Raw genomic sequence first — 111,682 nt, forward strand, 5'->3', positions numbered from 1 at the left:
AGAGGTCGTGCAGCTGCCTCCGCCCTCGAATGCCGGCGAACCTTCCGCCGATCCATCCGCCTCGCCGACCCCGACGCCGTCTGCCACGGCTAGCCAGGCGGCGGAGCAGGCCGTCGCCCGTGTGGAAGAGCAGCAGGGCGGCATCGACCAGCGGCTGGCCGCGGCGGAGCAACGACTCTCGCGGCTCGATCTGCAGGCACAGGCTGCGGCGGGCAATGCCGCGCGGGCAGAGGGACTGCTCATCGCCTTTGCTACGCGGCGAGCGTTGGAGAAAGGCGCGGAACTTGGCTTCCTTGCCGACCAGCTGCGGCTCCGCTTCGGCGATGCCATGCCCAATGCGGTCGACACGCTGATCCGCACCAGCCGTAACCCGATCACGCTCGACGTTTTGATCGCGCGGCTCGAGGGTCTTGCGCCGCGCCTTGCCGAACCGTCGCAGGCTGGTGGCTTCGAGCGGTTTCAGGAAGAGCTCTCGCAGCTGTTCATTATCCGCAGCGAAAGCGCCCCGTCGCCGCAGCCCGAACGGCGGCTGGAACGCGCGCGTCTGTTCCTCGAGAGCGGACGGACGGAGGCGGCCATCGCCGAGGTACGCAATCTGCCGGGAGCGCAGAATGCGCGCAGCTGGATTCGCGATGCGGAGCGGTTCGCCGCCATGCAGCAGGCGCTCGACCTGATCGAAACGGCCGCCGTGCTGGAGCCCCGCCGCCTGCGCGACGGGGCGGGCAACCGGATCGAACAGCCGAGTCCGGTCGAAGAATAGCCAGCTTTAAGCCTTCAGCATTTCCGGCAAATCGCCGGAGACCCCCCGCGCCTCGTCCATGAAGAAGCGCTTGAGCCAGCTCGACCGCTGGACCCCGGCCATACCGAAGCGGCGCAGTGCGCTCGCCGCCTTGCCGGGAACGCCGAAGAGCCGCGTCAGACTGTCGGTTGCGCCCATGACCATCAGCGAATCGAGTGCGCGCCATTCCTCGTATTTCTTCAGGACCTGCGCATCGCCGAGATCGAGGCCGAGCCGCAGCGCCTCGTCCAGCACTTCGACCAGCGCACCCACATCGCGCAGGCCGAGATTGAGGCCCTGTCCGGCGATCGGATGCATGCCGTGGGCGCTGTCGCCCACCAGCGCCAGGCGGTCCTCCACGATGCGCGCCGTGTGCTGGAAACTAAGCGGATAGGAAGAGCGCCGGCTGTTGAGCGCCAGCTCGCCCAGCAGATCGCCCATGCGCTTGCGGATTTCCGCAAGGAAGGCGCGGTCGGACAGCTTGAGGACGCCGGCGGCATCCTTCTCGTCCACCGTCCAGACCAGCGCGCTGCGGTGCGTGCCGTCCGGCCTGTCGAGCATCGGAAGGAGCGCGAAGGGGCCTTCGGGATAGAATATTTCCCAGGCGACATTCTCGTGCGGTTTGGTGTGATCCAGCCCTGCGATGATCGCGCGGTGGCTGTAATCCCAGCTCGCCATCTTGAGCCCGGCATCCTCGCGCGAGGGAGAACCGCGGCCTTCCGCGCCGACCATCAGCGCGGCCTTCAGCACCGTCCCGTCGCCCAGCGTCGCCGAAACGCCGAACTCGCCGCGATCCCGGGCGACGACATCGACCGGGGCGTGCCAGGAAATGAGCGGTTCCTTCGCCGCCGCCTCGTGCAGCGCGAGGCGCAGTTGGCGGTTGGCGAACATACGGCCGAGCGTGCCCTCGTGCGGTTCGGGCCGGAAGTCGAGCTGGCCGGGCTTCATCTGGTCGACCACTGCAATGGCGGCGATGTCACAGCCATGCGGTTCGAGTACGTCTTCCACCCCGATCTTGCGGAACAGGCGCCAGCTGGCCGTCGATATGGCGGAGGCTCGCCCGTCGAAGCCTTCCGCCGTCAGCGAGGCCGGATCGGCGCGGTCGACGAGATGGCTCGAAATGCCCTTGCTCGCCGCGGCCAGCGCCAGCGTCATCCCGACCAGACCCCCGCCGAGGATCAGCAGATCGCGAGTGTCGTTTGCCTGTGTCACGTTTCAGCGCCTCGTTGCGAATAGCCTGTCATGGCCCTAGATGCGCATCCGTGGACGAAGCAAGGACAATGACCGGTTTGCGCGCCTTTCTGGGTGCCCTGCTTTTAGCTGTCCTTGCGCTTTTCGCCGTGCCTGCCGCTGCGCAATCGCAGCCCGGCGGACCGAACGATATCGCGGTCGAGATATTCTCCGACCGACAGCAGCGCGCCGAGGACGGCTCCGTCCAGATGACCGTCGCGCTGCGCTTCACGCCGCGATCCAAGGAATGGCACGGTTATTGGTCAAATCCCGGCGATGCCGGGCTCGGCATGCAGGTCGAGTGGTCCTGGCCCGAGGAGTGGTTCGGCGAAGCGCAATATCCGCTGCCCAAGCGCCTCGTCATCGCCGACCTCATGAACCACGTCTATGAAGGCGAGTATGCGGTTCTCTATCCGGTCACGATCCCTGCCGATGTAGCCTTGGACGATCTCGGCCCCCTCGAAGCGACGGTCGACTACCTTGCCTGCACCGATGTGATCTGCGTGCCGCAGACCGCGCAGGTGCGGCTGACGGCGGAGCGAACGGGTGCTTGGCTCGACCGTTGGCGCGCCGATGTGGTCCCGCCGCTCGGCACTGAGGCAGGGTTCGAGATCGCCGGGGATCGACTGCGGATCGGCATACCGCTTCCTGCAGCGAGCGATCTTGGCGATGTGCATGCGTTTCTCGCGACGAGTGATCTCGGTGGCGGCAAACGGCCTCGCTATGCCGCGGTCCAGACCTTCGTGCGCGAGGGCGATTTGCTGGTCGCCGAAATCCCCTTGCAGCAAACACCGCTCGCCGATGAGACCGGCGCACCAAACCGGGTCGAAGGTATCCTCGATCTCGGAAACGGGCGCGGCGTAAGCTTTACGGCGACACCATCGGATGTACCGCTCGAAGGCGTTAAGCCGATCCGCAGCGGCGCGGCCACGCCGAAGCTTTGGCAATTGCTGCTCGCCGCGCTGGCCGGCGGACTACTGCTCAACATCATGCCCTGCGTGTTCCCGATCCTCAGCCTGAAGGCGCTGGCGCTGGCCAAGGCCGGCGGGGAGCAGGCGTCGGCGCGCTCCGATGCGCTGGCCTATACGGCGGGAGTCGTGCTGGCCTGCGCCGGGCTGGGCTTGCTCATTCTCGCCTTGCGGTCCGCGGGCGAGCAGGTCGGCTGGGCCTTCCAGTTGCAGGAGCCGGTCGTTCTGGTCGGGCTGTTCCTGCTCGCCCTAGCGATAACCGCCAATTTCCTCGGCCTGTTCGACGTGCCCGGTCTTGCCGTATCGGGCCACGGCCCCTCGCGCGGCGGTTCGTTCGCAACAGGCCTGCTCGCAGCCTTCGTCGCGACGCCATGCACGGGGCCATTCATGGCGCTGGCGCTGGGTGCGGCGCTGGTGATCCCGCCACTCGACGGCCTGCTTGTCTTCGTCGCACTAGGCGTGGGGCTCGCGCTGCCTTTCCTCCTGATCGGGTTCGTCCCCGCGCTCCGCAGGCGCTTGCCGAAGCCGGGTCCGTGGATGGAGCGCTTCCGCCGCTGGATGGCGCTGCCGATGGGGCTGACGGCGCTCGCACTGGGCTGGTTACTCTGGCGCGTCGGCGGCTGGGAATACCTCGCGCTGGTCGGGGCTGTCGGCATCTTCGCGGTGCTCGGCCTCGCGCTGGTCGGCCTGTTCCAGCGCCGTGGGCGGAGCGGAGCGGGCGTCGTCGCTGTCGCCCTCGTCGCGGTGCTCGCGCTGGGGACTGCGCTTTTGCCGGCTCCGCAAGCTCAGGCGAACAGTCCCGAAAGCCTACTCGATCCTGTCGCGTTCTCCGAAACCGCGCTCGCCGATGCGCGGGCGAGCGGACGGCCGGTATTCGTCTGGTTCACCGCCGACTGGTGCGTCACCTGCAAGGTCAACGAGAGCGTTGCGATCGAACGGGAGACAACACGAGCAGCCTTCGAGGACGCAGGCGTCGTCGCCATCCGAGCCGACTGGACCCGACGCGACGAGGAAATTTCGCGTATCCTGACGCGGCAGGGCGCGGCGGGCGTCCCACTATATCTCTGGTACGAACCCGGTGCCGATGCCGAGCAATTGCCGCAAGTTCTTACGCCGGACCTTCTGGTTCGGAAGGCGCAGGCTCCGCGCTAGTTTCCTCGGGTTGGGCGTCGTTTTGCAAACGACAACGCTCCACCAGCTCGCCCGGCAGTGCACTCGGGTTGAGGATCAGGCTTCCCGCACCCGGCACGGTCGCTTCGACCTGCCGCGTGCCGGTGAGCACATCGAGCGCCGGGTCCTCGGCCTCGACTGCGCCTTCCCATCGCCAGACTTCGCCGCGCTCAATCGCATCGATTTTGAGCCGCGAGACATGGCCGTTGCCGATCAGTGCCAGTATCGCCTTCGCATGGGCATCGGCCCTGGCAAAGCGCGTGTAGGCGACCAGCGGCAGGCCGCCCTGGTCGGTGCACTCGAGCGCGAAAAACGGTCGCTCGCCCGGTTTGCCGTAGAGCAATCGGTCGGCATTGTCCGTCGCGGCCCACACCGCACCTTCGGTATCGGGAGACCGGATCGGTTCGGACGGCGCCTCGGCGCGCGGCGCAATGCGCGTGCGCTCGGTATATTCGTCCGAGGCCGGCGGCTTGCAGGCTGCCAGCGCGAGGATGAATAGCGGTGCAAGGGTGCGAACCATCGCTGCGGCTATGGCACAGCGCTTCGCACGATCAAGCGGAGAGGCAAAACTGTCCTCAGCGCTCGCGAATGAAAGCGCGGATGTCGGCCGAAAGCTTCGCCCGGTCCTCGTCGCGCACATACATCATGTGGCCCGCATCGTAATAGCGGAAGGTCAGCCGGTCCTGCGGGATGCCGAAGCGGTTGAGCGAATATTCCGCGCCGAAGAAGGGCGTCGCGAAATCGTACCACCCCTGCGCGTTGAACAGGCGCAGTTGCGAATTCTCGCGCATGGCTTTGCCGATGAAGGGCGCGACGTTGAGATAGGCATTCCGGCCACCGCCCAGCGACCAGTCCCAATTACGGCCCGGTTCGCTGCCGATGGACTGGTATTCGCGGTCGGTTTCGAAGCCCAGCCCCTCGCGCAGCCATTCGTTGATGGCGGCGGTGTAGCCTGCGTCAATGCCATAGAAGCTGGGGTCGTTGTCGGGTGTCTCGCCCGCATTGTCGAAATCCGTTCCCGTGTAGCGTGCATCGAGCCGACCGATGGTCAGCCCCCGATCGCGCAGCAGTTCCTTGTAAAAGCGCTGGCTGGTAACGCGCAAATTGGCCTGGTCAAGATAGGTCTCCGACAGGCCGGTCAGCCGTGAGAGTTCCGCGCGCACTGCGGCGCGTTCCGCATCGGGCAGGTCCTGCCCCTTGAGCAGCGCAGTGGCGAAGGGGCCGATGGCGAACTGTCTCGCTTCCTCGGCGATCGCTTCGACCGACGGCGCCTGCACCTTGCCATGGTAGTAGGCCGCAGCGGCCATGTTCGGCAGGGTGACGATATAGGCCATCTCGTTGCCCGGCGTCGGCTCGCGCGCCGCGAAGTCGAGGATGGTGGACACGAGGATCAATCCGTTGAGGCCGACATCGTTGAAGGTGCCGCCTTCCAGCTCGTCCACCACCATGGCGGTGCGCGTCGTGCCGTAGCTCTCACCGCCGAGGTATTTCGGGCTGTTCCAGCGGCCATTGTCGTTGATCCAACGACGGATCACCTCGGCAACGGCCTGCGCATCCTGGCGCAAGCCGTAATATTTCTCGGGATCGGTGCCTTGGGTCAGATGGCTGAAACCCGTGCCCGGCGGATCGATGAAGACGAGGTCCGCCACGTCCAGCAGGCTGTCCGGATTGTCGAGCAGCGGGTAGGGCGGCGCACCGTCGTCGCGCGCATCGGAGGGGATGGCGACGCGTTTCGGCCCCCATGCGCCCATCTGTAGCCAGACCGAGCCCGACCCCGGCCCGCCATTGTAGATAAAGAACACCGGCCGCGAAGTGTCGCGGGGATTTTTGACGTAGCTGGTGGTGACGATGACAGCTTCGGGCTTGCCCTCGTCGCTCTCCAGCACGGTTTCTCTCACCGTGGCCCGGTAGGCGATGCGCTGGCCGCCAAAGGTGCCGGTCAGATTGCGCGTGCGCACCTGGGGATCGACAGGCGCTCCAGTCTCGGCTTCGGAAGGGTTGTCCAGCGCCGACAGCGGCAAGGGAAGGGCGAGCGATGCGGCGGCAGCCAGGAGCAAATGTCTCATGCGCCCGGCTATGCCGCCTTCACCGCATTACGTAAATGCGCTTCGCCCGCTTAGGAACTCGACATGCAGGCATCGAGCGCGGCGGTCAGCTGCTCCGAGGCTGGCACGGTGATCGAACGCTCGCCCAGCGTCAGCGTGGTCGGCGTAGTCGCACCGGCCAGCAGCATGTAGGCCTCGCTGCCTTGCGGCACATCGCCCTGCCAGATTGCGTCGGGCCCGAGGACGCTGGCAACGCCTTCGACTGCGACTTCGGCAGTTTCGTCGCCATTGCGGATCGCGAGCGTTTCGGTCGCATCGGCAGTCGCCTGCTCGATCCACTGGAAGACCAGCGTCTCCTCGCCAGTCACAGCGCCATTGCAGGAGAAGGAAATCACGCCTTCGCTTTCCGCCGTGCCGTAGAGCGCGGTGCGGGTCGACGGCTTGTAGAACCAGCGCCGGCCTTCTTCGTCGAATTCGATATTCTCGCCCGAGCGCGGGCCTTCGATGGGCCGGTTCTCGGCAATGGCAGCCGCTTCTTCGCTGACATCGCCATCGCCTTCACCGGAATCACCACACGCAGCGAGGGCCAGCACGGCAACGGAAGCAAGCAGGATACGCATCGTAATCTCCGAATAGTTCGCTGGATAAACTCGGGCAAAGCGCATCGGGTTCCAAAAACGATGGTTAATCAGGTGTTTACCTTAAGGCTTGCCACCCATCCGCTTGTAGCGCGTTTTGCCGTAGCGGGTCTTGCGCGTACCCGGCCTACCGGCATCGCTGCGCCCGACGCGAGGTGCTTTCTTCTCTTCGTCGCCGAGACCGAGCTCGTCGTTTTCCAAGCGGCGGATTTCGTCGCGCAGGCGGCCGGCTTCCTCGAATTCGAGGTCGGCGGCGGCGGCGCGCATGCGTTTTTCGAGGTCCTCGATATAAGCGCGAAGATTGTGGCCGACGAGATTGTTGCGCTCGTCGTCGCCCGTGTCGACGGTCACGCCGTCCTGCGCCGCCGTATGCGCGACGATGTCGGCGATATTGCGCTTGATCGTCTTGGGCGTGATGCCGTGTTCTTCGTTAAAAGCCTGCTGCTTTTCGCGGCGGCGATCGGTTTCCGCCATCGCGCGCTCCATGCTGCCGGTGATGCGGTCGGCATAGAGGATTACGCGGCCTTCGACATTGCGCGCGGCGCGGCCGATGGTCTGGACGAGGCTCGTTTCCGATCGCAGGAAGCCTTCCTTGTCGGCATCGAGAATGCATACGAGGCCGCATTCCGGGATATCGAGCCCCTCGCGCAGCAGGTTGATGCCCACCAGAACGTCGTACACGCCGAGGCGCAAGTCGCGGATGAGTTCGATACGTTCCAGCGTCTCCACGTCGGAGTGCATGTAACGCACCTTCACGCCCGCTTCGTGCATGAACTCGGTCAGGTCTTCCGCCATGCGCTTGGTCAGCGTGGTGACCAGCGTGCGATAGCCCAGTTTCGCGGTCTTCTTGCATTCCTCGATGCAGTCCTGGACCTGATCTTCGACCGGCTTGATCTCGACCGGGGGATCGATGAGGCCGGTGGGGCGGATGACCTGTTCGGCAAAGACGCCGCCGGTCTGCTCCATTTCCCACGTACCGGGCGTGGCCGAGACGCAGAAGGTTTGCGGACGCATCGCGTCCCATTCGTTAAAGCGTAGCGGACGGTTGTCGATACAGCTCGGCAGGCGGAAGCCATATTCGGCGAGCGTGATCTTGCGCCGGTGGTCGCCCTTCGCCATCGCGCCGATCTGCGGCACGGTCTGGTGGCTTTCATCGACGAACAGCAGCGCGTTTTCTGGAAGGTACTCGAACAGCGTGGGCGGCGGTTCGCCGGGCAGGCGACCGGTCAGGAAGCGACTGTAATTTTCGATGCCTGCGCAACTGCCGGTGGCGGCAATCATCTCGAGATCGAAATTGGTGCGCTGCTCCAGTCGCTGGGCTTCGAGCAAGCGACCTTCCTCGTGCAGTTCCTTGAGGCGCTCGGTCAGCTCGAACTTGATGGCCTCCGACGCCTGTTTCATCGTCGGGCCCGGCGTGACGTAGTGCGAGTTGGCGTAGATGCGAACCTTGTCGAGGCTTGCACCTTTCTTGCCGGTGAGCGGGTCGAATTCGCTGATGTCCTCGATCTCGTCGCCGAAGAAGCTGACGCGCCACGCCATATCTTCATAGTGCGAGGGAAAGATTTCGAGGTTGTCGCCGCGCACACGGAAATTACCGCGCGCGAAGGCGGCATCGTTGCGTTTGTACTGCAGGGCCACCAGCTTGCGGATCAACTCGCGCTGGTCGACGCTGGTGTCCTTCTTGATGTCGAAGATCATGGCCGAATAGGTCTCGACCGAACCGATACCGTACAGGCATGATACCGAGGCGACGATGATGACATCGTCGCGTTCGAGCAGCGCGCGAGTGGCCGAGTGGCGCATCCGGTCGATCGCTTCGTTTACCGAGCTTTCCTTCTCGATATAGGTGTCGGAGCGCGGGACGTAAGCTTCGGGCTGGTAGTAATCGTAATAGCTGACGAAATATTCGACCGCATTCTCGGGGAAGAAGCTCTTGAACTCGCCATAGAGCTGCGCGGCGAGGATCTTGTTGGGCGCGAGGATCAGGGCGGGGCGCTGCAATTCCTCGATCACCTTGGCCATGGTGAAGGTCTTGCCCGAACCCGTTACGCCGAGCAGCACCTGCGTCTGCTCCTCGTCCTTGGCTGCCGAGGTCAGTTCGGCAATGGCAGTCGGCTGGTCGCCCGACGGCGTATAATCGCTGACGAGCTTGAACTTCTTGCCCGGCATCGATTTTTCCGGGCGAGCGGGTTTGTGCGGAGTGAATTCGCCGGTGGTGTCCGGTTCTTCGAGTCCGCGCCTGATAACGAGTTCGGCCATGCGCGCACATATGGGGAACGGCGGCGCGGCGATCAACGCCCGGTTGCGCGAAGCGTCATGGCTGCTAGCTTGCGGTGCTCATCAGGGGAGAATTGGCCATGCACAAACATCTTTTGGCAAGCGTTGCGGCGCTCGGCCTCGCGGCATGCGGCGGAAACACCAGTGCCGATGCGGACGGCGATGGCGAGATCACGGGTGCAGAGGTCGCCGAGATGGCCGACGAAATGGTCAAGCCCGAAGCCGGCCAGTATCGCGCCACCACCGAACTGGTCGAACTGGAGGCGCCCGGCGCGCCGCCGGAAGCGGTCGAGATGATGCGCGGCATGATGAGCCGCAGTTTCGAATACTGCCTCACCCAGGAGGAAGCCGACCGGGGCTTCGAGGAAATGGCGCGCGAGTCCCAGGACGAGAATTGCTCGTTCGAGAAGTTCGACGTCGATGGCGGCGATATCGACGCTGTCATGACCTGCTCCGGCCAAAGCGAGGGCACGATGCGCATGACCATGCAGGGCAGCGGCGGCCGGACGAGTTCCGAAATGACCATGACCATGGAAGGCAATATACCGGGCCAGGGCGAAGGCAGGATGGTCATGAACACCAGCCACGAACGCATCGGCGATTGTCCGGCCGAGGGCTGATGACATCTCGGTGACAGTTTGAAATTCGGGACCCGTTAATCGCGGCCGTGCATTATGACGCGGTGATGGCAACGTTACCGTTCAAAGACAGCGCACTCCAACATGGCGAGGAACTCGCGCGCCGCTGGGCGCTCGCGAAAGAGCCGTGCCCCGACGATGCCCGTGGGCCGCGCTGGCAATTGCTGCTCCGCGAATTTCTCTGGCCGTTCGAGCCGCTGCGTAGACGGCTTGGCGACGCTCTGGAAATCGCCCCGGCTGCCGATCCCAAGCACATCATGCTGCTGCCGGGTTTCGGCGCCCATCCGATCCGCATGCGCTGGATGGCGCGGCGGCTGGAAGAGGCCGGGCATACCGCCAAGCGCTGGGGCCTCGGTTACAACCTCGGCGCCACGGCCGACCGTTTCGCGCGCGTCGAGAAGCGCTTGCTCGCCCTGCATGAGCGGCATGGCGAGCCGATCGTGCTGGTCGGCTGGAGCCTCGGCGGGGTGATGGCGCGCGAACTTGCCAAGCAGCATCCCGACAAGGTCGCGAAGGTCGTCACCATGGGCTCGCCCTTTTCCGGCAGCCCGCGGGCGAACAACGGCTGGCGCGCCTATCAGGCGATCGCGGGCCACCGCGTCGACGAGCCGGAAATCGACACGGTCGTCGCTGAAAAGCCGCCGGTGGAGACGGTCGCGATCTGGAGCCCGTGCGATGGGGTCGTCCATCCGAAGTCGGCCTGCGGCCGTCCTGGCGAACGCGACCGCGCCATCCCCGTGCGTTGCTCGCACATGGGCCTCGTGATGACCAATGAGGCGATGGCGGCGCTTCTCGCGGAACTTGATCGCGCCTGAAAGCTTGTGTTCCTGTAGGATCACGGCATGTCCTGTGCCGTGAACATCCCCGGGGGACAATGACGGGCAACGCCGAATTCTTCGACGAAATGCATGGTGCCGATGGTAGCGTGCGTGATGCCTATGAGCGGTATTGCGACTGGTTCGACGAACAGAAGACCGGCCTGCTGAAGCGCAAGCATGCCGAGGCGGAGACGAACTTCCGCAAGACCGGCATCACCTTCAATGTCTATGGCGAGGACGAGGCCGAAGAGCGGCTGATCCCCTTCGACATGGTGCCGCGCGTGATTACCGCGGCCGAGTGGCGCAAGCTGACCCGCGGGATCGAGCAGCGCGTGTCGGCGCTCAATGCCTTCATGCACGACCTATATCACCGACAGGAAATCATTCGCGCCGGGCGCATTCCGGAGCGGCTGTTCCGCGACAACGCCGCGTGGCTGCCGAACATGGTCGGCTTCACTCCGCCGGGCGGGGTTTACACGCATATCGTCGGCATCGACCTGGTCCGCACCGGGCCGGACGAATTCTACGTGCTCGAAGACAATGCGCGCACACCGTCGGGCGTCAGCTACATGCTGGAAAATCGCGAAACCATGATGGCGATGTTTCCGGAGCTGTTCATGCGCGTGCCGGTGGAACAAGTCTCCGACTATCCGCGTCGGCTGGCCAAGAGTCTCGCCGCCTGCGCACCCGATTGCACCGAGGGTAAGCCCACGGTCGCGGTGCTCACCCCGGGGATCTATAACTCTGCCTATTTCGAACACGCCTTCCTCGCCGACCAGATGGGCGCGGAACTGATCGAAGGCAGCGATCTGAGGGTGATCGACGGGCGCGTCGCCATGCGCACGACGCGCGGATTCCAGCCGGTCGATGTGATCTATCGCCGGGTGGACGACAAATTCCTCGACCCGCTGACCTTCAACGAGGACAGCGTGCTCGGCGTGCCGGGGATCATGGATGTGTACCGCGCGGGCGGCGTCACCATCGCCAACGCCCCGGGAACCGGGGTTGCCGACGATAAGGCGATCTATTCCTTCATGCCGGAGATCGTCGAGTTCTATACTGGCGAGAAACCACTGCTTCCCAATGTGGAGACGCATCGCTGCGCCGATGAAGAAACCCTGAAATACGTCCTCGACAATCTGGAGGAGCTGGTCGTCAAGGAGGTGCATGGCTCCGGCGGCTATGGCATGCTCATCGGCCCGGCTGCCTCGAAGAAAGAGATCGACGAGTTTCGCAAAAAGCTGGTGGAGAAGCCCGAGAATTACATCGCGCAGCCGACGCTGTCGCTGTCGACCTGCCCGATCTTCACCAAGAAGGGCCTCGCGCCGCGCCATGTCGACTTGCGACCCTTCGTGCTGGTGTCGCCCGACAAGGTCGACATCACGCCGGGCGGCCTGACGCGCGTGGCGCTGAAAGAGGGCTCGCTTGTGGTGAACTCGAGCCAGGGCGGCGGCACCAAGGACACTTGGGTGCTTAAAGACTGATGCTGGGAAGAACCGCCAACGGCCTGTTCTGGATGTTCCGCTATCTCGAGCGGGCTGAGAATACTGCGCGCTTGCTCGACGCAGGCCTGCGCATGGCGCTGACCCGCGACCTCGTCACGGCCGAGGAAGAATGGCGATCGGTCATGGCCACTGCCGGACAGAAGCAGGGCTACGAGTCCAAGCACGGTACCTACACCGGCATGCAGGCCTGGAACTACATGCTGCGCGACAAGGGCAATCCCGCCTCGATCCTCTCCATGTTCGGGCAGGTCCGCCAGAATGCCCGCCTCGCCCGCAACGCCATCAGCGGCGAGCTGTGGGAAGCGATCAACGAGAACTGGCTGGTCATGGAGAAACAGCTGGGGAAGCCGGTGGGCGAGAACCGCGTGCTCGACACGGTGGCCACCATTCGCCGCGCCGGAACGTTGGCGCACGGCGCGATGGAAGGCTCCATGTTGCGCGACGAAGGCTATCATTTCGCCCAGGCCGGTACGTTCATCGAGCGCGCCGACAGCATCGCGCGCATCCTAGATATCAAGTATTACCTGCTGTTGCCCTCGCTGTCCTATGTCGGGTCGAGCCTCGATACCGGGCAGTGGGACCAGGTGTTGCGCTCGGTGTCCGGGGACCGCGCCTATCGCTGGCTCAATGCCGGACAGATCGACGCGAAGGGTATTTGCGAGTTCCTGATCCTCGACGATGCCTTCCCGCGCAGCCTGGCCTTCTGCCATTCCGAACTTCGCGCCAACCTTGCAGCGCTCGCCCGCCTCCATGGGCGAGAGGGCCAGAGCAACGAGTTGATGCGCGAAGCCGATACGCGCATCACCGACCTCACCATCGATGAGGTTTTCGACCAGGGACTGCACGAATTCCTGCTCGAATTCATGTCCAGCAACGCAGCGATCGGCCAGGCGATTGCGCAAGATTACCGGTTCCTTGCCTGATGCGCCTCTCCATTCGCCATACCACCCGCTATCGCTTCGACACTCCGGTCGTGCACGCTCTACAGCGTTTGCGCCTGACGCCCAAGGAGACGCAGGGGCAGGAAATCCTCGAATGGGAAATGGAATATGAGAACGCCCATCCCGAGCTGACCTACGAAGACCAGCATCACAACACCACCACGCTGGTTTCCGTGGAAAGCGGATCGCAGGAAGTGCGCGTAACCTGCCATGGCAAGGTCGATACGCATGATCATGCGGGAGTCATCGGGCGCCATGCAGGCCATCTTCCGCTCTGGAGTTTTCAGGGACAGACGGATCTCACGCGTCCGGGGCCGGGCATGAAGAAACTGCTCAAGGAGATCGAGAAGAGCGAGGACAGCGGCCTCGATCGCCTCCACCGGTTGTCGGCAACGATCCTGGAGCGGGTGGAGTATCAAACCGGGACCACCCATTCGCGCACCAGCGCGGAGGAATCCTTCGCCTCGGCCCACGGCGTTTGCCAGGACCATGCGCATATCTTCATCGGCTCCGCCCGCGCGCTGGGCATTCCCGCGCGCTATGTCAGCGGCTATCTGATGATGAACGACCGGATCGACCAGGAAGCGAGCCATGCCTGGGCCGAAGCGCATGTCGAAGGACTCGGCTGGGTCGGCTTCGATATTTCGAACGGGATAAGTCCCGACGAGCGTTATGTCCGCGTTGCAACGGGCCGAGATTATCGCGATGCAGCGCCGGTAACAGGGATCAGTTTCGGCACGACATCGACCGTGCTCGAAGTCGATGTCGCGGTCGAACAACAGCAGATACAGCAGCAATAGCTGCCGAGGGTAATTTTCGATGACCTATTGCGTAGGCATGATGCTCGACAAGGGCCTCGTCCTGATGAGCGACACCCGCACCAACTCGGGCGTCGACAACATTTCCGTGTTCCGCAAGATGTTCACCTGGCAGGAACCGGGCGAGCGGATCATCACGGTGATGACGGCGGGTAATCTCGCTTCTACCCAGGCTGTCGTCAGCCAGCTCGAAGAGCGGATGAAGGAGCCGGGCGAGCGCGAGAACATCCTGTTCGAGGCGCCGACCATGTTCAACGTCGCGACCGAAATCGGCAAGCTATTACGCTCGACTATCGGAGAGCGGCAGTCGGCCAATGGCGCGCGGGGGCAGGGCAAGTTCACTGCGTCCATCATCGTGGCCGGCCAGATCAAGGGCATGGAGCCGCGCCTGTTCATGGTGTATCCCGAAGGCAATTTCATCGAGGCGAGCCTCGACACGCCCTTCTTCCAGATCGGCGAGACGAAATACGGCCGCCCCATCATCATTCGCGGCTACGACCGGGAAATGAGCCTGGAGGACGGGGTCAAGCTTCTGATGGTGAGCTTCGATTCCACACTGAAGGCGAACCTTTCGGTCGGCTTGCCACTGGACCTCCAGGTGATCGAGCGCGACATGTTCGAGCCCAAGCACCAACACCGCATCACACATGACGATTCGTATTTCCAGGCAATCTCGGCTGGCTGGGGCGATGCTCTCAAGCATGCCTTCCACTCGCTGCCGGACTACAGCTTCTATCGCGAGGACGAATGATGGCTCCGATACGGAGGTAATCCCGCCCTCGACCATAGCGGCATGCGCGCGTTTCGCGTATCCGTAAGGGTCCGAATAGGTAGTATTCCGAATTACGCATTTACCCCGATTGCGCCATGCCTAAGTGCATGGAACAGCGTCAAACTCTCCACATCGTCGGCGGCTCCAGCCGCTCCCGCGCCGAGCAATCTCACCTGGGATTTGCTCTCGGCCACCACTGCGAAGTCTATGCCGGTACAGGTGAGCTGGTCGAACATGTGCCGGACCACGGCATCATCCTTGCTTTCGACGATCCTGCCGATGGCGGAGTCGCGCGTGTGCTGCGGGCATTGTCGGTGATCGGTAAATGGCTTCCGGTCGTCGCCACATCCTTCGATCCCCGTCCGACCTGCGTCGTCGAGGCGATCAAGGCAGGCGCGCTCGATTATCTGCGCCTGCCCTTGCAGGAAGAGCGCCTCGACAGCGCCATCGCCCGGATCAGCGGGGAGGCGGATGCCTATGCGAAGGCGCGACGCAAGATAGTCGAGGCCCGCAACCGCATCGCCGCCCTGTCTCCGCGGGAGCGCGAAGTCCTGGACTGGCTGGCCGAAGGGTGCAGTAACAAGATGATCGCGCGAGAATTGTCGATCAGTCCGCGCACGGTGGAAATCCATCGCGCCAACATGATGACCAAGCTGGGCGCGGACCATCCGAGTCAGGCCGTCCGCTTGCGGCTAGAGGCGCAACTCGACCCGGGCGGTCAGATGGCGACCGGATAGTCGCCCGGGCCGTTTAGCGGCAGAAAGACCCGTTACCGAATTCCAGATGCAGGTGATCGCGGTGCGCCGCGTTGTAATCCGGGCCGAGGACCGTGCCGAAGCGCTTGCAGGCGCTGGCATGGACCGTGCGCAGGAACTCGCGCTCGCGCGGAGATGCGTGCCAGTCGTCCTTCACCGAAATACGGCGGCCATCGGCGAGGACGAAGCCCGAAACGTCGATCGCTTCCGCCCTTGCGTGGGCCGAGCGTCGGCCCGTCCCGGCGACATTGCGGCAGGAGTAACTTCCGAAGGTCTCGATACGCGCCAGAGGACTGCCGAGGATCTGCCGCGCTGCCCGGTCGACACCGAAACGGGCCCAGCCGGCCAGCGTATTGGCCGCGGGGCAGGCGAGCGGGCCGAGATTAGTGATGGCGAAACTGCTCTCGTCCCCCCCGATACCGTCCAGCTTCACGGTGTTGAGATTGCTGCAGCCTGCGCCGAAAAAGCGGTCGGGCAGGGGCGCGAAACTCGAACCGGTCTTGCCGAGCTCGACATGGCACTGGCGCGCCTCCGGCCGGGGCTGGGCGATGGCGGGCACCGCGCTTTCAGTGCGCACCCGCTCGGGCGCCTCGCGATCGGGAATAGCGCCGCATCCTGCCACCAACAGGAGGAGAGGAGAAAGAATGGCAGGATGCGAACGCATGCCTGCGAGTATCACCAAATATGGTTAACGTAACGCTAACCCGTTCGCTTTCGGTCAGGCGGCGGTTGCTACTCGGTCGCGATAAGTCGCCTTGCTGACCAGTACGATGGCCAGCCACGCCGCGATGAAGCCGGGCACAATCTCGTACAGTCCGCCGTCGAAACCGGGCAGCTCCGAATTCCAGCCAAGCGCGATCCACGCCACGACGACAGCCGCACCGGTAACTAGGCCCGCGAGGGCTCCGGCGCCGGTCATCCGGTCCCAGGTCAGCGAGAGGATGATCAGCGGACCGAAGGCCGCCCCGAAGCCTGCCCAGGCATTGGACACGAGGCCGAGAACCTCGCTTTCGGGATCGCTCGCGATCAGGATGGCTGCAAGCGCCACCAGCGCGACGCAGATGCGGCCGACATTCACGCTCTCGCGCTCGCTGGCGTTCTTGCGGAAGAACAGCTTGTAGAAATCCTCGGTCAGCGAGGACGAGGCCACCAGCAGCTGCGAACTGATCGTCGACATGATTGCGGCGAGCAGCGCGGCCAGCAGGAAGCCCGTAATCAGCGGGTGGAACAGCAGATTCGCCAAGACGATGAAGATCGTCTCCGGATTGTCTACCGCCAACCCATTGCGCTCCACGTACGCGCGGCCGGCGATGCCGATGCCGATCGAACCCAGCAGCGCGACGCCCATCCAGGTCATGCCGATGTTGCGCGCGGTCTTTACCTTGTCGATGGTGTCGATGGCCATGAAACGCACGATGATATGCGGCTGGCCGAAATAGCCGAGGCCCCACGTGACCGCGCTGATGAAGCCGAGCAGCGTGAGTCCTTGCGTCAGGCTGAGGAAGCCTTCCACCGGCACATCGGACAGCGAGCCGCCGCCTTCGCCACCGGCGCCGAACATTACCACGATTGGCATCAGCACCAGCGCCACCACCATGATGCAGCCCTGCACGAAGTCCGTCAGGCTGACCGCGAGGAACCCGCCGACCATGGTATAGGCGAGGACCACCAGCGCGGTGATCCAGATGCCCATCATGTAATCGCTCATGCCGACATCGGGCAGGATGCCTGCGAAACTCGTTTCGAACAACAGGCCCCCGCCGACGAGGCCGGCAGCGGTGTAGACCGAGAAGAACACGACGACGATCAGCGCACTCGCGACCCGCAGGGCGACGGCCTTGTCGGGAAAGCGGTTGGCGAGGAATTCGGGGATGGTCAGCGCATTGCCATAGCTTTCCGTCTGGGCGCGCAGGCGCGGCGCGACGACGATCCAGTTGACCAGCGCGCCGACGAACAAGCCGATCCCGATCCATGCCTCGACCAGCCCGCTGGCGTAGAGCGCGCCGGGCAGGCCAAGCAGCAGCCAGCCGCTCATGTCCGAGGCACCGGCGGACAGCGCAGCGACCGCCGGCGGCAAATTGCGTCCGGCCAGCAGATAGCCTTCGCTAGTGTCGGTCGAGCGCTTCCAGGCCCACAGGCCGATGGCGATCATGAGCACGAAATAAAGCGCGAGGCTGACGAGTGTTCCTGTTTCCATGCGGGCGCTGGTAACAAACGCAACCGGGATGGTCCACCGCCACTCCGAACCACGGTAGCGACGGGTTGCGCGGGCCACTTCGAGCGGGCAAGCGAAGCGGGTGAAGCTCGACATCTGGCACAATCTGGCGTGGTCTCGATACAAGGGCGCCGTCTTCACCGCGCTAGCGCGGCAGGGGGCTGGTACGGCCGTGGATGTGCATGTAACCCAGATTGCGCTCACCGACAGCCGACGGGCGGCCCTGTCGGACGTGGCGATGGAGCGGTTCGATTATCCGCACGAAGTGCTCTTTCGCGAGAGCTACGAAGAGATCTCCCGACTGATTTTGTATCGCCGCGTTCTGCGCGAAATTTGGCGGAGCAATGCGGATGTTACGATCATACCCGGGGTCGATCGGCCAGAATACTGGCTGCAGGCGCTGGTTCTTGCGATCCGTGGCCGCAACCGGGCCGTGTTCTTCGATTCCACTCGTTATGATCGTCCGCAAAGGCCGCTGCGGCGCTTGGCAAAGCGACTGTTTTTCAAGCTGGTGCCGTGGACGCTATCATACGGCGAGCGTTCGCGTGCTTTTGCCATGTCGCTCGGCATCCGAGCGGAGCGTGCGCTGGTTCGGCCGCAGGCTGCCTATCTCCCAGGGGGGTACGACGCTCGCCATATACCGGCCCAGAGAAAGGAACATGGAGATCCGGGTAACCGCGTATTTCTCTACGTCGGTCGGCTCTCGCCGGAGAAAGGGATCGACACGCTGATCGACGCCTTTTCGCAATATCGGTCGGTCGATCCGCAGGCGCAATTGCGGATCGTAGGTTCGGGGCCGGAAGAGGCGGCGCTCAAGGCGCTCACCGCAGAGCGCGGCGTCGAGGGTTCGGTCGTCTTCCCCGGCGCGATGCAGGACGACGCCCTGCAGAAGGAATATCTCCGCGCGACCGCACTCGTCTTGCCCAGCCGTAGCGAGCCGTGGGGGCTGGTCGTGAACGAGGCGCTCCATCACGGCTGTCCGGTCATCGTGTCCGACCGGTGCGGCTGCGTGCCGGAACTGGTGGCCGGATCGCCTTGCGGGATCGTGGTGCCGGCGGGTGACGCAAGCGCGCTGGCAAAGGCCATGGCTGAAGCGGCGAGTGCTTTTGCAGATCGAAGCGCGACCGCGCTTCGGTGCCTGGAAAAAATCGCGCCCTATTCTCCCGGTGCCGCAGCAGCAGCCATCCTGGCGGCCGCGCGAACGATATCGGCGGACTGAACTTCGTTAAGGCGGTAAGGCGGCACAATTGCCAGGTCGGCTCATTGAGAGGCTGAGGTCAATCAACACAGGAGTGCGGCAGTGCAGAGGTTTGCAGGAACGACAGTCATCGTAACGGGTTCGTCCTCGGGTATCGGGGAGGGCATCGCGCGGCGCTTCGCCGAAGAAGGCGCCAATGTCGTGCTCAATTCGCGCAGCCGCGACGATCTGGAGAAAGTCGCGAAAGACCTGGACGGTGACCGGACGCTGATCGCCGAAGGCGATGTCGGAAAAAGCGAGTTTGCCAAGGACATCATCGGCAAGACCGTCGACCGCTTCGGCGGCCTCGACGTGCTGGTCAACAACGCCGGTGTCGGCGCCTTCGGCATGCTCGCCGATGCGAGCGACGAGGATATCGACAAGGTGATCGATATCAATGTGAAGGGCGTTCTCTACCTGTGCCGCGAAGCGATCCCGCACCTCGCGAAGAGCAAGGGTTCGATCGTGAATACTTCGAGCGTGTCGGGCACCGGCGGCGACTGGACCTTGCCGATCTACAACGCGGCCAAGGGCGCGGTGACCAATCTGACCCGCTCACTGGCCTTGCAGCTCGGCCGCAAGGGCATCCGCGTGAACGCGGTGAATCCTTCCGTCACGCGTTCGGAAATGACTGCCGAGCTCACGGACAATGACGAGCTGATGAAAGCCTTCATGCGTCGCCTGCCGCTCGGCCGGATCGCCGAGCCCGACGATATTGCCGGGCCGGTCCTGTTTCTCGCCAGCGACGACGCACGGTTCGTAACGGGCGTAAACCTCGCGGTCGATGGTGGCGTGTCTGCCAGCAATGGCCAGCCCAACTTCATGGCCTATCGCGACGAGTGAGCGCCGGAGTCCTCGTCACGCTGGCGATGGCGCTGGCCTTTGCGGCGACGCATATCTTCGTCGGCGAACTGCGCTTCCTCGATCGGACCCCGCGCAGCAAGTGGTTAAGCTTCGCGGGCGGTGTGGCGGTCGGTTATGTGTTCATGCATGTTCTACCCGAATTGGGCGCGCATGCGGCGACGTTCGAATTGGCGACCGGCTTCGACGCGACTCTGGCCGAGGGCTTGGTATATACTTTGTCGCTGGCCGGTCTGGCCCTGTTCTACGGTCTGGAACGGGCGCTGGCGGTATCGACCGACGAGCGAAGAGCGACGGAGGGTCGCGACCGGCCGCATCACGGCGTATTCTGGCTGCACATCGCCGCGTCTGCGCTGCTGATCCTGGTAATCACCTATCTGTTGTCGCATCGCGAAGATACATCGCCGCTAGGGCTGGTGCTCTATTTCGCCGCGATGCTGTTGCACTTCGTCACGGCCGATTTCGGCTCGCGCAGCGATCACCCCGAACTTTACGATGCGAAGGGGCGCTGGGTGCTGGTCGTCGCCACGCTCGGCGGCTGGGCACTGGGGCGGTTGGTCGAACTGCCCGAGATCGCCATCGGCTGCCTGTTCGCTTTCCTGGCAGGTGGCGTGATGCTGCTGGTGCTGAAGGAAGAGCTGCCGGAAAACCGGAAAAGCTTTTTCCTGCCGTTTCTTGGCGGCGTAGTGCTCTACGCCGGTCTGGTGCTGGCCGAGACATACCATGTCTCGGCCTGACCCCTAGGCGTCAGCTCTGCGCGGCGCGTTTGGCGCGCTTGCGTTCGTGCGGATCGAGGATGGCCTTACGCAGACGGATGCTTTCCGGCGTCACTTCGACCATCTCGTCGTCGTCGATATAGGCGATGGCCTGTTCCAGCGTCATCACGCGCGGCGGGGTCAGGCGGATGGCATCGTCCTTGCCGGTCGAACGGAAGTTCGTCAGCTGCTTCGACTTCATCGGATTGACTTCGAGATCGTCGGGCTTGGCGTTCTCGCCGATCACCATGCCTTCGTAAATCTTCGCGCCGCCACGGATGAACAGCTCGCCGCGATCCTCGAGCGCGTTCAGAGCGTAGGGCACCGCTTCGCCAGGCACCATGGAGATCAGCACGCCGTTCTGGCGGCCTTCGATGGGGCCGCGATAGGTATCGTACTTCTCGAACAGGCGGTTCATGATGCCCGTACCGCGCGTGTCGGACAGGAATTCACCGTGATAGCCGATCAGGCCGCGCGACGGGGCGGAGAAGGTGATGCGGGTCTTGCCCTGGCCCGAGGGGCGCATTTCGGTAAGCTCGGCCTTGCGGCGCTGCATCTTCTCCACGACCGTGCCAGAGTGCTCGTCGTCGACGTCGATGACGACGGTCTCGAACGGCTCCATGCGCTGGCCGTTCTCTTCACGGAACAGGACGCGCGGGCGGCTGATGCCGAGCTCGAAGCCCTCGCGGCGCATCGTTTCGATCAGCACGCCGAGCTGCAATTCGCCGCGACCGGCGACTTCGAAGCTGTCCTTGTCGTCGCTCTCGGTGATGCGGATCGCGACGTTGGTTTCCGCCTCGCGGTAGAGACGGTCGCGGATCATGCGGCTGGTCACCTTGCTGCCCTCGCGGCCTGCGAGCGGGCTGTCGTTGACCGAGAACTGCATTGCCAGCGTCGGCGGATCGATCGGCTGCGCTTCGATCGGAGTCTTCACGCTGGGATCGGCGATGGTGTTCGATACGGTGGCCTTTTCAAGGCCCGCCAGCGCAATGATGTCGCCCGCAGACGCCGTTTCGACCGGAACGCGGTCGAGCCCGTCGAAGCTCATCAGCTTGGTAGCGCGCCCGACCTCGATCACATTGCCCTCGCTGTCGAGCGCATGGATCGGGTCGTTGATGTTGATCGTGCCCGACTGGACGCGGCCCGTGAGCACGCGGCCCATGAAATTGTCGCGGTCGAGCAGGGTGGCGAGGAAGCTGAAGGGCGCTTCGGTGTCGAGGCCCGGAGGCGGCACGTGATCGACGATCAGCTTGAACAGCGGCTCCAGATTGCCGTCGCGCGCGGTCTCGTCCTCGCTGGCATAACCGTCGCGGCCCGAGGCCCACAGGCTCGGGAAATCGAGCTGGTCGTCGTTCGCATCGAGGCTGGCGAAGAGGTCGAACACCTCGTCGAGCACTTCCTGCGGGCGGGCGTCGCTGCGGTCGATCTTGTTGACGACCACGATCGGGCGCAGGCCGAGGCCCAGCGCCTTGCCGGTGACGAACTTGGTCTGCGGCATCGGGCCCTCGGCACTATCGACCAGCAGGATGACGCCGTCGACCATGGAGAGGATGCGCTCGACCTCGGCGCCGAAGTCGGCGTGCCCGGGCGTATCCACGATGTTGATGCGCGTGCCGTTCCATTCGACGCTGGTGCACTTCGCCAGGATCGTGATCCCGCGCTCTTTCTCCAGATCGTTCGAATCCATCGCACGCTCTTCGACGCGCTGGTTCTCGCGGAAGGTGCCGGACTGGCGGAAAAGTTGGTCGACAAGGGTGGTCTTGCCGTGGTCGACGTGGGCGATGATCGCCACGTTGCGCAGGTCGCGGGACATGGATGTATGCTTTCGTTTAGAATGCCGTAACGGCAGGCGCGCCATGCGCCTGGCAATTCGGGCGCGCCCCTAGCGCAGATGCTGCAATGCGGCAAGCATATGCGGTGTAACGCGAAAGGCACAGTGGCGGAATCGCGTAGGTGCGCGACCGGCTAAATGCTTGAGGTGGCGCGTGCATACGAATATTCGCCGCCCGGCTTGCGTGATTTTGGGAACTGCGCAGCAGACCAGAATACGTCTTGAGAGAAGAGGACAGTTCATGAAATTCACTACTTTCGGCCGCGTTGCGACCGTTCGTACCGCTCTGCTGGCCGGTGCCGCTGCGCTTGCCGTTCCGACGGCCGCGAGCGCCCAGGAAGTCGGCGACGACGCCGACATCGGTGAGGCCGAGCCCGAAACCGAAACCGGCAACGTTATCGTCGTCACCGCGACCAAGCGCCAGCAGACCTTGCAGGAAGTGCCCGTCGCCGTCAGCGTGACCACCGCCGAGACCATCGAGCGCGCGCAGATCCGCGACCTCAACGACTTGCAGACGCAGGTGCCCTCGCTTCGCGTGAACCAGCTGCAGAGCTCGGCCAACACCAACTTCCTCATCCGCGGTTTCGGCAATGGCGCGAACAATGCCGGTATTGAACCGTCGGTCGGTGTGTTCGTCGACGGCGTCTATCGCAGCCGTACCGCCTCGCAGATCACCGACCTGCCTGACGTCCAGCGCGTCGAGGTCCTGCGCGGCCCGCAGTCGACCCTGTTCGGCAAGAACGCCAGCGCCGGCGTGATCTCCATCGTCACCAAAGAGCCGGAATTCGAATTCGGCGGCTCGGCCGAGCTGAGCTACGGCAATTACGATGCGATAGTCGCCAAGGGTCTCGTCACCGGACCGATCACCGACAGCATCGCGTTCAGCCTTGCCGGCGGCCTCAACAAGCGCGACGGCTATCTCGAAGACCTCGCCACCGGCAACGACAGCAACGAACGTGACCGCTGGTTCACCCGCGGCCAGCTGCTGTTCGACAATGGTGGCCCGTTCACCGCACGCTTTATCGGCGATTACGACAAGATCGACGAAATCTGCTGCGGCGTCATAAACCTGCGCCGGAGCGATGCGAGCAACGCAATTCTCGCACTCGGCGGCCAGATCCCGAACCCGAACGATCCGTTCGCCGACGTGATCTACAACAATTTCGATTCCACCAACGATATCGAAAACTGGGGCGTCTCGGGCGAGCTGAACTACGAGATCGGCGATTTCACGCTGACCTCGATCACTGCCTACCGCGAATCCACCGCGATCACGGATCAGGATTCGGACTTCACCAGCGCCGACCTGATCGGCAGCAACTTCGCCAATGTCGGTCTCGAAACCTTCACGCAGGAACTGCGTGTGGCTGGCGAGATCGGCGATCGCGTGTCCTTCCTGCTCGGCGGCTTCTACTTCAATGAAGACATCGATCAGCAGAACGCACTGATCTACGGCGAGGATTTCCGCGAGTACGCCAACATCCTGATCGGCGGACCGGTCACGAGCCCGCCGAACGACTTCGCCGTGCAGCAGCTCGAGGCGACGCTTTCGGCGCTCAACGGCCAGGATTACACCGGCCGGTTCTTCGCTGCGGGTCAGGGCCTCAACGAAGCCTACACACTGAGCAACGAAGCGCTGTCGATCTTCGGCCAGGTGGATTTCGAGATCCTCGACGGTCTCGTCCTGACGCTGGGCGCGAACTACACCGACGACAGCAAGGAAATCACCACCAATGTGATTTCGAGTGACGTGTTCTCGGGCATCGACCTCGTCCAGTCGGGCAATACGGCGATCTTCGCTCAGGCATTTGCAACCACACTCGCTAACTTTGGTATCGACGCCACAGACCCCGCGCAGGTGGGTGCATTCGCTGCGGCCAATCCCGAAGCATTCGCGCAGGTTCAGGCTGGCGCACAGGCCTTCGCCGATGCCAACCAGAACAACCCTGCGGTCAACCCGCTGCTGGCGCTGCAGCCGCTGCAGTTCCTGCCGCCGTTCCTCAATGTCCCGAACAGCGTGGAAGACGGCCAGACCGACGACAGCGACTGGAGCTACACCGCGCGCCTCGCCTACGACATCTCGCCGTTCCTGAACGTCTACGTGTCCTATGCGACCGGCTTCAAGGCGAGCTCGTTCAACCTGTCGCGCGACAGCCGTCCGCTGGCTGCCGACATTCCCGCTATCGTCGCGGGCGGCTTCGCTCCGGCGAACCTGCGTCCCGGCTCGCGCTTCGCAGGTCCGGAAGAAACCGAGGTCTACGAGCTGGGCTTCAAGGGTAACTGGGATGTCCTCTCGGCGAACCTGACGTTCTTCAACCAGCGGATCGAGGGCTTCCAGACGAACCTGTTCACCGGCACCGGCTTCGCGCTGGCCAATGCCGGCCTGCAGGAAACTTTCGGCATCGAATTCGACAGCGTCGTGCGCGTGTCCGATTCCTTCAGCGTGCTGGCCGCCTTCACCTATCTTGAGCCCGAATATGTCGATTTCCCGAACAGCTCGATCGGCAACCTGTCGGGCCGCGCGGTCGGCGGCATTTCGGAGTTCACGATGTCGCTCGGCGCGCAGTACGACAAGGAACTGAATGCCAATGGCGACCGGCTGATCCTGAACACGAACTTCTATCATGAAGCGCCTGTCCAGATCGCGGACGGCCTGCCGGGCTTCTTCGACCCGCGCAATCCGGCCTCGCAGGCTGCGGCCTTTGCCGCCGCCGCTCCGTTCCGCCGCCAGGTCGACGAGCTTTCGGCGAGTGCTACCTACTCGTTCGGCTTTGGTCTCGACCTGACCGTATGGGGCCGCAACCTGCTCGACGATCGCTACATCACGACGATCTTCGACTCGGTCGCACAGACGGGCTCGATCTCGGGCTACCCGAACCAGCCGCGCACCTACGGCGTGGCCGCGAAGTTCAAATTCTGATCGAAGCGATCAGCATCTCGGATGCGGGGAAGGGGGCTTTCGGGCCCCCTTTTTCTTTGTCTGCGTTATAGCGCCCTCAATGCCTGCGCGGGTTTCGCTCTCAGCAAGGGGAGCGACGCTCCGAGGGCGAAAGCCAGCACGATGCCGAGGCCTAGGCCAAGGACCGCCATGACCTCGCCCCAGTCGGGCAGCCAGTCGAATTCGAACAGCTGCGTGACAACCAGCCAGCCTGCGAAGCTGCCGACAGCGAGTGCGACGATGGCGAGGGCTCCTGCCAGCGCGACATATTCGATCAGCTGCATGACAAGGATTTGGCGGCGATCTGCCCCGAGGACACGCATGACCACGGTATCGTAAGTTCGCGCCGCGCGGGCGGCGGCAATCGCGCCGAGCAGGACGGCAAGGCCTGCGAGCACCGCGACGCTTGCGGCAGCGAGCGTGGCGAGACCTACTTGCTCGAGAATCGTGCGCGCCTGTCCGAGCACGCCGCCCACCTCGATCACCGAGGCGGAGGGGAAGCTGGCGACCAATGCCTGCAACAGCGGCCCGGTTGGCTTGCCTTCGGACAATTCGATGGTAGCGGCCAGATTGTGCGGCACATCGGCCAGCGCATTGGGGCTGAGCACGAAGACGTAATTGAACCCCATGCTTTCCCAGTCGATCCGCCGCAAATTGGAAATCCGTGCCTGTTTTTCGACGCCCAGCACACCGAAAGTCAGCATGTCGCCGATTTCGAGGCCGGCGGCCTCGGCGAATTCCTCATCGACGGAGACCAGCGGTTCGCCCGCATACATCGGTCCCCACCATTCGCCGGACACGATGCTGTTGCCCTCGGGCACGGTGTCGGCATATGTCAGGCCGCGTTCGCCGCGCAGCGCCCATGCGCCGTCGGGGATTTCCTCGAGCTCCGAGGTGCGGGTCATTGCGCCTTCCGGGCCGAAGGCGAGGACGGAGCCGCGCAGGGCGGGCACGGTGCGCCAGTCGGCCTGCGGATCGGCATCCTCGATCAGGGTTTCGAATTCGGCGATCCGGTCGCGGGGGATGTCGAGCACGAAATAGTCGGGTGCCTGCTGGGGCACGCGGCTTTCGATATTTCCGTCGATCGCGGATTGCACTGCGGCGAGGAGGACGAAGGCCGACAGGCCAAAGCCGAGCGCGGTCACCAATGCTCCGGTCGAGCTTCCGGGCCGGTGCAGATTGGCGAGCGCATTGCGCGCAATGGGGTCTTTCGGACGCGGCAATGCGGCGGCAAGCTTGCGGATACCCCAGCCGAGCAGGGCCAGCAAGCCGAGCAGCACGGCAGCGCCTGCGAGGAAGCCGCCGGACAGCAGCGGCTGCTCCGCCGTCAGCAGCGCCAGCGCCACGATGGCCGCCAATCCCCCGCCGACAACCAGGAGCGCAACGCGGTCTCGCGCGAGCGGTGCCACCCGGGCGCGCATCAGCGCCATCGCCGGAAAATTGCGCGCTCGCAACAGCGGCGGCGCGGCGAACACTAGCGCCACAAGCAGGCCGTAGGCCAGCGCCAGCAACAGCGGGCCGGGCGCGACGACGAAACCGGTCGACACGGGCAGCAGCCCTTCCAGCGCCGTCGCGAGCAACGGCACGATGGCGATTCCCGCGACGATCCCGGCAATGCTACCCACCACAGCCGCTGCGGCGATCTGAAGTGCATAAATCCGCGCGATATCGCGGCTCGTTGCGCCGAGGATCTTGAGCGTCGCAATCCCCTGCCGCCGTGCGTCGAGATAGCTGGTCACCCCGCCGCCGATCCCAATGCCCGCGATGACGAGAGCGGCGAGGCCGACCAGCGTGAGAAATTCGCTCATGCGGTCGATGAAGCGGTCGGTGCCGGGCGCGGCGCGATCGGCGGTGTCGATGTCGAAGCCGGACTCGGGGAAGCGGGCTTCGATGTCTTCGCGCACGTCCTCCGCATCGCGCAGACTATCGAAACGCACGCGCGTCTTGGTTTCGTACATAGAGCCGGGCGCGATCAGGCCGGCGCGTTGCGGCAGGTCGTCGGCCACGATGATCGTCGGGCCGAGCTGGAAACCTTCGCCCAACCGGTCGGGTTCGTCCGCGATCAGCCCGCCGACCGTGACCGTTTCGGTTCCAATCGCGATCGTCTCCCCGACGAAAACGCCCAGCCGTTCGGCCGCTCCGGGGGAGAGCCAGGCTTCGCTTGCGTCCGGCTGTCCGACCGAGCGGCCGTCCTCCAGCACAAGCTCGCCATAAAGCGGATAGGCGCCGTCGATGGCCTTGAGTTCGATCGGCGCGGCCTGTTCGCCATAGCGGGCCATAGCCTGCATGCGCGTACCTGCCGAGACGGTGCCATATTCGGCAAGCGCGGCGCTCTCTTCCTCGTTGAGACCGCGTTGCCACAGTTCGATCTGCAAGTCCCCGCCGAGGAATTGGCGCCCATTGGCCTCCAGCTCCCGCTCGATCGCCGCAGTCAGCGTGCCGATAGCGGCCAGCGCCCCGGTGCCGAGAAACAGGCACACGAGTAGCAGGCGCAAGCCCCGAAAGCGCGCGTTGAGGTCGCGCCGGGCGATGCGCCAGGCAGTCGACCAGCTCATCGCTTGCTTGCTTGCCTGCCCGCCACTCATGTGGCGGTGTCGGTGGCGATGCGGCCATCACCCAGCGTCAGCACGCGCGCGCAATGCTCGGCCAATTCGGGATCGTGGGTGATGACGAGCAGGGTCGCGCCGGTCTCAGCGCGGCGGGCGAACAGCAGATCGACGATCTCGTGGCCAGTGGCCGCGTCGAGATTGCCCGTCGGCTCGTCGGCGAAAATGAGGTCGGGGCGCGGCGCGATGGCGCGGGCGATGGCCACGCGTTGCTGCTCTCCCCCCGAAAGCTGCGACGGGTAATGATCGAGCCGGTGGCCGAGGCCGACTGCCTCGAGCTCCGCCCGCGCGCGGTCCTGCGCGTCCGCCTCTCCCGCCAGCTCCATCGGCGTGGCAACATTCTCCAGCGCTGTCATCGTCGGCAGCAGGTGGAACGCCTGCAAGACGATGCCGATGGCGCCGCGGCGCGCGTGGGCGAGGGCGTCCTCGTCCATTGAGGCGAAGTCTTGCCCGGCGACCTTCAGCGTGCCGCCGCTCGCGCGCTCCAAGCCGGACAGGACCGCCATCAACGAGCTCTTGCCCGAACCCGACGGCCCGAGCAGGGCCACCGTCTCTCCCCTGGCGATATCGAGATCGATCCCGCGCAGGATTTCGACCGGTGCGGCGTCGCTACCGAGAGTAAGGGACAGGTTGCGGGCTGAAATAGCGGCTTGAGATGTCGTCACGGCGCTGCGATGGCATGGGGTGTCCGGTTGCACAAGGAAACTCGCCGATGCGGCTTTATCATTTGTCGATTGCCATTCTCGCCGCGGCGCTGGCCGCCTGTGGCACTGACACTGCGGAAGCGCCTGCTCCGCAAGCGAGTGAGGCGCCTTCCGTAGCCCGCCCGGACATTGCCGTCGAGGGACCGGAACGGCGCATCCTGGCCTTCGGAGACAGCCTGTTTGCCGGCTATGGTGTGGGTGAGGAGAACAGCTATCCGGCGCTGCTCGAAGACGCCTTGCGGGAGCAGGGCATCAACGCGCGGATCGCCAATGCGGGCGTGTCCGGCGATACCAGCCAAGCGGGTGCGCAGCGGCTGGCCTTCACGCTCGATGCGCAGGCGGAGAAACCCGACCTCGTCATCCTCGAACTGGGCGGCAACGACATGCTGCGCGGCGTTGCGCCCGACCAGACGCGGGCGAGTTTCGAAGCGATGCTGGACGAGTTGCGCCAGCGCGATATCCCCGTCCTGCTGATGGGTATGCGCGCGCCGCCGAATTACGGGCCCGAATACCAGACGCAATTCGACGGACTCTACGCCGAACTGGCCAGCGAATATGATGCAGAGCTCATCCCGTTCTGGCTGGAGGCGATCTACCAGGATCCGAGCCTGTTCCAGTCCGACCGCATCCACCCGACGGTCGAGGGTATCGAGGCTCTGGTCGCGGACACTGCGGATGAAGTCGCGGCGGCGCTACCTCCGGTGAACTAGAGCCGCTGGGCCTCACCGTTTTCGATCCGCCACGTTGCCGCCTCGCTCAGGATCGTATCGAAAGGCGAGGGCTCGGTCCCGGTGATCCAGACCTGCGCGCCGCTGCCGCGCAGCTGGTCGAACAGGGCGGCGCGGCGGACAGGATCGAGATGGGCGGCCACCTCGTCGAGCAGCAGAATGCCGGCGCGACCCTGCGCCGCGAGGGCGGCGTGAGCGAGCGTGATCGCCACCAGCATGGCTTTCTGTTCGCCGGTCGAGCTTTGCGCGGCGGGAACGCGCTTCGCTGCGTGGATCACCTCCAGCTCGTCTCGATGGGGACCGGATAGCGTGCGCTGCGCCAGGCGATCCTTGCTCCGCCCTTCGTAGAGGGCCTGCGACAGGCCGTCAGGACTGTCCGGCGCGCCCGGCGCATAGGTAATAGCAGGGCGGGCGAAAGGCTCTGCAGGCATGGCAGCAAGGCGCGCCATAAGCGTTTCGATCAGGCGCGCGCGGCTCGTCATCAGCGCGCCTCCATGCTGGACCATCTGCGCCTCGATCGCATCGAGCCAGCCGCTCTCGGGATCGCGCCGGTCGGACAGCAGGCGATTGCGTTCGCGCAGGGCCGCTTCGTAGCGCGCGGCGTGGCTGGCATGCGCCGGGTCCAGCGCAAGCGCCATGCGGTCGACGAACCGCCGACGGTCGGAGGCGGGGCCGGTGAACAGCCCGTCCATCGCCGGTGTGAGCCAGGTAATTGCAAGCCATTCGCCAAGCGCGGTAGCACTCGTGTCCGAGCCATTGATCCTGACTCGTCGCCGGCCCTGCCGGGCGCTCTCGCAATAAGTGCCCAGACGCACAGGCTCGCCATCCTGCTTCAGGTCCGCCGCGACGGTAAATCCCGTTTGGCTCCCGGCGCGCACCATGTCCGCCAATGCAGCGCGGCGCAGGCCACGGCCCGGCGAGAGGAGCGACAGCGCCTCGAGCACATTGGTCTTGCCCGCCCCGTTCTCGCCCACCAGCAGGTTGAAACGCGCCGTGTCCGAAAGCTCGGTCGCGGCGTGATTGCGGAAGTCGGAAAGGGATATGCGATCGAGCGCCATGGTCGGCTGCAGCGATAGCGCGCGGTGCGTCATGCCGCCACTCGATTTGCCTGATTCCAAAAAGTGGTGAAATTTCCCAACCTTTCGGATCGATGAACGGCGCTTGAGCGCTCGGTTAAGTTAAGAATGGCTGAATTCAGCCGTTTTTCGAGTTTGGCACGCCTCCTGCAAAGCATGGATTAACCCGGATGGTCCGGGGGAAACAACAGACCAAGGTTCAAGGAGACCACCAAATGTCCGCTTTCGATTATGCCAGCAACCGCGCTCTCGCCGCCGTTTTCGCTCTCGCCGTCTCGGCCGTCAGCATGGCGATGGCCATCGTCCCCGCAAGCCCCGCCGTCTTCGTCGCCTGACGCAAGCCGCACCTCAGATCACAAGGAAGGAAATCATGTTTAACTCTGAAAACTCCAGCAAGCTCTTCGCAGCTGCTTTCTCGCTGGCCCTCTCGGCGGTGTTCTTCGCCACGGCCATCATCCCCGCTTCGCCCAATGGACTGATCGCATGAACGACCTGAAAATTCGTGATACCGACCACGCCGTCCGCCCCGCCAAAAGCTTCGCGCTCGACCGCAGCAACGGCAAGCTGATGGGCGTATGCTCCGGCATCGCCGACTACTTCGGCATCGACGCACTCTGGGTCCGCCTGGGCTTCGTCGCAGGAACGCTGCTGGGTTTCGGCAGCTTCATCCTGATCTACCTCGCGATCGCACTGATTGCGGATTGAGCGCGGCCCCGCGCCGACCGACCCGGTTTTCGTGTCGGCCGTGCCTTCAATTTCGAGAAAACTGGGAGGGGCCGTCTGGCCCCTCTTGTGATTCTAATACCCAAGAAATTCTGGCGGCGGTAGAAATCACATCGCCGAAATGCCGCCATCGAGCTTGAGCTCCGCCCCGGTCATGAACCGGCTCTCGTCACTGGCGAGATAGACCACCGCATTGGCGATGTCGTTCGGCTCGCCGACAAACTTGAGTGGGATCTGCCGCGCCAGCTTGTCCATCAGCACGCCCTTGTCGAGATTGTGGTTCTTCGCCGTCCCGTCGAGGATAGGCGTATCGATGAAGGTCGGGTGGACCGAGTTGCAGCGGATCTGCATGTTCTTCTTCGCGCAGTGGAGAGCGATGGACTTGGACAGCATCCAAACCGCCGCCTTGGACGAATTGTAGGCCGGCATGGTGTCGCTCGCGATGAGTCCGGCGATGCTGGAAATGTTGACGATAGATCCCGGCGCATGTTCGCGCATCAGCGGCAGCGCCTTCTGGCAGCCGTGGAAGATCGAATCGACATTGATCGCGAAGCAGCGCTTCCAGTCGTCGAAATCGCAGGTCTCGATATTGCCGCCGACCCCGATGCCGGCATTGTTGACCAGCACGTTGAGCCCGCCGAGGTTCTCGCGCGCAGCATCGACCGCCGCCTCCCATTGACCCGGATCGATGACGTCGTGCTGAAACCCGAAGGCCGTGCCGTCGCCCAGCTGTCCGTTGATCAGCGAAGCGGTTTCTTCCGCCCCGGCGCCGTTGATGTCAGTGCACAGCACCCGTGCGCCTTCTTCCGCCAGCCTTGTGGCATGCGCCCGGCCCAGACCCTGCGCCGCCCCCGTCACCAGGGCCAGCTTGCCCTCACACCTGCCGCTCATTCACTCTCTCCCAGAAAACTGTCCAGCGACGCCATCAGCATCGCAATTCGTACATCGACACCGTGACCCATCGCGCGCCAGCGGGCAACGAATTCCGGCAACTGCGTGCGCGGCACATGGTAGACGACGATGTCTTCGCTGTCCGTGCCGCCGCCTTCGCCGACTTTGGTCAGGCCGTGCGCGCGCAGCAGCGAGAAGCTTTCGCTCACCATGCCGGGCGAGGAATAGAATTCGCCGAGGTTCTCCATTCGCACGGCGCGATAGCCGGTTTCTTCCTCGAGTTCGCGAATGGCGGCCGCCTTATCGCTTTCGCCGCTCTTGTCTTCGTCGTCACCGATGAGGCCGGCCGGGATTTCGAGGCAAATGCGGCCCAGCGGCACGCGGTATTGCGAGACGAGGATTACGCGATCCTGATCGTCGATGGCGATGATGGCGGCGGCCCTGATCCCGCGCGAGCGGCTGGCATATTCCCAGCGACCCCGCCGTTTGGCGGTGACGAAGCGGCCCTGCCACATGGTTTCTTCGGGCAGTTCGGCGTCCGGGTCGCGGCCCGGGGTCTCGATTGGGTCGGTCATGGGCCTGAAGGCTTAGACTTCGATCAGCCGGTCCGGCAACTCATTCTGATCCTCGTCGCCGCGCGGGAAATGTTCCGCCAACACTGCACCGACATCGCGCACGCCCGCCGCAAGTCCCTCGGCCAGACGGCCCTGTTTGATCTCGACCAGCATGTCGGCCATCGCCTCGCCCCAGACATCCGCCGGGACGATCGCCGCGATGGGCTCGTCCGCGACGATCTCTGCGCGATGTTCCTGCATCGATAGGTAGAGCAGCACCCCGGTGCGCCCATGGGTGCGCCGTTCCGCCCCGACCTTGAAATGCTTGATCGCCGCAGCGCGTACGCGCGCCTGCTTGGCGGGCGAGGGAATGAGGGCGAAGCGGAGCGGATCCCAAGACAGCAGCAGCCAGGTCACGGCGAAGCCGATCAGGCCCAGTGCAATCGTCATGGTCGCCAGTTCGCCGGTGGTCCATTCGTGCATCCACCCGCCGACGAGTTCGTCCCAAAGGTCCATGAAGGGCTTGGGCAGAACCGCAAATAGGCTCATCAGTGTGAAGGCCACGCCCGCCGCCCATACCAGAACGACATCGGCATATCCGCCCGACCGGTCCGCCAGCACGGTGACGATCTCGCCCGAGGTCGTGCCCTCCGCGGCCGCAACGGCATCGCTGACGATCGTGTGCTGCGCTTCGTTCAGATAGCGTGCCATCTACCACCCCCCGGAGGCGCCGCCGCCTCCGAAACTGCCGCCGCCGCCGGAAAAGCCGCCGAAACCGCCGCCTCCTCCGCCGAAGCCGCCACCGCCGCCCCAGTCGTCGCCGCCGCTCAGCGCGCCGCGCGCGATGGCCGAGCCGACTTCCCACAGGATGATGTCGCCCGCCGCTTGGCCCAGCCGTCCGCCACGGCCATAGCGCCGCCGCTTGCCGCGCCGCAGCATCGGGATGATGAAGAAAAAGAATATGAAGGCGATCCAGATCGCGCCGCCGAGCGGGAAGCCGCCGCGGCTCTCGCGCGCCTCTTCGGCCTGCTGCGCGACCTGAGCCGCCTGCTCGGGCGGCAGCTCGAGCTGGTTGATGATCTCATCCGCCGCCCAGCTGATCCCGCCCGAATAGTCGCCGGCGCGGAAATAGTCCTTCATGCCCTCGACATATTCGAAGGCGAGGCCATCGGGGATAGTGCCTTCGAGACCATAGCCGACTTCGATCCGCATTCGCCGTTCGTTCGGGGCGACGATCAGGATGATGCCGTCGTTGCGCTCCGCATCGCCCAGCGCCCATTCGCGCCCTAAGCGATAGCCATAGTCCGCGATATCGTAGCCCTCGAGATCCGGAATCGTCGCGATCACGAACTGGCGCTGGTTCGCCTCCTCGAACGCGTTCAGCTTGGCGGTAAGCTCGGCCTCGGTCGCCGGATCGATGATGTCGGCCGCATCGACCACCGGCGCCGTCCCGCGCTCGGGAAAATTCTGCGCCGCAGCGGGCAGGGCAAAGCCCAGCGCGGCGGCGCAGATCAGCAGCAGTCGAAGCAAAGCCTGCATTGCAGGGCCGCTCAGTTGGCGGCTGCGGCGTCGGCAGGCTCGCTGGTATTGTCGTTGGCTCCAGTGGCAGTAGCAGTGCCGCCGCTGGCGCGCATGTTGAGTTCGGGGGCAGTTTCCGCGCCTTCGCTCACGGCTTCGTAGGGCACCATCGGCTCCGCACCGTGGATTATGTTCGCGCCGATCGTGTCGGGGAAGGTGCGGATGGTCGTGTTATACTGGCGGACCGCTTCGTTGTAATCGCGAATTGCAACGCGGATGCGGTTCTCCTGCCCTTCGATCTGGGTCATGAAACGGCCGAAGTTCTCTTGGCTGCGCAGTTCCGGATAGGCTTCGACATTGGCCATCAGGCGCGACAGCGCGCCGCCGAAAGTGTTCTGCGCCTGCTGGTACTGCGCCATGGCTTCGGGATTGTTGAGATCGTCGCCATCCAGCTGGATTTCCGGGCGCGTCGCGGAAGCGCGGGCCTGGATCACACCCTCGAGCGTTTCGCGCTCCTGCTCGGCCGAGCTCATCACGATCTGCTCGAGATTGGGGACGAGATTGGCGCGCTCCTGAAAGGCCGCCTCGACGTCGGCCCACTTGGCCTTGGCGTTCTCTTCCGCGGTAGGCACCGAGTTGATGCCGCAGGCCGACAGGGCGAGCGCCGCTGCGGCGACTATCGATGTTCGAAGGGCGGCGAAACGGGTCATGGGGAGGATCCTTTGGTAGTATTACGGTACTGACTTATGAAGATAGCACACCTCGCCGATCATTCAAGATTAACGGCGTGCTTGTGGGGAAATTCGCTCTGTGCCAGAAAACATGGCGAAAGAGGGGTTAATGCGTATGGGTCTGGGTACGGAATTCAAAAAATTCATCGCGCGCGGCAATGTGATCGACCTGGCCGTCGGTGTGGTGATCGGTGCGGCGTTTAGCGGCATCGTGACGCAGCTGACCGAGGCGATCCTGATGCCGCTGATCGGCTGGATTTTCGGCGACATCGACTTCTCCAACTGGTTCCTGCGGCTCGGCGAAATACCTGAAGGCTATGAAGGCGCGCTCGACAATTACGAGCAGCTCAAGGAAGCCGGGGTTGCGATGATCGGATATGGCGCATTGATCACCGCCATGATCAATTTTCTCATCGTGGCCTTCGCGCTGTTCATGTTGGTGCGCAGCGTCAACAAGGTCAGCGACGAGATCAAGGCCAAGCAGGTGGAAACGGAAGACAGCTCGACGAGCGACGAGGTGCCGACCGATCCGCAGCTCGACGTGCTGAAGAAAATCCTCGCCGAATTGCGCAAGGGCGATGCGTGGACGCCGGACTATGCGGCTGAGAAGGGCCCGATGGGGTAGGGTTGTATCTTGTCTGAGTGCGGTCGGGACATCCATCCCGACCTTGCTCTTCCATCCCACACCCCCACCCGGCCACCGACGGCACTATACTGTTTGGGTGGCCGGGTGGGGGCGTGGGATGGAACAGCTCAAGCCTTCGACGGAAGTCGAAGGCGCACCAAACCATGAACCCGACAAAAACCCCTGCTCACTTCACATTAAGCTGCGACGCTCTATATAGAACCTTGCCGGTTCCGACCGGCTATGGCGATAAATTGCGCCGTGCAATAGGTACAACGGACCCGGGGGCAGTACCCGGCGGCTCCACCACAATCCGCGGGTTTGCGCGGTTTCTGACGGGGCCGAACCAGGATCGACGTGTGCTGAAAGACGGTGTTTTCGCCCGGGCTGAGTATCCCGTGAAACTGTTCACAACACACAAGTGCCAACGATAACGAAGCACTCGCTCTCGCTGCGTAACCTGACGGGCTAACGCCCTGATCTTACAAAGCTAAAGCGCGGTCGGACCCACCGGGCAACAGAAGCGGATTCCGGGGCTCCGGGGGTAGCTAGCAACAGAAACCCCCACCTATCTGTATGTATGCAAGTTCCGGTCAGCTAGTGCCCGGCCTTAGCAATCGTCTGATACCTGCGATGATCCCCGCTGGGACGATCAGAAAGACGGCCATGTTGAAAACCAGCTGTGCCGGTATCGACCAGAGATAGAGGACGAAATGCTCGTTGGTGAATGTCAGGCCATTGGGTCCTGCGAGTGCCCATAACTCCGACCAAGTGTATAGGTTAAGTCCAATCCCTACGAGCGTCAGTATCAACCAGCCGACGGATAGCTGGACGGCCAGTCGATAATTCGCAGTTGTAATGAGCACAAACCAGATCGCGGCCGCGAATAGCAGGGCGGTAATCGAAAAGAGGCCGCTGCCCAGAATGGCAGTTGGCAGATAACCATGAACGCAGTCGCAATCGATTGGGCCAAAGCGATTTACGATAGGGCCAACGCGATTTTCGGCAATTCCGTGTGATCTGGATATGGCCTGCCAGTATCCACTTGGATCGAAGCCGAGGACGTTCATGGGGAACGACCATTGCGAGTTGTAGATGTGGACGGCGGACTGCTCACACAGGCACATGGGTTCTATCCGCCTAGAGACGGTTTTGACTAAGCAAGCCGTGGGGAAATGGGAGAGCTAGCACCCATTAAACCGGGAACCTGTTAACTTTCCGGTGCGTCACCGATTCCGGCAGCCTTCGCCTCCCGCTCGTACCGGATTGCATCGAGGATTTTCGCACCACCGAGAAATACCGCACCGGCCGTCGCGGCGAACAGCAGGTAGCCGCCGACGCCGGGATATTCGACCGTGTAGTGCGCACCGCGGGTCATCGCGCCCAGGGCGAGGGCGAAGATGATCAGATACGCCTCGAAGCGCGTCTTGATCACGAACAGCCGTTTCACCTTGGTCAGCACTCTTTTGCGGTCTCCGTTTCTTAACCCTTCACCGTGCAAACCCCGTGCCAAGCGCGCGGTTCCGCCGATCGCATGGTTAACTCATCGCCGAGTGTAAGCGCTGCCGACGCTTAGTCCAGCGCGTTAACCACCTAAATCCGTGAGTTATGCCAGTTCGTCCAGCGACAGGACGGCCAGCAAGGCCTCGCGCGCTTCGATGACGGTCTTTGCCAGAGCCTCGTTGCCGATATCGGCAGGATCGATCTGTTCGGGCCAGGTTTGCGCGATGACCGATTCGATCCGCTCCGCGCGCTGCTCGTCGAGCAGGAATCGGGCATCGACCGTCGCCGGATCGGCGACGACGCGCAGGCGCAGGCAGGCAGGGCCACCGCCGTTTGCCATCGACTGGCGGACATCGACGGGGATCACCTTGCGGATCGGCCCGTTGCCCGCAAGCATGTGCTCGCACCAGCTCCAAACGGCGGCGCTTTCCTGGCATTCGTTCGGCACGACCAATGCCATCTCTCCGGTTGCGAGAGTGAGCAATTGCGCGTTGAACAGATAGGTCTTGATCGCCTCGGCGAGGCTGACTGCACTTTCCGGCACCTCGACCACCTCGAGCGCGGGAAACGCCGCGCGGATCGTGTCATAGGCACCCTCCCGGTCGGCAAAGGCGCGCTCGTGCGTGAACAGGACCCGCTCGTTGGCGACTGCGACCACGTCATTGTGGAACGCGCCCGCTTCGATCGCTTCGGGGTTCTGCTCGATAAAGATGCACGCAGCGGGATCGAGGCCGTGAAGGCGCGCGACCGCGCGGCTGGCCTGTTCGTGCTGGCGTGCCGGGAAGCGGCCACCGGGCCTGCCATAGACAAATACCTCGACCCCCCTGCTGCCATGGCCTTCGCAAAACCGCATGTGGTTGGCCGCCCCCTCGTCGCCGAAGCTGGGCGGGACGGCGTCGTGGACGGCGAAGTGGTCGCGGTCGCCGAAGGCGATTTTCAGCTGCGCCTGCGTATCGCGCCATTCCTGCCCGCGATGAAGCATCGTCACGAGATTGGCGGGCGTCAGATGGCAGCGCCCGTCCGCCGTATCGGGCGCGGGGCTGACGGTGGCGGCATTCGCGGTCCACATCGAACTCGCGGACCACGCGGCAGCGCGCAAGGCGCGGTCGGTGTCCTCATCGACGCCCAGCCGCTCAAGCAACGAAAAATTCGGGCGCGGCAGGGGCAGCAGATAGCCCTGCGCCAGCCCGCGCTCCATATTGCCGCGCATCTTCGCGATACCCTGGAGCGCCGCGGCACGCGGGTACGAGGGATCGCCCTTGTGACTTGCGCTCGCGATATTGCCGAGGCTGAGCCCGGCGTAATTGTGCGACGGGCCGACGATGCCGTCGAAGTTGATCTCGACGAGCTTGCTCACCGTGCCACGCTCCACACCGTATCGCCCTTGGCAACGCCCAATGTTGCGGCGCACTCGGCATCGATCGCGATCGTCCCGTCGTCGCCGATATGGCGCATCCCATAGGCGCTGCGGAAATCGCCGAGCCTGCCGGTGGCGACCAGCGCCCGCTCTCCATCGTCGAGATCGGTTGCGGACAGCGTCTTTTCCGCCGCTTCGGCGATGCTTTTCACGCTGTCTGTCCGCGTGGTCATCGTCGGCCCGCCGTCGAAGATGTCGACATAGCCTTCGTAGGCGAAGTTCTCGTTCTCCAGCATCCGCATCGCCGCGCGGCCGCTCGGATGCGGCACGCCGATCACCTTGCGCGCTTCGCCGTTGAGCATGGCGATGTAGACCGGGTGTTTCGGCATCAGATCGGCAATGAACTGGTTGCCGTTGATGGCGTTGAAATAGTCGGCTTCCTGAAAGGTCATGCCGAAGAACCGCCCAGCGACCCCGTCCCAGAAGGGCGAGCCGCCGCGATCGTCGATCACGCCGCGCAATTCGGCTAGGATCCGGTCTGCAAAGCGCGCGCGGTGCATGGCGATGAACAGATAGCGGCTGCGCGCCAGCAGCAGGCCGAGCCCGCCGGCCCGTTCGCCCGGATGCAAGAACAGGCCGCCAACCTCGCTCGACCCTTCGAGATCGGTGACCAGGCTCAGCAATTCGGCGCGCACCGTGCGGTCGAGTTCCTGGCTGTGCTGGGTCAGCGTGGTCAGGCGATAGGAGTAGAAGGGCCACTGCTGGCCGACCTGCGTGAATAGCTGGCAGGTGCCACGCACCTGACCGTTTTCGCTATTCTCCAGAACCAGAGTGAACACGTCGTCGCCCAGCGTGTCTTCGGTGCGGGCGAAGGCTTCTTCGGCGCGCTCCAGCTTTTTGGTCAGCGCAGCACGATCGGCAGGCAGGTTGGTAAACCCGCCACCCGTCAGCTTGGCCATCTCGTAAAGATGCTCGAGGTCGCCGATCTGCGCGGCGCGCAAGCGAAAGGTCACAGGGGATCTCCGGTGGAAAGCCTGGTCAGCACCAGTGCCGAAAGGGCGGCACGTTCGCGCAGGGACGGCACAATCATGAACTCGTCGGGCGAATGGATCGCTCCGCCGCGCACGCCCATGGTGTCGACCACCGGCACCCCGGTGGCCGCGATATTGTTGCCGTCGCATACGCCGCCGGTGCTTTTCCAGCCGATCTGCTGGCCAAGCTGGGCGCCGCAGTCCTTGACGAGGTCGAACAGGCGCTGCGCCCTCGCATCGACCGGCTTGGGCGGCCGGGTGACGCCGCCGTGGCGATGGACGCCGACTTCGTGCTTGGCTTCGATAAGGCGCAGGATCGCGTCGAGCTCGCCGTCGAAGCGCTCCATTGCGTCGGTCGACTTGGGCCGGATGTTGAACCGCAGGATGGCGAGGTCGGGCACGACATTGTTTGCCGCACCGCCTTCGATCTTGGCCGGATTGACGGTGATGTCCTCGGCCTCGAGCGCCTTGACGCGCAGCACCAGATCACTCGCCGCGACAATGGCATTGCGACCGTCCTGCGGATTGCGGCCCGCGTGCGCACTCTTGCCGGTGATCGTGATGGAATAATTGCCCGTGCCGCCGCGCGCATGGGCCAGCGTACCGTCGGGGAGGGCAGAGGGTTCGTAGGTCAGCGCTGCGTATTTCCCGCGCGCCAGCTCCTCGATCAGCCCCCGGCTGGCGAGGCTGCCGGTTTCCTCGTCCGAATTGATCATGACATCGTAGCCGACCCGCGATGCGCCCTCTGTCGTCTCGAACAGTTTCAGCGCATGGAGGATGACGTCGAGGCCGCCTTTCATGTCGGCGGTGCCGGGGCCGTTGATCGTCTCGTCGTCGAGCCAGCTGACGTCCTGGAACGGGTGATCGGCCGGGAAGACGGTATCCATGTGCCCGGTGAGCACGAAGCGCCGCTCCGCCTCGGGGCGCACACGAAGGACCATGTGGCGGCCATGCGGTTTCTCGAACTCGCGCCCCTCGGCGGAGATTGCGGTGACGGTCGCCGGGTCCAACAGCTCGACCTCGCCGGGAAGCTGGCTGAACGCATTGGCGAGCTTGCCCGCCATGGTGGCCAGTCCGTCCAGATTGCCGGTGCCGGTATTGATTGCCGCCCAATCCTGCACTTCGCGCAGCATGGTGTCGGCATCGACGGCATCGAGGAAGGCTTGCGGGGCTGCGTCCGGTTTCATCGGCAACCGTCTCTACCCATGGCGCGCTGCAAGTCCACCCCTGCGCCCCCGGCGGCCTTGCAAAGCGGTGGATGCTTGGTAAGTGGGGCGAACTCCTCCCCGGGTCCGACATTGCCATTCGCATATCCCAAGAGGAGTTCCATGACCGATTATGTGACGCGCGCCGGGATCGAGGTCGATCCGCAGCTGACTACCTTCATCGAAACCGACGTGCTCCAACCGCTGGGGCGCGATTTGGACGGGTTCTGGCAGGGGTTCGCGAAACTGCTGGGTGAGTTCGCGCCGCGCAATGCCGCGCTGCTGGCGAAGCGCGAGGGTCTGCAGGCGAAGATCGACGCGTGGCATGGCGAGCGCGCCGGCCAGCCGCACGATGCCGGTGCCTATCGCGCGTTCCTGGAGGAGATCGGCTATCTCGTGCCGGAACCGGGCGACTTCACCATCGACACGGAAAACGTCGATCCCGAGATCGCGACCATGGCCGGGCCGCAGCTGGTGGTGCCGATCCTCAATGCGCGTTTCCTGCTGAATGCGGCGAATGCGCGATGGGGCAGCCTTTACGATGCGCTCTACGGCACCGATGCGCTGGATGCGCCGCCGGCGAAGCCCGGTGGCTACGACGAAGAGCGCGGCGCGGCAGTGATCGCCGAGGGGCGCAAGCTGCTCGACGAAATCCTGCCGCTGGCGAGCGGAAGCTGGGCGGATCTCGAAAGTCTCGATGACCTCGCCCTTGTTGATCCATCGCAACACGTCGGTGCAACCGGCAAGGGGCCTCTGTTTCGGCACAACGGCCTGCATGTCGAGATCGTGGTCGATCCCGACAGCCAGGTCGGCACAACCGACCGGCTGGGCATTGCCGACATCAATCTGGAAGCCGCGCTGACCACGATCGCCGATTGCGAGGATTCGGTCGCTGCGGTCGATGCCGAAGACAAGCTGGTCGCCTATCGCAACTGGCTCGGCATCATGCGCGGCGATCTCGAGGAGAGCTTCGAGAAGGGCGGCCGGACGCTGACGCGGACGCTGGCGGGCGACAAGACCTACACGGATGGTGAAGGCGGGGAGCACACGCTGCCGGGTCGCAGCCTGATGTTCGTGCGCAATGTCGGGCACCTTATGACCAATCCGGCGATGCGCTGGGACGGTGGCGAAATCCCCGAAGGCATCATGGACGCCGTCCTCACCAGCGCAATCGGTGCGCATGATGTCGAAGGCCTCGGCAAGTTCGGCAATTCGCGCTGCGGTTCGATCTATATCGTGAAGCCCAAGATGCACGGGCCGGAGGAATGCGCCTTCACCAACGATCTGTTCGATGCGGTGGAGGATATGCTCGGCCTGCCGCGTCACACCGTCAAGGTCGGCGTGATGGACGAGGAACGCCGAACCAGCGCCAATCTGGCCGCCTGCATTCACGCGGTGAAGGACCGGATCGTCTTCATCAACACCGGCTTCCTCGACCGCACGGGCGATGAAATTCACACCTCGATGCGGGCGGGGCCGATGATGCGAAAGGGCGAGATGAAGAACTCCGCCTGGCTCAAGGCATACGAGGCGCGCAATGTCGGCATCGGCCTGGCCCATGGCCTCGCGGGCCGCGCGCAGATCGGCAAGGGCATGTGGGCTGCGCCGGACCTCATGGGGCAGATGATGATCGAGAAGATCGGCCATCTGCGCGCCGGGGCCAACACCGCCTGGGTGCCGAGCCCGACTGCGGCGACGCTCCACGCGATCCATTATCACCGCGAGGACGTGTTCGCGATCCAGCAGGGTCTGGGCGAGGTGCCGGGGCTGGACGAGCTGCTCACCATCCCGCTGGCCGATGGGGTGAACTGGTCGGACGAGGAAATCCGCGAGGAGCTCGACAACAACTGCCAGGGCCTGCTCGGCTATGTCGTGCGCTGGATCGACCAGGGCGTCGGCTGCTCCAAGGTGCCCGACATCAACGACGTCGGCCTGATGGAGGACCGCGCGACGCTGCGGATCAGCTCGCAGCATATCGCCAACTGGCTGCTGCACGGGGTTGTTTCCGAGGAGCAGGTGATGGAAAGCCTGCGCCGCATGGCCGCCAAGGTGGACGAACAGAACGCGGGTGACCCGTTCTACGAACCGCTGTGCGCCAACGAGGACGGCCCGGCCTTCAGTGCGGCGAAGGACCTGATCTTCAAGGGTGTGGAACAGCCGAGCGGCTATACCGAACCGCTGCTGCATGCTTGGCGGAGGCGGAAGAAGGAGTGACTTTTTGGCCGTCTGATGCCGAGGTCAGTGCTGCGGCGTTTGAATTTCGAGCTGCAATTGATCGAGCAGGCACCCAACCTTGGGTCACGAAGCACATTGAGTTCCCACGAGGTGCCTGCGGCCATGCGTCAGAGCTGCTTGGAAGATATCTTATTGAGCGGCTCGGCATTGAGGCTGAATACGTTAACCGCGTCGCGCATGAAGAAATCTTCGGTTGGCATGGTTCGCACGCTTGGCTCGAGTGGGATGGCCTCGTCATCGATGTTACAGGCGACCAATTTGGTTGGGATCCGGTTATAGTCTCGCGAAAATCCCAGCAGTATGGCCTTGGTTCGGACGAAGTCCGTCATAGGGTGTGTTGGGACCAGCAGCGTGATTGGTGGCTGCAAGAGTGCGGTCAGTTGTGGCTTGCGTTTGCCGCCTTTCTTCCGAGCGGAAAGATGACGACTTCTTAGAGATTACCCCAAGACCCGCGCCAGCTGCACGAACTCCTCCACCGTCACCGTCTCCGCGCGTCTTTGCGGGTCAATGCCGAGGCTCTCCAGCCCCTCGACCGCGCCGGGCACGCCTTTCAGGCTCTGGCGGAGCATCTTGCGGCGCTGGCCGAAGGCGGCTTCGGTAAGGCGTTCGAGCAGGCGGGCGCTGATCCCCTCGGGCATGGCGGCGGGCTCGACATGGACGATGGCGCTCATCACCTTGGGCGGCGGGGTGAAGGCGCTGCGGTGGACCTTCATCGCCAGTTTCGCGCTCGCGCGCCACTGGGCCAGCACCGCCAGCCGCCCGTAGGCCGAGCCGCCAGCTTGCGCGACGATGCGCTGGGCGACCTCCTGCTGGAACATCAGCGTGAGGCTGGTCCACAGCGGTGGCCATTCCTGCCCGCCCAGCCAGCGCACGAACAGCGCGGTGCCGACATTATAGGGCAGGTTCGAGAGCACAGCGAAAGGCTCGCCGCCCATCAGCTCGGCATGGTCGATCTTGAGCGCGTCGCCTTGCACGACGGTGAGCTGGCCGGGAAAGACCTCGCCCAGTTCGGCGAGCGCGGGGAGGCAGCGCGTGTCCATCTCGATCGCGGTGACGCGCGCCCCGGCACGCAGCAGCGCACGGGTCAGGCCGCCGGGGCCGGGGCCGATTTCGAGCACCTGCTTGCCCGCGAGGTCTTCGGGGATCGCGGCGATGCGGTCGAGCAACTGCTCGTCGAACAGGAAGTTTTGCCCCAGGGCTTTCGATGCGCTGAGGCCATGGCGCGCGATGACGTCGCGAAGGGGAGGGAGATCGGTCACTTACCACCTCCGCTCATGCTGAGCCTGTCGAAGCATAGGCTGTCCGCTAGCGTCATCGCATGGCCTTCGACAAGCTCAGGCTGAGCGGGACTGGGCGTCGGCCCGCCGCTTGGCCATCTCGCCTGCCATCCTGAGCGCAGCGATCATCGCGCCGGGATCGGCCACGCCTTTGCCAGCGATGTCGAATGCAGTGCCGTGGTCGGGGCTGGTCCGCACGATGGGCAGGCCGAGCGTCACGTTCACACCTTCGTCGAAATCGAGCGCTTTCAGCGGGACGAGCGCCTGGTCGTGATACATCGCCAGCGCCGCGTCGTAAGTCTGCCGCGCGCGGGGCGTGAACAGTGCGTCGGCGGGGTGCGGGCCGGTGACGGCGAGCCCCTCGGCCTGCAACGCCTCGACCGCTGGCGTAATGATGCGGTCTTCCTCATCTCCGAAGCGGCCGCCTTCGCCTGCATGCGGATTGAGCCCGCAGACGGCGAGCCGCGGCGCGTCGATCCCGAAGTCGCGCCGCAATGCGCGGGAAACAATGCGGGCACGGTGCTCGATCAGGCCTTGGGAAAGGCGGTTCGGGACTTCGGACAGCGCACAATGGACAGTAAGGGGCACGGCGCGCAGGCTCGGTCCGGCGAGCATCATCACTGCGTCCTCCTGCTCCAGGCCGCAGACATCGGCAAGGAATTCGGTCTGGCCGGGATATTCGAAGCCGACCTGTGCCAACTGAGCCTTGGCTATCGGAGCCGTAACGACTGCCGAAGCTGTCCCGAGCAGGGCGCAACGCGTCGCTTCGGCCAGAGAGTGCAAGGCGAGGGCTGCGCCGCCCGCCTCGGGTTGTCCGGGCGCATAGACGCTGTCTTCCTGTCCCAGCACGGGGAGCGCATGAGTGAAAACCGTCTCGGCTTCGGCAGCGCTGGCGATCGGCTCTACCGGAACCGACAGACCACGGGCTTTCGCCGCCGCTTCCAGCACGCCCCCTCCGCCGACCACGAAAAAGGGCGCGAGGCCGTATTCCCGGTGCCGCGCCCAGCTTTCCGCGATGATCTCCGGCCCGATCCCCGCCGGATCGCCAATCGACACGGCGAGCGGGGCAGTCATCGGTGTCAGTTGTACTCGATATAGGCGTCGTTGCGCAGGTCGCGCAGGTAGCGCTGCGCGCGGCGCTGGATGCGCTCTTCTTCGAGCTGACCCATCAGCGTGTCGAAGTCCGGACCGCTGGCGGCCTGCGGATCGTCGCGGCCACACAGCATCAACACACGCACACCTTCCTCGAAAGACCCGAAGGGCGGCGTGACCTGGCCGAGCTGCAAGTTCAGCACGAGCTGCTGAAGCTGTTCGGGCAGGGCGCGCGCGGCGATCTCGTCGTTCGTGACCACGGTCGCCCCGAGGGCCGACGCGCCGGCCTCCGCATCGCCGCACCCGCGCAGCTGCTGCACGCCGGCCAGGAAGCTTTCGAGCCGGGGTGTGCGCTCCGCTTCCGGCACGCCGGTGAAATCGAGCGCAATCTGCTTCAACGAGAGAACGGCGTCACGCGGGTCGGCCGTCAAGACCTGCCGCTTATCGATCAGCAGGCCGATCCAGTAGCCGCCGGGAATCTCCAGCGGGCCGACCAATTGGCCCGGGCTCATTTCGCCGACCACGGTCTCGAGCTGCGGATTCTTGAGCTGGGGCAGGGCGATCCAGCCGAGGTCACCGCCGACTGCCGCAGTCGAGGCTTGCGAGAACTGGCGGGCATAGGCGACGAAGCTGCCGCCCTGGCGGAGCTGCTCGACGATCTGCTGCGCATTTCCCTGCACCTGCGCCGCAGTTTCTGGCGTCGCCTGAAGGAAAATTTCGCCGAGGCGGTATTCGTCCGTCCCGCGATTGGCCTCGAGCCGCTGTATAAGATCGTTCACCTCGTCGGCCGAGACGTTCACGAAGGGCGCGAAGTTACGTCGCAGCAGGCGGCTCCAGGCCAGTTCCCCGTGAATCTGGCGCTTGAGCGACTGCGGCGAGGAGCCGATGCTGCGCAGATATTCGCCCATAGCGCTTTCGTCCTGCCCGAAGTTCTGGGCGGCAACGCGGGCATAGCTCTGGTCGATCTCGGCCTGCGGGATCGTGATTTCCTGCGTTTCGGCCGCCTGGATCTGCAGTGTTTCGTCGATGAGGTTGCGCAGCACCTGCATCTTCACGCGCTCGAGTTCTTCGGGGCTGATTTCACGCTCGTTCGCCGCGACAAGCAGCGCAGCGCGCTGGTCGACATCGGTGCCGGTGATGACGAAGCCGTTCACGACCGCAGTCGCCTTGCGGACGTTCGGATCGGAATTGCCGAGGATGCTGACATCGGTCGGCAGGCCGAGGGGATTGGCCGTTTCCGCCGTAGCCTGCGCCGACACGGAAATCGGCGACAGCGCCAGACCTGCCACTGCGGCAAGGGAGAGAAACTTGGAAATGCGGTTTGCGCTCACGTGTGATACCCAATTGCGGCACCGTTGCGGTACCAGTCCATTACGGGGCGGTGCCGTGTGGCGGCTTAACCCAAGCTGATTGCCGTAAACACTCGCCCCGTTCGTCTTGCGAGCGCGGATAACCTGTTCGGTGGCGTCTGCCAACGGGTGCGACTTAGCGAAAACCCAGATTCTTGAGGCTGAAGAAAACCTGGAAGGTGTCGCCCCGCCGGGCGTCGCCCGCGGTTTCATAGTCGCGGCGCCAGGTCACTCCCATTTCGAGACAGTCGTCGGAATAGGCAACGCCGAGGCGGGTGCGGATGGGCTCGAACCCGTCGGAGCTAAAGGTCGGGTCCTCCTCGCGATTCGTCAGGTTGAACACGCCCGAGCCGAAGACAGACCAGTAATTGGCGAAAGCCACGCGCACCGCGCCGCGCAATTCCTCGCGGTCCTGCAAGTCTTCCACGGCGGTAATGTCGCGGTTGAGGCGGACGTAGCCGAGCTCGGCATAGGTGCGGCGCGAGCCGACCGTGGCGTCGATCTCGTTGCGGCGAACGGCGAAATTGTCCTTGTCCAGCCGGAAGCGATGGGTGAATTTCACGAAGTTGCGATAGCGGACTTCGGTGCGGCCTACGAAATCGGAGAAGCGCTCTGACAGGCCGGTGCCGTCGGGCAGGATGTCCGCATCCTTGTCCAGCCGATAGGACTGGCCGAGGGTGGATTTCAGCTCCCATTCCGGTACGCGCAACTGCCAGTCGAACCCGTAGGTGACGCGCGCACCGTCCTCGATCCGGTCGTATCCGGGAAAGCGGTTGAGCGCGAAGAGGTTGGAATCCTCCAGATCGATCGCGCGCGCATCCTCGTTCGGGATGGCGAGGTTCTTGATCGGGGGTGTGGCAACCAGTTGGACCCGCGGCGTCAGGACCTGCTCTCCACCGAACAGCTGGCCGACCAGCGGCCATTGCACGTCCACTGCGCCCAGCGCTACGCCGCGCGCCTCCCAGCCGGGATTGCCGCGATAGAGCGCCGTATCTGTGAGGAAGTTCTCGTCCGAATGGTAGATGTCGCCGCGCACCATGCCGGTCAGCGTGACGACCTGGCCGAGCCCGGTGACCGTGGAGAGATCCCATTGTGCACGGGCGAAGGCGCGCTGTGTATCCTGACCGACGTCGCGCATGATCGCGAGCGTGTTGGTCTGCAGCTCCAGCTTGCCGCCGAGCAGCGGGTCGTCCAGCCGCTTGCGGAAATCCATTACCGGCAGAGCCACCGGCACCTCGCCCTGCGGCTGATTCAGGCGCAGCGTCTGCGTGGCCCAGCCGGCGAGCGAGAAATAGGTGGAGTCGCTGATGCGCTCGAGGTTCACCGTGGACCGCAACCTGTCGTCGCGGCTGATGTCGTAACGTCGCAGGAACGTGCGGTCGCTGGCGCGGCGGATGGAACCGGTCACGCTCCATTCCGGGCTCAGCTGGAACTTGCCGTTGGCGAAGACATAGCCGCGGAAGTCGCTGTCTCCGGTCGTTTCGATGCCGGTGAAATCGGAGATCCTGCGGCTTTTCGTCGCATAGCCGGTGATCTGGTAAGCGCCCTTCTCGGTAAGATGGCGCCATTGTCCTGAGATCATCGGTGGAGCATCGGTGTAAACGAAGCCGGTAAGCGTCAGATCCTTATTGTCGGCGAGCCGGATATAATAGCTGCCCGACACCTCGACGCCGTTGCTTTCGGAAAAGCGCAGGTCGGGGACCAGCACACCGGAGACTGCACCGCCATCGGTTCGCACTGCCAGCCCCGGCAACGGAAGGATGCGCGCACCGAACAGTTCGAGATAGGCGCCGGTAAAGCGAACCCGCTGCTCATCGGGGTCGTAGACCACCCGTTCGGCGGTTATCCGCCAGCTGGGTTCCTTGGGACAGCCCTCGGATGTCACGACATCGCAGCCGGAATAGGCCGCCTGTTCCAGCGCGATAGTGCCGTCGCTTTCGCGCACGCCGCGATTGGCCGCGAGCCGCCCGCCCTGGCGCAGCGCGAGCAGGAGGTTCTCCATAGCACCCGCTTCGAACTCGTTGGTGAGCTCGACCCGCTCGGAGAAAAGCTGGTTGCCGTTCTCGTCGACGAAGCGCACGCGGCCTTCGGCCAGGATCACACCTGTGCGCCTGCTCCAGCTGACCGAATCGGCGCGCAGCGACCGGTCGCCGCTGCGCAGCACGACATTGCCGCTGGCCGTGACGAGGTCGGCATCCGAATCGTAGCTAAGGACGTCTGACTCGAAGTCGATCTCGCGATCGCCCGCGGCGTTGAGACCATCGTCGCCCGTAGGCTCCGGCGGCGGATCGACTTCCGGAAACGGGTCCTGCAGACTGGGCGGCTCGTCAGGCTCGGCGGCCGTTGAAACGGAAGGCGCGTCGGGTTGCGGATCGCCGGGGTCGCCCTGCGGGTCTTCGACCGATCCGACATCGTCGCCGACCTGCTGCGCGGCGAGCGGCGTCGCCAGCGCAAGCGTTGTCGCCACGCCAAGCGTGCGCAGTGCCAGCCGGCTGGCTTCGATAGCTGTCTCGGCGGGCAGGGCCATGCCTTGCCTATCGCACCGGCCACGCCTAATCGCAATCGCCATCCTATGGGGCGAGCCGGAATGCGCTTCGCACCCGTCAGTCACATCTTTGGGAGAGCCCATGCACATCCAGTTCAGCCAGTCCCGTCCGGAAACGGCGCGCCTTCTTGCCCAAGTCGTGGACAAGGGCAAGTTGCCTTCGTCGCTCGAGAAAGCGGTGAGCGAGGGTGCGGGCGCTGCGCGATTCAAGGGCGGTGCCGGCCAGCTGTTCGAAAGCTTCGTCGAGCGCGACGGCAAGGTCCTGCGCCTCGCGCTCGCCGGAGCAGGTGATCGCAACGACGAAGCGCGCAGCGCGAACCTCGAAAAAGCGGGCGCGGCCATCGCCGGGAAATACCAGTCCAGCGGCGAGACGGAGGTCGTCCTCGATCTCGCGGATAGCAACCTGTCCGCCGATGAAGCCGCCAGCGTCCTCCTCGGCCTGCGGCTGCGGAACTGGCGCTATGATGTCTATCGCACGCGGATGAAGGACGAGCAGAAGATTTCGCTCGAAACCGTGACGGTTATCAACGCGCCCGTAGGCAGCGAAGCCGCCTGGGCGGAGGCCGCGCATCTTGCCAGCGGTATCGAATTCACCCGCGAGCTGGTCACCGAACCGGCCAATATCATCTATCCCGAGAGCTTCGTGGCCCGCTGCCGCGAGCGCTTCGAGGGCACCGGCGCCGAAATCGTCGTGCTCGGCGAGGCGGAGATGGAAAAGCTCGGCATGGGATCGCTGCTCGGTGTCGGCCTCGGGTCGGAGCGCGAATCGCAACTGCTCGCCATCCGCTGGAACGGCGGCGGCAGCGAGGCGCCGGCAGCCTTCGTCGGCAAGGGCGTGACTTTCGACACCGGCGGCATCAGCATCAAGCCGGGGCCGGGCATGGAAGACATGAAGTGGGACATGGGCGGCGGCGGTGCCGTCGCGGGCGCCATGCTCGCACTCGTCCTGCGCAAGGCGAAGGCCAACCTCGTCGGCGTGATCGGCCTCGTCGAGAACATGCCCGACGGCAAGGCGCAGCGCCCCGGCGACGTAGTCACCTCCATGTCGGGTCAGACCATCGAAGTGCTCAACACCGATGCCGAAGGGCGGCTGGTGCTGGCCGATGCGCTGCACTGGACGCAGGAAGAATTCCAGCCCAGCCGCATCGTCGATTTCGCCACGCTCACTGGCGCAATCATCATCTCGCTCGGCAACGAATATGCGGGCGTGTTTTCGAACAACGACGAGCTTGCAGGCCAGCTCTACGAGGCCGGCATCGCCACCGGCGACAAGAACTGGCGCCTGCCGATCAGCGCCGCTTACGACAAGCTGATCGACAGCCCCATCGCCGACATGAAGAACATCGGCGGTAAGGCGGCCGGTTCGATCACGGCAGCGCAGTTCCTGCAGCGCTTCATCGCGAACGACACCCCCTGGGCGCATGTCGATGTGGCGGGCATGGTGTGGTCGGACAAGCCGGGCCAGACCTGGGGCAAGGGTGCGACGGGTTATGGTGTGCGGCTGATCGACCGCTTCGTCGCCGACAATCTCGAAAGCTGAAACCGGTCGGGGAGGTCGCAATGGCGAAAATGCGCCGCAAGGGCGACCTCCCGACCAAGACCTGCGTCACCTGCGGGCTCGAATTCGCCTGGCGCAAGAAATGGGCGAAGGACTGGGACGAGGTGAAGTACTGCTCCGAAAGGTGCAGGCGCAAAAAGTCGCAGCCGGGCGGTGAGGGGCAGCCATGACCACGCGGGTGGACTTTTACCAGCTCAGCCGCGACCCGGTCGATGTGACGGTCGCGAAGTTGGCGCGCAAGGTCCTGCAATCGGGCGAGCGCCTGCTGGTCGTTTCCGGATCGGCGGAGCAGCGCGAGGGATTGTCGAAGACCCTGTGGGAGCAGGGCGGCGCGGCATTTCTCGCCAATGGCATGGCCGACGCGGCCCATGCCGATCGCCAGCCGATCCTGCTCTCGGACGGATGCGACGCCGCCAATGGCGCGAAGCTAGCCATCATCGCCGATGGCAAGTGGCGCGAAGAGGCCGCGGATTTCGGGCGCGTACTGCTGCTGTTCGATCCGGATGGGCGGGACGCCGCGCGCGAGCTATGGCGGCGTCTCGATCCCGACGAGGCGTTCGACAATCGTGTTTTCAAGCAGACCGAGCAGGGTGGCTGGCGCGAAGGGCGCTAATTCGGAACAGAGCAGGCTTTCGTCCGTCGATTGGGCAATGCGTTCATTCCATCTTCCTTTATTGGCCGCTGCGGCAGTTCTGTCTTCTTCGTGCTCCAAAGTAGAGCCCGACGACACAGACGAAGAAACCGCGGTGGTCGATCCGCGCGGGACTTTCGATGTGGATCAGGAGACCGGCGAAACGTCGGCCCGGTTCGAAGCGGAGGACGGTACCGTCACCGCGATGCGGTCCGGCCGCACGGTGCCGCCCGACCTTCCCGAGGGGTTCACGCTTTATCCCGAGGCGCGCGCGGTCAATGTCACCCGTGTCGACCAGGGCGAGCGACGTTTGATCATCGTCGACATGCGCAGCGACGCGACGCCGCGCCAGATCGCCGACCACTATCTCGCGCAAGCCGAGGCGGCGGGCTTCACTATCGAACCGCGCGTACGGAGCGACGAGACCGAGGTCCTCGCCGGCGAGGACGCCGAGGGATTGGCCTTCTCGCTCGTGGCAAAACGTGAAGACGGCGCGACGCAAGCGCAATTGTCGATGGGCGACACGTTCCGCTGAATACGAATTGAAGGGATGGCTCCAGTCCGGAGGCATTTCTTGGCGTTTGTCTTGTCGAACGCCGAATGCGCCAGCTATCGATCTTGCGAGATGGTGCCGGGCATCGCTTTTAACTGCGAGGCTTGACTCGCTGTGTGCGTATGATGTTTTAACCGCTTGAGATTCGGGGGCTGTTACATGAAAAAGTACTGTGCGGCGGTGGTCATTCTCGCTTTGGCAGCTTGCAGCGAAAGTGAAGCCACTTCGGTCATCTCGGCCGATGGCACGACCGAATACGAGGTGTCCGGCACCGGCGAAGATAATCGAGTGCGGATGTCCGATGCCGAGGGCAACGAGGCAGTCGTCACCGTGGGCTCCGATGCGACCGGCGAGTTGGACCTGCCCGACGGATATGCACTCTATCCGGGGGCCGAGGTGGAATCGAGCACCACATTCAATGGATCGCAGGGCAACGGCGTGATGGTAACCTTCGCCGCGGATGCCCCTCCGCAAGAACTCGTCGAATACTACCGCAAGCAGGCGACGAGCGCCGGGGTAGAGATCGACACCGACGCGCGCACCGGAGAAGAACGGATGATCGCCGGTGAAGGGCCAGGTGGGCTGTCCTTCAGCCTTCAGACATCTCCGGGCGGCAACGGTTCGACCGGCATACTGGTGATCGCGCAATAAGTAACGACACGCCGGACGCGCTTGCCAATACGAGGATCGTAGCAGGCTTGCCGACCCGCAGAAGGGCGGCTATCGGCGCGCATCGATTCCCCCCCTTTCAAGTTTCAAGGATATTCACCATGGCGGTCACCCGCACCTTTTCGATCATCAAGCCCGATGCCACGCGCCGCAATCTGACCGGCGCCGTCACCAAGATGCTGGAAGAAGCCGGCCTGCGCGTCGTCGCTTCCAAGCGCATCCAGATGACCAAGGAACAGGCGGAAGGCTTCTACGCCGTCCACAAGGAACGCCCCTTCTTCGGCGAACTGGTCGACTTCATGATCAGCGGCCCGGTGGTCGTTCAGGTCCTCGAGGGCGAAGACGCGGTGAAGCGCAATCGCGATGTCATGGGCGCCACCAACCCCGCCGATGCCGACGATGGCACAATCCGCAAGACCTATGCCGAAAGCATCGAAGCCAACTCCGTTCATGGCTCCGACAGCGACGAGAATGCGAAGATCGAAATCGACTATTTCTTCGACGAAGACGAAATCGTCGGCTGATTTCAATGGCCTTCTGGCTGATTTAGCATTTGATAATCAAATATATATTGTGACGGGTCGGCTTATCGATAAGCTGGCCCGTCATGGTTTTTGGTGGGTTCCTCAAAAGACTGCAAAGCAGACGGCGGCGGCGCATTGCGGCGGTCCGAAGGATTTCGGACCTTCTCAACGCTATGGAGCACGATGCCGCGCGCCCGCTGCTCTCGCCTGACCTCATCGTAGTCGATGGGGCCGGTAGACGCATCGAAGGTGTCGACGATTTTCTGAAGGCCGACCGCAATCTCCGGATCGCGGCGGGGCACGCTCAGGTGCGGATCGACGATATTTCCGTCAGGGATAATGAGGTCTTCGTTAGCGGCACGACCGATAGCGAGAGCGAAGAAATGTCTGGGCAGACCCTCTGGCGATTGACCTTCGACGGCGAAATCGTTTCGGTAATCCACATAACGCGCGATCCCGAACTGATGACGGTGACGCGCTACCACGCCATGCAGTTGCGCTGATCGAGGATCGAGAAAGCGTTCGCCTCCTCGACCTGGGAAATAGGCTCAAGCAGCGCTGAAACCCGCCATCTGCTCCGCATGATCGTGGTGCGGGTCATCATGCGACTTTTCCCGTTCTTTGCGCATTGCCCCGACAGCCTCGGGTGTCAGTTCGATGTCGAGTGCACGGTAGGCTGTACCGATCGCGGATCGCCAATCGACGTTCAGTGCGGCGAAGTCGATTGTCGCCAGCAGACCGGAAAAGTTTCGGAGATCGTGCTCCATCGCAGCCTCGCGGTGCGAGATTTTATCCTGCCACATGGCGGTGAGCCACTGCAGGTCATGGTGGTCGGACTGAAACGCCATCTGGCTGGCCGTCATCGAAACGCTGCTTTCCAGAATATCTTCCTTCGGGCGCCGGCATAGCACCAAGCGCGCATCCGGGAATTGTGCGAGCAGCACTCCCAAATCTTCTGCGAATTGCGGGCACTTGAGGACGCGAGGGCGGTCGGCTTCCTGCATCACGTGGGCATCGGTACGCAGGATACGCGCGAATTCGCGGTAGACTGGCCCTGCGTCCCGCGCGCTACTGAATGCCACGAAAGAAGGGATCCGCCATTGAGCCTCGAACGTAGCCGGTGACAGGGCTGCTGCAAGCCACCCGATTTCCTCATCGGTCCGCAGCGCTCCGAAGGGATGGACGGTGTCCAGCCAGGGATTGATACGCCTGGCGACGGCGAGAGCGGCGCGAGCCTTGACGGGCCGCAAGTCTGGCGTGGCGGGAACAGGATCGTGGCTGTTGCAGAAACGCGTGCCCGAATGGCGCGGATCGGCGGCGAGCAGGCGCTGGACCCGCGTGGTGCCGCTGCGCATCTGGCCGACCACGAGGATCGGCGGCGCGATCTCGCGCTCGGCTATGCCCGGGTTCTCGTTCCAGAACCGGCCGAGGGCATGGCGCTTGCGAATGGCAGCGGTGATCTGGCCATAGGCCATCGTATGGCCGAGGGGATTGAGCGACGCCTCTTCGTTGAGCGCGACGCACAGCGCCTCCAGCCGGTCCCGGAAATCGGCGACGTCTTCCGCGCTACGGATCGAATGCTCGTCCTCCGCCGAAAAACCGTCCGAGCCGACGCTCCACAGATAGTCCGGTTCCAGCGGCGGGCGCTTTGTCAGCCCGTGCTGCCACATCGTGGCGAAAGCCCGGCTTGCCAGCTCGGATGCCTTCGAGCGCGCGAAAGGATGCGGACGGGGCGGGGCGGTCATTAGCCGCTGCGTCTCGCATTGAAGCGCGCGATGACAATACGCGCGACCAGCACGAAGAGCAGCACGCCACCGACAACAAGCAACGTCTCCGTCATGCTCGCCTCGGAATGTCGGCCTTCGATGTCGTTCGCATTGCTGGCGACGATGACGAGACCGATGGCGGCCAGTGCGTAGAATATGAAAGAGCGACCCATCGGGCGCACACTATCCGTCCGCACAGGCATATCAAGCGCGCTCTCGCATACGCTGCACATAATCGGCCAGGACGCGCGGATAGAGCTGGTGTTCGGCGACCCGCACGCGATCGGCGAGCTTTTCAGGGGTATCGGTAGGCCAGATCGCCACTTCGATCCGCCCGAGGGCCTCGCCCGCGTCGAGATCTTCGGTCACGAGGTGCACCGTGGCGCCGGCATGGCTATCGCCGGCCGCGATGGCGCGGGCGTGGGTGTCGAGACCGGGATACTTCGGCAGTAGCGAGGGGTGGATGTTGAGCATCCGTCCCTTCCAACGCTTCACGAATTGCGGCGTGAGGATGCGCATGTAACCTGCCAGTATAATCAATTCCGCACCCGCATCTCTCGCAGCGGCTTCCATCTCGCTATCGTGATCCGCGCGGGCCATCCCCTTGTGCGACAGGGCATAGGCCGGGACGCCTTCGGCCTCGGCCAGCACCAGCGCCTCGGCCGCCGGATCGTTCGCCGCGACGAGGCAAATCTCATAAGGGCAATCCGGCTGACGGCTGGCGTAGAGCAGCGCGGCCATATTGGTGCCCTTGCCGGACACGAAGACTGCGACGGGCACCTTCGTGGCCGCCGTATCAGGCATTATGCGTTGCCGACCAATCCTCGCGCGCCGCCCAAGTCCCGGCGCTACCGCGGACGGTGCAGCCTTTTGCGCCCTCGACGATGCGCCCGACCGGCACCACCATTTCGCCTGCAGCCTCCAGCCGCGTACGTACGATTTCCGCATTAGCTGGCTCGACCGCCAGCACCATGCCGACGCCGCAGTTGAAGGTGCGGGCCATCTCCGCAGGCTCGATATTCCCCTGTGCCTGCAGGAAGGCCATCAGCCCCGGCTGCTCCCACTCGTCGGCATCGACTTCGGCATGGGCGCCGGATGGCAGCACGCGGGGGATGTTTTCGAGCAAGCCGCCGCCGGTGATATGCGCCATGGCATCGATCAACCCCTCGCGCGCCAGTGGCAGCAGGCTCTGAACGTAGATGCGCGTCGGCTCGATCAGCGTATCGACCAGCAGGCGATCGCGGTCGAAGAGGGCGGGGCGGTCGAGCTTCCAGCCCTTGTCCTTTGCAAGGCGGCGGACCAGCGAGAAGCCGTTCGAGTGCACGCCCGAACTTGCAAGTCCGAGCAATATGTGGCCGGGTGCAACGCGCTCTCCGGTCAACTGTTCGCCGCGCTCGACCGCGCCGACACAGAATCCGGCGAGGTCGTAATCGCCCGCCGCGTACATGCCGGGCATCTCGGCGGTCTCGCCGCCGATCAACGCGCAGCCTGCCTGCTTGCAGCCATCGGCGATGCCCGCGATCACGCGTTCGGCGACACCGTTCTCCAATTTGCCCGTGGCGAAATAGTCTAGGAAGAACAGCGGCTCCGCACCCTGCACGATCAGATCGTTGACGCACATGGCGACAAGATCGATGCCGACCGTGTCGTGCCGCCCGGTGTCGATCGCGAGCTTGAGCTTGGTGCCGACGCCGTCGTTGCCCGCGACCAGCAGCGGATCCTTGTATCCGGCAGCCTTGGGATCGAAAAAACCGCCGAATCCCCCGATCTCCCCATCCGCACCGGGACGCATCGTCGCCTTGACCAGCGGGCCGATGGCTTTGACCAGCGCATTGCCCGCCTCGATCGAGACGCCCGCCTGTTCATAAGTATAGGACGTGGCTTTTTTGCCGGGTTCATCGCTCATGCCACCCGCCTTACGCATTCGCGCTTGGATTTCCAGATTCCTTTCGGCAAAAGGCCCGCTGTTTCCCCGATGGATTACGCCATTCCCCTCCGAACCGCGTCGCGACGCACCTGGCTGCTGCTGCTGGCCGGCATCGTCGTGCTTGGCACTCTGGGCGCGATCGCCTGGGCGCAGGTCGGCGGCGAGCGCGGCATCGCGGCCATCGCAGCTTCGAGCGATATCGAAGTGTCCGGCATCGAAGTCGACGTCAGCGCCGACACGGGCGAAGAGGCGCGCGAGGAAGCCTGGGTAGAGGCGGCCAAGCTGGCCTGGGAAAAGATCGAAGGGCCTTCGCTACCCGATTCCCAGATCAATTCGCTGGTATCCGCCATCGTGATCGAGCGCGAACGGCTCGGGCCAAAGCGCTATATTGCGACGCTCGGCGTGATCTTCGATCGCCAGCGCGCGTCGCGCTATCTCGGCTCCGAAGGCGTGGCTTCGCGCTCCGCCCCCATGCTGCTGGTGCCCGTGACCGTCTCGGCCGGCACAAACCTCGTCTACGAGCGGGTCAATCCGTGGCAGCGGGCGTGGGCCCAATACCAGGCTGGCGCGAGCCGGATCGATTATGTCCGGCCGGTCGGCTCGGGCGGCGATTCGCTGCTCGTGACCTATGGCCAGATCGGTCGCCGTAGCCGCGTGTGGTGGCGCAACGTGCTCGACCAGTTCGGCGCCGCGGATGTGCTGACACCGGTCGCGCGTTTGCAGTACAGCTATCCCGGCGGGCCTGTGGAGGGCACCTTCACCGCGCGATACGGGCCGGACAACACCTATCTCGACAGCTTCACGATGACCGCCGAGACGCCTGAGCAGCTGCCCGCCATGCTGGATCGAGCGGTGGTGCGCTTCGACAGCCTGTTCACGCGAGCGCTGGCGGACGGAAGGCTGCGGCCCGATCCAACGCTCAATCTCGGCTCGCCCGAATCCGATCCGGCCATCCAGCGTCTGATCGAACTCGGCCGTGCCTTGATCGCCCAGGATCGTGCGAATCGCGAACAGGCAACCCAGCGCGGAAGCAACGAAGAGGCGACTAGCGAGAGCGGCGATGCCATCACTGCTGCGCCGATCCGCACGCCGCCGCCGGAAGGCTCGGTCGCGCTCTACACGGTGCAGGTCGCGACGCCCGATGCGGCAAGCTTCGACAGCGCGCTGGCCGGCATTCGCGGGGCGAACGGCGTTCGCAGCACCGGGGTGCGCAGCACGGCCATCGGCGGCACCACGGTCGTGACCGTCAGCTTCGGCGGGTCGATTGGTGAGCTGGCCGACGCGCTGCGCGCCCGCGGCTTCACCGTCCAGCAGGGCAGCAACGCGCTTTCGATCAGTCGCTAAGGGCGCGGGCGGCATGTCCCAGATCGCTCTCCCGCTGGCGCCGGTGCATAGCGGCAATCCGCCGTCGATCGTGATCGGCAGCGGCAACCGCGAGGTTGCGGAAGCCTTGCAGGCCCCCGAAAACTGGCCTTTCCGCAGCGCCGTGCTGATGGGCCCGCCGCGATCCGGCAAATCGCTGCTGGCCAAGTGGTTCGTCGATGCCGGACTGGGCGGGGCGATCGACGGTGCCGTTGCACAGGACGAAACTACGCTGTTCCACCGCTGGAACCGCGCGCAGGAAGATGGCACGCCGCTCCTGCTGGTGGTGGACGGCGAGCAGTGGAATATCGACCTCCCGGACCTCCAGACCCGGATGCGCGCCTCGCTGCAGCTCGAAATCGGGCCGCCCGACGATGCCATGGCGGCCGACCTCATCCTCTCGCACGCCGCACAGCGCGGCCTTGCTCTCGGCGAAGGTGCCCCGGCTTATCTGGTCCCGCGGATGGAGCGCAGCCACGCCGCAATCGAGCGCGTCGTGGCCGAAATCGACCGGCTCAGCCTTGAACGCAAGGTGCCCGCGACCCTATCTGTCTGGCGTGATGCGCTGGAAGCAGTGCAGGGTCCTGAGCAGGGCCGCTTGCTTTAAAGCGCAGCCGGTGGGAGAATACGCGCATGTTTGAACGGCTTGTCGCCTATCTCGACAGCATCAAGGCCCGCGATCCCGCGCCGCGCAGCCGCTGGGAAATCCTGACCTATCCGGGTGTCTGGGCGCTGTTCTACCACCGCATCGCGCACTGGCTGTTCGAAGCCGAGCTGTTCTTCCTCGCCCGGCTGGTCAATCACTGGAGCCGGATGGTGACCGGGATCGACATTCATCCGGGCGCGAAGATCGGGAAGAACTTCTTCCTCGACCACGGCTTCTCCGTAATTGGCGAGACGGCCGAGATCGGCGACAACGTCACCATGTATCAGCACGTGACTTTGGGCGGGACGAATCCCACCAATGGCGTCGGCGGCAAGCGACATCCGACAATCGAGGACGATGTGATTCTCGGCTCGGGCGCGCAGGTGATCGGGCCTGTGACGGTTGGACGCCGCGCCAGGATCGGGGCGAATGCCGTCGTGACCGATGAAGTGCCCGAGGGCGCGACGATGATCGGCCTGAAGGCGCGCAGCACGCTGGTGCCTGCGGAGGAGTGGATGAAGGACTTCGTCCCCTACGGCACGCCTTGCGAGGATGCCGAGGGTAACCGGATTGATTGCATCGAAAAGCTGGAGAGCGAACTGCGCTCGATGCGCGAGGAAATCGCCGCCCTGCGCGCCGAGCGTGAGCCCCAGCGCCGCAGCGGGACCGCCGATTGATGAGTGCTGCCAGCGGCACGGTCGTTGCCTTTCCCGGACGCAAGCCCAACCAGATCGGCTTCGCGCGCGAAGAGCTGATGCGCATTCTCGATCTCTACGGGCGCATGGTCGCCGCTGGCGAGTGGCGCGATTATGCGATGGACTTCACCAAGGACACTGCGACCTTTGCTGCCTTCCGGCGGACCGCCGAGCGACCGCAAGCGCGCATCGAAAAGCGTCCAGCGCTACGCAATCGGCAGGGCATGTGGACCCTGTTCGGCGAGCATGGCCAGGTGCTGAAGCGCGGGCACGAGCTCGCCGGTGTGATTGCTCCGGTGGAGCGACGGCTGCTCAAGGCGGTCGACGAGTAGGGTTGTTTCGACCCTAGGCTGTCAGGCAGTCACCGGCAGGCGCGTCCGCATATCTCCGGGCAGGCTGCCGACCACTGCCGCGCGGATAGGTGCCCACAGCGCGCTCAGGGTCAGAAGGGCGGAGCCGATCACCAGCGCGGTCAGCGCGGAGTTTAGCTCCACCGCGCCGAATTCGCGGAACAGGAAGGTCAGCGCGATCAGCACATAGGCCAGTGCGGACACCAGCAGCGCGCGGCGATCGACCGCCAGCGCCACCAGCCCAAAGACGACATAAACTGCGATCACCGCAAAAGCCGCGCCGAGGCCGATATTGTCGCCGTCGGTCACGCCGATCAGGGCGAAGACCGGATGCGCGATCATGGGCGCGGCAAGCAGGTGCAGCCAAAAGGCGACGTCGCTGCGGCGGGTAGACCGTGCCGTATCGCTTATGTCCCAGCGCATGGCGAAAGCGAAGATAACGAGACCGACGATGAAGACGACCGAGAGGACGACCGTCTCCAGATTGTCGCTATTGGGCCCGATCGCCGCGACCAGCAGCAGCACGGCCGTTCCGGCGACGGCGGCGGTCATGGCGGCGACGGTGATCGGCACCATGAACCGCTTCCAGTGCAGCCATGAAGCGCCTGCGGTGACCAGCGCGGCAACCGCGAGCAGGACTACGCCGATGGTCTCGCTCGTCGTGCTGCCGCCGTTGAAGAACGACATGATGACGCCTGCCTGCGTCACCATCACCCCTATCGCGAAAGCGAGGAGAAGGATGATGCTGGGCAGGGCCATGCGGCGTTTCAGCGTGAAGAACTCGGCCAGCAGCCAGGCGGTCGCCGCTACGAAGGCTGCGGCCAGGGCGGTGCTAATCCCTTGCGCAAGATCGCGCTGGGCGCGCGTGTCGGCATACCAGTTGGGGTCCCAGTCGGTACCATCGTAATAGGGAGCTGGGTAGATCGCGCCTGCGATAGCCTGACCGATCGCGCCAACCGCCAGCAACATAATCACCACGCCGATCGATACGAAGATGTCGTTGAAGCCGGTGATCAGCCGGAAATGCTCGGCATCGGCGGGCACCGCATCGCGCGAGGCGGCGACATGCGTGCGCAGGGCGTCGGCCGCTTCGGCGCTCAGGGCACCTGCGGCGACTGCCGAGTTGATATCTTCCTGACTGTACAAAAGCCTCTGCTCCCCCGTTTCGCGAGAACATAGGCTTTAGTGTATTACCAAGTCAATACGGCGGGTCAGCCGCGCGCGCTGCTCGGGCCGGTGCCGGTTACCTTCTGCATCGCGGTCAGGATCGCGCCCGACTGTTCGGAACCGCTCTGCGGTGCCTTCAGGTTGGAAAATTCGCTGATCTTGTCCCAATTGGCGGCGAAGCCCTCGACCGTGCGCTCATCGTCTTTCAGCCAGACGGCATCGTTCATGACGGTCCAGGCGCTATGGAAGCCGCCTGCGCCAGCGCCAACGATGGCATTGGTCGGCGCATCTTCGCTGACGAGGAAGAGCGCGGCGGGGACTACGTTCACCGGATCGAACAGCTTGAACGCTTCCTCAGGGAAGAGGTCTTCCGTCATGCGCGTGCCGGCGACCGGCGAGATCGTGTTGACCTTGATGTTGTACTTCGCGCCTTCGAGTTGGAGCGTCTTGGTGAGGCCTGCGAGGCCGAGCTTCGCGGCACCATAGTTCGCTTGGCCGAAATTGCCGAACAGGCCGGTCGAGGAGGCGGTCATCAGGAGGCGGCCATAGGCCTGCTCGCGCATGGTTTCCCACACGGCTTTCGAGACATTGGCCGAGCCGTTGAGATGCACATCGACGACGAATTCGAAATCCTGCATCGTCATCTTGGCGAAAGTCTTGTCGCGCAGGACGCCGGCGTTGTTGATGACGATGTGCACGCCGCCCCACTTCTGCTTGGCGTCGGCGACCATCTTTTCCATCTGCTCGAATTCGGTGACGCTGCCGCCATTCGACATCGCTTCGCCGCCGGCCTTCTCGATTTCCTCGACGACCTGCAGCGCCATGTCCGAATGGCCGGTGCCGTCGCGCGAGCCGCCGAGATCGTTCACCACGACCTTCGCGCCACGACGGGCGAGCTCCAGCGCATATTCGCGGCCCAGACCGCCGCCGGCGCCGGTGACGATGGCGACCTTGTCCTTGAAATCGATGCTCATGGGATGGCTCCTGCTGTTTTTCGTTTACGTAAAGGTCAATTGTGCGGTGCGGCGTGGCACTTTTGCCTTGGGCTTGCAACCGTATGCGCGGTGCTCCGCCGTGCCGTAGGGGCAGGGCGAGAACGGCTGGCGGGTCAGAGGCGTTCCAGCGCAGCGACCAGTTCGGCCAGCGAATCGATCTCCGCATCTGCGCCCAATTGCCCGCGCGGTTTGTCGCAATAGCCGTAGCGCGCCCCGACGATCGGAACCCCGGCCCCGCGCGCTGCCTTAACATCGTAGCTGCTGTCGCCGACGAAGGCGAATGTGCCGCCGCCGCCGCGCTGCCGTGCTTCGATCAGGGGATCGGGCATGGGCTTGGCGCGGTAGGTGCCGCTCTCGTCTTTGCCCAGGCTGTTGCCGCCGATGATCGCGTAGAAATGATCCGTCAGTCCCAGCGTCGTGAGGATTTGCTGCGCGAATTCCTCGAACTTGTTTGTTACCAGCGCTAGCTTCACGCCGCGATCCGCTAGCGCCGCCAAAGTTGCCTCGGCATGCGGATAGGCGCGAGTATGCACGGCATTATTCTCGGAATAATAGGCCAGCATCTGCTTGTAGAGCCTGCGGAACTCTTCGTCCGGCAGGCGGCCTTGTGCATCGACTGCCTGCTTCAGCATGATCTTCGCCCCGCCGCCGATGAGATCGCTTGCACTATCCGCGGGGACCGGATCGAACCCGCCTAGTTCCAGCGCGTGGTTTACGGCCGCGCCCAGGTCGCGGTGGCTTTCGACCAGCGTGCCATCGAGGTCGAAACCGACGATATCGAAAGGGAAATCGCTCATGCGCAATCGCGTGGCGGATGGTTCTTCAAACCGCAAGCAATTGGTGGCATGGGCGAAGGCATGAGCCAATCGAAAGACTTCGCCGCCGTCATCCTCGCCGCAGGCAAGGGCACTCGCCTCAAGAGCGGATTGCACAAGGTCCTCCACAATGTGGCGGGACGCCCCATTATCGAGCACCTCATGGCTTCGGTCGCGTCGCTCCAGCCCTCACGCACGATCGTAATCGTCGGGGACGAACGGCAGCAGGTCGAAGACCAGGTCTGCGACCGCGCCGAATGCGTGGTGCAGGAACCGCAACTCGGTACCGGCCATGCGGTTCAGCAGGCGAAGGACTCGCTGAAGGGCTTTTCGGGCGATGTGCTGATGTTGCTCGGCGATGCACCTTTTATAAAAAGCGAGACAATGGAGGGGATGCTTGCTCGCCTCAATGCGCCCGATGCGCCGGCGGTCGTGGTGCTTGGGTTCGAGCCGGACGATCCCCTGCAGTATGGGCGTGTCATCACTCATGCCGACATGACGATCGAGAAAATGGTCGAATTCAAGGACGCCAACGAGGCCGAGCGCGCGTGTCGCCTGTGCAACTCCGGTCTGATGGCGGCGAAGGCGGAAGACCTGTTCGATCTGCTCGACCGGCTCGACAACGACAATGCGCAAGGCGAATTTTACCTGCCCGACATCGTCAATGTCGCCGTGAAGGACGGGCGGACTTGCGCGGCGGTAAAGACGGAACGTCCGCACGAGGTGGTCGGGATTAACAGCCGCAAGGAACTCGCCGCCGCCGAGGCCCAATGGCAGGAATTGAAGCGCGAGGAAGCGATGGAAAGTGGCGTGACGCTCAAAGCGCCCGATACTGTCTTCTTCAGCTACGATACCGATTTAGCGCCAGACGTGACCGTAGAGCCCAACGTGGTCTTCGGGCCCGGTGTTTCCGTGGCCTCCGGCGCGCGCATTCGTGCCTTCAGCCATCTGGAAGGCGCCAGCGTCGGCGAGGGATGCGTGGTCGGCCCTTACGCCCGCCTGCGGCCCGGCGCCGTGCTGGAAAAAGACAGCAAGGTCGGCAACTTCGTCGAGATGAAGAAGGCGACGCTGGGCGAAGGGGCCAAGGCGAGCCATTTGACGTATCTCGGCGATGCGGAAGTCGGCGCGAGAGCGAACATCGGCGCAGGCACGATCACCTGCAATTACGACGGCTATTTCAAATACAAGACCGTGATCGGAGAGCGGGCTTTCATCGGCTCCAACAGCGCGCTGATCGCTCCGGTCACAATCGGACCGGACGCCATCGTGGCTGCAGGAAGCGCGGTGAGCCGCGACGTCGGCGCCGGTGACCTGCGCATGGTCCGCGCCGAGCAGGTGGTGAAGCCCGGTTGGGCGGACCGCTTTCACGACACGATGAAGAAGAAAGCGGCGGGGAAGAAGTGAACGTGCTCTCACGCGAATGAGTGCTGAGGTAGAGACCTGTTGGCTTTGCGATCGTCCGCTCGGTCGCCGCGTGCAGCAGCATCACACGGTACCCAAATCGAAGAAGGGCCGGACTACCGTATCGGTCCACCCGATCTGCCATCGTGCCATCCACGCAAATTTCACCAATGCCGAACTGGCCCGCATCGGCGAGGATCGCGCCGCATTGCTGGAGCGCGATGCGCTTAGGAAATTCGCGGAGTGGGTCGCCGACAAACCGCCGGATTTCCACGCGCCGACCCGCTCGCGGCGCTGAAATGGAAAAGGGCGACCCATCTCTGGGCCGCCCTTCTCGTTTGTTTCATATCCGAATTCAGCCGCCGCTCTGTTCGTCGTCCGCCAGCTGCTGGAGCAGATAGACATACTGCAGCGCCTGCAATTGCGCGCGCTGTTCATTGTCCACGCCGCCCGAGTGGCCGCCGGTCATTTCCTCGTAGTAGTAATAGGGCTGGCCGAGCGCCTTAAGCTTCGCCGCACCCTTGCGGGCATGGGCAGGATGCGTGCGGTCGTCGGCGGTCGAAGCCCAGAGGAAGGGGGTGGGATAGTCCACGCCTTCGACGATCTTCTGGTAAGGTGAGTAGCCTTCGATCCATTCGCGCTGTTCGGGTATGCGCGGATCGCCATATTCGCCGATCCACGACGCGCCGCGGCCGATCAGGTGATAGCGCAGCATGTCGAACAGCGGGATCTGGACGATCGCCGCGTCGAATAGATCGGGGCGCTGGGTGAAGGCCGTGCCGACCAGCAGGCCGCCTTGCGAGCCGCCCTGGATCCCGAGATGATCGGGGCTGGTGATCCCGCGCGCGACCGCATCCTCGGCGATGGCGATGAAATCGTCCCAGGTGCGCTGCTTGTTCTCGCGAATGGCGCTCTGGTGCCAACCGGGGCCGAATTCGCCGCCGCCGCGCATGTTGCCGAGGATATAGACCCCGCCGCGTTCCAGCCACATCTTGCCCGTAGTGCCGAGATAGGCGGGCAGGCGCGGGACCTGGAAGCCGCCATAACCCGTCAGCAGCGTCGGGTTCGTCCCGTCGAGTGTCGCGCCGGCCGGTTTGACGACGAAGTACGGGATTTTCGTGCCGTCCTTGCTCGTCGCCTCGAACTGCTCGACCTCCATACCCTCGCTGTCGAAATAGGCGGGCGAGGTCTTGAGGACTTCCATCGTGCCCGCTTCGCCATCGAGGTAGTGGAGGCTCGACGGGTTGAGGAAGTCGGTAACCGTGAACATCACCTCGTCACGCTCGTCGGAGGAGGCATTGATCCCGATCGTCGCATTCTCGGGCAGGTCGACTACGTTCCGGACCCATTCGCCATCGGCATAGTCCAGCTTCATCACCTTGCCGCGCACATTGTCGAGCAAGGTGACGTAGAGGCTATCCGAGGTAATCGTGGCGCCCTGCTTGGTCTGGCGGTCTTCGGGTGCCCAGACGAGCGTCTTCGTCGCGCCGTTCGGGTCTGCCTTGAACGCTTCAAGATCCATCGCGATCAGCGAATCGGCGGGGAAGGTCTGTCCCTGCGTTTCCCAATCCACATCGGTCGAGAACAGCAGCTGGTCGTCGACGATGCCATAGGGCGAGGCCTTCAGCGGGATGTCGAGACGCACCCACTTGCCATCTTTCTGGAAATAATGCTCGGTCTCGTGGAAGCTTACCGCGCGGAAGGCGGTGTAGCCGTGGACCACGGCATCCCCGTCGCGCAGCAGGCTCGCGCCGGACCACACGTCGCTCTGCTCGCCCCGGAAGATTTCCGGCGCGTCCTCGATCGAGGTACCGCGCTTCCATACGCGCGTGCTGAGCGGATATTCGCTGTCGGTCAGCGAACCTTCGCCGAAATCGCGGCTGACGAGCAAGGTGTCCTCGTCGAGCCACTGAATGCCACCCTGACTCTCGTTCTCGAGCACGAAACCGCCTTCGACGAAGCTCTTGGTTGCCATGTCGAATTCGCGCAGGATGGTGGCATCCTTGCCGCCATCGCTCAGCGCGATCATGCACATGTTCTGGGCCGGCGGCAGGCAGGTCGAGCCCTTATAGACCCATTCCTTGCCCTCTGCCTCGGCCAGCGCGTCGACATCGAGTACGGTTTCCCATTCGGGACTGTCGGTGCGATAGCTTTCCAGCGTGGTGCGACGGACGAGGCCGCGCGGGTTTTCCTTGTCCTGCCAGAAATTGTAGAGGCCGTCGGGACGGATCGAGACATAAGGGATCTTGTCCTCGCTGTCGTAGATCGCCAGCGCTTCGGCCTTGAGCGTCTCGAAGCGCGGATCGCTCGTGAGCGCAGCCATGGTCCGCTCGTTCTCGGCGCGCACCCAGTCGAGCGCTTCGTCGCTGCGGGCCTCTTCCAGCCAGATGTGCGGATCGTCTTCGGGGCCGGGCACGCCGTCCTGTGCAGCGGCGGGGGTGGTGGTTGCAAGCGTCATGGCTGCGGCCATGGCCAGCGTGGATACGAGTTTCAAGTGCAGTCTCCCATGCGTTCTACGCTCTATGAGCCATAGCCTGCGGACGGCGCAAGAGGAGGAGCTATCGACGGAGGGAGGACTCCGGCGGACCAAGGTTCACCGGCGGCGTTCCCACGCGCGGATCGTGCGGTCTCCGATCTCGATTTCGGCGAGTTCGCGATAACCGCGATCGATGTATCCGAGCACCAGCGCCTTCGCCTCTTCGTTCTGCGGAGTAAGCGGCGTGTCGGCGGTGACGATGACCGGTGGGCGGGTTGCCAAGATGCGGGCGACCTCACCCTCCTGCGACACCCCCAGCGCATCCCGCTCGAGCGCATTGTTGAGATGGTCGGGATAAACGAAGCGCGAGGGCAGGCAGGAATGGGCGAGGCGATAGAGCGAGCTCGGTCCGTCGAACACGAAGATGCAGGCATCGCTGTCTGCACTGCTTTGCGCGATGGTGGCGGCGAAATGGTCGTAAACGGCAGCGCGCTCCCGCAACTCGCCGGGAAGTGATAGAGGTGCGACGAGCGCGAATGCGCCCGCCATTACGAGGACCAGCGGACCCCAGCGGGCTGGGCCGGACCGGTCGAGCAGGGGCAGGGCGAGCAACACGCTCGCCGGGACGAGGGCGGCGAAATAGTAGCGATAGACCGTGCCCGGCAAAAATGCAGTCGCGAGGCAGGCGACGAACCAGAGCGCGATGAAGGCATAGTGCGGCTTGTCGCGTGGCAGCGTCACGCGGACGGCAGCGTAGAGCCCGCCGCCAGCGAGCACGGCCAGCGGGACAAGGCCGGCGAGCAGATCTTTGTGAAGCCGCCCGGCACCCGAGGGCGCGCGATCGAAGAAGGACAGGAAATTGGCGAAGAGAAAGGCGTCCAAGCGTCCCGCCATCGCATAATACAGCGCGACCATGGCGGTCGGCATGAGGCCCCCGGCAAGGAAACAGGCAGCAAGAGCGGTCAGCCGCGCAAGGCTCGCTCCTCGCCGGTACTGCCCCCACAGAGCCCACAGGCCGAACATCGCGCATTGTGGTGCAACAGTGTATTTGAGCTGCAAGGCCAGCCCGCCTATCAGCATGGCTATGAGCGCGCGGCGGATGGCATTCGGGTGTGCAGGATCATGTACTAAAACGGCCATCGCCAGCATCAGCGGAACGTGGAAGACCTCCGATTGCCCCGATGCGCTACCGTAGACCGACATCAACAAAACATAGAGCATTCCTGCTCCGGCAGCAGTCACGCGATCGACCAGCGGCCTCGCCAGCACCGCCGTCAGCCAGCCGCCCGCGACGGTGAACAGCAGAGCGAGGGCTTGGTAGGCTTCGGGCCCGGGACCGCCGACGGCGTGTGCGGCTGCAAACAAGGCGAAGAGGCCGACGGGCTTGCGATCCCAGACGTCGACGAAAGGCAGTGCGCCTTGGTTCATCGCTTGCCCGATCAGCGAATAGAGCTGCTCGTCGTAGCCGGCGAGCGGGAAACCGAACCACGGCAGGCGCGCGATGAGCGCCGTCGCGACAATCGCGAGCAGGACCAGCGCGTCGCCGCGCCATGTTGGCTGCGCGCGCGGTGCGGTCTCGATATCGCTTGCAATACTCGCCACGCCCGGCTGCCCCTTTCGCGCTCTACCCTGCCATCGCGATGGTTAATTTTTCGGACGCGAGCATGCCTTGGCGAATGGTCCGGGAGATCCGGTTGGAACTGGTCTACGTGCCGAGTTCGAACACCGCTCCGGTTGGGCCACGCCAGATCTCGCGAGCAGGGAATGGAAGCGCTGCATCTGCAGAGTCGGTTCCGTGTATCCAGATGTGCGTGAATGCACCGGCGGGCAAGCGGTCGAGCGCCTGTGCCAGGGTGGGAAGGCCGGAGTCGGCGCATTCATCGATGACCACTGATTGGGATGGATCGCGCACGAAGGGTTCGCCTTCTGCATAATGCACGGTCAGCGCATTTGCGCCTGCCACTTCCCACTGGTCGTTGGTGAAGGCGCTGCGCCGCGCAATCGCGAAACCGCCGAGATGCCTCAGCGGATTGAGGCGCCACTGGAAGCCGCATTCCTCGACGGCGAAATTGACGACCCGCGCGCCGCGCGGGATGGCATCGAGGGCGGGCAGATTGGCTTGGACCAGACGGTCCTTGTCGACGAAATCGACACTGGTGGCGGCAATCCGCACACTGAGAAAAGCTAATGCACCGACGAACATGATCCGCTTAACACCTAGGCTTAGCTTCGGTGCACTCAGCGCGAGCAGCGCGACGATCAGCGTGTATGGCACCAAGCGCATGTCGGCGTAGAAGGAGCCGAATACCCGAGCGGGAAGGGCGACAAAGGCCGTCAGGCAGAGCAGCGCTGCAATCGCCATGGCGCCATGAACTCGGACTGGGCGAAGCATGCAACCTGCCACGACAACGGCGGCGAGAAACCCTGCCGAGAGCCAGTCCAGCATCGGTGGCCCTGCGCGGAAGACCGAAACAAGCCAGACGATCTTGAGCAGGATGGACCATTCATTGGTGTCAGCGCCAGCAGAGGCCGTTCGCCAGACCAGCATCGGCACGATAGCCAGCAGCAAGACGCCGCAATCGGCCAGCACTCGCAGGACGAGATCCGCACCGCGCCGCCCCTCGATCCACCGCGCATGAAGCGAAGCACTGCCACACAGAAGGCCGAGGAAAGCCCAGCCGAACGCGTGGCAGAGCCAGACGATCAGTCCCGCGACGGCAAGGAACAGTGGCGCTCGCCATGCGACCTGCGACTGTCGCAGGTGCAGCCACGCGGCGAAAGCCAGCATCGCCAGCGCCATCGAGAGCGAGAAGTTGAGAAATCCGTACTGGAAGGGAAAGGCGTAGATCAGGGGCAAAGCGCAGATCGCGAAGGGCGTGATGCGTCCATGTAACGCCGTGCTGATTGCCAGAACGCCCGAGGCCGCCAGCAATTGGGTCGCCAGAACGATCAGTCGCACCGCAGGTTCAAGCCCCAGAACTGGCGCGAGCAACTCGACCAACAGGTCCGCGCCGAGATTGCCGACCAATTGCCATCGGTAGCTGAAATAGGGCTGCAGTTCCGGTCGCTCGGCCAGCTCGGTCTGGATGGCGTAGCGCCCGAGATGGCCGAACAGATCGACCAGCGGCGGGAATTCGACCAGCAGCAGGGGAAGGGCGGAGGCGAACAGTAATACCGGCCACAGCAGCCGCTCGCGCAGACTGCCGCTATTGCTCGTGGCCACTGGCGCAGATTTAGACAGGCGAACGGTCCCCTTCCTCGTCCGGCTCTATCGGGCAAGCGGCCGTGGTCAAGGCGACACTGGGCGTCGTCACCATCGCAGCGCATTGCGATGTGGATGGTCGCTCACGTCGATCCTTGCGGAGGTTCACGCGCGCTGCGCGCTGGGATAGGGACAGACGAGGCCGCAAGCGCAGACGGGGACAGCCCAGACCATGCATGAATATAACGACGATTTTTACGCCTATATCGGTTCGGGCGCGCGCAGGTCGGCCGAGATCGTGGTTCCGCTGGTCAAGGGCGAGGTCGCCATCGCGACCATGCTCGATGTCGGCGGCGGGAAGGGCGTCTGGGGCAAGGTCTGGGAAGAGAACGGCGTAGCCGCGACGGTACTGGACGGCGACTATGTGACTGAGCCGCTAGTCGCGGATTTCCGGCCGCAGGACCTGTCGCAACCCTTCGATCTCGAGCAGCGCTTCGACCTCGTCCAGACGCTCGAAGTGGCGGAACATTTGCCCAAAACCAGCGCGCGCGATTTCGTCGGCAGCATCGCCAGGCATGGCGATATTGTCCTGTTCTCCGCCGCGGTCCCGGGGCAGGGGGGCGAGCATCACGTTAACGAGCAGCCGCTCGAATACTGGCGCAAGCTGTTCGCAGAGGCAGGCTACGCCTGCTTCGATGCTTTGAGGCCGCATTTGCGCGACAACAAGGACGTTATGCCGTGGTATCGCTACAATATCCTGCTGCTCGCGAATGACGCCGGTCAGGCGCGTCTTTCGGACAGGGTGCTTGCCGCGCGGACCGACCATGTGAAGGACGATGGCGATTTCGCCTGGACGCTGCGCAAGGCGCTGGTCCGTGCGCTGCCACGCCGCATCGTCGATGCGATCGCCGCCTCCCGCGCCAAAAGGAAACGCTAGCGGCTCACTTGCCGCGCGCGCAGGAAAACCCAGCTTTTCGCCAGGATGAAGAAGCTGACCGAATAGGCAGTCATCGCCGCCAGTTGCGCCAGGGGATGGCCGACAAAGCCTGCTTCCCGCGCCGCGCGCAGCACGGCGAGATTGACGCAAAACGACAGCGCAGCAGTGATTGTGAAACGCACCGCCTCCGCCCGGTCGGCGCCCCACGGCTGGCCGAAGGTAAAGCGGCGGTGGAGCAGGTAAGCGGCGCTCAGGCCTAGCCCGTAGCCCAGCGCATTCGCGAGATAGTCGCCCGCGCCCAGCAGCATGGCGGCGAGGATGATGGCATAGCCGATAGCCGTATTGGCCAGACCAACCAGCGAAAAGCGAACGACCTGCTCCTTCACGGCGCGGCGCGGCGATAGGTCTGCTGCAGCGTGCGCTCCATCTCGTGCACAGGATTTGCGCCCTCCGCATTCGCCACCTGCGAGCGAATCTCGTCGACGATGAACAGCGGACGGTTCTTCGTCTCCATATACATACGGCCGAGATATTCGCCGAATACGCCGAGCACCATCAGCTGGACGGAACCGATGATCAGGATCAGCGCGGCAAGGCTCGCCCAGCCTTGCACGGCTTCGCCGCTGAGCCAGCCCCAGCCGACCCAGCCGAGCGCGAGTATGCCCAGCAGCCCGAAGGCCATGCCGAGATGCGAGGCGAAGCGCAGAGGTACTGTCGAGAAGCTGGTGACGGCATCCACGGCCAGACCGATCATCTTGCGCAGCGGGTAATTCGTCTGGCCGGCAAAACGCGCGTCGCGCTCGTAGGGGACGGCGACCTGCCTGAAGCCGATCCAGCTGACCATGCCGCGGACGAAGCGATAGTGTTCGGGCATGGCCTTGAGTTGCTCGACCACGCGGCGCGTCATCAGCCGGAAATCGCCAGTATCGCGCGGGATCGCGACATCGGTCATGGTCTGCAGGAAGCGATAGAACAGCGCCGCGGTCCCGCGCTTGAATACCGTCTCTCCTGCGCGGGCGGTGCGTTGGCCGTAGACAACGTCGGCGCCGTCGGCGATCTTCGCGGCCATCTCGCCCAGCAATTCGGGCGGGTCCTGCAAATCGGCATCGAGCACGAAGACGAGCTCGCCGCGTACCTGCTCCAGCCCGGCTGCGAGCGCCAGCTGGTGACCGTGATTGCGCGAGAGATTGATGCCGACGACATGGGGCTTGGCGTCAGCGTGGCGGCAAATATGCGACCAGCTGCTGTCGCTGGAGCCGTCATTGACGAGGAGGATCTCGTAGTCGTCCGGATACTGCGCTGCGCAGACGGCCTCGACGCGGCGGAGCAGCTCGTCGATCCCGGCTTCCTCGTTATAGACCGGTACGACCACGGACAATGCGCGGTCGCAGATCGGTGCCGGTGTCTCGCTCATCGCCTGCCCCCGTGGAACTCTGTGATCGGGGCTAAAGATTATTGGTAAACGGAGGGTAAACTGCGCGTCTTGCGGAGATCGCTGTACCAAACGAAAAGGGCGGCCCCGCAGGACCGCCCTCTTACGTTATCTATACGTGTAGAGCCTCAACCTTCGACGTGTTCGGCAAGCACCGTGAGGCCCTTGTCGCCCACTTCGGCAAAGCCGCCACGGACCTCGATGGTCTCGGGCGCACCGCCTTCGGTCTTGTAGACCTGCACCGCGCCGTCGCGGATCGTGGACATGAAGGGCGCGTGGCCTTCAAGCACGCCGAATTCGCCTTCCGCACCGGGGACGACCACCATGTGGACATCCTCCGAGCGGACCAGCTTGGCCGGCGTGACGAGTTCGAAGTGGAGAGCCATGCTCAGCCTTCTTCCGCCATCTTCTTGGCCTTCTCGACCGCCTGGTCGATGCCGCCGACCATGTAGAAGGCGCTTTCCGGCAGGTGGTCGTATTCACCGTCGACGACAGCCTTGAAGCTGGCGACCGTATCTTCGAGCTGGACGAACACGCCCGGGATGTTGGTGAAGACTTCGGCGACGTGGAACGGCTGGCTGAGGAAGCGCTGGATCTTGCGGGCGCGGGCCACGGTCAGCTTATCTTCTTCCGACAGTTCGTCCATGCCGAGGATGGCGATGATGTCCTGCAGGCTCTTGTACTTCTGCAGCGTTTCCTGAACGCGGCGAGCGGTCTGATAATGCTCCTCGCCCACCACGCGCGGTTCGAGAACGCGGCTGGTCGAGTCGAGCGGATCGACGGCCGGGTAGATGCCCAGCTCCGAGATCGCACGGCTCAGCGTGGTCGTTGCGTCCAAGTGGGCGAACGAGGTTGCCGGCGCGGGGTCGGTAAGGTCGTCGGCGGGAACGTAGATGGCCTGCACCGAGGTAATCGAACCCTTGGTGGTCGAAGTGATGCGCTCCTGCAGGTTACCCATGTCGGTCGACAGGGTCGGCTGGTAGCCCACGGCCGAAGGAATACGGCCGAGCAGCGCCGACACTTCCGAACCGGCCTGCGTGAAGCGGAAGATGTTGTCGACGAAGAACAGCACGTCCTGACCTTCGACGTCGCGGAAATATTCCGCCATGGTCAGGCCCGACAGGGCGACGCGGGCGCGCGCACCCGGAGGTTCGTTCATCTGGCCGAAAACGAGAGCAACCTTCGAGCCTTCGGAGATTGCTTCGCCATTGTCGTTCTTGGCGATAACGCCGGCGTCGAGGAATTCGTGATAAAGGTCATTACCTTCGCGGGTCCGCTCACCGACACCGGCAAAAACGGACACGCCGCCATGGCCCTTCGCGATGTTGTTGATGAGCTCCTGGATCAGCACGGTCTTGCCGACGCCTGCGCCACCGAACAGGCCGATCTTGCCGCCCTTCGCGTAAGGGGCGAGCAGGTCGATGACCTTGATGCCGGTAACGAGGATGGCCGCTTCGGTCGACTGGTCGACGAACAGCGGGGCCTCCGCGTGGATCGGGCTGGTGCTGTCGGCACCGATCGGGCCGCGCTCGTCGATCGGCGCGCCGACGACGTTCATGATGCGGCCGAGCGTCTTCGGGCCGACGGGGACCGAGATCTGTGCGCCGGTGTTCACGACTTCCTGACCGCGGACGAGACCGTCGGTGCCGTCCATCGCGATGGTGCGAACGGTGTTCTCGCCGAGGTGCTGCGCTACTTCGAGAACCAGCGTGTTGTCGCCGTTCTTCGTTTCTAGCGCAGTGAGGATCGCGGGCAGCTCGCCTTCGAACTGCACGTCGACGACGGCGCCGATGACCTGGCTGATAGTGCCGTTAGGGCTCTGGTTAAGTACGGGTGCGGTGGCCATGATCTATGTCCTGACTAGTGGGTTTCTCGCGCCTTAGCCGACGCAAACATTTTCCGGATCGGCAAAAACCCAGTCGCCGTCGCCGGCGGTAAGGGTTGCCTCGTTACGCAGATATTCGTCTTCGCCGAGGCCGAATTCGCAGATGACATCGGGCGACCCCATGCCGGCGCGGCGGCACACGGCTGTGTTGACAGCCTCTTCCTCGGGGCACTGCTCGGCGTATTTGGCAGTGAAGTAGGCCTGGTCGGGCGGAGTGAGCGTCTCGATCGGTTCAGGCGTTGCTGTTTCGACCGGAGCGGGCGCGGGCTCTTCGCTGCATGCAGCAAGCAATGCGACGGCGACGAGGGTGAAAACGGGTTTGGTCATAAATCTGGCTCCGGTGGGCGTTCTTCGACGTCTCTCCGGCATCCTCTCCAATTCTTACAGCGCTTCGGCGCCGGCGATGATTTCGATGAGTTCGGTGGTAATCGCGGCCTGGCGGCTGCGGTTGTACTGGATGGTGAGCTTCTGGATCAGGTCGCCCGCATTGCGCGTCGCGTTGTCCATGGCGGTCATCGAAGCACCCTGTTCGGAGGCTTCGCGCTCCAGCAACGAGCCGAACAGCTGCGTCTTGACGTAACGCGGCAGCAGTTCCTCGAGGATTTCCTCCTCGCCCGGTTCGTATTCCACCACGGCATCGCCGGCAGTGCCCGCATCGCCTTCGGGAGAAGGAACGGGGATGAGCTGGTCGACGGTCGGGTCCTGCGCCAGGGCCGACTTGAAGATCGGATAGACGAGGTGGGCGACGTCGAATTCGCCCTTCTCGAAACGCTCGATCAGATCGTCGGCGATCGCTTCGGCCTCTTCGAAGCCCGGCGTGCGGACGTCCGATGTGTCGAAATGCTTCTCGATCCGGTTGGCATAGTCGCGCTTGATCGGGGCGCGGCCCTTCTTGCCGACGAGGTAGAAGGACACGTCCTTGCCCTCGGCGATCAGCTCGCGCGCCTTGGCCTTGGCGGCCTTGACGATATTCGCGTTGAGACCGCCACACAGGCCCTTGTCGGTGTTCACGACCACCAGCAGGTGGCGCTTGTCCGATCCGGTGCCCTTGAGCAACTTGGGCGCACTATCGCCGCTCACCTTGCCGGCGAGGCTGGCCATCACGCCCGACAGCCGCTCGGCATAGGGGCGTGCGGCTTCGGCAGCGGCTTGCGCACGGCGCAGCTTGGCCGCCGCGACCATCTGCTTGGCCTTGGTGATCTTCTGGGTCGATTTGACCGAGTTGATCCGGCCCTTGAGTTCCTTGAGGCTAGCCATTTCGGCTCCCTTATCTCGTCAGGCTTATGCGAACTGCTTGGCGAAGGTCTTGAGCGCGTCGACGACCTTGTCCTTGGTGTCGTCTTCGAACTTGCCGGTGGTGCGGATGGTTTCCAGCACGTCGGCATGTTCCGAACGCATATAGCTCAGCATCTGCGCTTCGTAGTCCGTCACGCGGTCCACCGCGACATCGTCGAGATAGCCATTGGTGCCGGCGAAGATCGACACGGTCTGCTCTTCGAACGGCATGGGCGAGAACTGCGGCTGCTTGAGCAGCTCGGTCAGGCGCGCACCGCGGTTGAGCAGCTTCTGCGTCGCGGCGTCGAGGTCCGAGCCGAACTGCGCGAAGGCGGCCATTTCGCGATACTGCGCGAGGTCGAGCTTCATCGAGCCCGAAACCTTCTTCATCGCCTTGGTCTGGGCGGCACCGCCCACACGGCTCACCGAGAGGCCGACGTTGATGGCCGGACGCACGCCCTGGTAGAACAGGTCGGTTTCGAGGAAGATCTGGCCGTCGGTGATCGAAATCACGTTGGTCGGGATGTAGGCCGACACGTCGCCTGCCTGCGTTTCGATGATCGGCAGAGCGGTCAGCGAACCGCCGCCTTCCGACTTGTTCATCTTCGCTGCGCGCTCGAGCAGGCGGCTGTGGAGATAGAACACGTCACCGGGGTAAGCTTCGCGGCCCGGAGGACGACGCAGCAGCAGCGACATCTGGCGATAGGCGACGGCCTGCTTGGAAAGGTCGTCGTAACAGATGACGGCGTGCATGCCGTTGTCGCGGAAGAATTCGCCCATCGCGCAGCCGGTGTAGGGCGCGAGATACTGCAGCGGAGCGGGTTCCGAAGCGGTCGCGGCGACGACGATGGAATATTCCATCGCGCCGTTTTCTTCGAGGCTCTTGACGATCTGCGCGACGGTCGAGCGCTTCTGGCCGACGGCGACATAGACGCAATAGAGCTTCTTGCCCTCGTCGTCGCCCGCGTTGGCTTCCTTCTGGTTGATGAAGGTGTCGATCGCGACGGCGGATTTACCGGTCTGGCGGTCGCCGATGATCAGTTCGCGCTGGCCGCGGCCGACGGGAACGAGTGCGTCGATCGCCTTGAGGCCCGACTGCACCGGCTCGCTAACCGACTCGCGCGGGATGATGCCCGGTGCCTTCACTTCGACGCGCATGCGCTTGTCGGCGACAATCGGGCCCTTGCCGTCGATCGGGTTGCCGAGGGCGTCGACCACGCGGCCGAGCAGGCCCTTGCCGACGGGAACGTCCACGATCGTGCCGGTGCGCTTCACGCTGTCGCCTTCGGCGATGTCCGTGTCGGCACCGAAGATCACCGCACCGACGTTGTCGGCTTCGAGGTTCAGCGCCATGCCCTGAACGCCATTGGCGAATTCGATCATTTCGCCGGCCTGGACGTTGTCGAGACCGTGTATGCGGGCAATACCGTCACCCACCGACAGCACGGAACCGACTTCGCTGACTTCGGCTTCGGTACCGAAATTTGCGATCTGGTCCTTGATGACCTTGGAGATTTCTGCGGCGCGGATATCCATGATGTGTGTCCTTTAAGCCTTCATGGCCTGGGAGAGCGAATTGAGACGGGTGCGGATCGAGCCGTCGATGCGCTTCGATCCGATGGTGACGACGAGGCCGCCGAGCAGCTCGGGATCGACCTTCGTGGAAAGCTTGACCGTGCGGCCTTCGCGGGCCGTCAGCTTGGTCTTGAGATCTGCCAGCTGCGCATCGGTCAGCGCATGGGCGCTGGTGACTTCGGCAGTCACTTCGCCGCGCTGGGCCGCGGCGATGGCGCGGAAGGCGCGGATGACCTGCGGCAGCTGCGACAGGCGGCGGTTCTGTGCCAGCACGCCGAGGAAGTTCTGCGTCAGCTCGCTCAGCCCCATGATCGCGGAAACGCCCCACAGCGCCTTTTCGGCGGCTGCGCGCGAGATCTTGGGATTGGTCGTGAGGGCGGCGAGCTCGGGCGATTCGTGCAGCCCGGCTTCGAGCTTTTCGAGATCCGATTCGACTGCGGTGACCGTGCCGGCCTCGCTTGCGAGATCGAACAGGGCCGAGGCGTAACGGCCTGCCAGGCTAGCCTGAATACCGGCGGAAATATCCACGCGCTTGAGGTCCTCTTGGGTCCGGAGAAAACTTTGTGCGTCCCGACCGGTTGCAGGCGACGGAACACATCGCCCCGGCAGGGTCGGCGCGCGCCTAGCAAAGGGTCTTTCCAAAGGCAAGCCGACTCCGGCCCGGATTCTGGACTCCTTGCGCAAGCGGCGTAGAAAGCTCGGGGAGAGTTGGGAGAGAGATGCAATGGAGATGGTGCCGCTGGCCCCGAAGTGCGGGGTGGAGATCACAGGCGTCCGATTGAGCGAGGCCGAGGGCAATGCGCTCGATGCGATCCGCACGGCGATCTACGAGCACGGCGTGGCACTGTTTCGCGGGCAGGACGATTTCACGCCGGAAGCGCATATCGCCTTTGCCAAGCGCTGGGGCGGGATCGACATCAACAACTATTTCCCGCTGACCGACGAACATCCCGAGATCGCCGTGGTCCGCAAGGCGGCCGACCAGCAGACCAATATCGGCGGCGACTGGCACACCGACCATTCATACGACCAGGTCCCCGCGATGGGATCGATCCTCGTTGCGCGCACCTTGCCGCCGAGTGGTGGCGACACGCTGTTCGCGCATATGGGCGCGGCTTACGACGCGTTGCCGGACGATCTCAAGCATGAGATCGAGGGGCTGGAGGCGTTCCACACCGCCGACCATATCTACAAGGCCGACGGGCTCTATGCGAAAACCGACATGGGTCGCGAGCTTCGCGGACACGATCTGAAAACCGGCGCGACGCATCCGGTGGTGATCCGCCACCCCGTCACAGGCCGCAAGCTGCTGTATGTCAACCGCGCCTTTACGGTGCACATCGTCGGCATGACGCGCGAGGAGAGCCTGCCACTGCTTACCCGCCTCTATGCCGAGGCGCTGGCGGCGGATAACACCTGCCGCGTTCAATGGGAGCCGGGCGCGGTGGCGATTTGGGACAATCGCACGACCTGGCACAATGCGCTGAACGACTATCAGGGCCATGCCCGCGAGATGCATCGCATCACGCTGAGCGGAGAAGCGCTGGCGGCGTGAGATTCAGTCGATGAGAGAGTCATCTGTTTTGTTTCGCCTTTAGCGAACTAAAGTTTTCGAGGGTTACATTTCGAAACTGGTATGACTAGCAAACACGCTGTTTCTGATTGGCGATGACAGCTCCACGTACTTAACTTATCGACGCGGGATAACGAGAAAGCGATGCTGAAGCTGACATTTCCCAGATCGCATCAGTTGGAAGACCTGCGACCTTTGTATGAAGAGTTCAAATTAGCCCATCCTGCGGTCTTCGATGAGTTTAGGAAGCGAGGCAAAGCTTACAGAGATGGTACGGTTCCAGTACCCGAGGAATATTCTGAGGATCCCGTCTATTCCAAAGCTCTGGACTCGGTTTCGTCCTTCTTGAAATCCAGAACTCAGTGGGAATTTCCTTCGGCACTCACCGCCGCCTTCATGGACTTTAGGAGGCTATTGGAGCGCGAACTCGATATGCTGACTGACGACAACTGATCGAGTGACTCGTCGTAGGTTATTGCGAGCGGCGAAGCCGCGCAGCGGTCGAGCATCAAAAGTGTCGTGCGGGTCAAGCCTACTGGATTGCTTCGTCGCCTTCGACACCTCGCAATGACAGAAACTTTTAGTTACGCTCGCTGCACTCGTAGACCAGCCGCTCGTTCGCCTGACGCGGGAGTTGGCCGAGCACTTCGGTCTGCAAGTCGCCGAGCTGGCTTGCAGCATTCTCCGCGCCGCAGACGGGGGCCTTGTACTTGCCGCGCGCTTCGCGGGCTTCGGCCATCGCGCTGCGCGGCAGGAGGTAGCGTTCGACGCGGTAGATGCGGCGGTCGGGATCGAAGCTGTTGACCGATACCGCGTCCTCGGAGTTCGGCACGAAGACGCGGCTCCAGGTGCCGCCGGAGAAGCCGTATTGCGTGCGTTCGTTGACGCAGCCGCCCTCGGCCCAGTCGAAGCTGAGGTCCTGTGCCTCGGCGCTGGTGATGCGGCTGCGTTCAGGCAGGAGCGTGCATTGCAGGGCGAGGTCGCCGGTAAACGGCTCTTCGGAAGAGCCGGGTTCGCTATCTTCCTGCATTGCAGCGGCGACACGGCGATCGATCTCGTCAAGGCCAGGGCGGGTTAGGTAGGCAGCGATGGCTGCGAGCACCGCGACGGCAGCGGCAACCGCGACGAGCCGCATGCGGGTTTCATCGCGCTCTTCCGAATTGTAGATAGCAATAGCCCACTGGCCCAGGGCGAAGGCGACCAGCAGCAGCACGAAGGCGAGAAAAACGCGGTCCTCCCGCTCGGTCATCACCGCCTGTTCGGCCTCTAACTGCGCGCGCTCGCGCTTGGTGCGGCTGGCTTCGGCGCGCTGGGCGAGGTCCTGCCGCGCGGCCTGCTGTTCGCGTTCGATCCGCTCGCGCTCCGCTGCATCGAGATCGGCCATGGAGCGGCACGGGCGCTCGTTGACGCGCGGCGTCACGTCGTTGGCGCGCAGGAACGGCAGCAGTTCGCGCATGGATACGGCGAAGAAGAACTCCGCATCGCCGCCTTCGTTGTCCGCTCCGAAACTGTTCACACCGAGCACGCGGCCGCAGGTGTCGAGCAACGGTCCGCCAGAATTACCGCGCGCGATGGGTGCGGTGTGGAGGATCGTGTCGAACTGGCGGCTGGGGCGGGTGCCCGAGATGAAGCCCCGGCTCTTCACCGGCGGCTGGCTGCGGAAGATGTCGCCGATCTCCAGTCCCTGCGCGCGGTCGACATTCATGGGATAGCCGACGCTGGTCACTTCGCCGCTATCGGGCGGCGCGCCGCCGGCTAGCGCAAGCGGTGGCAGGCGCAGGTTTCCGCCGGTAATGCGGATCAGCGCGAGATCGTTCTTGGGCGAGGCTGCGATCAGCCGGCCATAGGTCGCCTCGCCGCCGCCATTCGGCACGATGCCGATCTGCAGTCCCGAATCGCGCACCGCATCGCGCACGACATGGGCATTGGTGACGACTGTGTCGCTCGACACCGCGAAACCGGTGCCGTGGCTGATCGGATAGAGCTCTCCGTCGCCGTCTTCGCCGATGATGATGACGCGCACCACGCCGCGCGCCGCCGCGTCGATATCGGCGGCATCGGCATGCGCGACCATTGGCGTGAGAAGCGCCGTGACCAGCGTCGTGACCAGTGCGAGATATGCGAGAATGCGTCCCATCGGCTGGCGCTTTTGGCGGGCATTGGCTTTGATCGCAAGGTGCGGGATGCAGCTCTGCGCAAGCTGTTCTAGCCAGATAGTGAAATCGGCTATGGAGGACGATGCGATGATCGGTGACGACGAAGCCTGGGCCGCGGTGAAGCGGCGCGACCGCGCCTTCGACGGGCGCTTCGTCACGGGTGTGCTCAGCACGGGCATCTATTGTCGCCCGTCCTGCGCTGCACGCCATCCCCGGCGCGACAATGTGCGCTTCTTCGCCAGCGGTGTCGAGGCACGGGCGGTGGGCCTCCGCGCCTGCAAGCGCTGCCTCCCAGATGACGTCGCGCGCGACGAGGCGGCAGTGCTTGCGGCTATCGACGAGATCCGCAGCGCAGCGGAGGTGCCGACGCTGGAGGAATTGGGCGCTATCGTCGGCTATTCCCCGGCGCATTTCCAGCGGGTGTTCAAGCGGGCCACCGGCCTGTCGCCCGCAGCCTATGCGCGCGCGCTTCGTGAAGAGCGCGTTCGTGACGCGCTTGGGGAAAGCGAGAGCGTCACGGATGCGATTTACGAGGCCGGCTATGGCTCGGCCTCGCGGTTCTACGATGGCACGAAAGGACGGCTGGGTATGGCGGCAAGCGATTGGCGCGACGGGGGCATGGGGCGCAAGATCCATTGGTCGGTGGTCGACACCAGCCTCGGCGCGATGCTCGTCGCTGCGACCGATAAGGGCGTTTGCTGTCTGTCGTTCGGCGAGGGCGAAGCGGAACTCCGCGCCCGCTTTCCCAAGGCGGAGCTGGCGAAGGGCGGCACGGATTTCGAAGCGCTTCTCGGGCAGGTGGTCGATGCAGTCGAAACGCCGGGCAGGGACAGCCTGGCCATTCCGCTCGATGTAAAGGGCACCGCTTTCCAACAGCGCGTGTGGCAAGCCCTGCGCGACATCCCGCCGGGCGAAACGCGAAGCTATGGCGAACTCGCCGCAGCTTTGGGCAACCCCAAAGCCAGTCGCGCCGTCGGCGGAGCCAACGGCGCGAACAACATTGCGGTTCTGATCCCCTGCCACCGCGTCGTGCAGGCCGACGGCTCGCTGGGCGGCTATGCTTACGGGCCGGAGATCAAGTCCGAGCTTTTGCGAAGAGAGCGAAAAGAATGACCATGAACCGACGCCTCAGTCTTGGACGGGGCCGGTGATGGGTTCGCCGGCGAGGTATTCCTCGTCGGTTACTTTCTCCATCCAGGTCACGTTCTCACCATCGAGGCGTTCCTGAACCACCACGTGGGTCATGCTGTCGGTCGGCGTTGCGCCGTGCCAGTGTTTCCGGTCGGGCGGGCACCACATTATGTCGCCTTCATAGAATTCGTATTTCGGGCCGTTCTCGACTTGCGTCCAGCCGACACCCTCGGTCACGACCAGCGTCTGGCCGAGCGGATGGGAATGCCAGGCGGTCCGGGCGCCGGGTTCGAATTCCACGATCGCCCCGGTCACGCGGGACGGATCGGGGCGGGAGAAATTGGCCGTGATGCGCGCGGTGCCGGTGAAATATTCCTCCGGCCCTTCGACGGTTTCTCGTTCGGCCTTGCGGGTGATTTCCATGTCCTGTGCCTCCGGATCGTGGGCGAGGGTGGGGGTGGCAAGCATGGCAACCGCGGCCGCCATGCCCATTGCTGTTCCCGGCCGCATCACTCGGCGCCGACGAAAATTGCCTTTGCGTTGACGAACTCCTTGACGCCGAAGCCGCCGTGTTCCTTGCCGTAGCCGGAGTTCTTCACGCCGCCGAAAGGCATCGAGGGATCGGCCACGCCGTAGGTGTTGATGTAGACCATGCCGGTGTCGAAATGCTTCGAGGCCAGCTCGATCGCGCGTTCGGTGTCGCCGCACAGGATGCCGCCGCCCAGGCCATAGCGGCTGTCGTTCGCAAGGCGCATGGCGTCCTCGTCATCCTTGGCGCGGATGACGCTGGCTACGGGGCCGAACAATTCATCGTCATAGGCAGGCTGGCCGGGCGCGACATCGGTGAGAACGGTTGCGGGATACCAGGCCCCCTTCTTGTCGGGGACGCTACCGCCGCAGGCGATCTTCGCGCCATTCTTGACCGATTTGTCCACCTGGTCCTGCAAATCGTCGCGCAGGTCGGAGGACGACATCGGGCCCATGTCGCTGTTCTCGTCGGTCGGATCGCCAAGCTCCACGCCTTCGAAACGCGCGACGAACTTCTCGAGGAAGGCGTCGTAGACCTTGTCGGTCACGATGAAGCGCTTGCCGTTGATGCAGGTCTGGCCGTTGTTGTAGAGGCGCGCCTGCGCGCAGACCTCGGCCGCCTTGTCGAGATCGGCATCCTCCAGCACCATGTAGGCGTCATTGGAGCCGAGCTCGAGGACGGTCTTCTTGATCGCCTTGCCGGCCTTTTCGCCGATATGGCGGCCGGCGCCGTCCGAGCCAGTGAGCGTGACACCGCGGACCTTGTCGTGCTCGATGATTTCGTCCGACGTATCATGGTCGATCACCAGCACGGTGAACAGGTTCTCGGGCAGACCTGCGTCCTTGAAGATTTTCTCGATCATCAGACCGCTGCCGGTACATAGCGAGGAGTGCTTCAGCAGCACGCCATTGCCGGCCATGAGGCTGGCGATGGCATAGCGGATGACCTGATAGGCGGGGAAGTTCCACGGCTGGATGCCGTAGACCACGCCGATCGGGGAATAGGTGACGATGCCGCGCGCGGCATTGTTCGGGTCGCGCTGCTCGTCGGCCAGTTCCTTGGGGCCGTTGGCAGCGGTGTAGTCGCAAATCGCGGCGCACAGCTCGACCTCGTCCCGGCTGTCGCCGATCAGCTTGCCGACCTCGCGGGTCATCAGCTGGGCCAGCTCTTCCTTATTGTCCCGCAGGGCCTTGCCGAGGCCCTTGATGACTTCGGCGCGATCCTCAAGACTGCGCAGCTTCCATTCGGTGAAGGCTTTGTGGCATGCCTCCACCTTGGCGAAGGCATCGTCCTTCGACAGCTGCTGGTAGGTTTCGATATCTTCGCCGGTGGCGGGGTTGACGGTGGTAATGCTGGACATGGTCCCCCTTTCGATCTTGGTTTCGGTTAACCAATGGTCGGGAGGCGAGCGGCGTTCCTGCGGCCTGTCTCAATCGGCGCGCGCCCAGGCCTTGTCCGCCGGGGTCAGGCTACCGAGAAAGCTTTCCGCCCGGTCGAGATAGGCCTGGCGCTTGTCGCCATCCATCCGGTCCCAGGTCGAATAGATCCGCCCGATGCGCGCGTTCTTCTCCAGCCGGTCGCGGTGGCGGTCCATGAAATGCCAGTAGAGCGAGTTGAACGGGCAGGCGTTCTCCTCGGTCTTCTTGCTGACCGAGTACGAGCAGTTGGCGCAGTAGTCGCTCATCTTGTTGATGTAATTGCCGGAAGCCGCATAGGGTTTGGACGCCAGCTTCCCGCCGTCGGCATAGAGGATCATGGCGGAGACATTCGGCAGCTCGACCCACTCATAGGCATCGGCGTAGACGACGAGGTACCAGTCCTGAACCTCGCGCGGGTCGATGCCCGCTAGCAGCGCGAAATTACCGAGCACCATCAGCCGCTGGATGTGATGCGCATGGGCATTGTCGCTCGTCGAGCGGATCGAGTCGGCAAGGCAGCGCATATCGGTCTCGCCGGTCCAGTAGAATTCCGGCAGGCCGCGCTGGGCGTTGAGCGCGTTGGCTTCCTGCAGATGCGGCATCTGGTGCCAGTAGAAGCGGCGGACATATTCGCGCCAGCCGATGATCTGGCGGATGAAGCCCTCGACCGAATTGATCGGGGCTTTGCCGTCCTTGTAGCTTTGCTCGGCGCGCCGGCAGAGTTCCAGCGGATCGAGCAGGCCGAGATTGATGCTGGTCGACAGCATGGAGTGGTAAAGGTCGTCCTCACCGCAGACCATCGCGTCCTGATAGGGGCCGAAGTGCTCGATCCGCTCGGCGAAGAAAGCGTCGGCGGCTTCCTCCGCCTCGTCGCGCGTCACCGGCCAGCGGAATTTCTTGAGGCTGCCGAAATGATCACCGAAGCGGTCCTCGACCAGTTCGATGACGTCCTGCGTGATGCCGTCGGGTTCGAACTTGGGGCGCTCGGGCGACGTCATGCCGTCCTTGGGCGGCTTGCGGTTTTCGCTGTCGTAGTTCCACTCACCACCCTTGGGCTTGCCGTCATCCATAAGTAAGCCGGTCTTGCGGCGCATCTCGCGATAGAAATACTCCATCCGCATTTCCTTGCGGTCATCGGCCCAGTCGTCGAATTCGGCTTGGGTGGAGATGAAGCGGTCGTCGCGCAGGATTTCCACCTCGCAGGGGAACTTGTCCGCCCATTGGTCCATCGCCTCGCGCACGCGCCATTCGCCGGGCTCGACCACATGGATGGCGCGCGGAGAATGCTCTTCCACTGCGCGAGCAACTTCGCCGGTGAAGCTTCCGGCATTGTCCTCGGCGTCCAGCTTAACGTAATCGACCGTCCAGCCGGCATCGCGCAACTCTTCGGCGAAGTGGCGCATGGCGGAAAAGATCAGGACGATCTTCTGCTTGTGGTGTTTGACGTAAGTTGCCTCGTCCCAGACCTCCATCATCAGGATGACGGTATCGTCCTTCGTCCGGCCCCTGATCGAGGCGAGGTCGCGGGTCAGCTGGTCGCCGAGGATGGGGACGAGGACGGGGCCTTCGGAGGTGTCTGCCATGGCGGGGGAACGCGCAATCAGGCCGCCGGTGCCTCAGACGAAACTGTAGGGATCGATATCCACCGCCACGCGCACGCCGGGCGGGTGATCGACCTGCCGCAGCCAGCCGCGTATCACGTCCTGCAATTGCACGCTGCGGCGCGCGTTGATGAGGAAGCGATAGCGGTAGCGATTGCGGAGCAGCGCCATGGGCGCGGGTGCCGGGCCGAGGATCATGCAGTCCTCCACCTGCGGACGGAATGCGCCGAGGCGGTTGGCGGCCTCGCGCGCTTCGGCGTCGTCTTCGCTGGAGATGATGATTGCCGCCCAGCGACCGAAAGGCGGGGCACCGGCATGGCGGCGGGCTTCGGTTTCGGCTTCGTAGAAGGCATCGCGGTCGCCATCTGCCAGAGCGGCGATGACGCTGGCTTCGGGATGGCGGGTCTGGATCAGAACCTCGCCCGGCTTGGTCCCGCGTCCGGCGCGGCCTGCGACTTGCGCGACCTGCTGGTAAGTGCGCTCGCCCGCGCGCAGGTCGCCGCCCTCGAGGCCGAGATCGGCATCGACCACTCCCACCAGCGTGAGCTCGGGGAAATGGAACCCCTTGGTTACCAATTGCGTGCCGACGATCACGTCTACCTCGCGCGCTTCGACCGCGGCGATGAACTCCGCTGCCTTGCCCGGCGAATTGAGCGTGTCTGATGTCGCCACGAACACGCGAGCTTCGGGCAGACGTTCGGCCACCTCGTCGGCGATCCGCTCCACGCCCGGGCCGCAGGCGACGAGGCAATCGGGCTCGCCGCATTCGGTGCAGGCTTGCGGGCTGGGCGTTTCGTGGCCGCAATGATGGCAGGCGAGGCGGCGGCTGAAGCGGTGCTCGACCAGCCAGGCGCTGCAATTGGGGCATTGGTAGCGAAAGCCGCAATTGCGGCACAGCGTCAGCGGCGCATAGCCGCGGCGGTTGAGGAACAGCAGCGATTGCTCGCCCTTGGCCAGCCGGTCCTCGATTCCGTCGACCAGCCGCTGCGCGAGCCACATGCCGGTTGGCGGTTTCTCTTCGGTCAGGTCGATCGTGTCGATGCTCGGCAATTCGGCCCCACCGAAGCGGCTCGGCAGGTCGATCTTGGCGTAGATCCCGCTCTCGGCCATCTGCAGGCTTTCGAGAGCGGGCGTGGCGCTGGCGAGGACCACCGGGACACGCTCGAAATGCGCGCGCATCACGGCGACGTCGCGCGCATTGTAGCGCACGCCGTCCTCCTGCTTGAAGCTGATCTCATGCGCTTCGTCGACCACTATCAGGCCGAGCCGCGCGAAGGGCAGGAACAGGGCCGAACGCGCGCCGACCACGACCTGCGCCGTGCCCTGGGCCACCGCGCGATAGGCCCGCCGCCGCTCGGTCGATTTGAGCGAGGAGTGCCACAAGACCGGGGCCGTCCCGAAGCGCTCCTCGAAGCGATGGAGGAAGTTTTCGGTCAGCGCGATCTCTGGCAGCAGCACCAGCACTTGCCGGCCCATGCGCAACGCCTCGGCGACGGGTTCGAAATAGGTTTCGGTCTTGCCCGACCCGGTCACGCCGTCGAGCAGGAAGGGGGCAAACTCGGCCTTGCGAACCGCCTCGGCGAACACGCCCGATGCCTCGGCCTGCTCCGCGCTCAGCTCGACATGGGCGAAGTCGGGCCGCGCATCGGGGTAGGGCCGGTCGCAATCGACCTCGACCGGTTCGAGCACGCCCTGATTGACCAGCCCGCGCAGCACGCCTTCGCTGACACCGGCGATACCGGAGAGTTCGCGGATATTGGCCTGCTCACCCTCAAGCGCTTCCATGGCCGCTTGCCGCTGGGGTGTCATCCGCTCCGGCATGCCGCCGGTCAGGCGGTATTCGGTCATCGTCGCGGGGCCTTTGAGCGCCCCGCCCGAAGACAGCGCCATCCGTGCCACGCTCGACAGGGAAGCGACGTAATAGTCCGCCGTCCACTCGATCAGCCGCCGCAGGGCAGCCGACAGCGGGGGCACAGGCAAAACTCCGCGCAAATTCCGCAACTTCTCCGCCGGAACCTCGCTGCCGGGAAGCCGTTCAGCTTCCCAGACGATCCCGATGACCGTACGCGGGCCCAGCGGGCATTCGACGACTGATCCGGGCCCGACCTCCAGCCCCTCGGGCACCTTGTAGTCCAGCGGACCCAGGGCAGCATTGAGGACGAGGCAGCGGACACGGTTCATCGCGCGGCCATATGGGCGGCGCGACAGTGAGGAAACAAGGGTGGGAAGCATGAGGACTGAAAATATGACCGATATTCTTGTGAGACCTACCGGACGCCGCGCCTTTCTCGGCGGGCTTTCCCTCGGCGGTGCGGCGCTGGCGCTGCCCGGCTGCGCTGGCCTGCCCGGCTTCAGCATGGTCGATGCCGTCCAGCGCATCCTGTTCCTGTCGAGCGAACGCGCCTTCGACCGCATGCTTCAGTCGAACGGGTTCTGGGACGACCAGGTCGCGCAGCTCGGCCTCGGCAATTTGCTCGGCACGCGAGGCGACGTGCTCAACCGCATCCTGACCTCGGCCCTGTTCAAGAACCGGTTGCAGAACGCCTTCGGCGACATCGCCTATGAAGGCGCGGAGCGCGCTGCGCCGCTGGTGACCGATGCGGTGCGCACCATCGGCATCCAGAACGCGATCGACCTTGTGCGCGGCGGACCGACTGCGGCCACCGCCTTCCTGCGCCAGTCGATGGGCCGCACGTTGATCGAGGCGATGGTGCCCGAACTCGGCACCGCGATGCGTGTCGCCAGCGATCCGCTGGTCGGCGAGCTCATCAACGGCCTCACCGGCGTCGACCTCTCGGGCGCGACCACCCGCTTTGCCGACAATATCGACAATACCATCTGGCGCGAGATCGGTAACGAGGAAGCCGCGATCCGCCGCGATCCCGGCGCGACCAACGACCCGCTGATCATCGGCGTGTTCGGAGGCGGTTCGGGGTACTAGCCGCAGGGGCGGCGCATCGCTAAGGCAACCGGGAATCGCAAATCCGGAGCGCGCAGCAATGAAATTCTTCGTCGACACCGCCGACATCGCCGACATCAAGGAAATGGCCGACACCGGCCTGCTCGACGGGGTCACCACCAACCCCTCGCTGATCGCCAAGTCGGGCCGCGACTTCATGGAAGTGACCAGGGAAATCTGCGACCTAGTCGATGGCCCGGTCAGCGCGGAGGTCGTGGCGCTCGATCACGACACGATGATGAAAGAGGCCGAGACGCTGCGCCGCATCGCGGACAATGTCTGCATCAAGGTGCCGCTGACCATCGACGGGCTGAAGACCTGCAAGAAGCTGACCGGCGACGGCACCATGGTGAACGTCACCCTGTGCTTCTCGGCCAACCAGGCGCTGCTCGCGGCCAAGGCCGGCGCGACCTTCGTCTCGCCCTTCGTCGGGCGGCATGACGACAACGGCTTCGACGGAATGGCGCTGATCCGCGACATCCGCACAATCTACGACAACTATCCCGGCTTCACGACCGAGATCCTCGTCGCCAGCATCCGCAATCCGGTCCATGTCCTCGAAAGCGCGCGCATCGGTGCCGATGTCGCGACCATGCCCCCCGCCGTCATCAAGGGGCTGTTCAAGCACGTGCTGACCGACAAGGGCATCGAGGGCTTCACGAAGGACTGGGAAAAGACTGGCCAGACCATCCCGACGTCCTAAATAGGCCGCGTGGCAGACCAGACCCCCCTCGATCGTTTCAAACAGGCGCTGACCGGTGCCAGCCGTGCGCTGGCGAACGAGCCGGAAGTCGAAGTCGCCTGGAGTGCGGACGCCCCGGCGCAGGCGGGCAAGAACTTCCGCGTGCCGCTGCCGGGCCGCACGCTCCCGCGCGAACAGGCGACCGAGGCGCGCGGCTTCGCCGACAGTTTCGCGCTCAAGCTGCGCCATCACAACGAGGCGCTGCACACCAAGGGCGCGCCCGCCGAGCCGATCGCCCGCGCCTGTTACGATGCGATCGAGCAGGTCCGCTACGAGGCGATCGGCACCACGCGCTATGCAGGCATTCGCGACAATCTCGGCTCGGCAGTCGAGATGCGGACCAATGCCGATCCCATCGTCCGCGCCGACGAGGCGAACGAGGTCCCGCTGCCGACTGCGCTGTCGCTGATGCTGCGCGAGGCCCTGACGGGCGAGGCGATCCCCGAGCGGGCGCAGGGCGCGGTCGAGATGGTGCGCGAGGATATCCTCGCCAAGATCGGCACCGACATGGACGATCTGGCAAGCGTGCTCGATGACCAGACCGCCTTCCAGGACCTGACGCTCGACATGCTGCGGCATCTCGACCTGACTTTGCCCGACACGCCCGAGGCGACCGACGCCGAGGATGGCGACGAGGACGACGGCGAAAGCCCCGAGCAGGATGAGGATACCGACGAGGAGGACGAAGGCGGCGCCGAACCGCAGGCGAGCGATATGCGCTCCGACGTGACCGATGGCGAGGCCGAGGGCGATGCCGACCAGGAGGTCGAAGGCGAGCAGGAAATGTCCGACGGCGATCCCTCGGACGAGGAGGGCGAGGGCATGCAGCCCGTCCGCCCGAACCGCCCGTGGACCGAAATCCCCGAAGGCTTCGACTACAAGCCCTATACCGACAAGTTCGACGAGGTCGTCGAAGCGCCCGAGCTGTGCGACAACGAGGAGCTCGACCGGCTGCGGCAGTATCTCGACAGCCAGCTGGCGGGCCTGCAGGGCGTCGTCACCCGGCTCGCCAACCGCCTCCAGCGCCGCCTGATGGCGCAGCAGAACCGCAGCTGGGACTTCGACCAGGAAGAAGGCCTGCTCGATGCCGCGCGCCTGACCCGCGTGGTCGTCAGCCCCGGCCACGCGCTCTCCTACAAGATCGAGCGCGATACCGAGTTCAAGGACACGGTCGTGACCCTGCTGATCGACAATTCGGGTTCGATGCGCGGGCGGCCGATCAGCATTGCCGCGATCAGCGCCGATATCCTGGCGCGCACGCTGGAGCGGTGCGGGGTGAAGACCGAGATCCTCGGCTTCACCACCCGCGCGTGGAAGGGCGGGCAGTCACGCGAGGCGTGGCTTGCCGATGGCCGCCCCGCCAATCCCGGCCGCCTCAACGATCTGCGCCACATCCTCTACAAGCAGGCCGACGAGCCCTGGCGCCGCGCGCGCCGCAACCTCGGCCTGATGATGCGCGAAGGGCTGCTGAAGGAAAACATCGACGGCGAGGCGCTGCTCTGGGCCCACGACCGCCTGCTCCGCCGCCCCGAAGACCGCCGCATCCTGATGGTCATCTCCGACGGCGCCCCGGTCGACGACAGCACGCTGAGCGTGAACCAGGCCGGCTATCTCGAAAGCCATCTGCGCAAGGTGATCGACTGGATCGAGAAGCAATCGCCCGTGCAGCTGGCGGCGATCGGGATCGGGCACGATGTGACGCGCTATTACCGCCGCTCGGTGACGATCATGGACGTCGAGCAACTGGGCGGGACGATCATCGAGCAGCTGGCCGATTTGTTCGAGATTGAGAAGTGAACGTCACCGAAGCCGTCCAGACCCGCCGGTCCGTCCGTGCGTTCACCGATCAGCCGGTCGAGCGCGAGACGCTGACCCGCATCCTCGAAAAGGCGCAGCGTTCGCCCTCCGGCGGCAATACCCAGCCGTGGCACGGCATCGTCCTCACCGGCGAACCGATGCAGAAGCTGTTCGACCGGATTGCCGAGGAGTTTCCCAAGGGCCGCGCGGCGCATGCGCCCGAATATCACATCTATCCGCCCGAGCTTGACGGTGCCTATGAGCAGCGCCGCCGCGGGGTGGGGGAGGATATGTACGGCGCGCTCGAGATTTCCCGCGAGGACAAGGGCAAGCGCCTGATGTGGTTCGCCAACAACTTCCGCGCCTTCGGCGCGCCGGTGCTGATGCTGGTCCATACGCCCAAATACATGGGCCCGCCGCAGTGGAGCGATATCGGCATGTGGCTCCAGACCATCGGCCTGCTCTGCCGCGAAGAGGGCCTCGACACCTGTTTTCAGGAGGCTTGGGCGGTCTATTCCCCGCAAATCCGCGAGATGGTCGATATTCCCGAGGACCACATATTCTTCTGCGGCGTCGCCATCGGCTACCGCGACGAGGATGCGGCGGTGAACCGGTTCGAGGTCCGCCGCGCCGACATCGACGAGGCCGTGCGCTGGGAGGGTTGGCAGTAGGCGCAGCGCGACCTAATGCGCAGCCCATGACCGATACGCCGCTCAAGCTGTTCAATTCGCTGACCCGCCAGCTGGAGGAATTCCAGCCGATCCACGAGGGCGAGGCGCGCGTCTATTCCTGCGGGCCGACGGTCTACAATTACCAGCACATCGGCAACATGCGCGCGTATGTCTTCGCCGATACGCTGGGGCGCGTGCTGCAATGGAAGGGCTACAAGCTCACCCATGTGATCAACATCACCGATGTCGGCCACCTCACCTCCGATGCGGACGAGGGCGAGGACAAGATGGAGAAGATGGCCGCGCGCGAGAACAAGAGCGCGTGGGACATCGCGAAATTCTACCAGGAGGATTTCGAGCGCGACCTGGCGCGGCTGAACGTGCAGCCCAAGCAGCACCCGCGCGCCACCGAATATGTCGAGGCGATGATCGCGTGGGGCGAGCGGATCGCCGAGAAGCACTGCTACGAACTTGAGAGCGGGCTCTATTTCGATATCTCGACTGTGGCCGATTACGGTCGGCTGGCACGCGCTGTTACGGACGACGGTGAAGGCCGGATCGACACGGTCGAGGGCAAGCGCAACCAGGCCGATTTCGCGATCTGGCGCAAGACGCCTGCGGGCGAGACGCGGCAGATGGAATGGGATTCGCCCTGGGGCAGGGGCGCGCCCGGCTGGCATCTCGAATGCTCGGTCATGGGCGAGGCGCTGCTCGGCTTTCCCTTCGACATCCACACCGGCGGGATCGACCACCGCGAGATCCACCACCCGAACGAGATCGCGCAGAACCAGGCCTATTGCTGCACGAATGGCCTCGACGACGCGCGCAATTCGGGCGCGCGCATCTGGATGCACAACAACTTCCTCGTCGAGCGCCGGAAAGACGGGGAGGGGGGCAAGATGAGCAAGAGCGCGGGCGAATTCCTGCGACTGCAACTGCTGGTCGACAAGGGCTACCACCCGCTCGCCTATCGCCTGATGTGCCTGCAGGCGCATTATCGCAGCGAGCTGGAGTTCAGCTGGGAAGGCCTGCAAGCGGCCCTGACGCGGTTGAAGCGGATGATCGCAGGGGTTGAGCGCCTCCGCAAAGCAGCTGCAATAAACAAGGACGAATTGCGACCTTTAGACAATGATCTCCCACTCACAGGGGCAGATTTCTCAGCGGTCGAAAAGGACTTTGAGAAGGCAATCTCCGAGGATCTCAACACTCCGAAAGCGCTCTCACTGTTCGAAGGCACTTTATCGAATTCGGAGTATCCTATTTCACGATTGCATTCTTTGCAGAGGCTTGAGCGTACTCTTGGCCTGAACCTCTTTGAGCTAGAGCGCACCGATCTCCGCATTCGCCCGAAGGATGCGCAGCTCACCGAGGCCGAGATCGAAGCCGAACTTCAGCGCCGTAAAGAAGCCCGCGCTGCAAAAGATTTTGCAAGTTCCGATTCAATCCGCGACAGTCTGGCCGCAAAGGGCGTCGAGGTGATGGATGGCGACCCGCTGGGATGGGAATGGAGACTGTAGCGATGGCAGACCCGCACGCGCTTCTCTGGGAACATCTGAAAGACGCGCCGCGGGGGCTGACATTCGTCCGCGATTATGCCGGCGACGGCTTCACCCTGCCGTTCTATTGCGAGGATGCGCATCTCGCAGTCGAGATCGAGGACGACCCGTTCAAGACCGCGAAGCACGACACGCGCGATGCCTGGCAGGAAGCGAACCGCGTGGACATCATGCAGGTCCCGCCGAGCCACGTGAAGCAGAACGCCTCCGAAGTCGCCGATGCGATCCTCGACATCGCCGAGCCGCGGCGCGAACGGTTTGCCAAGGCGGTCTGAACCGGCAAGAAGGCGGGCCGAGGAGAACCGCCCGATGACCAAAGCCGTATTGTCCGCCCTGATCCGCCCGCTGGTCGAGCCGCGCCTGCCCGAATGGGTGGAACCGCATTGGTTCGCAAGTAAGCAAGAGGCGCTGGACCTCGCGCCCGAAGCGGAGATCGGCTGGTTCGACCTCAACGAAAAGGACCCGATGATCGAGATCGCCAGGGCGGCGACCAGTCTCAAATGGCTTAATTCGATCTATGCCGGGCTCGATTTCATGCCACTGGACCTGCTGAAGGAACGCGGCGTGGTCGTCACGAACGGGGTGGGCATCAATGCTCTGACCATCGCCGAATATGTCGTCATGCTGATGCTCGCCCATGCGAAGGGCTATCGCGAGGTGGTGCGCGCGCAGGACCGCAAGGAGTGGCTGATGGACAGCCCGGGCAAGCGCGAACTGGCAGGCGAACGGGTCCTGCTGCTCGGCATGGGTGCGATCGGCAGCCTGGTGAAGTCGCGGCTCCAAGCCTTCGACATGACCGTGGTGCCGGTGCGCCGCTCGGGCGGGGAGGGCGCATTGCGACCCGGCGAGTGGCGCCAGAATCTGGGCGAGTTCGACTGGGTCGTGCTTGCCGTTCCCTCGACTGAAGAAACAAAAGGCATGATCGGCGAAATCGAGCTGGCCGCCATGCGCCCCAATGCCGTGCTGGTGAACATCGCGCGCGGCGATGTGGTCGATCAGGACGCCTTGGTCGCCGCGCTGGAACAGCAGAAGATCGAGGCGGCCCTGCTGGACGTCACCGATCCGGAACCGCTTCCCAAAGATCACCCCCTCTGGGAGCTCGAGAATGCGCAGGTCACCATGCATCTGTCGGGCCGCGCGCAAACGAAGATGTTCCAGCGCAGCGCCGACCGCTTCATCGAGAACCTGCAGCGCTGGGAAGCGGGCGAACCGGTCCAGCCACAAATGGACCTCGAAGCGGGCTACTGACCGGACGGCGGCTCAGGCGTCCTCCAGCAACAGTAACTCGCATTGCACCACCATCCGCGGGTCGGGCACAATGCGGTGTTCGACTTCGATGATCGTCGCATCGGCCACCAGCTGGCCGGGAATAGCGAATTCGTGATCGGGGAGCTCGGCCACGAAATGCTCGCCCGCTTCGACCGCGTCCGCGCCTGCGAACACCAGCGCCAGCGAGTGCCGCGTGCCGGCGAAGGTGATACTGGCCCAGGCCTTCTCGCTATGCATGATAATCTGAGCATGATGCTGGGCCAGCGTCATTAGAGCTTCGCGCAAACGGTCGCCGGATGTGCGGCGGGCGCGGGCGGGGCGCTTGAGTTTCGCCTCAACCGACATGGGCTGCCTCCACCGCACTGGTGTCTTGCGCAGCTTCGAAGCCGGCCATGAAGCCGCGGATGCGCTGCTCGGTGCGGTCGCGCGGCTCGCGCCCCAACCTGAGGTCGAGCACGAATCGCGGATCATGCGCGGCGAGGCGGCCGAACTTCGTGGCCGCCATTTCGTGCTGGCGCAGGAATTTCTCGATGGATCGGATCAGCATGCGAAGGCTCCCAATTGGCTGAACTGACTGGCGAATCGTTCGCCGTGTTCTCTATACGTTCCAACCGAAATCCTACTTGTCTAGGAAAAATCCTATGCTATAGGAAATTTCATGGATAACATCCCACGCGATGAACAACGCGCCCGCAGGCGCTTGCAGGATATGGCCCTTCATAAGGGGGCAAGCCTGGCCGGGCTTTCACGCTTGATCGGGCGCAATCCCGCTTATCTCCAGCAATATGTGACTCGTGGCAGCCCGCGTCATCTGGACGAGCCGGATGTCCGCAAGATTGCGGAGTTTCTAGGAATATCTACGCGTGTTATCGAGACGCGGCATTTCGACGACCCGCCAGCCGCTCGCCGTGCGGCGCAGATAGGCGATCCCACGGCCGCCCGGGGCGAGTGGGTTGAAGTGCCGCGCTTGCCGCTCGATGCATCTGCTGGACCCGGCTCTTTCTCGGCAGAGGAAATTTCCTACGATCTCTTCCAGTTCTCCCGCCGCTGGTTACGCGAAATGGGGCTGGAAGGCGCCGACCTTTCCGCGATCCGCGTGGAGGGCGACAGCATGGAACCGCTTCTGCGTAGCGGGGACGAGATTTTCGTCGACCGCAACAAACGCGCTGGCGAGGGCGTGCATGTCGTCCGCATCGGCGACACGCTGCACGTCAAACAGGTCCAGGCCAGTGCCCCGGGCCGCATCAAGCTGATCAGCGCCAACGATGCCTACGCCCCGATCGAACTCGCGCGCGACGAGGTGGAGATCATCGGCCGCGTCGTATGGAAGGGCGGGCGGGTGTAATCGGAAGCCTATTCGGAACAATTGCTTACGGCACTCGTAATTCCGTCATTCCTGCATCGGGTGGGCGCGGCAGGTCAAACCAGACGGAGAACCCGAATGCGCAAGATCCTCTTACCTCTCGCCATTTCCGGAACACTCGCCCTAGGAGGCTGTGCGGCCTACGGCGGTAATGGCGGCCTGCTCGGCGGTATTCTCGGCAGCGACCGCTATGACGATGATCGTTACGGCTACGATGGCGGCGACGATTTCGAACAGGCCGCGGTGCGCGCCTGTGGCCGCGAAGCATCGCGCTATGGCCGCATCCGCATAGACGATGTGGACCGTCCCAGCCGTGATCTCGTGCGGGTACGCGGGCGAATCGACGTCCGCAGTAGCGATCGCGACCAGTTCAACTGCGTGTTCCGCAGCGACGGCCGGATCGTCGAATTCCGCCGCTACTGATCGGTCGCACCGGACCTCATCCCTGCGGTTTGGAATACTCCTCGAATTGCAGCGTCATCAGGTAATCCGCGATCAGTTCGATGTCCTCTTCCACCAGGTCGACATCCATCTGCATCGGATAGTTGTGTGCGTCCGACAGGAAGGTCTCGAGAGTTTCGCGGGTGACGCCCGGGCTGTTCGCAATATCGGCGAACCCCGGCGCTTGCGGGTTGGGAGAGATGGCATCGAGCGTCACCGCGTGACACTCTCCGCAGACACCGCTGACGAAAGCCGGCACTTCGGCGGATGCCACAGCGACCGGCGTGACGGTTGTCTCTGGCTGCGTGTCGTAAGCTGCGCAGGCGGCCAGTGTGAAAACGGCGACGATCATCATACCCGAACTGTTCATGCCTAGGCTCCTTTTCCACGGACCATAACATGATTGCGCGGGCAAACCTTGTTTTCGATCAACAATCCGACCATTTTCGAACCATGGAACAAAGTACCCAGGCCCCCGCAAAGCCTCCGATGAAAGCCGGCATCGTACCGGTGACGCCGCTCCAGCAGAACTGCTCGCTGATCTGGTGCACCGCCACCAACAAGGGCGCGCTGGTCGATCCGGGCGGCGATCTCGACAAGCTCAAGGCGGCGGTCGCCAATTCCGGTGTCGAGCTCGAGAAAATCCTCATCACCCACGGCCATATGGACCATTGCGGCGAGGCCGGCGTGCTGGCGAAGGAACTCGGCCTGCCGATCGAAGGCCCGCACGAGGCCGATCGCTTCTGGATCGCGCGCCTTGACGAGGACGGCGCGAAATACGGCATGAACGCCGAGGTGTTCGAGCCCGACCGCTGGCTGGTGGACGGTGACACGGTGACCGTCGGCGATCTGACGCTGGAAGTCATTCACTGCCCCGGCCACACGCCCGGCCATGTCGTGTTCTTCCACCGCCCTAGCAGGTTCGCTGTTGTCGGCGACGTCCTGTTCCAGGGGAGCATCGGGCGGACGGACTTCCCGATGGGCAACCACCAGGACCTGATTGACGCGATCACGCAAAAGCTCTGGCCGCTGGGTGACGACGTTACTTTCATTCCCGGCCACGGCCCGACCAGCACTTTCGGGCAGGAGCGCAAGACCAACGCCTTTGTGAGCGATTACGCGTTGAGTTGAGGGCGTGCGGAAAGCGCATCCGCGCTTTCCGCACGCATTAAGAGAATCCCACACAAAACCCATGCCCCACACCGCTTGCATCGCTCATGAAATTCGCTATAGCGCGCGCCTTCACCGCACCTGTCGGGATGTTTCGGGTTCACGCACACTTGTGCGATGCCGGACCTTCCCCTAGGGCGGCTACCGAAATTGATTGAATTTGTTTGAGGAAAAGGTGCCGCCATGGCCGTCCCCAAGAGGAAAGTATCGCCCCACCGCCGCGGCAACCGCCGTGCGCATGATTCGCTCAAGGTCGAGGCTCATCACGAATGCTCGAACTGCGGCGAACTGAAGCGTCCGCACAATCTGTGCCCGCACTGCGGCCACTATAACGGTCGCGAAATCATCGCCGTCGGTCTCTAAGACCACGCTGATAAACCGGAGACGCTCATGAGCCTGCCGCGTATCGCTGTCGATGCGATGGGCGGCGATGAAGGCGTGCGCGTGATGATCGAAGGCGCGGCGCTCGCTCGTCGCCGTCATGACAAGTTCAAATTCCTGCTGGTGGGAGACGAGCCGCGCATAAAGGCGGCGCTCGAAACCCATCCCGGCATGGCCGAAGCGTCCGAAATCCTCCATTGCGAGGATGTGATCGAGGGCGACGAAAAGCCGTCGAAAGCGCTGCGCCGCGCCAAGACCACCAGCATGGGCCTTGCTGTCGATGCGGTGAAGCGCGGGGAAGCCGGCGCCGCCGTATCTGCCGGCAACACCGGCGCGCTGATGGCGATCAGCAAGCTCGCCCTGCGCACCATGCCCGGCCTCGACCGGCCCGCACTGGCCGCCCTCTTGCCAACGCTGGGCGACAACGACGTCATCATGCTCGACCTCGGCGCCAATCGCGAATGCGATGCGCGCAACCTCGTGCAGTTCGCCATCATGGGCGCGGCCTATTCTCGCATCGTCACCGGCATCTCGCGCCCGCGGACCCGGCTGCTCAACATCGGCACGGAAGAGACCAAGGGCACCGAGGATATCCAGAACGCCGCCGAGACATTGCGCGCCGCGACCGGCCTCGAAATGCAATTCGAAGGCTATGTCGAAGCGGACAAGATCAATCGCGGCGAGTGCGATGTGGTGGTGTGCGACGGCTTTTCAGGCAATATCGCGCTGAAGGCGATCGAGGGGACCGCGCGCTTCGTCACCGATCTGCTGCGCCGGGCCTTCACCAGCTCCATCCGCTCAAAGGTCGGCTTCCTCGTCTCGCGCCCCGCGACCGAGCTGCTCAAGCACCATCTCGACCCGAACAACCACAACGGTGCGGTCTTCCTCGGCCTCAACGGTGTGGTGGTGAAGAGCCACGGCAGCGCAGATGCCAAGGGCGTCGCCAATGCAGTGGAAGTGGCCGCACGGCTGCTGGAGGACGACATTCTCAACCGCATCAAGCACGATCTCGGCGAAGTCGGAACCGATACGCTGGTGGCCAAGTGATCCGCTCGGTCATCACCGGCACGGGATCGGCGCTGCCGGCGAATTGCGTCACCAATGCCGAGCTTGCCGAGCGCGTCGATACCTCCGACGACTGGATCGTGGAGCGCACCGGCATCCGCCAGCGCTATATCGCCGACGAGAACGAATATACGTCAACGCTAGCAACCACGGCGGCACGAGCCGCGCTTGAGGCCGCGGGGATCGACGCGAGCGAGATCGGCCTGATCGTCCTCGCGACTGCCACGCCCGATCATACCTTTCCGGCCACCGCCACGCAGGTTCAGGCCGCGCTCGGCTGCGGCGGGGGAATCGCTTTCGATGTGCAGGCGGTATGCTCCGGCTTCCTCTACGCGCTCGCGACCGCGGACTCGATGCTGCGCACCGGCATGGCGCGAAAGGCGCTGGTGATCGGCGCGGAAACCTTCAGCCGCATCCTCGACTGGGAGGATCGCACCACCTGCGTGCTGTTCGGCGACGGCGCAGGCGCTGTAGTGCTGGAGGCGCAGGACGTGGCCGAGGACGGCCCCGGTATCCTGGCATCCCGGCTGCACGCTGAAGGCACCCACAAGGACATGCTCTATGTCGATGGCGGGCCCTCGACCACCGGCACGGTCGGCCATCTTCGCATGAAAGGCCGCGAGGTGTTTCGTCACGCGGTCGTGAACCTGGCCGATGTGCTCAAGGAAGTGCTCGCGGATACCGATCTCGGCGCGGCGGATATCGATTGGGTCGTGCCGCACCAGGCCAATGCCCGCATCCTCGACGCCACTGCGCGCAAGCTCAACCTGCCGGCGGAAAAGGTCGTGGTCACGGTCGACCGACATGCCAACACCTCTGCCGCATCCGTGCCGCTGGCCCTCGATACGGCTGTGCGCGACGGGCGGATCAAGCAAGGCGACCTTGTCATGTTCGAGGCCATGGGTGGCGGATTCACATGGGGCGCCTCGCTCGCCCGGATGTAGACCACCGCATTTATGCCGGGCCAGATTTGCCAGAATCGCGCCAAGCCTCTATATTGCTTGGCGAAGTTAAGACGGGGTCGCACTACCACTCAGGGTCGCATCTGAGGGGGAAGGATAGAATGGATATGATGCGCTCCGTGGGCACGCTGACTCGCGCCGATCTGGCCGAAACGATCAACCGTAAGATGGGCCTCAGCCGCGCGGAATCGCTCGATATGGTCGAGGCGATCCTTGCCAAGATGTGCGATGCGCTGTCCGACGGCGAGAATGTGAAGATTTCCGGTTTCGGCAGCTTCGTGCTGCGCGACAAGAAGGAACGGATCGGCCGCAATCCCAAGACCGGGGTGGAGGTGCCGATCACGCCGCGCCGGGTGATGACCTTCCGCGCCAGCCAGCTGCTCAAAGAGCGGATCGCGAACGGATAGGATCACGCATGGCGCAATTCGACGACGGCAAGGAAGCGGGCGCGCTGCGCACCATCGGCGAAGTCGCCAAGGCGACCGGTATCAAAGCGCATGTCCTGCGTTACTGGGAACAGCAGTTCCCCATGCTCAAACCGCTGACCCGCAGCGGCGGCCGCCGGTATTATCGCCCCGAAGATGTCGAACTGGTCGAGAGGATCGACCGGCTGGTGAACCGCGAGGGCTATACGCTCAAGGGAGCGAAGGCGGCGTTGAAAGACGTGCCGGACAGCCAAGCTGCGGCGCAGGTAGCAAGCGTGACCAGCAGTAGGGTAGAGGCTGCGGATATCCTGCCGCGCCTGAAGGCTATTCGCGACGAGTTGAGAGTGGCGCTGGCGGCGTGACGCTCTAGTCCGACGAGATCAACGTCAGCTCCGTCTGCCGCCCATCCATGAACCGGACCGTTTCGCCGTCAAAATACGCGTCCTCCTCGCTGCGGAAATCGACCCTTTGGCCGCCCCATTCAGGCACGGCGTTGTAGCTCGTTAGCTCGATCGACCAGGCGGTGTCGGCGCGCAGGCGGTAATCGCTGCGCGGGTCGCCGTTCTGGTTGTCCCAGAAACCGATCGCCGTGCCAGCGCCGTGGCCGTGGAGGCCGATAGGGTGCGAGTAGATCGACGGCTCGAGGCCGTCGGCAATGGCTGCCGCGCGGGCGCGGGCGAGGATTGCGTTGCCGGTAAGGCCGGTCTCGAAGGCCGCGATAAGGTGGTCCTGCACGCGATTGGTCGCGGCAAGACCCGCGCGCAAGCCCGCGGGTGCCTCGGTCTCGCCGGGTTTCAGGACGTAGGCGAGATGCTGGGTATCGGTGTTGAGCCGCAGATAGGTGATGCCGAAATCGGTCCACAGCAAGTCGCCCGGCTGGATCACCGTGTCGCCCGACAGCATGCCTTGTGCGCCCTGCCGCTGGATGCCGACCGAGGGGTGGAACCACGGCGTCAAACCCAAGGAGGCGAGCTTTTCGCGATACCACCATTGGACATCTGCTGCAGTGGTCTGGCTCGGCGTGATGACCTCGCGCGAGAAAGCCTGCGCAATCAGCGCGTGCGCGATCCGAACGATGCCGGGATAGATTTCCATTTCGCTGGGCACTCGGCTTTCGAGCCAGCGGACTGCCAGCGTCTCGCCCGAGACGATGCGGTCGCGGTAGGGCTCGGGCAGGGCGGCATGCATCAGGCGATACTGGCTTAGTGTCATACCGTCGCCGAAGGCGGTAAGGTCTGAGAAGTTGATCGCAATCCTTGCCGGATCGCGCGCGGCGATCAGGTCAGCCACCGCCTGCCACTGGTCGGGTTGCTCCGCCGGGTTCCAGCTGGCTGCGAACAGGTCGGCGAGGCCGTAGCGGCTGATCGTCAACCGCTCGACCGGCTGGCCGTTGCCCGGATCATGGAAGACCAGGATCGTGCGCCGCCGCGCGCTCATGCTCTCCGCATCGAGCATGGTCGCGACCACCGGCTCCTCGAAATATTCGCGCGCCATCAGCACCCACATGTCGATGCCTTGCTCGCGCATGATCGCAGGCACGATGGTATCAAGCCGCTGGGCAAGGATGCGATCGATCACCTCGGCCCGCTCGCGCATCGGCAGGATGGGCGGAAGGTCCGGCGCGGCCTGCTCGGTCTCGCTCATCGGCAGGATGGGCGGCGCGGCGAGGGCGGGCGTTGAGAGCAGCGCGACAGCTGCGGCGGCGAAACGAGTAATCATCGGCAACTCCCCTGTGCGGCGTCACTCCGCCGCCAGCAATTCCTCCGCCGCGCCGAGATCGACGCTGACGAGGCGGCTGACGCCCTTTTCGATCATGGTCACGCCGAACAGGCGGTGCATGCGGCTCATGGTCACGGCGTTATGCGTGACGATGAGATAACGCGTGTCCGTTTCACGCGTCATCGCGTCGAGCAGGTCGCAGAAGCGGTCGATATTCGCGTCGTCCAGCGGCGCGTCGACTTCGTCCAGAACGCAGATCGGGGCGGGATTGGTGAGGAACAGCGCGAAGATCAGCGCCGTCGCCGTCAGCGCCTGTTCGCCGCCCGACAGCAGCGTGAGCGACTGCAGGCGCTTGCCCGGCGGCTGGGCGAAAATCTCCAGCCCGGCCTCCAGCGGATCGTCGCTGTCGATCAGGGCCAGATGCGCTTCGCCGCCTTCGAACAGGCGGGTGAAGAGGCGCTGGAAGTGGTCGTTGACTTGCTCGAAGGCAGCACGCAGCCGTTCCCGCCCCTCGCGGTTGAGGCTCCCAATAGACCCGCGCAGCCGGCTGACGGCTTCGCGCAATTCTTCCTGCTCGGCGGAATTGGCGCCGTGCTCGCTCTCGATCCGTTCGAGTTCTTCGGCGGCGACGAGGTTGACCGGCCCGATCCGCTCGCGGCTGGCGGTGAGGCGATCCATTTCCTCGCTCTCGGCCTCGGCGTTGGCGATGGCGGTTTCTTCGAAGGCGAATCGTTCGGGCAGCAGCGGGGGCGGACACTGGAACCGCTCGCCCGAGATCCGCGCCATTTCGATGCGGCGGCCATCCTGATTCTCCGCCCGTGCGGCAAGACCGGCGCGGTTCTCGCGCGCTTCGGCGAGCGCTTCGTTGGCCTGCGCGAAGGCCCGGTCCGCTTCTTGCGCGACGGCATTCGCAGCGGTGACGGCTTTCTCCGCCTCGGCCAGTTCTGCGCCGAGCCGCTCGCGGAGCTGGTCGCCCTGTTCGATCTCGCGCATGAGCCCCTCGGGCTTGGCAGCAGTGACGGCGCGCTCCTGCGCGATCTCCTCGGCACGGATTTCCATGTCGGAGAGGCGGCGGGCCGCATCGCCGCTGCGGGCCTGCCAGTTCGCCATGTCGCTGCGCTGCGCCGCCGCCCGTTCCCGCGCTACGGCAAGCGACTGGTCGTGCGCAGCGAGTTCGGCAGCGCGCGCCTGCAGGGTCGAGCGGGCCGCTTCGTTCTGCGCGCGCGAGGCTTCCAGCGAGGCGCGCCCCGCCTGCGGATCGGGCAGCGCGTCGCGCTTGGCTTCGGCTGCGGCAAGGTCCGCCTTGGCCGATGCAATCAACTCGCCATGCTCGGCTTCGTTGCGTTCGAGTTCTTCCAGTCGCGCCGCGAGCCGCTCGCGCGCCGCCTCGGCCTGGTCGAGAGCCCGGAGCGCCTGCCGCTCCGCATCGGCAGTCGCGGCCAGCTCACGTTCGGCAGCTACCAGATCGCGTTGCAACTGGCTCAATTCGCCGCTCGCCGCGTCGAGTGAGGATTGTGCCGTGTCCGCTGCCTCGCGCAGTTCGGGCAGGCGCGCTTCCAGTTCGGAGAAGCGGTTCTCGGCCTCCAGCCGCGCCGCCTCGGCAGAGCCTTCGCCGCGTACCACCAGCCCGTCCCACCGCCGCAAGCTGCCACCCAGCGTTACCAGCGCATGGCCGGGGGCGAGCTTCCGTCCGTCATCGGTTTCAGCAACGTGGACGAGCGCCAGCCGCGCGCGCAATTCGTCGGGGCATCGCTGGACGTGGTCGGAAAGACTGTCTTTTACCGCTGCAGGGGCATCGGCACCGGTCCAGTAACGCCCATCGGCATCGCCATCTGGTGAGCCGAGCAGCGCCTTGCCGTCCCGCCCGAGAGCCGCCGCGACCGCGCGTTCATAGCCCTTCGCCGCCCGCACGCCGTCGATCGCCTGTTGCCTGCCGCTGCGATTTTCGGCAGCGCGTTGCCGCGCTTCGCGGTCGCGCTGCAGGGCATCGTATTCGCGCTGGACACCGGAGAGTTCGGCCTTCGCTTCGGCAAGCGCGGAGGAGGCTTCGTCGCGCTCGGCCTGCAGCTCGCTCTTGCGCGCCTGCATCGTCTCCAGAGCCTCGCGCAGTTGAGCCAGTTCGGACTCGGCCTGCGCCAGCGCCGCCTTCGCCGCATCGACATCGGCGTCGGGGTTCTCGCCCGCCAGTGCTTCGCGCTGCTGCGCCATGCGCCGCGCTTCTGCCTCGACCCGGTCCAGACGCGTGCGCGCCTGCGCGATCTCGGCCTCGGCGACGCGCCATTCGGCTTCCACACCGGCATTGTCCGCCGTCGCCTTGGCGAGCGCGAGTTCGGCGGTGCGGCTGTCGCGCTCGGCCTGCTCCGCCGCGCGTTCGAGGGCGGGGCGCTTGGCCTCGTCGTCGGCGAGAGTCTTCTCGACTGCGGCCAGATCGCGTTCGAGCCGCGAAAGCGCTTCGGCGGCATCCTTGGTCAGCCGGTCCGCCTCGCCGCGATCCGCCTCCAGCCGTGCCGTCTGCCGGTCGAGGTCGGCGAGGCGCTGTTCGGCGGCTTCGAGCTGTGTGGTGAGTGCAGCCATGCGGTGGCCGTGTGCGCTGGCATCGTCGCGCCGGTCGGCCTGCTCCTCGCGCGCCTGCGCCAGAGCCTCCGCAGCCGCGCGCTGCGCCTTCTGCGCGTCGTCGGCCGCGGTCTGGGCCTTGGCAACCCGCGCATCGGCCTCGCGTGCCGCCGTCTTGGCCTCCTCGGCAGCTGCTGCGGCATCGCGCCAGCGGGCGAAGACCAGCCGGGCCTCGGCAGTCTTGATCTGGTCGGAAAGCGTCTTGTAGCGTTCCGCCTGCTTCGCCTGTCGCCGCAGCGAGGCGATCTGGCTGTCGAGGCTGGCCATGATATCCTCGAGCCGCTTGAGATTGGTTTCGGTCTGGCGTAGCTTGCTCTCGGCGTCGCGGCGGCGGACGTGCAAGCCTGCAATCCCCGCAGCCTCCTCCAGCATCTGGCGGCGCTCGGTCGGCTTGGCAGCGATCACCTGCGCGATCTTGCCCTGGCTGACGAGGGCCGGGCTATGCGCACCGGTCGCGGCATCGGCGAAGATCAGCGCGATGTCTTTGGCGCGCACATCGCCGCCGTTCAGGCGATAGGCGGATCCCGCTCCGCGCTCGATCCGGCGAACGACCTCCATTTCGTCGCCATCGTCGTCCGCGCCCTGCAGCACCACTTCGGCGAAGTCGCGCGGCGGGCGGCTCTGCGTGCCGGCGAAGATCACGTCTTCCATCCCGCCCGAGCGCATGGACTTGGGCGAGTTTTCGCCCATCACCCAGCGGATCGCTTCGAGCAGGTTGGACTTGCCGCAGCCGTTCGGACCGACGACCCCGGTCAGGCCGGGTTCGATATGCAGGGTGGCGGGTTCGACGAAGCTCTTGAAGCCGCTGAGCCTGAGCTTCGTAATCTCCATCCCCGCCCCCGCGCTGCCGCGCCTTACCTGGCGCCGGCGCGCTGGAGGATCGGCTCCAGCGCAGCCCAGGTATTGGCGTCCGCCGCCGTGCCGTTGATGAGGAAGGTCGGCGTGCCGGTGATGTTCAGCTCGTCGGACTGGCGCGTCGAATTATCGGCGATGGTCGTATAGGCCTGCTCGTCGGCCAGACATTCGCGTGCCTGATCTTCGCTGAGCCCGCGTGCCGCGAAGAAATCGTAGAAGCCGCCGACTTCGGCGAGCCGCACCAGGCGCTGCTCGGGCGGCAGGTTGAGCGACTGCTCGACCGCCGCCTGGTTCTCGAAGATCGGCCCGAGGACCTGCTGCTGGTTCGCGAAGACCTGGTCCGACAGCGGGATGAAAGCTTCGTCCGCCGTGCAGCGCACCAGCGTCGCAAGCGCGAGGTCGTGCGGCCCGTGAATCTGGTTGCGCAGTTCGAAGCTGACGCGGCCGGAGTTCACATACTCGCTGATCAGCGGCTCCATGCCCTCGGCGGCGAAGCGCGCGCAGGTGGGGCAGGTGAGCGAGGCGTATTCGACCAGCTTGATCGGCGCATCCGGATTGCCGATCATGTAGCCGTCCATGTCGGTAACCGTGACCGTGTCGCTCCACTGGGTGCCTTCGGGCGCCGGGACGGCCGCGACGGCCTCGCCTTCGATCTCGCCGCCGGTATCGGAAGCATCTGAACCGCAGGCGGCCAGTGCCAGTGCGAGAGGGGCGGCAAGGGCGAAACGAAGCGTCTTGGTCATGAATATCCTCTTTGTCGGTAAAGCGGAGGCTAGATTAGGCGAAACCGCCAGGGAAAGGCGGGGTAGGAGGTATCCACAGGGCTTTCCCCCGAAAACGGCGCTAAATTACGTTCAGAGCGCCTTGTCGAGCTGCGGCTGGAGGTCTTCCCAGGCATGGGTGCCATCCAGCAGCTCGCCATTGAGCATGAAGCTGGGCGTGCCGCTTATGCCGTGCGCCTCGATATCGGCGCGCGATCCTTCGGCCAGCGCATTGGCCTTGGTTTCGTCAGCCAGGCATTTGTCCGCCGCGACGCGCGAATAGCCGCGTGCTTCCATGATGTCGTAGAAATCGAGATCGCTGGCGATGGCCTGGAAGCGCGCGCCGAGCGAGCCGAACTGCCAACGGGCGCGCTGCGCCTGCGTGGTCTTGCGCGCCTTGGCCATCCACGCATCGTGGCGCGCCATGAATGCCTCGTGATTGCCGGGGAATTTCTTCGCCTCGCCGCAATGGGTCAGCAGCACGGCTGTCAAGTCCACCGGATCGCGGACAAGATGGCGGATTTCGAAGCTCATCCGCCCGCTGGGCACATATAGCAGCTTGAGCGCCGCATCACCGGTGCGCGAGAAACTGGCGCAGTGCGAGCAGGTGTAGCTCATGTACTCGACCAGCTTGGTTTCGGCCTTCGGATTGCCGAGCAGATGGCCGCCGGATGTTTCCGCGACCATACCGGCCCAGTTGCCGCCCTTCACGGTAGGCCCGCCCTGCGCGCTGGCGCCGAGCGCGAATGTGCTCGCCGCTGCGACAAGAAGGCCTGCGAAAAGCGATGTTTTCCTGCTCACGTGTCGTCCTGTCCCTCGTTGTGCGACCCGAGGCCGCGCGCGAGCGATTCAAGCACCGTGCGCAGTTCGGGATCGCCAATATCGCGCAGACTGTCGCCAAGTTCCATCGGAATCGGCTTGAGCGACGGCGGCGCTTTCGGCTTGTCCTTCGCAGGGGGCGCCTGAACCGCACCTTGCCGCAGCTTGATCCGGGCGACCGCGCGGTAGCCGAAGAAGCGGTTAACCCGCTCGATGATGTCGGGCAGGATCTGCTGGATCAGCGGCGCATGGGCAGGCAGGACGACGAGGTGCATGATCCCTTCGGACTTCTCGCCCGGCGGGAAGCGGATCATCTCCGGCGTGCAGACGCGGGAATGGGTGTCGCCGACGATCTCCGGCCAGCGGCTGACGACCGAGCTCTGTACGAAGCCGAAGCGGCGAAAGGCGCTGCGCCCGATCTGCGGCATGAGGTCGCTGATCGGCTTGGCCCCGCCGCCACGCGGGCGACTATAGGTCTTCGGTTTTTTTCCGCCTACCGCTGCGCTGCCTGAAGCGCGCGGCTTTTTCGCGCCCGTCTTGCTGTCGTCCCGTTCCATTGCACCTGCCGCCATGCCATAGGCGCGGCGTGGCCGCCACTGTCTCCGAAACTTTGCTCGACTGGTACGATCGCCATGCGCGCGACCTGCCGTGGCGCGCACTGCCCGGAACGCCTGCGCCCGAGCCGTATCGCGTGTGGCTGTCCGAGGTGATGCTCCAGCAAACTACGGTGGCTGCCGTAAAGCCTTACTTTGCCGCATTCACCAAGCGGTGGCCGACGGTCGAAGCGCTGGCTGCTGCGCCGGAGGAAGACGTCATGGCGGCATGGGCGGGGCTGGGGTATTATTCGCGCGCCCGCAATCTGGTGAAATGCGCCCGCGCAGTGGCGGACATGGGAGCTTTCCCGTCCAGCGAGAAGGAACTGCGCCATCTGCCCGGTTTGGGCGACTACACCGCCGCTGCCGTCGCCGCGATTGCCTTCGATAGGCGCGCAGTGGTGGTCGATGCCAATGTCGAACGTGTGGTCGCCCGGCTGTTTGCCATCGACGAGCCACTGCCCGGCGCGCGTAAGGCTATCCGGGCGGAGGCGGACATGATCACGCCCGACGAGCGCGCGGGCGATTTCGCGCAGGCGATGATGGATCTGGGCTCGTCGATCTGCACGGCGCGTGACCCGAAGTGCCTGCTGTGCCCGCTGGCGGACGAATGCGAAGGCAGGATGGCCGGCGATCCTGCCCGCTTGCCGGTGAAGGCGCCGAAAAAGGCCAAGCCGCTACGCAAGGGCCGCGCGTGGTGGATCGAGCGCGACGATGCGGTCTGGCTCGTGCGGCGCGAGGGCACCGGGATGCTCGGTGGGATGCGCGCACTGCCCGACGATGGCTGGAGCGCGCGCGGCGAAGGGGAGGGCGGACCGGACGGCGAAGCGCTCGGCCTGGTGCGCCACGGCTTCACGCATTTTGATCTAGAGCTCTCGGTCGAACGGCATGACGCACCGATGGGCGAGGGCGAATGGTGGCCGCTCGACAAGCTCGACGAGGCTGGCCTGCCGACGCTGTTCGCCAAGGCCGCTCGGCTGGCGCTCGCCTAGAGTATCCCGCCGCCGAGGCTCAGCCGGATGACGGCTATAAGCAGCACGATCAGGTTGAAATTGCGCCCCGAATTGCTCGACGAAAGCTGCCCCACGATGATGCCGATCACGATCAGCGGCAAGGCGAGCCAATTGGCCCAGCCGAGGAAGGGGATGGTCGCCGGAATGACGATGACGAGCGAGACGAGTCCGAAGAGGAACGAGAGGATGTTCAGCATGTGTCTTATATGGTTAGGACAGCGGCCATAATCAAGCGTTTCAATTCGCAATTGACCGTTCAGCTATGGTCCCGCACATAGCCGGGCGACCCCCACGGAGAGGATTTTCATGGCATATCGCGAATTCGACACCCCGCAGATTTCCCGCCGCTCGCTATTGCGCGGCGGTGCCTGGCTGACCGCGAGCGCCGCGCTGGCGGCCGTGCCGATGGGCCGTCAGGCGTTCGCGCGCACTCCAACTGCCACGTGGACGAATGTCGAGGCGATGGTCGATAAATATGTCGGTTCGCGCAAGGTCGCCAACATGGTTGCGACGCTCGGCTGGGGCCAGCGCGATCCGCTTACCATCGCGCGTGGCACGCTGGCGCTGGGAGGGCCGACCAAGGTCGATCCCGACAGCTTGTATCGCATCTATTCGATGACCAAGCCGGTCACCGGCATGGCCGCGATGATGCTGGTTGACGAAGGCCGCCTCGGCCTCGACCAGCCGATCGCCGAACTGCTGCCCGCTTATGCCAATATCCAGGTGCAGAAGACCTATGACGGCTCGATCGAGGATGTCGTCCCGGCAGAGCGGCCGATTACGGTGCGCCACCTGCTCACCCACACGGCAGGTCTCGGCTACGGCATCGTCCAGAAGGGCCCGATCACCAAGGCTTACGAGCAGCGCGGTCTCGTGCCCGGGCAGGTCAGCCGCATGCCGATACCCGGCATCGGGCGTGCGCAGGCGGTCGAAGGTCTCGATGTGTTCGCGGACCGGCTGGCCGAACTGCCGCTGGTTCTGCAGCCCGGCACCAAATGGAGCTATTCGGTCGGCCTGGACCTCATGGGCCGCGTGATCGAAGTCGCCAGCGGGATGGCATTCGACGCGTTCCTGAAAGAGCGGATTTTCGAGCCGACCGGGATGGACAGCACCTTCTTCACTGTGCCGGAGAGCGAAGTGGACCGCTTCACCACCAATTACGGCATTCTCAACAACACGCCGCTGCCGATCGATCCGGCGAAGGCGTCGATCTATCTCGACAAACCGGCTTTCCCCTTCGGCGGGGCGGGGCTCGTCTCCTCCAGCCGCGATTACGACCGCTTCCTGCGCATGCTGCTGGGCTATGGCGCGATCGACGGCAAACGCGTGATGAGCGAAGCTGCGGTCAAGCTCGGCACATCGAACCTTCTGCCCGATACCGCGACGACCGAGAACACCTGGGTCGAAGGACAGGGCTTCGGCGCAGGCGGGCGCGTGTCCGACGGTAGCTATGGTTGGGGCGGCGCGGCCGGCACGGTCGGCTTCGTCAATTTCGCCGCAGGTTTGCGCGGCACGCTGATGACGCAGTACATGCCGTCCGAAGCCTATCCGATCCATGCCGAATTCCCCAAGGCCGTGATGGCCGATCTCGCCGCCATGCAGGCGGCACGGCAAGGAGCGGGAGAGGCGCTTTGATTGCCTTCACCGGCTCGCGCCTCGACCGCGCGGATCATGTCCGCGCCGATCCGGAGCGGCTGGCAGGGTACATGAACTGGAAGGCGCGACTGCTCGCGCTCGACGGATTGATGCCCGCACTCGACGACGAGGGGCGGCTCGGGTGGGGCACGCTAGCCGACGCGCCGGAAGATGCGGAGCTGTGTTTTCTCGGCCTCGACGAGGGTAAGGCCTGCTTCGCCGCCGTTCCGCCGCGAGGCGATTCCCGGCCGCGCATGGCGAACCCGCAGCTCTGGTCGCTGATGGCGACGCTGTCGCCCGACGACCTGGCGCTCTACGGCGGCGCGCGCAGCCTGACCGACTGGCACGCCCGCCATCGCTTCTGCGCGCAATGCGGCGGCGACACGAAGATTGCCAAGGGCGGCTGGCAGCGCGACTGCAGCAGTTGTGGTGCTAGCCATTTCCCGCGCACCGATCCGGTCACGATCATGCTGGTCGAGTTCGAGGGGCACCTGATGCTCGGCCGCGGGCTCGGCTGGCCGGAGGGCAGCTTCTCCGCGCTCGCCGGCTTCGTCGAACCGGGCGAAAGTATCGAGGAAGCGGTCGCTCGCGAGGTGCTGGAAGAAGCGGGCATTGAGGTGCGCGACGTCAGCTATGTCGCCAGCCAGCCGTGGCCTTTCCCCAGCCAGCTGATGATCGGCTGCCACAGCCACACCGACAGCGACGATCTCACCATCGACGAGACCGAGATGGCGGAGATCGAATTCTTCACCCGCGCCGATGTCGAAGCGGCGCTTGCCGGCGATGGCCCGTTCCGCTGCCCGCCGCGCCATGCTATCGCGCATCACCTGATGGAATGGTGGGTGAACCAATGAGCGAGCCGAGAACCTTGCGGATCGATATCTGGTCCGACGTGATGTGCCCCTGGTGCCTGGTCGGCTGGGGCAATCTGCAAAAGGGTCTCGAACAGCTGGATGGCGAGATCGAGGCGGACATTCGCTGGCATGCGTTCGAGCTCAATCCCGACATGCCCGCCGAGGGCGAAGAACGCACCGCGCATATCGCACGCAAATACGGTTCGACGCCGGATCAGTCGCGTGCCGTGCAGGGCCGCATGCGCGAGGCTGCGGAGACGGCGGGCGTCTCGCTCGATTACGAGGGAACCGATCCGGCGCCCGAGGCGATGATGTGGAACACCTTCGCTGCGCACAAGCTGCTGACCTGGGCGGGCGAGGAACATGGTCCCGAGAAGCAGACCGAACTGAAGCTCGCGCTGTTCAAGGCGCATTTCAACGAGCGTCGCAATATCGGCGAGGAACCGGTGCTGCTCGACATCGCGGAGAGCTTCGGCCTCGACCGCGCATCGGCCGAAGCGGCGCTCGCCAGCGAGGAAATCGCCCACAAGACCCGCGCCGAAGAACGCGCGGCGTGGGACCTCAACATCTCCGGCGTGCCCGCGATGATCGTGGAGAACAAGTTCATGATCCCCGGTGCGCAGCCGCCCGAAGCCTATGTAAACGCCCTGCGGCGGGTGGCGGAAAAAGTGCCCGCCTGAACGAAAACGCCCCACCGGTCCGGCGGGGCGCTTGTCTTCGAATTGTTAGGCTGATCAGCCGCGCGAATCCTGCATCGCGGCAAGGGTCTTGTCGCCCTTCTTCGCATCCTGCTGCGGATTGTCGGAGCCGACTTCAGGCTCGCGATTGGC

114 protein-coding genes and 1 other RNA gene (2 of these 115 cut by a window edge) are annotated in these 111,682 nt (G+C 64.3%); 56 read left to right on the forward strand and 59 right to left on the reverse strand.

Annotation, left to right across the window (positions count from 1 at the left end; genetic code table 11):
* Positions 1 to 760 carry the 3' portion of a hypothetical protein gene (locus tag P8R33_RS06030; protein WP_278328094.1) on the forward strand. The gene continues 131 nt to the left of window position 1, outside the view, so the window shows 760 of its 891 coding nt (coding positions 132-891); its start codon lies off the left edge, out of view; its stop codon occupies positions 758 to 760.
* A 6-nt stretch (positions 761 to 766) separates the two neighbouring features.
* On the opposite strand, the gene P8R33_RS06035 is transcribed toward P8R33_RS06030, so the two are convergent.
* Positions 767 to 1,990: an FAD-dependent monooxygenase gene (locus P8R33_RS06035; protein WP_278328095.1), complete on the reverse strand. Its 1,224-nt coding sequence runs from the start codon at positions 1,988 to 1,990 to the stop codon at positions 767 to 769.
* Positions 1,991 to 2,040: 50 nt separating this feature from the next.
* On the opposite strand from P8R33_RS06035, the gene P8R33_RS06040 reads away from it, so the two are divergent.
* Complete coding sequence (locus P8R33_RS06040) at positions 2,041 to 4,128, forward strand: protein-disulfide reductase DsbD family protein (RefSeq protein ID WP_347569034.1); 2,088 nt, start codon at positions 2,041 to 2,043, stop codon at positions 4,126 to 4,128.
* On the opposite strand, the gene P8R33_RS06045 is transcribed toward P8R33_RS06040, so the two are convergent.
* From P8R33_RS06045 to uvrB, 4 genes are all read right to left on the reverse strand, one after another.
* Positions 4,085 to 4,666: a hypothetical protein gene (locus P8R33_RS06045; protein WP_278328096.1), complete on the reverse strand. Its 582-nt coding sequence runs from the start codon at positions 4,664 to 4,666 to the stop codon at positions 4,085 to 4,087. The two genes, P8R33_RS06040 and P8R33_RS06045, sit on opposite strands and share 44 nt — an antisense overlap.
* 55 nt (positions 4,667 to 4,721) lie before the next feature.
* Positions 4,722 to 6,212, reverse strand: a complete 1,491-nt coding sequence (locus tag P8R33_RS06050) for a S10 family peptidase (protein WP_278328097.1) — start codon at positions 6,210 to 6,212, stop codon at positions 4,722 to 4,724.
* Between the two features lie 50 nt (positions 6,213 to 6,262).
* A complete protein-coding gene (locus P8R33_RS06055) occupies positions 6,263 to 6,811 on the reverse strand; it encodes a hypothetical protein (RefSeq protein WP_278328098.1) in 549 nt (182 codons plus the stop codon).
* An 81-nt stretch (positions 6,812 to 6,892) separates the two neighbouring features.
* Positions 6,893 to 9,088 (reverse strand): excinuclease ABC subunit UvrB, encoded by a 2,196-nt coding sequence (gene uvrB / locus P8R33_RS06060; RefSeq protein WP_278328099.1) that lies wholly within the window; start codon positions 9,086 to 9,088, stop codon positions 6,893 to 6,895.
* 98 nt (positions 9,089 to 9,186) lie between these two features.
* Between uvrB and P8R33_RS06065 the strand changes: the two genes are divergently transcribed.
* From P8R33_RS06065 to P8R33_RS06095, 7 genes are all read left to right on the forward strand, one after another.
* The gene (locus P8R33_RS06065) at positions 9,187 to 9,726 is read left to right on the forward strand and encodes a DUF3617 domain-containing protein (protein WP_278328100.1); all 540 of its coding nucleotides are present in this window, start codon (positions 9,187 to 9,189) and stop codon (positions 9,724 to 9,726) included.
* A 65-nt stretch (positions 9,727 to 9,791) separates the two neighbouring features.
* Complete coding sequence (locus tag P8R33_RS06070) at positions 9,792 to 10,559, forward strand: esterase/lipase family protein (protein ID WP_278328101.1); 768 nt, start codon at positions 9,792 to 9,794, stop codon at positions 10,557 to 10,559.
* 59 nt (positions 10,560 to 10,618) lie between these two features.
* Entirely contained in the window at positions 10,619 to 12,046 is a 1,428-nt protein-coding gene (locus P8R33_RS06075) for a circularly permuted type 2 ATP-grasp protein (protein ID WP_278328102.1), read from the forward strand.
* A complete protein-coding gene (locus P8R33_RS06080; RefSeq protein WP_278328103.1) occupies positions 12,046 to 12,990 on the forward strand; it encodes an alpha-E domain-containing protein in 945 nt (314 codons plus the stop codon). Before P8R33_RS06075 ends, P8R33_RS06080 begins: the two co-directional genes overlap by 1 nt.
* Positions 12,990 to 13,808: a transglutaminase family protein gene (locus P8R33_RS06085; RefSeq protein ID WP_278328104.1), complete on the forward strand. Its 819-nt coding sequence runs from the start codon at positions 12,990 to 12,992 to the stop codon at positions 13,806 to 13,808. The genes P8R33_RS06080 and P8R33_RS06085 overlap by 1 nt, the downstream gene beginning before the upstream one ends.
* Positions 13,809 to 13,827: 19 nt before the next feature.
* On the forward strand, positions 13,828 to 14,577 hold the full coding sequence (locus P8R33_RS06090) for a proteasome-type protease (RefSeq protein WP_278328105.1): 750 nt from the start codon (positions 13,828 to 13,830) through the stop codon (positions 14,575 to 14,577).
* Between the two features lie 128 nt (positions 14,578 to 14,705).
* Positions 14,706 to 15,335 carry a response regulator transcription factor gene (locus tag P8R33_RS06095; RefSeq protein ID WP_278328106.1) on the forward strand — a complete coding sequence of 210 codons (630 nt, stop codon included), beginning with the start codon at positions 14,706 to 14,708 and terminating at the stop codon, positions 15,333 to 15,335.
* A gap of 13 nt (positions 15,336 to 15,348) precedes the next feature.
* On the opposite strand, the gene P8R33_RS06100 is transcribed toward P8R33_RS06095, so the two are convergent.
* Positions 15,349 to 16,017 carry an extensin-like domain-containing protein gene (locus P8R33_RS06100; RefSeq protein ID WP_278328107.1) on the reverse strand — a complete coding sequence of 223 codons (669 nt, stop codon included), beginning with the start codon at positions 16,015 to 16,017 and terminating at the stop codon, positions 15,349 to 15,351.
* A 54-nt stretch (positions 16,018 to 16,071) separates the two neighbouring features.
* A complete protein-coding gene (putP, locus tag P8R33_RS06105) occupies positions 16,072 to 17,550 on the reverse strand; it encodes a sodium/proline symporter PutP (RefSeq protein ID WP_278328108.1) in 1,479 nt (492 codons plus the stop codon).
* A 100-nt stretch (positions 17,551 to 17,650) separates the two neighbouring features.
* On the opposite strand from putP, the gene P8R33_RS06110 reads away from it, so the two are divergent.
* The 3 genes from P8R33_RS06110 to P8R33_RS06120 all read left to right on the forward strand — a co-directional run bounded on the left by P8R33_RS06110 (position 17,651) and on the right by P8R33_RS06120 (position 20,403).
* Positions 17,651 to 18,787 (forward strand): glycosyltransferase, encoded by a 1,137-nt coding sequence (locus P8R33_RS06110; protein WP_278328109.1) that lies wholly within the window; start codon positions 17,651 to 17,653, stop codon positions 18,785 to 18,787.
* Between the two features lie 81 nt (positions 18,788 to 18,868).
* On the forward strand, positions 18,869 to 19,648 hold the full coding sequence (gene budC, locus P8R33_RS06115) for a meso-2,3-butanediol dehydrogenase (protein ID WP_278328110.1): 780 nt from the start codon (positions 18,869 to 18,871) through the stop codon (positions 19,646 to 19,648).
* A complete protein-coding gene (locus P8R33_RS06120) occupies positions 19,645 to 20,403 on the forward strand; it encodes a hypothetical protein (RefSeq protein ID WP_278328111.1) in 759 nt (252 codons plus the stop codon). The genes budC and P8R33_RS06120 overlap by 4 nt, the downstream gene beginning before the upstream one ends.
* A 10-nt stretch (positions 20,404 to 20,413) precedes the next feature.
* Here P8R33_RS06120 and typA read toward each other — a convergent pair whose 3' ends face one another.
* A complete protein-coding gene (gene typA, locus P8R33_RS06125; protein WP_278328112.1) occupies positions 20,414 to 22,234 on the reverse strand; it encodes a translational GTPase TypA in 1,821 nt (606 codons plus the stop codon).
* A gap of 259 nt (positions 22,235 to 22,493) precedes the next feature.
* On the opposite strand from typA, the gene P8R33_RS06130 reads away from it, so the two are divergent.
* Positions 22,494 to 25,172 (forward strand): TonB-dependent receptor, encoded by a 2,679-nt coding sequence (locus P8R33_RS06130; protein WP_278328113.1) that lies wholly within the window; start codon positions 22,494 to 22,496, stop codon positions 25,170 to 25,172.
* Positions 25,173 to 25,237: 65 nt separating this feature from the next.
* Here the strand turns inward: P8R33_RS06130 and P8R33_RS06135 are convergent, their stop codons facing one another.
* Complete coding sequence (locus P8R33_RS06135) at positions 25,238 to 27,745, reverse strand: ABC transporter permease (protein ID WP_278328114.1); 2,508 nt, start codon at positions 27,743 to 27,745, stop codon at positions 25,238 to 25,240.
* Positions 27,746 to 27,771: 26 nt separating this feature from the next.
* Positions 27,772 to 28,461, reverse strand: a complete 690-nt coding sequence (locus P8R33_RS06140) for an ABC transporter ATP-binding protein (RefSeq protein WP_278328115.1) — start codon at positions 28,459 to 28,461, stop codon at positions 27,772 to 27,774.
* Between the two features lie 47 nt (positions 28,462 to 28,508).
* On the opposite strand from P8R33_RS06140, the gene P8R33_RS06145 reads away from it, so the two are divergent.
* Complete coding sequence (locus P8R33_RS06145; RefSeq protein WP_278328116.1) at positions 28,509 to 29,210, forward strand: arylesterase; 702 nt, start codon at positions 28,509 to 28,511, stop codon at positions 29,208 to 29,210.
* Here P8R33_RS06145 and recF read toward each other — a convergent pair.
* Positions 29,207 to 30,286: a DNA replication/repair protein RecF gene (gene recF, locus P8R33_RS06150; RefSeq protein WP_278328803.1), complete on the reverse strand. Its 1,080-nt coding sequence runs from the start codon at positions 30,284 to 30,286 to the stop codon at positions 29,207 to 29,209. The two genes, P8R33_RS06145 and recF, sit on opposite strands and share 4 nt — an antisense overlap.
* A gap of 233 nt (positions 30,287 to 30,519) precedes the next feature.
* Between recF and P8R33_RS06155 the strand changes: the two genes are divergently transcribed.
* The 3 genes from P8R33_RS06155 to P8R33_RS06160 are packed head-to-tail and all read left to right on the forward strand — an operon-like array spanning position 30,520 to position 31,009.
* Entirely contained in the window at positions 30,520 to 30,639 is a 120-nt protein-coding gene (locus P8R33_RS06155; protein ID WP_278328117.1) for a recombination protein F, read from the forward strand.
* A 35-nt stretch (positions 30,640 to 30,674) separates the two neighbouring features.
* Positions 30,675 to 30,791 (forward strand): recombination protein F, encoded by a 117-nt coding sequence (locus P8R33_RS14805; RefSeq protein ID WP_422785429.1) that lies wholly within the window; start codon positions 30,675 to 30,677, stop codon positions 30,789 to 30,791.
* Positions 30,788 to 31,009, forward strand: a complete 222-nt coding sequence (locus P8R33_RS06160) for a PspC domain-containing protein (protein WP_278328118.1) — start codon at positions 30,788 to 30,790, stop codon at positions 31,007 to 31,009. Before P8R33_RS14805 ends, P8R33_RS06160 begins: the two co-directional genes overlap by 4 nt.
* A gap of 126 nt (positions 31,010 to 31,135) precedes the next feature.
* Here the strand turns inward: P8R33_RS06160 and P8R33_RS06165 are convergent, their stop codons facing one another.
* The 5 genes from P8R33_RS06165 to P8R33_RS06185 are packed head-to-tail and all read right to left on the reverse strand — an operon-like array spanning position 31,136 to position 34,700.
* Positions 31,136 to 31,918, reverse strand: coding sequence for an SDR family oxidoreductase (locus tag P8R33_RS06165; protein WP_278328119.1), 783 nt, complete (start codon positions 31,916 to 31,918; stop codon positions 31,136 to 31,138).
* Complete coding sequence (locus P8R33_RS06170; RefSeq protein ID WP_278328120.1) at positions 31,915 to 32,493, reverse strand: NUDIX hydrolase; 579 nt, start codon at positions 32,491 to 32,493, stop codon at positions 31,915 to 31,917. Before P8R33_RS06170 ends, P8R33_RS06165 begins: the two co-directional genes overlap by 4 nt.
* A 12-nt stretch (positions 32,494 to 32,505) precedes the next feature.
* Positions 32,506 to 33,183, reverse strand: a complete 678-nt coding sequence (locus tag P8R33_RS06175; RefSeq protein WP_278328121.1) for a TPM domain-containing protein — start codon at positions 33,181 to 33,183, stop codon at positions 32,506 to 32,508.
* The gene (locus P8R33_RS06180; protein ID WP_278328122.1) at positions 33,184 to 34,011 is read right to left on the reverse strand and encodes a TPM domain-containing protein; all 828 of its coding nucleotides are present in this window, start codon (positions 34,009 to 34,011) and stop codon (positions 33,184 to 33,186) included.
* Between the two features lie 11 nt (positions 34,012 to 34,022).
* On the reverse strand, positions 34,023 to 34,700 hold the full coding sequence (locus P8R33_RS06185) for a LemA family protein (RefSeq protein WP_278328123.1): 678 nt from the start codon (positions 34,698 to 34,700) through the stop codon (positions 34,023 to 34,025).
* Between the two features lie 136 nt (positions 34,701 to 34,836).
* Between P8R33_RS06185 and mscL the strand changes: the two genes are divergently transcribed.
* Together mscL and ssrA are read left to right on the forward strand one after the other, a co-directional pair.
* The gene (gene mscL / locus P8R33_RS06190; protein ID WP_278328804.1) at positions 34,837 to 35,346 is read left to right on the forward strand and encodes a large conductance mechanosensitive channel protein MscL; all 510 of its coding nucleotides are present in this window, start codon (positions 34,837 to 34,839) and stop codon (positions 35,344 to 35,346) included.
* 187 nt (positions 35,347 to 35,533) lie between these two features.
* Positions 35,534 to 35,878, forward strand: a transfer-messenger RNA (tmRNA) gene (gene ssrA, locus P8R33_RS06195).
* Positions 35,879 to 35,939: 61 nt separating this feature from the next.
* Here the strand turns inward: ssrA and P8R33_RS06200 are convergent.
* The 5 genes from P8R33_RS06200 to P8R33_RS06220 all read right to left on the reverse strand — a co-directional run bounded on the left by P8R33_RS06200 (position 35,940) and on the right by P8R33_RS06220 (position 40,424).
* The gene (locus P8R33_RS06200) at positions 35,940 to 36,416 is read right to left on the reverse strand and encodes a hypothetical protein (RefSeq protein WP_278328124.1); all 477 of its coding nucleotides are present in this window, start codon (positions 36,414 to 36,416) and stop codon (positions 35,940 to 35,942) included.
* Between the two features lie 140 nt (positions 36,417 to 36,556).
* Positions 36,557 to 36,808 carry a hypothetical protein gene (locus tag P8R33_RS06205; protein ID WP_278328125.1) on the reverse strand — a complete coding sequence of 84 codons (252 nt, stop codon included), beginning with the start codon at positions 36,806 to 36,808 and terminating at the stop codon, positions 36,557 to 36,559.
* Between the two features lie 144 nt (positions 36,809 to 36,952).
* Positions 36,953 to 38,206, reverse strand: a complete 1,254-nt coding sequence (locus P8R33_RS06210; protein ID WP_278328126.1) for an N-succinylarginine dihydrolase — start codon at positions 38,204 to 38,206, stop codon at positions 36,953 to 36,955.
* Positions 38,203 to 39,219, reverse strand: a complete 1,017-nt coding sequence (gene astA, locus P8R33_RS06215; RefSeq protein WP_278328127.1) for an arginine N-succinyltransferase — start codon at positions 39,217 to 39,219, stop codon at positions 38,203 to 38,205. Before astA ends, P8R33_RS06210 begins: the two co-directional genes overlap by 4 nt.
* Positions 39,216 to 40,424, reverse strand: a complete 1,209-nt coding sequence (locus P8R33_RS06220; RefSeq protein WP_278328128.1) for a hydrolase — start codon at positions 40,422 to 40,424, stop codon at positions 39,216 to 39,218. Before P8R33_RS06220 ends, astA begins: the two co-directional genes overlap by 4 nt.
* A 141-nt stretch (positions 40,425 to 40,565) precedes the next feature.
* Here P8R33_RS06220 and P8R33_RS06225 point away from each other — a divergent pair, with 141 nt between their 5' ends.
* Entirely contained in the window at positions 40,566 to 42,656 is a 2,091-nt protein-coding gene (locus P8R33_RS06225; RefSeq protein WP_278328129.1) for a malate synthase G, read from the forward strand.
* Positions 42,657 to 42,784: 128 nt separating this feature from the next.
* Here the strand turns inward: P8R33_RS06225 and P8R33_RS06230 are convergent, their stop codons facing one another.
* The 5 genes from P8R33_RS06230 to P8R33_RS06250 all read right to left on the reverse strand — a co-directional run bounded on the left by P8R33_RS06230 (position 42,785) and on the right by P8R33_RS06250 (position 48,922).
* Positions 42,785 to 43,006 carry a hypothetical protein gene (locus P8R33_RS06230; RefSeq protein ID WP_278328130.1) on the reverse strand — a complete coding sequence of 74 codons (222 nt, stop codon included), beginning with the start codon at positions 43,004 to 43,006 and terminating at the stop codon, positions 42,785 to 42,787.
* Between the two features lie 108 nt (positions 43,007 to 43,114).
* Positions 43,115 to 43,936, reverse strand: a complete 822-nt coding sequence (gene rsmA / locus P8R33_RS06235; RefSeq protein WP_278328131.1) for a 16S rRNA (adenine(1518)-N(6)/adenine(1519)-N(6))-dimethyltransferase RsmA — start codon at positions 43,934 to 43,936, stop codon at positions 43,115 to 43,117.
* 75 nt (positions 43,937 to 44,011) lie between these two features.
* Entirely contained in the window at positions 44,012 to 45,028 is a 1,017-nt protein-coding gene (gene pdxA, locus P8R33_RS06240; protein WP_278328132.1) for a 4-hydroxythreonine-4-phosphate dehydrogenase PdxA, read from the reverse strand.
* A 5-nt stretch (positions 45,029 to 45,033) separates the two neighbouring features.
* The gene (locus P8R33_RS06245) at positions 45,034 to 46,377 is read right to left on the reverse strand and encodes a peptidylprolyl isomerase (RefSeq protein ID WP_278328133.1); all 1,344 of its coding nucleotides are present in this window, start codon (positions 46,375 to 46,377) and stop codon (positions 45,034 to 45,036) included.
* A 154-nt stretch (positions 46,378 to 46,531) separates the two neighbouring features.
* Positions 46,532 to 48,922: an LPS assembly protein LptD gene (locus tag P8R33_RS06250; RefSeq protein WP_278328134.1), complete on the reverse strand. Its 2,391-nt coding sequence runs from the start codon at positions 48,920 to 48,922 to the stop codon at positions 46,532 to 46,534.
* A 100-nt stretch (positions 48,923 to 49,022) separates the two neighbouring features.
* On the opposite strand from P8R33_RS06250, the gene P8R33_RS06255 reads away from it, so the two are divergent.
* The 7 genes from P8R33_RS06255 to P8R33_RS06285 all read left to right on the forward strand — a co-directional run bounded on the left by P8R33_RS06255 (position 49,023) and on the right by P8R33_RS06285 (position 53,378).
* A complete protein-coding gene (locus P8R33_RS06255) occupies positions 49,023 to 50,480 on the forward strand; it encodes a leucyl aminopeptidase (protein WP_278328135.1) in 1,458 nt (485 codons plus the stop codon).
* A 20-nt stretch (positions 50,481 to 50,500) separates the two neighbouring features.
* Positions 50,501 to 50,668, forward strand: a complete 168-nt coding sequence (locus P8R33_RS06260) for a DUF2256 domain-containing protein (RefSeq protein WP_278328136.1) — start codon at positions 50,501 to 50,503, stop codon at positions 50,666 to 50,668.
* Positions 50,665 to 51,111, forward strand: a complete 447-nt coding sequence (locus P8R33_RS06265; protein ID WP_278328137.1) for a DNA polymerase III subunit chi — start codon at positions 50,665 to 50,667, stop codon at positions 51,109 to 51,111. The genes P8R33_RS06260 and P8R33_RS06265 overlap by 4 nt, the downstream gene beginning before the upstream one ends.
* Before the next feature lie 133 nt (positions 51,112 to 51,244).
* Positions 51,245 to 51,664: a hypothetical protein gene (locus P8R33_RS06270; protein WP_278328138.1), complete on the forward strand. Its 420-nt coding sequence runs from the start codon at positions 51,245 to 51,247 to the stop codon at positions 51,662 to 51,664.
* 177 nt (positions 51,665 to 51,841) lie between these two features.
* Positions 51,842 to 52,333 carry a hypothetical protein gene (locus P8R33_RS06275; RefSeq protein ID WP_278328139.1) on the forward strand — a complete coding sequence of 164 codons (492 nt, stop codon included), beginning with the start codon at positions 51,842 to 51,844 and terminating at the stop codon, positions 52,331 to 52,333.
* Between the two features lie 119 nt (positions 52,334 to 52,452).
* The gene (ndk, locus tag P8R33_RS06280) at positions 52,453 to 52,875 is read left to right on the forward strand and encodes a nucleoside-diphosphate kinase (RefSeq protein WP_278328140.1); all 423 of its coding nucleotides are present in this window, start codon (positions 52,453 to 52,455) and stop codon (positions 52,873 to 52,875) included.
* An 83-nt stretch (positions 52,876 to 52,958) separates the two neighbouring features.
* The gene (locus P8R33_RS06285; RefSeq protein ID WP_347569035.1) at positions 52,959 to 53,378 is read left to right on the forward strand and encodes a nuclear transport factor 2 family protein; all 420 of its coding nucleotides are present in this window, start codon (positions 52,959 to 52,961) and stop codon (positions 53,376 to 53,378) included.
* Positions 53,379 to 53,423: 45 nt separating this feature from the next.
* Here P8R33_RS06285 and P8R33_RS06290 read toward each other — a convergent pair whose 3' ends face one another.
* From P8R33_RS06290 to purM, 4 genes are read right to left on the reverse strand one after another with little or no spacing between them, the layout of a single operon-like run.
* On the reverse strand, positions 53,424 to 54,620 hold the full coding sequence (locus P8R33_RS06290) for a sulfotransferase (protein ID WP_278328142.1): 1,197 nt from the start codon (positions 54,618 to 54,620) through the stop codon (positions 53,424 to 53,426).
* The gene (locus P8R33_RS06295; RefSeq protein ID WP_278328143.1) at positions 54,620 to 54,814 is read right to left on the reverse strand and encodes a hypothetical protein; all 195 of its coding nucleotides are present in this window, start codon (positions 54,812 to 54,814) and stop codon (positions 54,620 to 54,622) included. The genes P8R33_RS06290 and P8R33_RS06295 overlap by 1 nt, the downstream gene beginning before the upstream one ends.
* 31 nt (positions 54,815 to 54,845) lie before the next feature.
* The gene (purN, locus tag P8R33_RS06300; protein ID WP_278328144.1) at positions 54,846 to 55,445 is read right to left on the reverse strand and encodes a phosphoribosylglycinamide formyltransferase; all 600 of its coding nucleotides are present in this window, start codon (positions 55,443 to 55,445) and stop codon (positions 54,846 to 54,848) included.
* Entirely contained in the window at positions 55,438 to 56,547 is a 1,110-nt protein-coding gene (gene purM, locus P8R33_RS06305) for a phosphoribosylformylglycinamidine cyclo-ligase (protein ID WP_278328145.1), read from the reverse strand. Before purM ends, purN begins: the two co-directional genes overlap by 8 nt.
* 69 nt (positions 56,548 to 56,616) lie before the next feature.
* Here purM and P8R33_RS06310 point away from each other — a divergent pair, with 69 nt between their 5' ends.
* Genes P8R33_RS06310 through P8R33_RS06325 form a run of 4 tightly spaced genes read left to right on the forward strand, consistent with a single transcriptional unit; the run spans position 56,617 to position 59,603 of the window.
* Positions 56,617 to 57,912, forward strand: a complete 1,296-nt coding sequence (locus tag P8R33_RS06310; protein ID WP_278328146.1) for a heavy-metal-associated domain-containing protein — start codon at positions 56,617 to 56,619, stop codon at positions 57,910 to 57,912.
* Between the two features lie 13 nt (positions 57,913 to 57,925).
* Complete coding sequence (locus P8R33_RS06315; protein ID WP_278328147.1) at positions 57,926 to 58,537, forward strand: P-loop NTPase family protein; 612 nt, start codon at positions 57,926 to 57,928, stop codon at positions 58,535 to 58,537.
* A gap of 26 nt (positions 58,538 to 58,563) precedes the next feature.
* A complete protein-coding gene (epsC, locus tag P8R33_RS06320) occupies positions 58,564 to 59,253 on the forward strand; it encodes a serine O-acetyltransferase EpsC (RefSeq protein ID WP_278328148.1) in 690 nt (229 codons plus the stop codon).
* Positions 59,253 to 59,603, forward strand: a complete 351-nt coding sequence (locus tag P8R33_RS06325) for a DUF2794 domain-containing protein (RefSeq protein ID WP_278328149.1) — start codon at positions 59,253 to 59,255, stop codon at positions 59,601 to 59,603. Before epsC ends, P8R33_RS06325 begins: the two co-directional genes overlap by 1 nt.
* Positions 59,604 to 59,624: 21 nt before the next feature.
* Here the strand turns inward: P8R33_RS06325 and P8R33_RS06330 are convergent, their stop codons facing one another.
* The 3 genes from P8R33_RS06330 to P8R33_RS06340 form a co-directional block, all read right to left on the reverse strand.
* The gene (locus P8R33_RS06330; RefSeq protein WP_278328150.1) at positions 59,625 to 60,767 is read right to left on the reverse strand and encodes a hypothetical protein; all 1,143 of its coding nucleotides are present in this window, start codon (positions 60,765 to 60,767) and stop codon (positions 59,625 to 59,627) included.
* A 65-nt stretch (positions 60,768 to 60,832) separates the two neighbouring features.
* Positions 60,833 to 61,762, reverse strand: a complete 930-nt coding sequence (locus P8R33_RS06335) for an SDR family NAD(P)-dependent oxidoreductase (protein WP_278328151.1) — start codon at positions 61,760 to 61,762, stop codon at positions 60,833 to 60,835.
* 134 nt (positions 61,763 to 61,896) lie between these two features.
* Positions 61,897 to 62,580 (reverse strand): HAD hydrolase-like protein, encoded by a 684-nt coding sequence (locus tag P8R33_RS06340; protein ID WP_278328152.1) that lies wholly within the window; start codon positions 62,578 to 62,580, stop codon positions 61,897 to 61,899.
* A gap of 60 nt (positions 62,581 to 62,640) precedes the next feature.
* Between P8R33_RS06340 and glmU the strand changes: the two genes are divergently transcribed.
* On the forward strand, positions 62,641 to 64,002 hold the full coding sequence (gene glmU, locus P8R33_RS06345) for a bifunctional UDP-N-acetylglucosamine diphosphorylase/glucosamine-1-phosphate N-acetyltransferase GlmU (RefSeq protein ID WP_278328153.1): 1,362 nt from the start codon (positions 62,641 to 62,643) through the stop codon (positions 64,000 to 64,002).
* A 70-nt stretch (positions 64,003 to 64,072) separates the two neighbouring features.
* A complete protein-coding gene (locus P8R33_RS06350) occupies positions 64,073 to 64,297 on the forward strand; it encodes a hypothetical protein (protein WP_347569036.1) in 225 nt (74 codons plus the stop codon).
* Positions 64,298 to 64,354: 57 nt separating this feature from the next.
* Here P8R33_RS06350 and P8R33_RS06355 read toward each other — a convergent pair whose 3' ends face one another.
* The 3 genes from P8R33_RS06355 to P8R33_RS06365 all read right to left on the reverse strand — a co-directional run bounded on the left by P8R33_RS06355 (position 64,355) and on the right by P8R33_RS06365 (position 69,698).
* Complete coding sequence (locus tag P8R33_RS06355; RefSeq protein ID WP_347569037.1) at positions 64,355 to 66,493, reverse strand: prolyl oligopeptidase family serine peptidase; 2,139 nt, start codon at positions 66,491 to 66,493, stop codon at positions 64,355 to 64,357.
* Positions 66,494 to 66,592: 99 nt separating this feature from the next.
* Entirely contained in the window at positions 66,593 to 68,077 is a 1,485-nt protein-coding gene (locus P8R33_RS06360; RefSeq protein ID WP_278328155.1) for an ArnT family glycosyltransferase, read from the reverse strand.
* Between the two features lie 103 nt (positions 68,078 to 68,180).
* Complete coding sequence (locus tag P8R33_RS06365) at positions 68,181 to 69,698, reverse strand: hypothetical protein (RefSeq protein WP_278328156.1); 1,518 nt, start codon at positions 69,696 to 69,698, stop codon at positions 68,181 to 68,183.
* 211 nt (positions 69,699 to 69,909) lie between these two features.
* Here P8R33_RS06365 and P8R33_RS06370 point away from each other — a divergent pair, with 211 nt between their 5' ends.
* Positions 69,910 to 70,614, forward strand: coding sequence for a hypothetical protein (locus P8R33_RS06370; protein WP_278328157.1), 705 nt, complete (start codon positions 69,910 to 69,912; stop codon positions 70,612 to 70,614).
* Here P8R33_RS06370 and P8R33_RS06375 read toward each other — a convergent pair.
* From P8R33_RS06375 to P8R33_RS06410, 8 genes are all read right to left on the reverse strand, one after another.
* Positions 70,611 to 71,000, reverse strand: a complete 390-nt coding sequence (locus tag P8R33_RS06375) for a GtrA family protein (protein ID WP_278328158.1) — start codon at positions 70,998 to 71,000, stop codon at positions 70,611 to 70,613. The genes P8R33_RS06370 and P8R33_RS06375 overlap by 4 nt on opposite strands.
* Entirely contained in the window at positions 70,997 to 72,028 is a 1,032-nt protein-coding gene (locus P8R33_RS06380) for a glycosyltransferase family 2 protein (RefSeq protein ID WP_278328159.1), read from the reverse strand. Before P8R33_RS06380 ends, P8R33_RS06375 begins: the two co-directional genes overlap by 4 nt.
* 146 nt (positions 72,029 to 72,174) lie before the next feature.
* On the reverse strand, positions 72,175 to 72,432 hold the full coding sequence (locus P8R33_RS06385; protein WP_278328160.1) for an ATP synthase F1 subunit epsilon: 258 nt from the start codon (positions 72,430 to 72,432) through the stop codon (positions 72,175 to 72,177).
* A gap of 2 nt (positions 72,433 to 72,434) precedes the next feature.
* A complete protein-coding gene (gene atpD, locus P8R33_RS06390; protein WP_278328161.1) occupies positions 72,435 to 73,892 on the reverse strand; it encodes a F0F1 ATP synthase subunit beta in 1,458 nt (485 codons plus the stop codon).
* A gap of 33 nt (positions 73,893 to 73,925) precedes the next feature.
* Positions 73,926 to 74,258 (reverse strand): hypothetical protein, encoded by a 333-nt coding sequence (locus P8R33_RS06395; protein ID WP_278328162.1) that lies wholly within the window; start codon positions 74,256 to 74,258, stop codon positions 73,926 to 73,928.
* A gap of 54 nt (positions 74,259 to 74,312) precedes the next feature.
* Positions 74,313 to 75,188 carry a F0F1 ATP synthase subunit gamma gene (locus tag P8R33_RS06400; RefSeq protein ID WP_278328163.1) on the reverse strand — a complete coding sequence of 292 codons (876 nt, stop codon included), beginning with the start codon at positions 75,186 to 75,188 and terminating at the stop codon, positions 74,313 to 74,315.
* Positions 75,189 to 75,212: 24 nt separating this feature from the next.
* Positions 75,213 to 76,742: a F0F1 ATP synthase subunit alpha gene (atpA, locus tag P8R33_RS06405; protein WP_278328164.1), complete on the reverse strand. Its 1,530-nt coding sequence runs from the start codon at positions 76,740 to 76,742 to the stop codon at positions 75,213 to 75,215.
* A 12-nt stretch (positions 76,743 to 76,754) separates the two neighbouring features.
* Entirely contained in the window at positions 76,755 to 77,309 is a 555-nt protein-coding gene (locus P8R33_RS06410) for a F0F1 ATP synthase subunit delta (RefSeq protein WP_278328165.1), read from the reverse strand.
* Positions 77,310 to 77,505: 196 nt separating this feature from the next.
* Here P8R33_RS06410 and P8R33_RS06415 point away from each other — a divergent pair, with 196 nt between their 5' ends.
* Positions 77,506 to 78,336 (forward strand): TauD/TfdA dioxygenase family protein, encoded by an 831-nt coding sequence (locus P8R33_RS06415; RefSeq protein ID WP_278328166.1) that lies wholly within the window; start codon positions 77,506 to 77,508, stop codon positions 78,334 to 78,336.
* Positions 78,337 to 78,498: 162 nt separating this feature from the next.
* On the forward strand, positions 78,499 to 78,807 hold the full coding sequence (locus P8R33_RS06420) for a hypothetical protein (protein WP_278328167.1): 309 nt from the start codon (positions 78,499 to 78,501) through the stop codon (positions 78,805 to 78,807).
* 127 nt (positions 78,808 to 78,934) lie between these two features.
* Here P8R33_RS06420 and P8R33_RS06425 read toward each other — a convergent pair whose 3' ends face one another.
* On the reverse strand, positions 78,935 to 80,491 hold the full coding sequence (locus P8R33_RS06425; protein WP_278328168.1) for a S1 family peptidase: 1,557 nt from the start codon (positions 80,489 to 80,491) through the stop codon (positions 78,935 to 78,937).
* Between the two features lie 91 nt (positions 80,492 to 80,582).
* On the opposite strand from P8R33_RS06425, the gene ada reads away from it, so the two are divergent.
* A complete protein-coding gene (gene ada, locus P8R33_RS06430; protein ID WP_278328806.1) occupies positions 80,583 to 81,623 on the forward strand; it encodes a bifunctional DNA-binding transcriptional regulator/O6-methylguanine-DNA methyltransferase Ada in 1,041 nt (346 codons plus the stop codon).
* Positions 81,624 to 81,638: 15 nt separating this feature from the next.
* Here ada and P8R33_RS06435 read toward each other — a convergent pair whose 3' ends face one another.
* The 4 genes from P8R33_RS06435 to P8R33_RS06450 form a co-directional block, all read right to left on the reverse strand.
* Positions 81,639 to 82,127, reverse strand: a complete 489-nt coding sequence (locus P8R33_RS06435; RefSeq protein WP_347569038.1) for a (R)-mandelonitrile lyase — start codon at positions 82,125 to 82,127, stop codon at positions 81,639 to 81,641.
* Positions 82,128 to 82,150: 23 nt separating this feature from the next.
* On the reverse strand, positions 82,151 to 83,530 hold the full coding sequence (locus tag P8R33_RS06440) for an NAD-dependent succinate-semialdehyde dehydrogenase (RefSeq protein ID WP_278328169.1): 1,380 nt from the start codon (positions 83,528 to 83,530) through the stop codon (positions 82,151 to 82,153).
* A 69-nt stretch (positions 83,531 to 83,599) separates the two neighbouring features.
* On the reverse strand, positions 83,600 to 85,171 hold the full coding sequence (locus P8R33_RS06445) for a cryptochrome/photolyase family protein (RefSeq protein ID WP_278328170.1): 1,572 nt from the start codon (positions 85,169 to 85,171) through the stop codon (positions 83,600 to 83,602).
* 33 nt (positions 85,172 to 85,204) lie between these two features.
* Entirely contained in the window at positions 85,205 to 87,370 is a 2,166-nt protein-coding gene (locus P8R33_RS06450) for a primosomal protein N' (protein WP_278328171.1), read from the reverse strand.
* A gap of 64 nt (positions 87,371 to 87,434) precedes the next feature.
* On the opposite strand from P8R33_RS06450, the gene P8R33_RS06455 reads away from it, so the two are divergent.
* From P8R33_RS06455 to P8R33_RS06485, 7 genes are read left to right on the forward strand one after another with little or no spacing between them, the layout of a single operon-like run.
* Entirely contained in the window at positions 87,435 to 88,130 is a 696-nt protein-coding gene (locus P8R33_RS06455; protein ID WP_278328172.1) for a DUF4197 domain-containing protein, read from the forward strand.
* 58 nt (positions 88,131 to 88,188) lie between these two features.
* On the forward strand, positions 88,189 to 88,851 hold the full coding sequence (fsa, locus tag P8R33_RS06460; RefSeq protein WP_278328173.1) for a fructose-6-phosphate aldolase: 663 nt from the start codon (positions 88,189 to 88,191) through the stop codon (positions 88,849 to 88,851).
* A 9-nt stretch (positions 88,852 to 88,860) separates the two neighbouring features.
* A complete protein-coding gene (cobT, locus tag P8R33_RS06465) occupies positions 88,861 to 90,687 on the forward strand; it encodes a cobaltochelatase subunit CobT (protein ID WP_278328174.1) in 1,827 nt (608 codons plus the stop codon).
* Positions 90,684 to 91,358: a nitroreductase gene (locus P8R33_RS06470; protein WP_278328175.1), complete on the forward strand. Its 675-nt coding sequence runs from the start codon at positions 90,684 to 90,686 to the stop codon at positions 91,356 to 91,358. The genes cobT and P8R33_RS06470 overlap by 4 nt, the downstream gene beginning before the upstream one ends.
* Before the next feature lie 26 nt (positions 91,359 to 91,384).
* Positions 91,385 to 92,875, forward strand: coding sequence for a cysteine--tRNA ligase (cysS, locus tag P8R33_RS06475; RefSeq protein WP_278328176.1), 1,491 nt, complete (start codon positions 91,385 to 91,387; stop codon positions 92,873 to 92,875).
* A gap of 2 nt (positions 92,876 to 92,877) precedes the next feature.
* The gene (locus P8R33_RS06480) at positions 92,878 to 93,189 is read left to right on the forward strand and encodes a DUF559 domain-containing protein (RefSeq protein ID WP_278328177.1); all 312 of its coding nucleotides are present in this window, start codon (positions 92,878 to 92,880) and stop codon (positions 93,187 to 93,189) included.
* Positions 93,190 to 93,223: 34 nt separating this feature from the next.
* Positions 93,224 to 94,162 carry a D-2-hydroxyacid dehydrogenase gene (locus tag P8R33_RS06485; RefSeq protein ID WP_278328178.1) on the forward strand — a complete coding sequence of 313 codons (939 nt, stop codon included), beginning with the start codon at positions 93,224 to 93,226 and terminating at the stop codon, positions 94,160 to 94,162.
* A gap of 12 nt (positions 94,163 to 94,174) precedes the next feature.
* Here P8R33_RS06485 and P8R33_RS06490 read toward each other — a convergent pair whose 3' ends face one another.
* The gene (locus P8R33_RS06490; protein ID WP_278328179.1) at positions 94,175 to 94,528 is read right to left on the reverse strand and encodes a hypothetical protein; all 354 of its coding nucleotides are present in this window, start codon (positions 94,526 to 94,528) and stop codon (positions 94,175 to 94,177) included.
* On the reverse strand, positions 94,518 to 94,730 hold the full coding sequence (locus P8R33_RS06495) for a hypothetical protein (protein ID WP_278328180.1): 213 nt from the start codon (positions 94,728 to 94,730) through the stop codon (positions 94,518 to 94,520). Before P8R33_RS06495 ends, P8R33_RS06490 begins: the two co-directional genes overlap by 11 nt.
* 162 nt (positions 94,731 to 94,892) lie before the next feature.
* On the opposite strand from P8R33_RS06495, the gene P8R33_RS06500 reads away from it, so the two are divergent.
* Both P8R33_RS06500 and P8R33_RS06505 read left to right on the forward strand, forming a co-directional pair.
* Positions 94,893 to 95,528: a LexA family transcriptional regulator gene (locus tag P8R33_RS06500; protein ID WP_278328181.1), complete on the forward strand. Its 636-nt coding sequence runs from the start codon at positions 94,893 to 94,895 to the stop codon at positions 95,526 to 95,528.
* 96 nt (positions 95,529 to 95,624) lie between these two features.
* Positions 95,625 to 95,969: a hypothetical protein gene (locus P8R33_RS06505; RefSeq protein WP_278328182.1), complete on the forward strand. Its 345-nt coding sequence runs from the start codon at positions 95,625 to 95,627 to the stop codon at positions 95,967 to 95,969.
* Between the two features lie 16 nt (positions 95,970 to 95,985).
* Here P8R33_RS06505 and P8R33_RS06510 read toward each other — a convergent pair whose 3' ends face one another.
* Positions 95,986 to 96,357, reverse strand: a complete 372-nt coding sequence (locus P8R33_RS06510) for a cytochrome c (protein WP_278328183.1) — start codon at positions 96,355 to 96,357, stop codon at positions 95,986 to 95,988.
* A 119-nt stretch (positions 96,358 to 96,476) separates the two neighbouring features.
* Between P8R33_RS06510 and P8R33_RS06515 the strand changes: the two genes are divergently transcribed.
* From P8R33_RS06515 to P8R33_RS06540, 6 genes are all read left to right on the forward strand, one after another.
* Complete coding sequence (locus P8R33_RS06515) at positions 96,477 to 97,118, forward strand: MBL fold metallo-hydrolase (RefSeq protein ID WP_278328184.1); 642 nt, start codon at positions 96,477 to 96,479, stop codon at positions 97,116 to 97,118.
* A 222-nt stretch (positions 97,119 to 97,340) separates the two neighbouring features.
* Positions 97,341 to 97,520: a 50S ribosomal protein L32 gene (gene rpmF, locus P8R33_RS06520; protein WP_200980932.1), complete on the forward strand. Its 180-nt coding sequence runs from the start codon at positions 97,341 to 97,343 to the stop codon at positions 97,518 to 97,520.
* A gap of 27 nt (positions 97,521 to 97,547) precedes the next feature.
* On the forward strand, positions 97,548 to 98,585 hold the full coding sequence (gene plsX / locus P8R33_RS06525) for a phosphate acyltransferase PlsX (protein ID WP_278328185.1): 1,038 nt from the start codon (positions 97,548 to 97,550) through the stop codon (positions 98,583 to 98,585).
* Positions 98,582 to 99,547: a beta-ketoacyl-ACP synthase III gene (locus tag P8R33_RS06530; protein WP_278328186.1), complete on the forward strand. Its 966-nt coding sequence runs from the start codon at positions 98,582 to 98,584 to the stop codon at positions 99,545 to 99,547. Before plsX ends, P8R33_RS06530 begins: the two co-directional genes overlap by 4 nt.
* A gap of 125 nt (positions 99,548 to 99,672) precedes the next feature.
* Positions 99,673 to 99,972: an integration host factor subunit alpha gene (locus P8R33_RS06535; RefSeq protein WP_278328187.1), complete on the forward strand. Its 300-nt coding sequence runs from the start codon at positions 99,673 to 99,675 to the stop codon at positions 99,970 to 99,972.
* A gap of 8 nt (positions 99,973 to 99,980) precedes the next feature.
* Positions 99,981 to 100,352 (forward strand): MerR family transcriptional regulator, encoded by a 372-nt coding sequence (locus tag P8R33_RS06540; protein ID WP_278328188.1) that lies wholly within the window; start codon positions 99,981 to 99,983, stop codon positions 100,350 to 100,352.
* 4 nt (positions 100,353 to 100,356) lie between these two features.
* Here the strand turns inward: P8R33_RS06540 and P8R33_RS06545 are convergent, their stop codons facing one another.
* The 5 genes from P8R33_RS06545 to P8R33_RS06565 all read right to left on the reverse strand — a co-directional run bounded on the left by P8R33_RS06545 (position 100,357) and on the right by P8R33_RS06565 (position 107,329).
* Positions 100,357 to 101,709, reverse strand: a complete 1,353-nt coding sequence (locus P8R33_RS06545) for a M24 family metallopeptidase (protein ID WP_278328189.1) — start codon at positions 101,707 to 101,709, stop codon at positions 100,357 to 100,359.
* Positions 101,710 to 101,730: 21 nt separating this feature from the next.
* Positions 101,731 to 105,153 (reverse strand): chromosome segregation protein SMC, encoded by a 3,423-nt coding sequence (gene smc / locus P8R33_RS06550; RefSeq protein WP_278328190.1) that lies wholly within the window; start codon positions 105,151 to 105,153, stop codon positions 101,731 to 101,733.
* Between the two features lie 23 nt (positions 105,154 to 105,176).
* Positions 105,177 to 105,920: a thioredoxin domain-containing protein gene (locus P8R33_RS06555; protein ID WP_278328191.1), complete on the reverse strand. Its 744-nt coding sequence runs from the start codon at positions 105,918 to 105,920 to the stop codon at positions 105,177 to 105,179.
* A gap of 111 nt (positions 105,921 to 106,031) precedes the next feature.
* Positions 106,032 to 106,739: a DsbA family protein gene (locus P8R33_RS06560; RefSeq protein ID WP_278328192.1), complete on the reverse strand. Its 708-nt coding sequence runs from the start codon at positions 106,737 to 106,739 to the stop codon at positions 106,032 to 106,034.
* Positions 106,736 to 107,329, reverse strand: coding sequence for a DUF721 domain-containing protein (locus tag P8R33_RS06565; RefSeq protein ID WP_278328193.1), 594 nt, complete (start codon positions 107,327 to 107,329; stop codon positions 106,736 to 106,738). Before P8R33_RS06565 ends, P8R33_RS06560 begins: the two co-directional genes overlap by 4 nt.
* A 14-nt stretch (positions 107,330 to 107,343) precedes the next feature.
* On the opposite strand from P8R33_RS06565, the gene P8R33_RS06570 reads away from it, so the two are divergent.
* Entirely contained in the window at positions 107,344 to 108,342 is a 999-nt protein-coding gene (locus tag P8R33_RS06570) for an A/G-specific adenine glycosylase (protein ID WP_278328194.1), read from the forward strand.
* Here P8R33_RS06570 and P8R33_RS06575 read toward each other — a convergent pair.
* Positions 108,339 to 108,560 carry a hypothetical protein gene (locus P8R33_RS06575; protein WP_278328195.1) on the reverse strand — a complete coding sequence of 74 codons (222 nt, stop codon included), beginning with the start codon at positions 108,558 to 108,560 and terminating at the stop codon, positions 108,339 to 108,341. The genes P8R33_RS06570 and P8R33_RS06575 overlap by 4 nt on opposite strands.
* A gap of 109 nt (positions 108,561 to 108,669) precedes the next feature.
* Here P8R33_RS06575 and P8R33_RS06580 point away from each other — a divergent pair, with 109 nt between their 5' ends.
* From P8R33_RS06580 to P8R33_RS06590, 3 genes are all read left to right on the forward strand, one after another.
* Positions 108,670 to 109,998, forward strand: a complete 1,329-nt coding sequence (locus P8R33_RS06580) for a serine hydrolase domain-containing protein (RefSeq protein WP_278328196.1) — start codon at positions 108,670 to 108,672, stop codon at positions 109,996 to 109,998.
* A 71-nt stretch (positions 109,999 to 110,069) separates the two neighbouring features.
* Complete coding sequence (gene nudC / locus P8R33_RS06585; protein ID WP_278328808.1) at positions 110,070 to 110,852, forward strand: NAD(+) diphosphatase; 783 nt, start codon at positions 110,070 to 110,072, stop codon at positions 110,850 to 110,852.
* Complete coding sequence (locus P8R33_RS06590; protein ID WP_278328197.1) at positions 110,849 to 111,532, forward strand: DsbA family oxidoreductase; 684 nt, start codon at positions 110,849 to 110,851, stop codon at positions 111,530 to 111,532. The genes nudC and P8R33_RS06590 overlap by 4 nt, the downstream gene beginning before the upstream one ends.
* Before the next feature lie 54 nt (positions 111,533 to 111,586).
* Here P8R33_RS06590 and P8R33_RS06595 read toward each other — a convergent pair whose 3' ends face one another.
* A protein-coding gene (locus tag P8R33_RS06595) for a hypothetical protein (protein WP_278328198.1) crosses the window boundary here: on the reverse strand, positions 111,587 to 111,682 show its 3' portion. It continues 147 nt past the right edge of the window; the window shows 96 of its 243 coding nt (coding positions 148-243); its start codon lies off the right edge, out of view; the stop codon is at positions 111,587 to 111,589.

It is taken from the genome of Qipengyuania flavescens (genome assembly GCF_029688735.1).
Classification (GTDB): Bacteria; Pseudomonadota; Alphaproteobacteria; order Sphingomonadales; family Sphingomonadaceae; genus Qipengyuania.

Bases quoted from the DNA above. Each gene is read 5' to 3' on its own strand.
- P8R33_RS06045 (WP_278328096.1), bottom strand. From the start codon at position 4,666: ATGGTTCGCACCCTTGCACCGCTATTCATCCTCGCGCTGGCAGCCTGC.
- P8R33_RS06050 (WP_278328097.1), bottom strand. From the start codon at position 6,212: ATGAGACATTTGCTCCTGGCTGCCGCCGCATCGCTCGCCCTTCCCTTG.
- P8R33_RS06055 (WP_278328098.1), bottom strand. From the start codon at position 6,811: ATGCGTATCCTGCTTGCTTCCGTTGCCGTGCTGGCCCTCGCTGCGTGT.
- uvrB (WP_278328099.1), bottom strand. From the start codon at position 9,088: ATGGCCGAACTCGTTATCAGGCGCGGACTCGAAGAACCGGACACCACC.
- P8R33_RS06065 (WP_278328100.1), top strand. From the start codon at position 9,187: ATGCACAAACATCTTTTGGCAAGCGTTGCGGCGCTCGGCCTCGCGGCA.
- P8R33_RS06070 (WP_278328101.1), top strand. From the start codon at position 9,792: ATGGCAACGTTACCGTTCAAAGACAGCGCACTCCAACATGGCGAGGAA.
- P8R33_RS06075 (WP_278328102.1), top strand. From the start codon at position 10,619: ATGACGGGCAACGCCGAATTCTTCGACGAAATGCATGGTGCCGATGGT.
- P8R33_RS06080 (WP_278328103.1), top strand. From the start codon at position 12,046: ATGCTGGGAAGAACCGCCAACGGCCTGTTCTGGATGTTCCGCTATCTC.
- P8R33_RS06085 (WP_278328104.1), top strand. From the start codon at position 12,990: ATGCGCCTCTCCATTCGCCATACCACCCGCTATCGCTTCGACACTCCG.
- P8R33_RS06090 (WP_278328105.1), top strand. From the start codon at position 13,828: ATGACCTATTGCGTAGGCATGATGCTCGACAAGGGCCTCGTCCTGATG.
- P8R33_RS06095 (WP_278328106.1), top strand. From the start codon at position 14,706: ATGGAACAGCGTCAAACTCTCCACATCGTCGGCGGCTCCAGCCGCTCC.
- P8R33_RS06100 (WP_278328107.1), bottom strand. From the start codon at position 16,017: ATGCGTTCGCATCCTGCCATTCTTTCTCCTCTCCTCCTGTTGGTGGCA.
- putP (WP_278328108.1), bottom strand. From the start codon at position 17,550: ATGGAAACAGGAACACTCGTCAGCCTCGCGCTTTATTTCGTGCTCATG.
- typA (WP_278328112.1), bottom strand. From the start codon at position 22,234: ATGTCCCGCGACCTGCGCAACGTGGCGATCATCGCCCACGTCGACCAC.
- P8R33_RS06130 (WP_278328113.1), top strand. From the start codon at position 22,494: ATGAAATTCACTACTTTCGGCCGCGTTGCGACCGTTCGTACCGCTCTG.
- P8R33_RS06135 (WP_278328114.1), bottom strand. From the start codon at position 27,745: ATGAGCTGGTCGACTGCCTGGCGCATCGCCCGGCGCGACCTCAACGCG.
- P8R33_RS06145 (WP_278328116.1), top strand. From the start codon at position 28,509: ATGCGGCTTTATCATTTGTCGATTGCCATTCTCGCCGCGGCGCTGGCC.
- recF (WP_278328803.1), bottom strand. From the start codon at position 30,286: ATGGCGCTCGATCGCATATCCCTTTCCGACTTCCGCAATCACGCCGCG.
- P8R33_RS06155 (WP_278328117.1), top strand. From the start codon at position 30,520: ATGTCCGCTTTCGATTATGCCAGCAACCGCGCTCTCGCCGCCGTTTTC.
- P8R33_RS14805 (WP_422785429.1), top strand. From the start codon at position 30,675: ATGTTTAACTCTGAAAACTCCAGCAAGCTCTTCGCAGCTGCTTTCTCG.
- P8R33_RS06160 (WP_278328118.1), top strand. From the start codon at position 30,788: ATGAACGACCTGAAAATTCGTGATACCGACCACGCCGTCCGCCCCGCC.
- P8R33_RS06165 (WP_278328119.1), bottom strand. From the start codon at position 31,918: ATGAGCGGCAGGTGTGAGGGCAAGCTGGCCCTGGTGACGGGGGCGGCG.
- P8R33_RS06170 (WP_278328120.1), bottom strand. From the start codon at position 32,493: ATGACCGACCCAATCGAGACCCCGGGCCGCGACCCGGACGCCGAACTG.
- P8R33_RS06175 (WP_278328121.1), bottom strand. From the start codon at position 33,183: ATGGCACGCTATCTGAACGAAGCGCAGCACACGATCGTCAGCGATGCC.
- P8R33_RS06180 (WP_278328122.1), bottom strand. From the start codon at position 34,011: ATGCAGGCTTTGCTTCGACTGCTGCTGATCTGCGCCGCCGCGCTGGGC.
- P8R33_RS06185 (WP_278328123.1), bottom strand. From the start codon at position 34,700: ATGACCCGTTTCGCCGCCCTTCGAACATCGATAGTCGCCGCAGCGGCG.
- mscL (WP_278328804.1), top strand. From the start codon at position 34,837: ATGGGTCTGGGTACGGAATTCAAAAAATTCATCGCGCGCGGCAATGTG.
- P8R33_RS06200 (WP_278328124.1), bottom strand. From the start codon at position 36,416: ATGAACGTCCTCGGCTTCGATCCAAGTGGATACTGGCAGGCCATATCC.
- P8R33_RS06220 (WP_278328128.1), bottom strand. From the start codon at position 40,424: ATGAAACCGGACGCAGCCCCGCAAGCCTTCCTCGATGCCGTCGATGCC.
- P8R33_RS06225 (WP_278328129.1), top strand. From the start codon at position 40,566: ATGACCGATTATGTGACGCGCGCCGGGATCGAGGTCGATCCGCAGCTG.
- P8R33_RS06230 (WP_278328130.1), bottom strand. From the start codon at position 43,006: ATGACGGACTTCGTCCGAACCAAGGCCATACTGCTGGGATTTTCGCGA.
- pdxA (WP_278328132.1), bottom strand. From the start codon at position 45,028: ATGACTGCCCCGCTCGCCGTGTCGATTGGCGATCCGGCGGGGATCGGG.
- P8R33_RS06250 (WP_278328134.1), bottom strand. From the start codon at position 48,922: ATGGCCCTGCCCGCCGAGACAGCTATCGAAGCCAGCCGGCTGGCACTG.
- P8R33_RS06255 (WP_278328135.1), top strand. From the start codon at position 49,023: ATGCACATCCAGTTCAGCCAGTCCCGTCCGGAAACGGCGCGCCTTCTT.
- P8R33_RS06260 (WP_278328136.1), top strand. From the start codon at position 50,501: ATGGCGAAAATGCGCCGCAAGGGCGACCTCCCGACCAAGACCTGCGTC.
- P8R33_RS06265 (WP_278328137.1), top strand. From the start codon at position 50,665: ATGACCACGCGGGTGGACTTTTACCAGCTCAGCCGCGACCCGGTCGAT.
- P8R33_RS06275 (WP_278328139.1), top strand. From the start codon at position 51,842: ATGAAAAAGTACTGTGCGGCGGTGGTCATTCTCGCTTTGGCAGCTTGC.
- ndk (WP_278328140.1), top strand. From the start codon at position 52,453: ATGGCGGTCACCCGCACCTTTTCGATCATCAAGCCCGATGCCACGCGC.
- P8R33_RS06285 (WP_347569035.1), top strand. From the start codon at position 52,959: ATGGTTTTTGGTGGGTTCCTCAAAAGACTGCAAAGCAGACGGCGGCGG.
- P8R33_RS06290 (WP_278328142.1), bottom strand. From the start codon at position 54,620: ATGACCGCCCCGCCCCGTCCGCATCCTTTCGCGCGCTCGAAGGCATCC.
- P8R33_RS06295 (WP_278328143.1), bottom strand. From the start codon at position 54,814: ATGGGTCGCTCTTTCATATTCTACGCACTGGCCGCCATCGGTCTCGTC.
- purN (WP_278328144.1), bottom strand. From the start codon at position 55,445: ATGCCTGATACGGCGGCCACGAAGGTGCCCGTCGCAGTCTTCGTGTCC.
- purM (WP_278328145.1), bottom strand. From the start codon at position 56,547: ATGAGCGATGAACCCGGCAAAAAAGCCACGTCCTATACTTATGAACAG.
- P8R33_RS06310 (WP_278328146.1), top strand. From the start codon at position 56,617: ATGGATTACGCCATTCCCCTCCGAACCGCGTCGCGACGCACCTGGCTG.
- P8R33_RS06315 (WP_278328147.1), top strand. From the start codon at position 57,926: ATGTCCCAGATCGCTCTCCCGCTGGCGCCGGTGCATAGCGGCAATCCG.
- epsC (WP_278328148.1), top strand. From the start codon at position 58,564: ATGTTTGAACGGCTTGTCGCCTATCTCGACAGCATCAAGGCCCGCGAT.
- P8R33_RS06325 (WP_278328149.1), top strand. From the start codon at position 59,253: ATGAGTGCTGCCAGCGGCACGGTCGTTGCCTTTCCCGGACGCAAGCCC.
- P8R33_RS06335 (WP_278328151.1), bottom strand. From the start codon at position 61,762: ATGAGCATCGATTTCAAGGACAAGGTCGCCATCGTCACCGGCGCCGGC.
- P8R33_RS06340 (WP_278328152.1), bottom strand. From the start codon at position 62,580: ATGAGCGATTTCCCTTTCGATATCGTCGGTTTCGACCTCGATGGCACG.
- glmU (WP_278328153.1), top strand. From the start codon at position 62,641: ATGAGCCAATCGAAAGACTTCGCCGCCGTCATCCTCGCCGCAGGCAAG.
- P8R33_RS06370 (WP_278328157.1), top strand. From the start codon at position 69,910: ATGCATGAATATAACGACGATTTTTACGCCTATATCGGTTCGGGCGCG.
- P8R33_RS06380 (WP_278328159.1), bottom strand. From the start codon at position 72,028: ATGAGCGAGACACCGGCACCGATCTGCGACCGCGCATTGTCCGTGGTC.
- P8R33_RS06385 (WP_278328160.1), bottom strand. From the start codon at position 72,432: ATGGCTCTCCACTTCGAACTCGTCACGCCGGCCAAGCTGGTCCGCTCG.
- atpD (WP_278328161.1), bottom strand. From the start codon at position 73,892: ATGGCCACCGCACCCGTACTTAACCAGAGCCCTAACGGCACTATCAGC.
- P8R33_RS06395 (WP_278328162.1), bottom strand. From the start codon at position 74,258: ATGACCAAACCCGTTTTCACCCTCGTCGCCGTCGCATTGCTTGCTGCA.
- P8R33_RS06400 (WP_278328163.1), bottom strand. From the start codon at position 75,188: ATGGCTAGCCTCAAGGAACTCAAGGGCCGGATCAACTCGGTCAAATCG.
- atpA (WP_278328164.1), bottom strand. From the start codon at position 76,742: ATGGATATCCGCGCCGCAGAAATCTCCAAGGTCATCAAGGACCAGATC.
- P8R33_RS06415 (WP_278328166.1), top strand. From the start codon at position 77,506: ATGGAGATGGTGCCGCTGGCCCCGAAGTGCGGGGTGGAGATCACAGGC.
- P8R33_RS06420 (WP_278328167.1), top strand. From the start codon at position 78,499: ATGCTGAAGCTGACATTTCCCAGATCGCATCAGTTGGAAGACCTGCGA.
- P8R33_RS06425 (WP_278328168.1), bottom strand. From the start codon at position 80,491: ATGGGACGCATTCTCGCATATCTCGCACTGGTCACGACGCTGGTCACG.
- ada (WP_278328806.1), top strand. From the start codon at position 80,583: ATGGAGGACGATGCGATGATCGGTGACGACGAAGCCTGGGCCGCGGTG.
- P8R33_RS06435 (WP_347569038.1), bottom strand. From the start codon at position 82,127: ATGGCGGCCGCGGTTGCCATGCTTGCCACCCCCACCCTCGCCCACGAT.
- P8R33_RS06440 (WP_278328169.1), bottom strand. From the start codon at position 83,530: ATGTCCAGCATTACCACCGTCAACCCCGCCACCGGCGAAGATATCGAA.
- P8R33_RS06445 (WP_278328170.1), bottom strand. From the start codon at position 85,171: ATGGCAGACACCTCCGAAGGCCCCGTCCTCGTCCCCATCCTCGGCGAC.
- P8R33_RS06450 (WP_278328171.1), bottom strand. From the start codon at position 87,370: ATGAACCGTGTCCGCTGCCTCGTCCTCAATGCTGCCCTGGGTCCGCTG.
- P8R33_RS06455 (WP_278328172.1), top strand. From the start codon at position 87,435: ATGACCGATATTCTTGTGAGACCTACCGGACGCCGCGCCTTTCTCGGC.
- fsa (WP_278328173.1), top strand. From the start codon at position 88,189: ATGAAATTCTTCGTCGACACCGCCGACATCGCCGACATCAAGGAAATG.
- cysS (WP_278328176.1), top strand. From the start codon at position 91,385: ATGACCGATACGCCGCTCAAGCTGTTCAATTCGCTGACCCGCCAGCTG.
- P8R33_RS06480 (WP_278328177.1), top strand. From the start codon at position 92,878: ATGGCAGACCCGCACGCGCTTCTCTGGGAACATCTGAAAGACGCGCCG.
- P8R33_RS06485 (WP_278328178.1), top strand. From the start codon at position 93,224: ATGACCAAAGCCGTATTGTCCGCCCTGATCCGCCCGCTGGTCGAGCCG.
- P8R33_RS06490 (WP_278328179.1), bottom strand. From the start codon at position 94,528: ATGTCGGTTGAGGCGAAACTCAAGCGCCCCGCCCGCGCCCGCCGCACA.
- P8R33_RS06495 (WP_278328180.1), bottom strand. From the start codon at position 94,730: ATGCTGATCCGATCCATCGAGAAATTCCTGCGCCAGCACGAAATGGCG.
- P8R33_RS06500 (WP_278328181.1), top strand. From the start codon at position 94,893: ATGGCCCTTCATAAGGGGGCAAGCCTGGCCGGGCTTTCACGCTTGATC.
- P8R33_RS06505 (WP_278328182.1), top strand. From the start codon at position 95,625: ATGCGCAAGATCCTCTTACCTCTCGCCATTTCCGGAACACTCGCCCTA.
- P8R33_RS06510 (WP_278328183.1), bottom strand. From the start codon at position 96,357: ATGAACAGTTCGGGTATGATGATCGTCGCCGTTTTCACACTGGCCGCC.
- P8R33_RS06515 (WP_278328184.1), top strand. From the start codon at position 96,477: ATGAAAGCCGGCATCGTACCGGTGACGCCGCTCCAGCAGAACTGCTCG.
- rpmF (WP_200980932.1), top strand. From the start codon at position 97,341: ATGGCCGTCCCCAAGAGGAAAGTATCGCCCCACCGCCGCGGCAACCGC.
- plsX (WP_278328185.1), top strand. From the start codon at position 97,548: ATGAGCCTGCCGCGTATCGCTGTCGATGCGATGGGCGGCGATGAAGGC.
- P8R33_RS06535 (WP_278328187.1), top strand. From the start codon at position 99,673: ATGATGCGCTCCGTGGGCACGCTGACTCGCGCCGATCTGGCCGAAACG.
- P8R33_RS06540 (WP_278328188.1), top strand. From the start codon at position 99,981: ATGGCGCAATTCGACGACGGCAAGGAAGCGGGCGCGCTGCGCACCATC.
- P8R33_RS06545 (WP_278328189.1), bottom strand. From the start codon at position 101,709: ATGATTACTCGTTTCGCCGCCGCAGCTGTCGCGCTGCTCTCAACGCCC.
- smc (WP_278328190.1), bottom strand. From the start codon at position 105,153: ATGGAGATTACGAAGCTCAGGCTCAGCGGCTTCAAGAGCTTCGTCGAA.
- P8R33_RS06555 (WP_278328191.1), bottom strand. From the start codon at position 105,920: ATGACCAAGACGCTTCGTTTCGCCCTTGCCGCCCCTCTCGCACTGGCA.
- P8R33_RS06565 (WP_278328193.1), bottom strand. From the start codon at position 107,329: ATGGCGGCAGGTGCAATGGAACGGGACGACAGCAAGACGGGCGCGAAA.
- P8R33_RS06575 (WP_278328195.1), bottom strand. From the start codon at position 108,560: ATGCTGAACATCCTCTCGTTCCTCTTCGGACTCGTCTCGCTCGTCATC.
- P8R33_RS06580 (WP_278328196.1), top strand. From the start codon at position 108,670: ATGGCATATCGCGAATTCGACACCCCGCAGATTTCCCGCCGCTCGCTA.
- nudC (WP_278328808.1), top strand. From the start codon at position 110,070: ATGAACTGGAAGGCGCGACTGCTCGCGCTCGACGGATTGATGCCCGCA.
- P8R33_RS06590 (WP_278328197.1), top strand. From the start codon at position 110,849: ATGAGCGAGCCGAGAACCTTGCGGATCGATATCTGGTCCGACGTGATG.